This window comes from Streptomyces sp. NPDC020362 (genome assembly GCF_040642095.1).
Lineage (GTDB): Bacteria > Actinomycetota > Actinomycetes > Streptomycetales > Streptomycetaceae > Streptomyces.
In genome coordinates this window covers 1-115343 of sequence record NZ_JBFAET010000004.1, presented here as the reverse complement: position 1 = coordinate 115343, position 115343 = coordinate 1, and the positions used below count along the sequence as shown (strand labels likewise).

Below are 115343 nucleotides of genomic sequence, written 5' to 3'. Positions count from 1 at the left end.
GGGCAGCCCCTCTTTCGCAGCCTGGGCCACTGCTTACCGCTTCTTGGACTCCGGGCGGTCGGCCCGCCTGCGCCGCCGCGCCGCCAGCGGCAGCACCGGCAGGACCGCCGCGACGGCGACGCCCTCGGGGGCGACCGTCAGGGACGCGGCCGCGGAGGACTTCTGGTCCAGGCCCTGGTCGAAGGTGTCCGGGATCGGCAGCGTGCCCCAGCGGTTGATCGGCCAGGCCTTCACGATGGCGCGGCCGACGACCTTGTCGACGGGGACCATGCCGTGGTTCTTGTCGGACTGGTTGTACCGGGAGTCACGGGAGTTCTGGCGGTGGTCGCCCATCACCCAGATGAAGCCCTTGGGGACCTTCACCTTGAACTGTCCGCCCTGGTCGTCCTGGGTGCACGGCGTGTTGCCGGGGTAGATGTACGGCTCGTTCAGCGCTTTGCCGTTGACCACGAGCGGACCGGTGCCCTTGCACTGGACCGTGTCGCCGCCGACCCCGATCACGCGCTTGATCAGGTCCTTCTCCTCGGCGGACGGCATCAGGCCGATCCAGCTGAGCACCTTCTGCACCGGGTTCGGGGTCGGGGTCGGCTCGCCCGCCAGCCAGTTGTCCGGGTCGTGGAAGACGACGACCTCGCCGCGCTCGGGCTTGGAGCCGAACCACGGGGTCAGCTTGTCGACCAGGACACGGTCACCCTGCTGAAGGGTGTTCTGCATCGAGTCGGACGGAATCGAGAACGCCTGCACCAGAAAGGTCTTGATCAGCAGGGCCAGGACCAGCGCGATGACGACCAGGATCGGCAGCTCCTTCCAGAAGGAGCGCGGCTTCTTCGGCTGCCGGGCGCCCTCGCCCGCGTTCCCGTCCGTTCCCTCGCCCTCGGTCCGGGGCTCCGGCCCGTCCTCGGGTGTCCCGTCTCCGGCCGCCGAGAAGTCGGAGTTCCCAGAGGTCACGGCGCCGTCCGGAGCGGGACCGCTCGCCTCGACGGGGTGCCCGCGGTGCTCCTCGCCGTCGTGTCCCGACCGTGCGCCAACCGCCACATCCCCCACGCCAACTCCTTACTCTCTGCCGCCGCCTGCCCCGGATACGGTGCAGGCCCACTACTCCCATAACGAGCGGGAGTTCCGCAGGGATCGGGAGTCGGGTCGTTCCGTTCGGATCGTCGGAGGCAACCCTATGCGACGGCCGAGGGGCCGCGGTCGACCCCGACACGGTGTTCCCAACGCTTGCGAAGGTTTTAGGTTCATCGAGCATGGTCCAGTGGCCGAAGGGCCAGCCGATGGCCCGGGCCCGGCCGACCACCGAGTCCTCGGAGACCGTTCCGCCGTACGGGGTGTTCTGGTGGGCGCGGGAGTCCGCGGAGTCGTCCCGGTGGTCGCCCATCACCCACAGGCGCCCCTTGGGCACGGTGATGTCGAAGGGGGTCGAGGACGGGGAGTTCCCCGGATACAGGTAGTCCCCCTCGGTCAGCGGGGCGCCGTTCACGGTGACCCGGCCCTGTGCGTCGCAGCACTTGACGTGGTCCCCGCCGACGCCGATGACCCGCTTGATGAGGTCCTTCTCGTTGTCCGAGGGCAGCAGGCCGATGAAGCTGAGGCCTTCCTTGACCTGCTTGACGCCGATCGGGTCGTTCTTCTTGGCGGTCTGCTCGTCGGCCAGCCAGCCGCCCGGGTCGTGGAAGACGACGACGTCCCCGCGCTGCGGCTTGGAGCCGAACCACGGGGTGAACTTGTCGACCAGGACACGGTCCCCGATCCGGATCGTCTGCTCCATGGAGCCCGAGGGGATCACGAAGGCCTGGACGAGGAAGGTCTTCAGGACCAGCGCTATCAGGACGGCGACACCGACGAGGAGCGGGATCTCCCGCACGGCCGACCGCCTGCGCTTGCGCTTCACCTTGCGCTGGAGTTTTCGCCGCTCCGCGCGTGTGCGGCCCCCGACCGGGGCGGAGGTGCGGCGGGAGCCGGTGGGCAGCAGGTTGTCCGCGGGCGTGCTGGGCACCCCGCGCGGCTTGCCGCGGTTACCCATGCGTACCCTCCGGGGCCGGGACGCGTGCATAGGCGGAGGGCCGCGTCAGATGGGTCCAGTGGGCGTACGGCCAGGCGATCCAGTCGGCCCGGCCGATGACGTCGCCGACGGGGATCATGCCGCCGCCGGGCGAGCCGAGGTGGTCGCGGGAGTCGCTGGAGTCGCTGCGGTGGTCCCCGAGGACGAACAGACGGCCCGCGGGCACGACGACGTCGAAGGGGACGCTGGACGGGGTGTCCCCGGGATACAGGAACGCCGTCTCGTCGACCGGCCGGCCGTTCACCTTCAGCCTCCCCTCCTTGTCGCAGCAGACCACACGATCTCCCCCCACCCCTACAACGCGCTTGACGTAGTCGGCGTCCCCGAAATACCCGGTCCCGTCGAAGACAACCACGTCACCGCGGCGCGGCAGGGCACCGAAACGGTACGCCAACTTATTTACGAGAACGCGGTCGCCGATCCTCAATCCCTGTTCCATCGATCCGCTCGGAATCTGGAACGGTTGCACCACGAAAGCGTTGAGGAGCAGCAAAAACGCCAGGCAGACGAAGAGGGTGAGGGTGACCCTGCCGCCCGGCAGCCACTCGGCGACCCGCGACACCAACGCAAAACGCGACCGGCCCTCCGCGCCCGGAGTACCGGGGTGGGAGGAGCGGTCGCGTGCTGTCGGCTGTGCTTCGGTGTCCATCGGGGCCAGATGCTATCCGGCCCCGCTGTGACTCCGGGAAAGCGCTCAGTTCTCGCGCTTCTCCTTGATCTTCGCGGCCTTGCCGCGCAGGTCACGGAGGTAGTACAGCTTGGCGCGGCGCACGTCACCCTTGGTGACCAGCTCGATCTTCTCGACGATCGGGGTGTGCACCGGGAAGGTGCGCTCGACGCCGACGGAGAACGAGACCTTGCGGACCGTGAAGGTCTCGCGGACACCGGAGCCCTGGCGGCGGATCACAACGCCCTTGAACTGCTGCACACGGGAGCGGTTGCCCTCGATGACGCGGACGTGGACGTTGACGGTGTCACCCGGGCGGAAGGCCGGGATGTCGCTGCGCAGCGACGTGGCGTCGACGGAGTCGAGCAGGTGAGACATTTCGTCTGCTTTCTTCGCTGATGCCACAGGTCATCAACGGAAGTTGGGTGTACAAGAGGTGTGCCGTGCGGGTCGGGGCGGGCGTCGTGTCCCCCTGTGGCAGGGGCGCACGCCGGACGGGCGCACAACAGCGGTCTATTCTTCCACGGCCTCGGTCCTGCGCCAAAATCGGCCGTACGGCTCGCCCTCCGGGTCCGGGGCCCAGCCCAGGATGGAGAGCATCTCGCGGTCCTTCTTGTCGAAGGCCTTGGGGTCGCAGCGCTCGATCAGATCGGGACGGTTGGCCGTCGTACGCCTCAGGGCCTCGTCGCGGCGCCAGCGGGCGATCCTGCCGTGGTGGCCGCTGAGCAGCACGTCCGGGATGTCCCGCCCGCGCCACAGGGGCGGCTTGGTGTAGACGGGGCCTTCGAGGAGGCTCGCCATCGCTCCCGGCGCGAAGGAGTCGTCCCGGTGGGACTCCGCGTTGCCGAGGACGCCGGGCAGCAGCCGCGCGACGGCCTCCGTGATCACCAGTACGGCCGCCTCGCCGCCGGCGAGGACGTAGTCGCCGATGGACACCTCGTACACCGGCATCCGCGTGGCGTACTCGTCCATGACACGCCGGTCGATGCCCTCGTAGCGGGCCGGCGTGAAGAGCAGCCAGGGGCGCTCGGAGAGTTCGACGGCCAGTTCCTGGGTGAAGGGTCGGCCGCTCGGGGTGGGGACGATCAGCGCGGGGGCCCGGGCTCCGGTCTCGTAGCCGTCGGCGAGCACCGTGTCCAGCGCGTCGCCCCACGGGTCGGTCTTCATGACCATGCCGGGGCCGCCGCCGTACGGCGTGTCGTCGACCGTGTTGTGCCGGTCGTACGTCCAGGTCCGCAGATCGTGCACATGGACGTCGAGCTGTCCGCGCGCGCGTGCCTTGCCGACGAGGGAGACGTTCAGGGGGTCCAGGTACTCGGGGAAGATCGTGACGACGTCGAGCCTCATGCGCTGTCTTCCCCGGACTTTTCCCCGGACTCTTCCCCAGGCTCTTCGCCGGACTCTTCCCTGGGGCCTTCCCCGGATTCTTCCCTGGACGAGGCGATCTCGGCACGGTCGTCGATCAGGCCCGGCGGGGGCGCGATGACCGCCTTCTGCTCCTCCAGGTCGATCTCGGTGACGATCTCCTCCACGAAGGGAATCATCACCTCGCTGCCGTCCGGGCGCTCCACGATGAAGAGGTCCTGGGAGGGCAGGTGCGAGATCTCCGTGATCCGGCCGACCTCCGTGCCGTCCTCGGTGACCACGTCGAGGTCGATGAGCTGGTGGTCGTAGTACTCGTCCTCGTCCTCGGGGAGTACCTCGGGGTCGACCTCGGCGATCAGCAGGGTGTTGCGCAGGGCCTCGGCGCCGTTGCGGTCGCTGACACCCTCGAAGCGCAGGAGCAGGCGGCCGCTGTGCACGCGGCCGGTGGCGATGGTGAGCGGCCCGGTGGAAGCCGGGTCGGTGGCCAGGACGGCGCCCGGGGCGAGCCTGAGCTCGGGCTCGTCGGTACGTACCTCGACGGTGACCTCGCCCTTGATGCCGTGGGCGCGGCCGATCCGTGCGACTACCAGCTGCACGTGTACAGATCTCCTGTCATACGACTGCGGGCCGGGGACGGCCCAGTGGCCCTCCCCGGCCCGAGCCGGTTGCGATGAAGCGTCAGCGGACGTGGTCCACGTCGACGAGGTCGACGCGGACACCGCGGCCGCCGATGGCGCCCACGACGGTACGCAGAGCGCGCGCGGTACGGCCGTTGCGGCCGATCACCTTGCCGAGGTCGTCGGGGTGGACCCGGACCTCCAGCACACGCCCGCGGCGCAGGTCGCGCGAGGCGACCTGCACATCGTCAGGGTTGTCGACGATGCCCTTCACGAGGTGCTCAAGCGCCTCTTCGAGCATGCTGCTCAGGCCTCGGTCGACTCGGACTCGGCAGCGGCCTCGTCCTTCTTCTCAGCCTTCTTCTTCTGGGTGATCGCCTCACCCTTGCCCTCGTCGTCACCGCCGAGAGCCTCGAACGACGGACGCCCGGCCTTCGGCTCGGCAACGAGCAGCGGCGCGGGGGCCGGCTCGCCCTTGAACTTCTGCCAGTCGCCGGTCTTCTTCAGGATGGCGAGGACGGGCTCGGTCGGCTGCGCGCCGACACCCAGCCAGTACGCCACGCGATCGGCGTCCACCTCGATGACCGACGGGTTGTAGGTCGGGTGGTACTTGCCGATCTCCTCGATGGCCCGGCCGTCACGGCGGGTACGGGAGTCGGCGACGACGATGCGGTAGTGAGGCGAACGGATCTTGCCCAGACGCTTCAGCTTGATCTTGACTGCCACGGGAGTGGATTCTCCTGGTTTTGACGTGGTTGGGCACGGCGAGAGAGCCGCGTGGGGTTGCGGTACCCGAGTGCCCGATGGACGCGTCAGCCGGAGGAGAGAGGGGTCCTGTGCGGCTGTCGAGTACAGCTAGCCATTGTGCCACACCCTGCGGGGCGCTTCCGGACGTGGGGTGGACGGGCATGGGCATGCCGACGAGGCACCCGGCGCAGAGGTGAGGAACGTCGGGTGCACGAGGCCCGGCGGGGGAGCCGGGTACGGCTGCCACGAGCAGCCGTACCCCTAGCCCACCGCCGCGCCCACGACCTCCGGGATGCGGAACGGCTTGCCGCAGCCGCCGCACACGATGGGGGCCTGGGCCAGGACCGACGGGACCACCCGGACGTTGCGGCCGCAGTCGCAGACGGCCTTCACACGCACGCCGCCGCCGGAGGAGCCGTGGCGGGCGGCCGGGCCGCGGAAGGTGCGGGAGGTGTCGGCGGAGGTGGCCACCGTGTGGGCCTTCAGAGCGCGCTGGAGGCGCTCGATCGTCGGTCGGTAGCGCCGCTTGGCCTCAGGGTTGAGCGTGACCAGCGAGAAGCCGCTGCTGGGGTGCGGTTCCTCGGGGTGGTCCAGGCCCAGCTCCTCCGCGATCGCGAGGAACCTGCGGTTGTGGTAGCGGCCGGCCCGGGAGGTGTCGCGTACGCCGCGGGCCGCGGCGATGCCGTGGACTGCCTCATGGAGCAGTCGTTCGAAGGAGAGTTCGTGACCGCACGCGGACGACGACTCTCCGATCAGGGACTCTGGCGCGGCAAGGTCCGGCAGCTCGGGGTGGTACCGCTGAATGTCGGCCCACGCCTGCGCCAGCTCTGCGGCGAGAACAGGTGGTGTCTGTGTCGTGCTCACGTAATCACAACGAGCGGGGGTGCCGCTGTGTTCCTATTCCGGGGCATCCCAAATAATTTGCACGTACCCGTCAGTTGCCACTGATGCGTACTGACGAGGGCGGGTGCGCTGATCTGCGGAGAAGCCTCACAGCTCGTCACAAGCCGGTGCGTAGTCCCACGTACGACCCGGCGCGTAGCCCGGTACGGCAGTGGTCGTCGGAAGGCACAAGAGCTCTTTCGGCCGCTCTCGTGGATCGGGCCACTGTCTCTCTCAGCGCCCGGGACGCCCGCGACGTTACCGGGTGCCGGCCCGTGCCCCGGCTCCGGGAGGTCCCGGAGGTTGCCCGGATGTGAAATCTCGCCACAGTGAGCTGCCCTCGCCAAGCCGGGCGCCACGACCCCTGGACGCCACCGCGAGCCGGGAGTTACCTGGCATACGTGGATGGTGCGAGCGCACGGCACGGGGGCCACGCAATCGGGCACAGCGACGAACAGTCGGCGGATTGGGGCGCTTACCTATGACACCTACGCTCGTGCGGGAACACCTGTCTCACGCGGGTTCCGTACCGGTCCGCGTGGACCGGAACGCACGCGCGCGTGACTGGTCCGAGATCCAGGAGCGGATGCTGGTCCCGCTCTACGAGGCCGTCTACGAGCGCCTTGAAGTGGGTCCCCTCACCCGGCTGCTGGGCCTGCGCTGCGGTACCGGGCTCGCCCTGCTGATGGCGGCCTCCAGAGGGGCCGCGGTCACGGGTGTCGACGCCTCCCCCGAGCGGCTCGCCCTCGCCCGCGAGCGTCTGCTGCCGGACCCCGCGCGCGGCACGCGCGCGCGTACGGCCGCGAAGCTCCTCGACGGCTCGCCCGCGGACGCGGCCGACGCGCAGACGCCCGCGTACACCGTGGTGACCGTCTTCGAGCCGATCGGCTGCCTGGCGGGCGACTCGGAGGGGCTCGGTGAGCTGCTGGCGGACGCGCTGCCGCTGGCCGGGCGCGGGGCGGCCGTGGTGCTGGCCGGATGGGGTCCGCCGGAGCGCTGTGCCACCTCTTCGGTCCTGCGGGTGGCGACGAAACTGGCCGATCCCCTGCGCAGAGCGGGCAGCTGGCGCCCTGCCCGCCGTGACGACCTGGAGGAGGTCGCCCAGCGGGCCGGGCTGAAACCGGACGGCTCGGGGCGGGTGGCCTGCCCGTTCGGCTACGCCGACCTCGACAGCGCCGTACGCGGTCTGCTGTCGACGGGCCTGTTCGACGCGGCGATCGCGGCGACCGACCGCAAGCAGGTGGACAAGGAGCTGGTGGAGGCGCTGCACCCGCACCGCCGCCCCGACGGCACGGTCTGGATGCCGAACGTGTTCCGGTACCTGATCGCCCGCGTACGCTGACGCTCCGCCGGGAGTGCGGTGCCGGTGGGGTGGTCTCGGTGGGTGCTCTGCGGATGCTTAGTCTGCGGATGCTTCGTCTGCCAGTGCTTCGCCTGCGGGTGCTTCGCCTGCGGGTGCTTCGTGGCTGGTCGGGCAGTTCCCCGCGCCCCTTTTCCTGCAGCCCCTCGCACAGTGCCCCGCACCCCGGTGGGGCACGGTGGGGCTCAGGCCTCGGGGTCCTTGGTCAGGCGTGTGATGCCGGCGATGCGGTAGGCGTCCGCCTCCTCCAGGGTCTCGTTCTCCAGCAGCGCCTCGGCCAGGGCGTCCAGCCGGCTGCGGTGGTCGCGGAGTTTGTGGAGGGCCTCCTCGTAGCACTCGTCGACGATGCGGCGCATCTCGCCGTCGATGACGTCGAGGGTGTGCGGGGCGGCCGACAGTCCGTAGGCCTGCTGGGCGTCGCTCGGGAGGGCGGAGAGCCGGCCGACGCGTTCGCTCATGCCCCAGCGGGCCACCATTCCGCGCGCGATGTTGGTGACCTGTTCGAGGTCGTTCTCCGCGCCCGTGGTGACGACTCCGTAGACGACGTCCTCCGCCGCCATGCCGCCCAGGGCGCCGATGATGCGGCCGCGCAGGTACTCCTCCGAGTGCGCGTACCGCTCCACCTCGGGCGTGGACATCGTCACGCCGAGCGCCCGGCCGCGCGGCACGATGGTGATCTTGCGGACGGGGTCGGCGCCGGGCTGCAGCATGCCGAGCAGGGCGTGGCCGCTCTCGTGGTACGCGGTGCGGCGGCGGTCCTCCTCGGGCATCACCAGGGTGCGTTCGGCGCCCAGCTGGACCTTCTCCAGCGCCTCGGACAGGTCCGCGCCGGTGACCTGCTGCTGCTTGCGCTTGACCGCGAGCAGGGCGGCCTCGTTGGCGAGATTGGCCAGATCCGCGCCGGTCATGCCCGGGGTCACCCGCGCCATCTGGGTCAGGTCGACGTCGGGGGCGAGCGGGATCTCCCGGGTGTGGATGCGCAGGATCGACTCCCGCCCGCCGCGGTCCGGCGGGGCCACGGTCACCACCCGGTCGAAGCGGCCGGGGCGGGTCAGCGCCGGGTCCAGGATGTCCGCGCGGTTCGTCGCCGCGATGACGATCACGCCCTCGGAGCCGGAGAAGCCGTCCATCTCGGTGAGGATCTGGTTCAGTGTCTGCTCGCGCTCGTCATGGCCGCTCAGCGACGCGCCGCCGCCGCGCATCCGCCCGATGGTGTCGATCTCGTCGATGAAGATGATCGACGGCGCCACCTTGCGCGCCTCGGCGAACAGCTCACGGACACGGGAGGCGCCGACGCCGACGATCATCTCGATGAACTCGGACGCCGAGGCGGAGAAGAACGGCACACCGGCCTCACCTGCCACCGCCCGCGCGAGCAGGGTCTTGCCGGTGCCGGGCGGCCCCGCGAGGAGCACACCGCGCGGGAGCTTCGCGCCCATCCTGCGGTAGGCGTCGGGGTTCTCCAGGAAGTCGACGACGTCGTCCAGTTCGCCCTTGACCTCGTCGATGCCGGCCACGTCCGCGAACGTCGTGCGCTCGGTCCCGGGTCGCAGCTCGACCGGTTTCGGCGGCGCCTTGCGGCCGAACATGCCGCCGGCGCCGCCCAGGCCCGCGCCGATCCGCCGGGCGAAGAAGACCCACACGGCGACCAGGATGACGATCGGGATCAGCGAGATCAGCAGGTTGGACAGGAAGCCGCGCTCCTGCACGACCGGCCGTGCGGTCACCGTGACCCCGTGGCTGCTCAGATTCTGCCACAGCTTGTCGTCCGCGAAGGCCGGGCGCTGGGTCTTGAACTTGGTGTACGTGCCACCGCCCTCGGGATTGGCCCGGGGGCTCTTGAGTTCGCCCTGGATCGCATCGCCCTTGGAGTAGATCTTGGCGACGTTGCCGTCGCCGACCTCCTTGCTGAACTCCGTGTACGAGACCGTCGGCTCGTTGCCCTGGCCGAGGTAGTTCAGGCCCACGTAGGCGAGCAGGAAGACGATCACCGCGGTGATCAGCAGGCCCCACCATTTGCCGCCCCTGAGTCCACCGCCGGGCCGCCGGGGCGACTCGTCCGGGGTGCCCTCGGCGCGCCACGGCTGGTCAGGGGCCTTGCGTGGGGGCACCGCATTGCTCATATCTGGACGTTACGGCACATGACGGCGCACGGCACACGCTGAGGGCGCCTCCCTGACGGAGAGGCGCCCTCGGTGACGTTCGACTGCGGCGGGCGCAGGCCCTTCCGTCAGCCCATGAACTTCTTGAACTCCTCGGGCAGCTCGAAGTCCTGGCCGCCCTGCTGCGGCAGCCCGAAGGCGCCGCCCTGTGCGGCCGCCTCCCGGCGCTGCGCCTCCTCCAGCTCCTGCTGCTTGCGCTTCATCGGGTTGCCGGAGCGCTGCTTGCCCTTGGCCTTCTTCGGCTGCTTCTTGGTCCGGCCGGGGCCGCCGCCCATGCCCGGGATCCCCGGCATGCCGGGCATGCCGCCGCCCTGGGCCATGCGGGACATCATCTTGCGGGCGTCGAAGAACCGCTCCACGAGGTTCTTCACGGCGCTGACCTCGACGCCTGAACCCTTGGCGATACGGGCACGGCGGGAGCCGTTGATGATCGTCGGGTCCTGGCGCTCGCCCGGGGTCATCGACTTGATGATCGCGGCGGTGCGGTCGACGTCCCGCTCGTCCAGGTTCTGGATCTGGTCCTTGATCTGGCCCATGCCCGGGAGCATCCCGAGGAGCTTGGAGATGGAGCCCATCTTGCGGACCTGCTCCATCTGGGCGAGGAAGTCGTCGAGGGTGAAGTCCTGACCCTTCTTGGACGCCAGCTTCGAGGCCATCTTGGCGGCCTCTTCCTGGCTGAAGGTCTTCTCCGCCTGCTCGATCAGGGTGAGCAGGTCACCCATGTCGAGGATGCGGGAGGCCATCCGGTCCGGGTGGAACGCGTCGAAGTCGTCCAGCTTCTCGCCGTTCGACGCGAACATGATCGGCTTGCCGGTGACCTGGCGGATCGACAGGGCCGCACCACCGCGGGCGTCACCGTCGAGCTTGGAGAGCACCACGCCGTCGAAGCCGACACCGTCGCGGAAGGCCTCGGCCGTGTTGACGGCGTCCTGACCGATCATCGCGTCGACGACGAACAGGATCTCGTCCGGGGAGACGGCGTCGCGGATGTCCGCGGCCTGCTGCATCATCTCCTGGTCGATGCCCAGGCGGCCGGCGGTGTCCACGATCACGATGTCGTGGACCTTGGACTTCGCGAAGTCGATGGAGTCCTTGGCGACCTTCACCGGGTCGCCGACGCCGTTGCCCGGCTCCGGGGCGTAGACGGCGACACCGGCACGCTCGGCGACGACGCTCAGCTGGTTGACGGCGTTCGGGCGCTGGAGGTCGGCGGCGACCAGCAGCGGCGAGTGGCCCTGCTCCCCCAGCCACCGGCCGAGCTTGCCCGCGAGGGTGGTCTTACCGGCACCCTGCAGACCCGCCAGCATGATCACGGTCGGGGGCTGCTTGGCGAAGCGCAGGCGCCGGGTCTCGCCACCGAGGATGGTGACGAGCTCGTCGTTGACGATCTTCAGGACCTGCTGGGCCGGGTTCAGCGCCTTGGAGACCTCGGCGCCGAGCGCACGCTCCTTGACGTTCTTGACGAACGTGCGGACGACGGGGAGAGCCACGTCCGCCTCGAGGAGCGCGATGCGGATCTCCCGAGCGGTGGCGTCGATGTCCGCCTCGGAGAGCCGTCCCTTGCCGCGCAGGTTCTTGAAAGTCGCTGACAGGCGATCGGAGAGAGTGTCGAACACGGCGCTCGCGGTCCTCGGGGTCGGTGATGGCTTCAGGGAATCGCCCTCCAGGGTATCCCGGCGGTGAACTCACCGGGGAAGGGTCATCCCCGCAGGGTCTCCTCCAGTACTCGGGCCAGCGATGCCGCGTCCTGGGCGGGCAGGGGTGCGCCGGTGCCGGTGGTGACGTAGAACGCGTCGACGGCGTTGGAGCCCAGGGTGCTGACGTGCATGCTCCGCACCCGTACTCCCGCCTTTTCCAGGGCCGTCCCGATCCGGTGCAGCAGCCCGGGAGCGTCCTGCGTCCTGACCTCGATCACGGTGGCGTGGTGGGAGGCCGCCGGGGCCACGGTCACGCGGGGCGGCGGGGCCACCCAGCCGCGGCGGCGGGGGTAGGCCGCATCACGCTCGGCGAGACGGCCCGCGATGTCCAGGGAGCCGTCCAGGGCGCGGACGAGGTCGGCGCGCAGCCGGGCCGCCTGGGGCAGCGAGCCGTACTCGGCGGCGACCCGCCAGTTGAGCAGCAGCACCGAGCCGTCGTCGACGTCGTCGGGCAGGCACACGACCCGCAGCTCCGCCGTCCGCACGGTCAGGCGGTGCACGGCGAGGACACCGGCGACCGCGGGCAGCACGGCGGGCTGGTCCGGTACGGCGATGAGCAGTTCGACGCCGAGCGGCTCGGGCTCACCGGTGGTGTCCTCCTCCGGCACCGGCTCGGTCTGTGCGCGCAGGGAGAGCACCGGGCTGCCGGTGCGGAAGGCCTCGATGGCGAGGCGCTCCTGCTCGGCGGTGGGGGCGCCGGGCTCGGGTTCGTCGGGGGCGTCTCCGGCGAGGACGGCCGAGGCGCGCCGCACCAGATCGGCGACGAGGGAGCCGCGCCAGGAGGACCAGGCGGCCGGGCCGGTGGCCAGCGCGTCCGCCTCGGTGAGGGCGTGCAGCAGTTCCAGGGTGCTCTGCGTGCCGACGGCCTCGGCGACCGAGCGGACCGTCGCCGGGTCCTCCAGGTCGCGGCGCGTGGCCGTCTCGACGAGCAGCAGGTGGTGGCGGACGAGCGTGGACAGCACCGTCACGTCCGCGCGGTCGAAGCCGATCCGGGTGGCCACGTCCCTGGCGATGATCTCCCCGGCCACGGAGTGGTCGCCGGGCCAGCCCTTGCCGATGTCGTGCAGCAGTGCGGCGACGAGGAGCAGGTCGGGGCGGCTGACACGGCGGGTCAGCTCGGAGGCGCGGACCGCCGTCTCGATCAGGTGCCGGTCCACGGTCCAGATGTGGACGGCGTTGCGCTGCGGGCGGCAGCGGACCCTTTCCCAGTCCGGCAGCAGGCTGCTGATCAGGCCTTCCGCCTCCAGAGCCTCCCAGACGTCGACGGTCGGGCGGCCCGAGCCGAGCAGGGTCACCAGCTGTTCGCGGGCCTCGGCGGGCCACGGCGTGGGCAGCGGGCGCGCGGTGGCGGCCATGCGCCGTACGGCGTGCAGGGAGAGCGGGAGCCCGGCCTGCGCGGCGGCGGCCGCGGCACGCAGCGGGAGCACGGGGTCGCGTTCGGGGCGCGCGGTGCGGGCGAGCCCCACTTCGCCGTCCTGCTCCACCACGCCCTCGGCCAGCGGGGAGCGCTCGACGACCGGCTTGCCGCCGCCCAGCATGGCGCGCAGGCGAGGGCGGACGGCGCGCGAACGCAGCACGCGCCCCACCTCGCGCCAGGTGACGTCACTGGCGTACGAGATCACCCGCGCCGCCTCGTAGACCTGCCGCAGCAGGGTGTCGGCGTCCAGCAGGGCCAGCTCGGCCGCCACCTGGTCCTGCTCCTGGAGGGCGAGCCGGTCGGTGGCGCGGCCGGTGGCCAGATGGAGGGCGTCGCGGACGTCCAGCAGCCGCCGGCGCGCGTCCGCGAGGCCCTCGCGCGGGGCGTCGGCCAGCCAGGAGGCGGCCACGGCGCGCAGGGCGGTGGCGTCCCGGAGACCGCCGCGGGCCTCCTTGAGGTCGGGTTCCAGGAGGTACTGCAGCTCGCCCTGGCGCCGGGCGCGGTCGGCGCAGAGTTCCTGGAGCTCGGGGAGGCGTTTGGGGGCCTGGTTGCGCCAGTCGGCGAGGACTGCGGTGCGCAGTGAGGCGGTGAGGCCGAGGTCGCCGGCGAGGTGGCGGGCGTCCAGGAGGCCGAGGTGGACTTTCAGATCCTCGCCGGCCGTCTTGCGGGCCTCGGCCGGGGTGCGCACGGAGTGGTCGAGGGCGAGGCCGAGGTCCCAGACGGGGTACCAGAGCCGGTCGGCGAGGGCGGCGACCGCGCTCGGGTCGCCGCCGTCGTGCAGCAGCAGGAGGTCGAGGTCGCTGCGCGGGGACAGCTCGCCGCGGCCGTAGCCGCCGACCGCGACGAGCGAGACGCCCGTGAGTCCCCCGGCCGCCGCCGTGAAGAGGCCGGTCAGCCAGTCGTCGGTCAGCTCGGCGAGGGCCGTACGGCGCGACGGCCCGGACCGCGCCCCTTCGGTGAGGAGGCGCAGCCGGGCCGCCGCATAGCCGCTGGGTCCCGAGTCGTCCGCTTCGTTCCGCACATCCGTACCCGTCACCCAGCGACTCCTGTCCTTCTGTCGTGTCAGAGCGCGTCCGGGCCGCGCTCGCCGGTACGGACCCGTACGGCCGTTTCGACCGGCAGGGACCAGACCTTGCCGTCACCGATCTTGCCGGTGCGGGCCGCCTTGACGACGACCTCGATCAGCTGCTCGGCGTCGTCGTCCTCGGCCAGCACCTCGATGCGGATCTTGGGGACCAGGTCGACGGTGTACTCGGCTCCGCGGTAGACCTCGGTGTGGCCCCGCTGACGACCGTAACCGCTCGCTTCGGTCACCGTCAGTCCGTGGACGCCGAAGGCCTGCAGGGCCTCCTTGATCTCGTCGAGCCGGTGGGGCTTGACGACGGCGGTGATGAGCTTCATGCGTCCACCTTCTTGGTCTGCGCGGCGGCCAGGGCCGAAGAGGCTGCTGCGGAGCCGATGACACCGCCGCCGGCACCGCTGAAGTCGTAGGCGGTCTCGGCGTGCTCGGCCTGGTCGATGCCCGAGATCTCCTCGTCCTCGGAGACCCGCATGCCGATGGTCTTGTCGAGCAGGAAGGCGAGGACCGCGGAGACGATCAGCGAGTAGGCGAGGACCGCACCGACACCGGCGCACTGCTTCCAGAGCTGGGTGAAGGTGTGGTCGCCGTAGAAGACGCCCGTCGCGGTGGACTGGCCCTTGCCGGTGGCGAAGAAGCCGATGAGCAGGGAGCCGATGATGCCGCCGACCATGTGGACGCCGACGACGTCGAGCGAGTCGTCGTAGCCGAACCTGAACTTCAGCCCGACGGCGGCGGCGCAGGCGACACCGGCGATGGCGCCGACGGCGATCGCGCCGAGCGGGGAGACCGCGCCGCCGGAGGGGGTGATCGCGACCAGACCGGCGACCGCACCGGAGGCGGCACCCAGCGTGGTGAACGCGCCGTGCCGGATCTTCTCGTAGGCGAGCCAGGCCAGCATGGCGGCGGCGGTGGCGACCTGCGTGTTGACGAACATCAGCGCGCCGACGCCGTCGTCGTTGCCGAGCCACGAGCCGGCGTTGAAGCCGAACCAGCCGAACCACAGCAGACCGGCGCCGAGCATGACCAGCGGGAGGCTGTGCGGGCGCATCGGGTCCTTCTTGAAGCCGACGCGCTTGCCGATGACCAGGATCACGCCGAGGGCCGCGGCACCCGCGTTGATGTGGACCGCCGTACCACCGGCGAAGTCGATCACGCCGAGCTTGTAGGCCCAGCCGTCGGCGCCCCAGACCCAGTGGGCGACCGGGACGTAGACGATCGTGACCCACAGCGCGATGAACAGCGACCACGCGGAGAACTTGACGCGGTCCGCGAGGGCGCCGCTTATCAGGGCCGGCGTGATGATGGCGAACATCATCTGGAACACCATGAAGACGAAGATCGGGATGGTGTAGCCGTCCCACAGCTCCGTCAGCCCGATGTTGCTGAGGCCGAACCAGTCGGAGTTCCAGCCGATGAGGCTGTTGTTCGTGCCGAAGGCGAGGGAGAAGCCGTAGAGCACCCACAGGATGGTGACGATGCCCATGCTGATGAAACTCATCATGAGCATGTTGAGTGTGCTCTTGACGCGGACCATGCCTCCGTAGAAGAAGGCCAGGCCCGGGGTCATGATCAGCACCAGGGCGGAACAGATGAGCATGAAGCCTGTGTTCGCGGAGGACAGTTTGGGTGCCTCCGCGGCAAGCATGATGGCTGGGGCCATCGGCGTCTCCTCGTCGGTTGGTACGGCCCCGTGCGGGCGGTGCCTGAGCGGTCCGGTCAGTGAGGGGTGGGCCGGTTATGCGCCATGAGATTGACGCAGCGCGGTTTCGGTGGAGGCCCCTCGTTGTTTCGCCGGGGTGACGAAGACGCCTTACGTGTTACACGTCCATGAACTGCCGGATCTCCGGCGCGCCGATCGTTATCGTGGCGCAACCTTCCTCGACAGAAGGAAACCGGCCGCGGCGGGCCTCTCGATGACCTGGCATGGGGGAGCCGAGTCGGGCAGTTCGGGAGGACCGGCCGCGGCCGGAGCATGGGGTCCTGCGGCGGTCAGACGGCCTCGGCGGTCTCCGGCAGGTCGACGGCGAGCTGATCGGTGAGGTCGACGACCGAGCTGAGATCACCGAAGTCGCGCGCGGCCGTGTCGACCGTCTTTCGGATACGGGTGTTCACACGCTCGGAGCGGACCTTCTTGGCGATCTCCATGGCCCGCGAGGCGTAGTCCGTGCTCTGCTCGGGCTCACGCTGGAGCAGGTGGACGGTGGCCATGCCGATCAGGTTCAGCGCGTACGACCGCTGGTGTTCCCTGTCCTTGGCGAACAGCTCCACCGCCCGCTGCATCAGCGGCTCGGCCAGGGAGGCATAGGCGGGGCTGCGTCCGGCGACGTAGGCGAGGTCGCGGAAGGAGTGGGAGTTCTCGCCGTACAGCTCGGCCTCGGAGAAGAAGCGGATCCAGTCGGGGTCCGGCTCGTCCCACTCGTCGGCTTCGGAGAAGGTGTCCTCGGCCATCCTGACCGCCCGCTTGCACTTGCCGGGCTGGCCCATGTTGGCGTAGGCGCGGGCCTCCATCGCATACAGCATGGACTGGGTGCGCGGGCTCGCGCAGTCGCGGCTGCCGTACTGCGCGAGGTGGATCAGCTCCAGGGCGTCGTCGGGCCGGCCGAGGTGGATCATCTGCCGGCTCATGCTGGAGAGGACGTAGGAGCCGAGCGGCCGGTCGCCGGCCTCCTTCGCCGCGTGCAGGGCGAGGACGAAGTACTTCTGCGCGGTGGCCTGGAGCCCGATGTCGTACGACATCCAGCCCGCGAGTTCGGCGAGTTCGGCGGCGACCTTGAAGAGCTTGCGGGTGGTGGCCTCGGGCTGGGGCTCCTGGAGGAGGTCGGTGACCTCGTGGAGCTGGCCCACGACCGCCTTGCGGCGCAGGCCGCCGCCGCACTGGGCGTCCCACTGGCGGAACATCTGCGTGGTGGACTCCAGCAGGTCCAGCTCGGGCTTGGACAGACGGCCGGGCCTGCGGGACTCCAGGACGGGCTCGGGCTCGGGCGGCACCGGCGAGGCCGGGGTCGGCACGAGCCAGCGCTGCATGGGCTCGATGAGGGACGGGCCCGCCGACAGGGCCAGCGAGGTTCCGAGGAAGCCGCGCCGCGCCAGCATCAGGTCGCTGCGCGAGAACTCGCTGAGCAGCGCCACCGTCTGCGGGCCCGTCCAGGGCAGGTCGACACCGGATGCGGAGGGTGACTGGCGGGCGGCGCGCAGGCCGAGGTCCTCGATGGAGACGACACAGCCGAAGCGCTCGGAGAACAGCTCGGAGAGGATCCGCGGGATCGGCTCGCGCGGGTTCTCCCCGTCCAGCCAGCGGCGCACCCGAGAGGTGTCCGTGGAGATGTGGTTGGCACCCAACTGGCGTGCGCGGCGGTTCACTTGGCGGGCCAGCTCACCCTTGGACCACCCGCTGCGCACGAACCACGAGCCGAGCAGCTCGTTGGGGAGCTTGTCAGCGTTTGTCACGCTACTGTTGCCGCCGCCCACTGGAACGCCCCCATCCCTGAGACCACTTGTCGCCGAATGCGCCAAGCCCTAACAGAATGCCGGTATATACGGCCTCTCGTCCGCCGGTTCTCACCGTTCGAACGAGATGACGACTTGCCTCCGGCATACCCACGGGTGCATGTGCCTTCAGGCCTCGCACACTCACAGTAATCCTACGATCACCGGTCCAGCCATGGCGATCCCGGAAACGCCACCATTCGCCACCCCTTCGAATGAACTCACGGACGCCCCCACGCGATTCACTTGACATAGGACGACAGACAAGTGGGCGGAGTGAAGCGCGCCGGGGCGCGCAGACCCCGGTGCACCACCCGCGATGCTGCAAGGCGCTGCCTTGCCCTCACGGCGATGAGGGAAGTCGGAGCCGTAGCGTCACGTTCCGCTTCCGTATCACTCCGTGTCGTAACCACCGGCGCGCTGGACCCGTTGGAGGGGGCATGGGCTTCACGATCGGCGGCATTCGCGAGATCCGCTCCGGCACGCGTCGGCGCGGCCGCTCGTCGGAGTGCACCGCCGTCGCCGAGTTCACCGGGCTGTGGGGCTGGGACGTGGTTCCCGGCGCCCGGGCCGCCGCGGGCGTCTGTTCCTGCGGTCACGCGGAGTGCACGGCGCCCGGAGCGCACCCGCTCGACTTCGCGCCCCAGGTGCCGGCCGGAGCCCCGCTCGACGACGTGACCAAGGCCTGGTCCGAGTTCCCGGGCGCCTCCCTGATGCTGCCCGTCGGCCGCGCGTTCGACATCATCGAGGTCGCCGAGGCCGCCGGGCGCCGCGCCCTGGTCCGCCTGGAGCGCATGGGGCTCCCGCTCGGCCCGGTCACCGCGACCCCGGACGGGCGCGCCCACTTCTTCGTCGCCCCCGGCGCCGCCGCCGAACTCCCCCGGCTGCTCTACCGCATGGGCTGGGACGACCCGTCCGCCCTGGACCTGCACGGTCTCGGCCCGGCCAGTTACGTCACCGCACCGCCCTCCGACCGGGGCGGCCTGGGTCCGGTGCGCTGGCTGCGCCCGCCGGCCCTGGACTCGGCGACGAAGCCGCCGGCGGCCCGGCTGCTGCTGGGCACGCTGGCGTACGTGGCACACCGGTCGCGGGCACGCGCGTGAGCGAACCGGTCCCTTCCGGCACGGACGTGAACGCACCAGACCCCTGCGGGCACGGGCGTGACCGAACCGATCCTGACGGCACGCGCGCGAACGCACCGATCCCGGCGGGCACGGACGGGAGCGCGCCGCAGGGCTCCGCACAAGGCGAAGCGCCCGTCCTCAGTGCACCTTGAGGCGGGCGCTTCCTCGAAGGAAGTGGATTCACTTCCCCACGACGGTCAGTCACCGATAAGGGCATCCACGAACGCCTCCGGCTCGAACGGCGCCAGGTCGTCCGCGCCCTCGCCGAGACCGACCAGCTTGACCGGGACGCCGAGTTCGCGCTGGACCGCGACCACGATGCCGCCCTTCGCCGTGCCGTCCAGCTTGGTCAGCACGATGCCGGTGATGTCCACGACCTCGGCGAACACCCGGGCCTGCACCAGGCCGTTCTGGCCGGTGGTGGCGTCCAGGACGAGCAGCACCTCGTCCAGCGGCGCGTGCTTCTCGACCACGCGCTTGACCTTGCCCAGCTCGTCCATGAGGCCGGTCTTGGTGTGCAGGCGGCCGGCGGTGTCGATGAGGACGACGTCGACCCCCATCTCCTTGCCCTCCTTGACCGCGTCGAAGGCGACGGAGGCGGGGTCGCCGGCCTCCGGCCCGCGCACGGTGTAGGCACCGACACGCTCGCCCCAGGTCTGCAGCTGGTCGGCGGCGGCGGCCCGGAAGGTGTCGGCGGCGCCGAGGACGACGGTACGGCCGTCGGCGACCAGGACACGGGCGAGCTTGCCGGTGGTGGTGGTCTTGCCGGTGCCGTTGACGCCGACGACCATCACGATGCCGGGCCTGCGGTCCTCGGGCTCGGTCTTCACGGTGCGGTCGACATCGGTGCCGACCAGCTTGAGAAGCTCCTCGCGCAGCAGGCCGCGCAGCTCCTCGGGGGTGCGGGTGCCGAGCACCTTGACGCGCTCGCGCAGGTTCTCGACCAGCTCCTGGGTGGGCTGCACGCCGACATCGGCGGTGAGGAGTGTGTCCTCGATCTCCTCCCAGGTGTCCTCGTCGAGGTGCTCGCGGGAGAGCAGCGTGAGCAGGCCCTTGCCGAGGGCGTTCTGCGAGCGGGACAGGCGGGCGCGCAGGCGGATCAGCCGGCCTGCGGTGGGCTCCGGGATCTCGATCTCGGGAGCCTCGACGGCCGGACCGACGGGGGGCTCCTCCACGGCGACCGGTGCCGAGCCGCCCGGGAGGTCCACCTCCTCGATGGTCCGGCGCGGTTCGTCGCGTGGCGTCTCGGCCTCGTCGCCGACGTGCGGCTCGGCCGGGGGCGCGGTGATGTCGGGCGTCGTGGGCGGCGGCGGGGGCAGCGGCTTGCGGCGCCGGCTGCCGACGATGAGCCCGCCGAGCGCGCCGAGCACGACCACGGCGATGACTACAGCAAGGATGACGGTTTCCATAACCCGACCAGTATCGGCCATGCGTTCCGACGGGACCCTGATTGTGGGTTCGTCCGAGGGACAAACGCCGCTGGACGGGATGAGTCGGATCAAAGCGCAATGGCACCGACTCCTTCAACGCGCGTAGAGTCCCGACGTCCCCTGTTTCCCCACCCCGAGGCTCCCCTCTTTCATGAGCAAGACAGCCGAGACCGAAGGCGCTCTCGAAACCCGCGGCATCGAGCAGGTACCCGACCACGAACGCACTGCGAGAACCCGCGAGCTGTTCCCCACCTGGGTCGGCGCGAACATCAGCGTGCTGCTGCTCACCATGGGCGCGAGCCTCGTGGTGGCCTACCACCTGGACATCTGGCAGGCGCTCGTCGTCGCTGCCGCCGCGCCGATCGTGTCGTACGGCCTGGTCGGGCTGATCGGCATCGCGGGCAAGCGGGGCGGGGCGCCGGGCATGGCGCTGTCGCGCGCGGTCTTCGGGCAGCGCGGCAATCTGCTGCCCGGTTCGCTGATCTGGGTCGCCCGCTGGGGCTGGGAGACGATCAACGCGGTGACCGGCGCCTACGCGATGCTCACCCTCCTGGACATGGTGTTCGGCATCAAGGCGAACAGCGTGCTGGACATCGTGATGCTGCTGGCCTTCGTCGTCGCGACCTTCGCGATCTCCGGGCTGGGCATCAACGCCGTCCAGAAGTGCAACAAGTACGCGACCTACCTCTTCGGCGTCTTCTCGGTCCTCGTCCTCGTGTACCTGGCCGCGAACACCGACTGGTCGAAGGTGCTGGACCACAGTGCGGGGTCCACGGCCGCGGTGATCACCGGTATCGGCATGATCGCGGCGGGCGGGGTCAGCTGGATCCCGTCCGCACCGGACTTCACCCGCTATCTGCCGCGCACGGCGTCGTCGAAGGCGATCGTGGGCACGGCGGTCGGCGGCGCCGGCATCGTCGTCCTGCCGATGGTGCTGATGGGCGCGGTGATGGCCGTGTCCACGCCGGACCTGGCCTCCGCCTCCGACCCGGTCTCCTTCCTCGGCGAGATCCTGCCGACCTGGATCGCGGTGCCGTACCTGCTGATCGCGCTGGTCGGCATGCTGCTGATCAACTCGATGTCGATGTACTCGGCGGGCTTCACCGCGCAGACCCTCGGTTTCAAGGTGCCGCGCCACTGGGCGGTATCGGTCAACGCGGTGATCTCGCTGGTCTTCGGCGGTGTGCTGATGCTGGTGGCGACGAGTTTCATGGGCTCGTTCATCGCCTTCCTGTCGCTGCTCGCGGTGGCCTTCTCCGCCTGGGTCGGCGTCTTCGGCGCGGACATGCTGCGCCGGACCGAGTACGACGGCCGGGCCATGGCCGACACCACCCGCACCAGCGCCTACTGGTACCGGGGCGGCTTCTCCCCCGCCGCGGTGGCCGCCTGGGCGGTCGGCCTGCTGGCGGGCCTGCTGTTCACCACCTCGGACTGGTTCACCGGCCCGCTGGCGAAGAACAACGTCATCGGCGAGTACGGCCTCGGCTGGGTCGCCACGATCGTGATCTCCGGCCTGCTGTACGTGGTGTTGCCGAAGCCGGCAGTGGTGACTCCGGAGAAGGCCGCCGAGCCCGCCGAGCCCGCCGAGGAGCCCGCGGCCGCCGGCGTCTGACCGGCGTGGGCCGACGTCGGCCGGCGCCGACCGGCGTCCGGGCGGATGTCCACCAGCGGTCCGGCCGGCGTCCGCCGGGCACCGGACACCGGGCACCGGGCACCGGCCGGACAAGCTGCCCGGCGTCCCGTGCCGCACCCATGGCCATCTGACGTACCGTCAGCTACCGTCCCCCTCCACCGAGCCGCACCGGAGGGGGACTTCCCATGCCCGTCACGGTCGTACGTTTCAACCTCGTCGCGCCCGGCGCCGCCCCCGCCTCCCTCGCGGCCCGGTACCGGGCGGCTCTGGAGATGGCCGCGTACGCGGACGAGCACGGGATCACCACCGTGCAGACCGAGGAGCACCACGGCGCCGACAACAACTGGCTGCCCTCGCCGTTCGCCTTCGCGGGCGCGGTGTTCGGGGCGACCCGCACCATCGCGGTGACGGTGTCGGCGGTGATCGGCCCGCTGCACGACCCGCTGCGGCTGGCCGAGGAGATCGCGGTGCTGGACCTGCTCAGCGGCGGGCGGCTGGTGACGGTGGCCGGGATTGGCTACCGACCCGAGGAGTACGCCCTGTTCGACGTCGACTGGAAGCGACGGGGCCGGCTCCAGGACGAGCTGCTGGAGACCCTGCTGAAGGCGTGGACCGGCGAGGAGTTCAGCTACCGGGGCCGTACGGTACGGCTCACCCCGCGCCCGTACACCGATCCGCACCCCCTGCTGCTGGTCGGCGGCTCCTCGAAGGCCGCCGCCCGTCGCGCCGCCCGGCTCGGCCTGCCGTTCTTCCCGAGCGCGCATCTGCCCGAGCTGGAGACGTACTACAAGGAGAGGCTCACGGAGTACGGCACCGAGGGCTGGACGATGATGCCCGCGGCCGAGACTCCGCTGCTGCACCTCGCCGAGGATCCGGACCGGGCGTGGTCCGAGTACGGCGAGCACTTCCTGCACGAGGCGCGCACCTACGCCTCCTGGCAGTCGCGGGACATCACGTCCGCGGTGAGATCGGCGGCGACGACCGTGGACGAGCTGCGCGCCGAGGGCGTCTACCGGATCCTCACCCCGGAGCAGTGCGTGGCCCAGGGCCTGGACAGTCTCGTCCTGCACCCGCTGGCGGGCGGGATGCCGGTGGAGGAGGGGTGGCGGAGCCTCAGGCTGTTCGCGGAGCGGGTGATTCCGGCGCTGGAGGGCTGACCCGAGGCGATGACCGGTGGCCCGGCCGGAACCGGCGTTGATCGACTGCCGTCATGAGTCTGTTGGTGGAGGTGTTCGTCCGCGAGCCGGACGGAGAGATCCGGATACTCGACGTGCCGGACGGCGTGTACCAGTCCGGCGGCTTCGAGTCGTGGCGCACGACGGTACGGGGGTCCGGGTGCGTGCGCGCTGGGCGCCCGATTCCTGCCCCTGCTGGCCGAGGACGACCTCTACGTGGAGGCCGGGGAGGTCCCGGAGTTCCTGCGCGAGGTCACCCTGCTGCGCATCCGCCCCGACACGGTCGCCCATGGCACCGAACGACCGGGGACGGTCGAGGAACGCCGGCATCAGATCGAGACCCGCCTGCACATCTTCGAGGAGAGCTGCCGCAAGGCCCTGGAGATCGGCGGTGGCGTCCTCGTCTGGTGAAACGGGACCGCCGCCCCCGCTCGGACAGTGGCCGAGCGGGGGCGGCGGGCGGTACGAGGAGAAGGGCCGCGGGGAGGGCCCGGCGCGGGATGACGGCGCCCTTGGGCGGGCCGGTGGTCGAGGAGAAGGGCAGCGGGGTCTGGGCCCGTCTCCTCGGGACTGCGGGGCCTCAGCCCATCTCCTCCAGCGACTTGCCCTTCGTCTCCTTGACGAACTTCAGGACGAACGGGACGGAGAGCGCGGCGAAGACCGTGTAGATCACGTAGGTGCCGGACAGGTTCCAGTCGGCCAGCGACGGGAAGCTCGCGGTAATGGCCCAGTTGGCGATCCACTGCGCGGCGGCGGCCACCCCCAGGGCGGCGGCGCGGATCTTGTTCGGGAACATCTCGCCGAGCATGACCCAGACGACCACGCCCCAGGACAGGGCGAAGAAGAGGACGAACAGGTGGGCGGCGACCAGCGCGATCCAACCCTGCGTGGCGGGCAGCTTGCCGTCCACGAGGTGGTGCGAGAACGCCCAGGCCTCCAGGGCCAGGCCGACGGCCATGCCGACCGAGCCGATGAGCGCGAGCGGCCGGCGGCCGATGCGGTCCACGAAGATCATCGCGATCACGGTGCCGACGATGTTGATGATCGACGTCGTGAAGGAGTAGAAGAACGAGTCCGTCGGGTCGACACCGACCGACTGCCACAGCGTCGAGGAGTAGTAGAACGCGACGTTGATGCCGACGAACTGCTGGAAGACCGACAGGCCGATACCGATCCAGACGATCGGCTTGAAGAAGAAGCCGCCGCCGAGCAGGTCCTTGAAGCCCGACTTGTGCTCGCTCTTCATCGCGTGCTCGATCTCGGCGACGCGGGCGTCCAGGTCGGTGCCCGTGCCCTCGACCTCGGCGAGGATCTCCTTGGCACGCTCGCGCTTGCCGACCGAGAGCAGGAAGCGGGGGGACTCGGGGATGGCGAAGGAGAGCAGGCCGTACAGGACGGCCGGGACGACCATGACGCCGAGCATGACCTGCCAGGCCTCCAGGCCCATCAGCTTGCCGCGCTGGTCGCCGTCGGCGGCGTTCAGCAGGCCCCAGTTGACCAGCTGGGAGATGGCGATGCCGATGACGATCGCGGCCTGCTGGAAGGATCCGAGGCGGCCGCGGTAGGCGGGCGGGGCGACCTCGGCGATGTACGCGGGGCCGATCACGGAGGCCATGCCGATGGCGAAGCCGCCGACGACGCGCCAGAAGGCGAAGTCCCACAGCGAGAAGGGCAGTGCCGAGCCGACGGCGCTGACCGTGAACAGCAGGGCGGCGATCTGCATGACCCGGATGCGGCCGATGCGGTCGGCTATGCGGCCGGCGGTCGCGGCGCCTATCGCGCAGCCGATCAGGGCGATGGCGATGACCTGGGCCAGCGCTGCCGAGCCGATGTCGTAGCGCCCCCGGATGGCCTCGACGGCGCCGTTGATCACGGAGCTGTCGTAACCGAACAGGAAACCGCCCATCGCGGCCGCCGCCGCGATGAAGATGACGTGCCCGAGATGCTCGGGCTTAGCCGTCCTGGCTCCTGACTTGGGTACCTGCGCTGTGCTGGTCACGAAAAGCTCCTCGGGCCACGGCAACGCTGCCGGGTGGGGGTCAGCCCTTACAAGTAAGACCTGAAGATAAAAGCAACGTTGCAGAGACTATGCCTTCAAGTTTCGAAGTCAATACCTCGAAGGCTGTGAGTTTCCAGACGCGCTACACCGCTCCATGTTCAAGAAGTGAACATCGAGTTAGTCGATCTTGAGGGGATGACTAGCGGAGCCGCTGGGAAATGACCTTTGACACACCGTCGCCCTGCATGGAGACGCCGTACAGCGCGTCGGCGACCTCCATCGTGCGCTTCTGGTGCGTGATCACGATCAGCTGCGAGGCCTCCTGCAGCTCCTGCATGATCCGGATCAGCCGTTGGAGGTTGGTGTCGTCGAGGGCTGCCTCGACCTCGTCCATGACGTAGAAGGGGCTCGGCCGGGCCTTGAAGATCGACACCAGCAGCGCGACGGCGGTCAGCGACCGCTCTCCGCCGGAGAGCAGGGAGAGCCGCTTGACCTTCTTGCCCGGCGGGCGGGCCTCGACGTCGACGCCCGTGGTGAGCATGTTGTCGGGATCGGTCAGGATCAGCCGTCCGTCGCCGCCCGGGAACAGCCGGCTGAACACGCCCTCGAACTCGCGGGCCGTGTCCCGGTAGGCCTCGGTGAACACCTGCTCGACGCGCTCGTCCACCTCCTTCACCACCTGGAGGAGGTCGGCGCGGGTCTTCTTCAGGTCTTCGAGCTGCTCACTGAGGAACTTGTGGCGCTCCTCCAGGGCCGCGAACTCCTCCAGCGCCAGCGGGTTGACCTTGCCCAGCTGCTGATACGCGCGCTCGGCGGCCTTGAGCCGCTTCTCCTGGTCGGCGCGGAGAAACGGCTTCGGCTGGTTGCGGGGATGCTCCGGGTCCTCCGGCAGCACCTCGCCCTCGGCGGGCGGGGAGGGCGGCACCGGCTGGTGCGGGCCGTACTCGGACACGAGCCCGGCCGGTTCCACGCCCAGCTCTTCCAGTGCCTTGCTCTCCAGCTGCTCGATCCGCAGCCGCTTCTCGGCGCCGAGCACCTCACCCCGGTGCACCGAATCGGTCAATTTGTCCAGTTCGGACTTGAGTTCGCGTCCGGCACCGCGCGCCGCCGTCAGCTCCTGCTCCCGTACGGCCTTGGCGGCCTCGGCCGCGGACCGCTCCTGGTCGGCACGGCCGAGGGAGACCTCGACGTGGGCGAGCAGCTGCCGGGCGCCGGCCGCGACGGCCTGCGCGACGGCGGCCTCGTGCCGCAGCCGGGCCTGCCGCTGCTCGGCACGCGCGCGTGCCTCGCGTTCCGCGCGGGCGGCCCGGTCCAGCGAGTCGGCCCGTCCGGCGAGCCCCTTGACCCGCTCCTCGTGCGTACGGACCTGAAGACGGGCCTCCATCTCGGTCTGCCGGGCGTTGGCACCGTCGGCGACGAGGCGGTCCCGGACGGAGGTGTCCGGCTCCTCCTCGACCGGCATCTCCTCGGCGACCGCCAGCCGCTCGGCCAGTTCCTCGGCCTCCTGTGCGGCCTTCTCCAGCGCCTCCTGCGCACGGTCGGCCGCCGCGGCCGACCGCTCGGCCTCCCCGGCAGCACCCCGCGCCTGCCCGGCGAGTCGGCCGAGCTGCTGGGCCACGGACGACTTCTCCCGGTCGGCGGCCCGGCGCCGCTCGCCCAGCTCCTCCACGAGCGCCGCGGCCTCGGTGCGCCGCTCGGCCGCGGCGCGCTGCGCCCCGGTCAGCTCCTCGCAGCGCACGGCCAGCTCCTCCAGCTCCGCCGCGGCCTCGTCCACGGAGGCCTGCACCTCCAGCAGGCTGGGCGCCCCGGCCGATCCGCCGTGCGCGAAGTGCGCACCGAGCAGGTCGCCTTCGGCGGTGACGGCAGTGAGGTCGGGGTGGGCGTAGACGAGATCCTCGGCGTCCTCGAGCGTGCCCACGACGACGATCCCGCGCAGCAGCCGCCGCACGGCGGGCATGAGTTCGGCGGGGCCGCGGACCAGATCGGCCGCGAGGGCCGGACCTGCGGGGCGGTGCCCGTCCGGGCCCGGGCCGCCGGAGACGGCGCCGGCACCGTGGCCCGGTGAGCCCATGGCGCCGTAACCGCCCGCGGCGTCGGCGGTCCGCGGCCGGCCCGGCCCGCCGATGCCGCGGGACCCGGCCGTACCGTCACCGTCCGGCGCGTCGGCTCCGCCCAGCGTTCTCACGGGGCCACCGGGCTCCGGCTCGTCCGGCGCGGCCGCCAGCAGCAGCGCCGCGCGTCCGCCGTCCTGCTTGCGCAGGAGGCGGATCGCCTCGGCCGCCGATGCCGGGGTCGTCACGGCGATCGCGTCGGCCGCCGCGCCGAAGGCGGCGGCGAGCGCGACTTCGTGGCCCGGGGTCACCGTCAGCAGCTCTGCCGCCGGGCCCAGGACTCCGGCCAGGCGGTCCCGGGCGCCCAGGAGTATGCCGGTGCCGTCCTTGCGGCGAAGGCCCAGCGCCAGCGCCTCGTGGCGGGCCTGGGTCGCGGCGCGCCTGCGTTCGGCCGCGGTGGCCGCCTCTCGGGCCGAGCCGAGCGCGGCCTCCGCCTCCGCGAGCCGCCGCCTGGCCGCCTCGTGCTGTTCGGCGAGATCCACGTCCTCGGCGTCGAGACCGTCGACCTCCGCCTTCAGAGCCTCGTACTCCTCCTGGGCCGAGACCGCGCGCTCCTGGGCCTCGTCGCGGGCGGCGGCCAGCCGGTCGATCTCGGCCTGGGCGGAGGCGGCGCGTGAGCGGGCCGCGTTGACCTGGCCGGAGAGACGGGCCAGCCCCTCGCGGCGGTCGGCGATGGCACGGGCGACGTCCTTGAGGCGGCGTTCCTCGACCGCCAGCTCGCGCTCCAGTTCGGCGCGATGCGCGACCGTGTCGTCCAGGGCGCGCTGGGCAGCCTCCAGGGCGGCCTCCAGCTCGGCCTCCTGTTCACGGATGCGGGCCGCCTCGCGCTCCAGGTCCTCGGGGTCCCGGCCGCGCCGCTCCTCGGGGGGTGCCGACGTGGCGCTCTTGACCCGGGCGTCGGCCAGCGAGACGGTGCCGCGCACCCGTTCGGCCAGCTGCGACAGCTCGTACCAGGTCTGCTGGGCGCGCTGGAGGCGCGGGGTGAGCTGCCGTACCTCGTCCTCCAGCAGGGCCTCCCGCTGGAGCGCCTTCTTCAGTTCCTGCTCGGCGGTTTCCTTGCGTTCCTTGAGCGCGGCCTCGTCGGCGACCTCCGCCCTGAGCGCCTCCCGCAGGCGTACGAGGTCGTCGGCGAGCAGCCGCAGGCGGGCGTCGCGGAGGTCCGCCTGGATGACGGCGGCCCGGCGCGCGACCGCCGCCTGGCGGCCGAGCGGCTTGAGCTGACGGCGCAGTTCGTCGGTGAGGTCCTGCACGCGCGCGAGGTTGGCCTGCATCGCGTCCAGCTTCCGCAGCGCCTTCTCCTTGCGCTTGCGGTGCTTGAGCACACCCGCGGCCTCCTCGATGAAGGCCCTGCGGCCCATCGGGTCCGCGTGCAGGACGGAGTCGAGCTGGCCCTGGCCGACGATGACGTGCATCTCGCGGCCGATACCGGAGTCGGACAGAAGCTCCTGGATGTCCAGGAGACGGCAGGTGTCGCCATTGATCTGGTACTCGCTGCCGCCGTTGCGGAACATGATCCGCGTGATGGTGACCTCGGCGTACTCGATGGGCAGCGCCCCGTCGGAGTTGTCGATGGTCAGGGACACCTCGGCACGGCCCAGCGGCGGGCGGCCGGTGGTGCCGGCGAAGATGACGTCCTCCATCTTGCCGCCGCGCAGCGACTTGGCGCCCTGCTCGCCCATGACCCAGCTGAGCGCGTCCACGACATTGGACTTGCCCGAGCCGTTCGGGCCGACGACACACGTGATCCCCGGTTCGAACCGGAGCGTGGTCGCCGAGGCGAACGACTTGAACCCGCGCAGGGTCAGGGCCTTGAGGTGCACGCCGCTGGACTCTACCCGGCGCCGGTATCTCACTCCACGAACACTCGCAACCGTTCCCGCAGACCGGGAGGCGGGCCGCCGGACAGCAGCCTCACACCCACGGTTTCACCGTTGAACTTGCAGGGCACACCAAACGTTAAAGAGGGTGAAAGGATGCGCGGGGGAAAGAAAGAAGGGACGCCGAAGCGTCCCTTGCAACTCTGACAACCGGTAAACCTGTTGTCCGACAACTGTGCGGTTGATACGGGCAGCCCAACCGCTGCGACTGCTGTTGTGGAGCGATGCAGCGATCAGGTGAGCGCAGGCTCCGCCTGGTGTGCGTCGATGCTCTCCATGATCCTGTCCTGAGAGGCGGCAGCCGTCAGCTCGTCGTTCTCCGCCTGGATCCGTACCAGCTCGGACTCCAGGTCCTGGACGCGCTGCTGCAGCCGTCGCATCTCGGCGAGGAGTCGAGGGTCGGAGCCGCCGACGTAACCGAGAAGCGCCTTTGCCATGATGGATGGTCCTCCACACTGAGTGACCGACCGATGCGGTGTGGGTCGTGAGGGATTCGCACCCGCGGTGCTTGACACACTCGAGTGTTGCTCTGCCGTTCTTACATGCCAAACAGCTAAGGTGCGCGGGGCTTTCAGCGTCTCACCAAAAAGTTTGACGGTCAACACGATCACGCCCTGTATTGGCGGGCAAACCCCGGGCGCACGGCCTGCGAACGGCGGTGCTGCGTCTCCTGCGGGGCCCTCAGGGCGTGGCGATCAGCTGTACCAGCGGAGCCTGCCATGCCGCGCCCTTCTTGGCAACCACCAGGACGTTTCTGCTCGGAGCATGTGCCCGGGGCAGCTCGCCGGGCGCCGGCCTGCAGGGCTTTACAGAAACGACTCAGCGGATGGCGAAGCCGTCGTAGCCGCCGCGGGGTGTGTCCCAGATCTCGGTGACACCGTCCACGGAGCCGGGCGTGTCGCCGGCCTGGAGCCAGTCGAGCAGCCCTTCGCACCCCTCGCGCGCGCCCTCCGCAACCACCTGGACGCGGCCATCGCCCAAATTGAGAGCAAAACCACTCAAGCCGCCGATCTCCAGCGCCTTGGCACGCGTGAACCAGCGGAAACCCACACCCTGAACGCGTCCGCGCACCCAGGCGACCAGCCGTACATCCTCGCTCATGGGTGCAACCTAACGGGCCGATGTCGCTTGGAACACTTCCTCCCCGAGCGCCATGGGGTACCGTCCCCACCCAATGCATCTCATATGAAACTCGCTCGATCGAGTGAGTCGGGTTGGCCAGAAGGAGTCATTCGCCAGCACGGCGTCGCCGGGTCGACCGCGAGGACGAGGAAGAGGGCAAGGACATGGGACGCCACCGTCGCTCCGCCGCCGGCCGCGCCGCCCCGGGCCACGCCACGGGGGTCACCCACACGCACGGCCCGGTCACGGGCGGCGAGGACCCGCAGGACTCGTACGCGGCTGGGAGAGCGCCCAGGGGCATCGCGCCCTACCTGAACCCGGAGGCGTACGCCGAGACGACCGCCCGGAGCACCGCCTACCTGTACGCGATGGACGCCCAACCGTCGCCGGACGGCCCGGGCGGCGACGGCTTCAGCCCGGACGGCGGCTTCAGCCCGGACGGCGGTCTGTCCCGGCACCACCGGCACACGAAGAAGGTGGCCAAGCCGGTGCGCACCGGCCTCCTCGGGGTCTCCGCGGCCGTCGCCCTCGGCACGGTCGCCGTGGTCACGGGCGTGGTGCCCGGCCTGGAGAACTACCAGCTCGGCGGCAGTACGCACTCCACCGGCGGCGACCGGGTGCAGCCGGCGGCCATCCCCAGCAACACGGCCAGTGAGCAGGGCGGCACCTCCGGGACCGCGGACAGCCCGGCCGGCGGTGGCGCGCCCGCGAGCCGCGACACCGGACGCAAGGCCTCGCCGACCGCGCCCCACTCCCCTTCGGCCTCCGCCTCTGTTTCCCCCTCGACCTCTGCTTCCCCCTCCGCCTCCGCTTCCCCCTCGGCCTCCCCCACGCCCACGCAGAAGCCCTCCCGGACGGCGAACCCGGACCGGAAGCCGACCGGCAGGGCGGTCCCGCCGGCGCCCAAGCCGTCGCGTACGGCGAGCAAGGCGCCGACGGCGACCTCCGCACCGGTCACGGTGTCGACGCAGGCCGCCGCCGAGGCGGAGGTGCTGAAGCTCGTCAACGAGGAGCGTGCGAAGGTCGGCTGCAGCGCGCTGGCGGCGAACTCCTCGCTGACCAAGCTGGCCGAGGCCTTCAGCGACGACATGGCCGCGCGGGACTTCTTCGACCACACCGACCCGGACGGGGCCACCCCGTGGGACCGGGCCGCGAAGGCGGGCGTCACCGACCTCGGCGGCGAGAACATAGCTCGCGGCCAGGCGGACGCGACGGCCGTGATGGCTGCCTGGATGAGCAGCCCCGGCCACCGCGCCAACATACTGAACTGCGACTTCAAGACGCTCGGCGTCGGCGTGCACCTCGGCCCGGACGGCCCGTGGTGGACGCAGGACTTCGGCTACTGAGACAACCGCAGGTCAGAAACCTAAGCGTCGCTCTGGGCCGTCTCCGGGCCGTCATCCGAACCTTCGGAGTTCCCGAAGACGCGATCCACGGCGGCCCGGGTACGGGGCATGCTGGACGGCATCAGGCGCGAGTACGTACGCAACGTGAAGCCGGGGTCGTGATGGCCCGGGTACTCGTTGAGCGCCTTGATGCTCTCCCCCGCGTCGAGCAGGACCGAGGCATAGGAGTGCCTCAGGGCATGCATGCCGTTGTCCCGCCCGGTCGCCACAGCCGCGGTGCGGAGAGCCGGCCGCCACAGCCGCGGTGCGGAGAGCCGGCCGCCACATGCGGTCATTGAAACGGTTCCGGTCCAGGGCAAGGCCCCGGGACCCGGTGAAGAACAGCGATGCCGTGACCGGCGGGCCGTCCAGCGTCTTCCAGGGCAGGTGATCGGGGTGGCAGGGAAGCACTCCAAGTGAGCAGCCAGCGCCGATGCAACGGAGCGAGGCAGTGGAACATCCCGCTCTGTGCCGCCCTTGGGCGGGGCGAACACAGGCCGATGCCGTTGGAGTAGCTTCACCCGGCGAACTACGTGCACCATCCCACCAGGGAAGTCCACGTCTTCCAGAGCCAGACCGAAGGCCTCGCCCTGTCGCACACCAAGCCCCGCCGTTCCGGCGGGGAGGGGGGCCTTCCGCCACGGCCTGCACGGTCCGGCGGAGTCCCGAGCCGTCGCGCACTTGGGAGAACAAGACTCGACAGCTCCCCCATGGGAAACCTCAGCTTCTCTGTGCTTCACAGCCTCCCGGGGCTACAGCCTCACCCCTCGGTCACCGGCCTACAGCGTCACGGCCCAGGGGCGGGGGGCTCTTGGCCTTCGACCATCCGGATGCGCTGGCCCAATGGCTTCCCGGCCGTCGCTACGCAGGATCACACCCCACCGGCCCGCACTGCGGGCCGGCGCGGGCTCGGGACTCGGGGGCCCGCGCCCACGCCTTCGGCAGGCGCCGGCCCCCGGCCCCGGCCCCGCGCCACTCTCGATGCCCCGGGACGATCCGCGTTTCACACTCCGGCCCGCCAAGGGCCGATGCACCGGACCGAGCCTGATTCCCCACCATGCCCCACACCACCAGACCCGACCTGAGGACAAGGCACCGCACCATGGTCAACAGCACCTGATCCGCGCGAACCCTCAGAGACGCTTTGATTCAAAAGCAGGTGCGCCACGGCTGAGGTCGGCCGGCCTCCACAGGCTGTGAACCGCGAGGGATGGGTGTTGTGCCCCCCTGCCTGAATGAGGCCATGGCCAAAGACGATGCCTCCGGCGGGGGATCGGCCGGCACCGGGATGGAGGGGGCACCGTTGCCGACTGCGGGCACATCGTGGCGAGCGTTGGGGGCTCCATCCCGTCCACCGTCGACCCAGGCAGAGCCGAGCAGACGCGGCCCATGGCGTCCAGGTCGTTCATACAGTGGCGCGCTCCACCTGGACGCCATGAACCACGCCTGCTCCACGGTGTGTGGGTCGACGGCGGACGGGATGGGAGCTGGGGCAGGTGGTGGGTTGAGGAGGAGGGGAAGACACCCGACGCCGTGCGCAGCTGTCCACAAGCTTGCTGGCGGGCCACTGCCTTTCATGACCGTGTCAGCTCTTGAGGGAGCCCTTGGCCCGCTCTTTCGCGCCCCGCATCATGCCCCGTGCTTCGAGTGCGGCGCCTTTCGCTTCGAGGGTTTCTTTGTGCGCCGCGTGGGCGGCCTTCCGCACGGTCTTTCCGACGACTTTCTCGGCCTTTGCCTTGGCTCTTTCTCCTGCACTCATCTCGGTACCTCCGCGGAATCTCACTGGCCGTGTGCCCTTGAGGCGGGGGGGCAAAACCACCCTGCGGGATGCGCCGATCGTGGACGGACGAGGTCCCGCGGTCTGGAGGATTACGGGGCCGGAACCGCGGCGGCCGGCCGCCATGGCCGGGGAGCGCCGAGCGCCTTCGCTGTGCCGCTACTCCCTATCTAGGCGACCGTCAAGCGCCCCACGGCGGCCTCTAGAAACCACTCCCACGCCGCAGGACAGCCGAGGTTCAGTGTCGAGAGCTCGCGGTGATCGACCTGATAGGGATGAGGCTGGCGAAGCCGGTGCGGTACAGCAGCGAAGTACAGCAACCACCGTAACCAGCCCCGACCGCCACCGGCCGTGAGCGACTGCCTGACGTCCCCAGCAGACCTCAGCGACCACCGTGCCCATAGTTCGCATCGAGGGGCACGTGGAAGCACGACCGTCGTGGCGGTGTCGGTCCTGCCGTGCACAATGCCGTCCATGAGTGAGCGCTACGAGGTCGTCTTTTCCTGCTACTTGCGCGACGACACCCCCGAATGCGTCATGGCCGCCCTGCGGTGGCACTTGGGCATGGACGCCGAGTTCCCCGAAGGTCTCGACGACCAAGACGGACAGCTGTACCCACTGCTCGTGCCCGACAACTACGCCAACCGCCGGGTGCCCGGTGGAGACGTCGTGTCCCTGCGTCGCGAGGTGCAAGAGTTCACGAGATCCGGGGAGCGGTATGAATGGGAACTTTTCGCACGCAACGACTGGGTCGACGACTCCATGCTTTACCTCCGGAGCCTGTTGGACCTGCTAGCCCCACACATCGCGCAACCCGGCTATGGGGGCCACTTCCGCCACATATTCGACACCGAAGTGACTGTCTTCGACTTCCACGATGGAGCGTACGAGCCCATCAAGATATGGGGTATCGACCCCCAGTGACAGGGCAGCAAGGGGTTCGCGCCCCCGCGTGCCCCATCGAACGGAAATCAGCGGAGAAACAGAGGCCGGCCGCTCCAGGACGAAGACCGGTCGTGCCACATCCGTGCCAGAACACGCGGAGTCCCACGGGGAATCAGGGTGCGCGACGGTACGCGATGGCGGACTCTGCCCAGGACAAGGAGCCCAAGGTCAGCTCGGGACCGCCCAACCTCGCCCCTAAAGCGGTGGTCGGCCAGCAAGGCTGGTGGCGGTACAGCAGCGAAGTACAGCAACCGCCCCCGTCCGGCGGCGACCTCGTATGGCCGTAGCGCAACCGGTATGCCCCTCACCGACCGATCCTCATAGGGCTACGGACCAAAAGGCTGCGGGCTGCACTGCCCAGCTGTCGACGACGGCACAATTCCCCAGGGGCTGCGGTCACGTAATTCCCCAGCCTCTGGCGTGGCGGCCTGCGCCTGGTCTTGAAGTGGTCTTGCCGAGTGGGTTCTCGGTGCTGAGCCTGGGGGGGGCTCAGCACCGGAGGAAGATCAGACGCGAGTGCCTGAGGTTTGTCGGATGCCGGAACTCTTCAAGTCCCCGGGCTTGAAGACAGCTGCGGCAATGCGGAGTTGGGGCGGTAGCGCCGACCACAGCTCGTCGAGGAGGTCATCGCTCGTCTCAGCGGTGGTGCGGATTTCCATGAAGGGGGCACCGGTGGCGATCTCCTGCCCGTCCGAGCGATAGGTCGTCATGAGCACTCCCTCGCCGGGAGCCAGGTCGCTGACGTGCAGGGTGAGCCGGTTCGTGGCGGTGCGGTCCGCGGTGCTGCGTCGCGCGGCACCGAACCAAGCCCTGCCGCCCCCGTGGTTGTCCGCGATCACGGTCAGGCGGGGAGTGAAGATCGGCGGGTCCGGTTCGTAGTCCAGCCCGTCCAGGGCCGGGAGCGGATCCTGCCCGGAGGCCAGTCGGTCGGCCACCGTGGAGACCTGCTCCCCGTTGCCGAAGACCAGCCAAGCACCGCTCTGACGGGCGGCGACGTAGTGCCGGAGGTGGTCGTGTTCGCACGCGTCGGACGGAGCGACGATCAGCTCGCCTGCGGGGGTGAGGTGCAGAGTACGGGCCTGAGAGGCGGGGCTGCGCCCGGTGAGGAAGTAGGCGGCGAGGGTGGTGCCATCGCCAGTTGTGCACCACAGCACGCCGCGGCCGGGGTAGGAATTGTCTGCCAGTGCGTCCTTCAGCAAGACCACGGTGATTGCGCCCCTTTGCATCATGGCTTCGCGTCGCGAAGTCGTCGGGGATATCCAAGCGGATCAAGGAGAGTCCGGCCCGCCCCACTGCGCGTTGGCCAGATCCCCACGTCTGGCGCGGGGATCGCCGCAGAGTCTGGACCGCTCCGAAGCTGCCGACATGCCCATGGGGAACCAGACCGGCTCACAGGACATAGCCAACTAAGGATCAAACCACCTGGAACAGGGGAAATGCGTGCGGGGTCGGGCATCCCCGACCCCGCACGCTGCGGTCACCGTCCCCATGGGGACCCGTGGCCGCGGGGGTGGGGAATTACGCCGACACGAAAGCGCGGTTCGCGGGGAATTACACGACCGTCGACACCGGCAACCGGGCCGCCCCGGGGCCGCCGGAGGGTGCTCAACGACGACCAACGCCGACAACCACCGACAGCCAAGTAGCAGGTCGCAGCGTTGGTCGATTGCAGATCCGCAGGTCACGCACCCGGCCCTGCACTTCTTCGACTACTGACGCAGTCCGCCGGGCCCCGGATCCGTCATGCGGTGACGCGGCCCCGCGTGAACACCTGAGCGGTCTGCGTCACCCGGCGTCCCAGGTGCTCCGCCGTGGCTATGTCGGCCTTGTGCACGCCCTCCGGACCCTCGTCCGTGTTGGTCTGGGCCGCCGCGCCCGCGAAGACGCCGAGGCGGTTGAGGTCGTGCTCGCTGCCCTCGCTGGTGTTCCAGCCGGGGTGCAGGCCGAGGTTGACCCAGTGCATGCCGTGCTGGCCGGCGAGGATCTGGAAGAACTGCAGGGTGTGCAGCTTGTCGCCGCTCTTGGAGCCGGAGTTGGTGAAGCCGGCCGCCAGCTTGTCCTTCCAGTCCTGCCCGAACCAGCGCTTGGAGGACGCCTCGGCGAAGACGTGGAAGGCTCCGGACGCGGTGCCCATGTAGGTGGGCGATCCGAAGACGATCGCGTCGGAGCGGTCGAGCGTCTCCCACTGCTCGTCCGTGATCTCGTCGACCTTGATCAGATGCACCTCGGCGCCGGCCTCGGCGGCACCGGCGCGCACGGCCTCGGCGAGCACGGCGGTGTGGCCGTAGCCGGAGTGGTAGGCGATGGACACAACGGGGGTAGTCACGATGATTGCTCCTTGAAGCAGGCGAAGAGCCCGAACGGGCAGCTCAAAAGCACTGACTTCAGGAAAGCACTAACTTCTAGATAGTGCAACCTGTCAGTGAGCGCTGCGCTGGCGTAGGCTGGTGTCATGAGCAGCACCCAGGACCTGAGCGAGACCCGGGACGAGGACGACCTCGCCTACAACGTGTTCGCCAAGGCGTGCCCGTCGCGCGGCACGCTGGAGCACGTCACGGGACGCTGGGGCGGACTGACGCTCGGCGCGCTGCACGAGGGCTCACTGCGCTTCAACGAGCTGCGCCGCCGGGTCGACGGGGTGAGCGAGAAGATGCTGTCCCAGACCCTGCATGCGCTGGAGCGCGACGGCCTGGTGCACCGCGAGGCCCAGCCGACCAACCCGCCCCGCGTGGACTACGAACTGACCCCGCTGGGTCGTGCGGTCGCCGAACGGCTGCTCGCCCTCATCCACTGCGTGGAGGGCGCCATGGACGACGTCCTCGCGTCCCGTGCGCGCTACGACGAGACGCGCGGCGCCCTCTGACACCTGGGGCAGAAGTAGCTGGACCGGTTCATCCACGGGCGGCGCCGCACGGGAGTGCCGCACCGTTTGCAGGGCAGGCCCTCTCGGCCGTAGGCGTCCAGGGACCGGTCGAAGTAGCCCGACTCGCCGTTGACGTTGACGTACAGGCTGTCGAAGCTGGTGCCGCCGACGGCGAGGGCCGCGTTCATGACGTCCCGGACGTGGCCCAGGAGTTCGGCCGTCCGCGGGCGGGTGAAGTTCGCCGTCGGACGCTCGTAGTGGACGCGGGCGCGCCACAGGGCCTCGTCCGCGTAGATGTTGCCGACCCCGCTGATCAGGGACTGGTCGAGCAGCGCTCGTTTGATGGTGCTGCGCTTGCGGCGCAGGGCCTGGTGGAAGGCCTCGTCGTCGAACAGCGGGTCGAGTGGGTCCCGGGCGATGTGCGCGATGACGTCGGGCAGGCCCTCGGGGGTGTTGTCGTGCAGGGACAGGCCGCCGAAGGTGCGCTGGTCGACGAAGCGCAGCTCGGTGCCCTGGCCGTCGGCGAACCGGACGCGGATGCGCAGGTGCTTCTCGTCCGGCGCCTCGTGCGGCTGTACCAGCAGCTGGCCGCTCATGCCGAGGTGGGCGAGGACGGACTGGTTGGTCTCCTCCAGCGGCAGCCACAGGTACTTGCCGCGCCGGCTGGCTGTGCCGATGTGGTGGCCCTTGAGGCGGTGCGCGAAGTCGTCGGCGCCCGCGATGTGCCGACGCACCGCACGCGGGTGCAGCACCTCGACGTCGGCGACGGTGCGATGGGCGACCCAGCGCTCCAGACCACGCCGGACGACCTCGACCTCGGGCAACTCGGGCACAGGGCTCCTCGGGCAGTAGTGCGGCCAACGGAAGCGTAACGCCGGCCTGGAGGTTGCGCAGGGCGTAGAGGTAGCGCTCCGCGTCAGGCATGGAGTCCCAGCGGGCGGCGTCGTCGGACCAGGAGTACGAGGCGAGGACGACACCGCCGCCCATGCTGTCCGCGATCGGGTGCGAGGGGTAGTACATGAACCGGTTGGGGTTGTCGGCGGCGGAGCCCCCGCCGAAGCAGTGGGTGGCGGGCCGGACGGCGGGGCCGCGCAGCGGCAGACCGTCGTCGATCCGCCGCATCTCCTCGGTGACGAGGCTGTCCTTGACGGCGGCGCCGAGCAGCCCGGCCTCCGGCTCGGGCAGCGTGGGCACGGACACGGTCTCGGTGTCCGCCTCGGGCCCCCGCCGGTAGTACTCGTACAGGCCGGGCGCGATGCCGTCCAGCATGTCGCGCCAGTCGTCCTCGGTGAACTCCCACCAGCGGTGGCTGAATTCGAGCAGCACCTTGGTGGCCTGGTCGTAGTGGGTCTCGATGATGGCGCGGCGCTTCTTGTACGACATCGAGGGGACGATCTCCACGAAGCGCAGCGCGGAGAAGGGGATGGTGACGACCGCCAGGTCCGCCGTCCACAGACGGGGCAGTTCCTTCGGGTCTTCCTCGTCGACGGTCTGTACGGCCACGCCCCACCCGTCGGGTCCGACCGCCCCGGTGCCGTCGGGGTCGGTGTCGCGGCTGGGGTCGTGGTACTCGAGGCGGATCATGCGCCGACCGAGCTGCACCTCGTCGCGCAGGCCCTGGTACAGGGCGTGCGGCAGGCGCCAGCTGCCGCCGGGGATCTCCCAGTAGCGGACGGCGGGGTTGATGTCGCTGCGGCTCAGGAAGCTGTGGAAGAAGGAGAGGTAGAGCCGCGAGGACAGGTTCTCCAGGGTTCCGAGGGCCTCGACGGCCTCGTCGCTGAGCCCGGCACGGTCGCGCAGGAAGGAGCCCATCGAGTAGCCGTCGAAGTCGCGGATCACCCGCGCCCAGCCCTCGACCCACTCGTCGAACGGCTTGTTGACTCGCTTGCCGTCGACGACGTCGGAGTAGTAGTCGCGCACGCTCTCCAGCGCCTCGTCCACCATCCGCGCGACGGGGGCGCGGACCTCGTCGTCGGTGAGGTGGAAGCCCTCGTTGATCCGCTCGGGACCGGCGGCGTAGTCGGCGCGCCGCACCTGGACGCGGTTGGCGCGGATCCAGGAGTTGCCGCGCTTGTCGGGTTCGGTGAAGTCCGGGCTGTCGTCGCCGTACGTCCACGTCCGGCCGGTGAAGGAGGTGTACGTCACCGGAGGGACGGGCACGTCGGGACCGCTGCCGGTGCGGGGATCGATGTCCACGTTGTAGAACTGGCGTCGGCCGAGCCCCAGTTTGTCGATCAGGGCGAGGACGAGCGGGTGGAAGTCGGGCAGCCGCATGGCCCCGGCCTCGGCGTACTGGGCCGGGTCGGCGAAAGGCTGGTGGTGCTTGGTGGTGCGGAAGGTCTTGATGCGTCCGCCCACACGGTTGGCGTTCGCCTCGAGGATGGTGACGTCGTGCCCGGCGTCCTTGAGCAGCCGGCCGACGACTAGGCCGGTGATGCCGGCGCCGATGACGAGGACCTTCTTGCGCGGGTGACGGGTGGTACCGAGGCGCCCCGTGTCTATCAGGGCGTGCAGATATTCGAGCTTGAGGTCTTTGCCGTCGGGTCCGACGAGGAGGAGTTCACGGGCGAGCCTGAGACAGGTCTGCCAGCGGGCACGGGTGGCGGAGTTGTCCCGTGGAGTGTCGGTCATAGCCTGCGATCGTAGATATGCCGAAACGGTTTCGCGGTTCACCCCGAAGACAAAGTCCTGAAACTACCGAGAGGCCTGGGTGGCGCGATTTCTACTTGCCTGAATTCTCGGCGATAAGGCGGAAGATCCCTGAGGGGCGACAGGGAAGTCGGATGCAACTGAAATAGCAATTCACTCGTGGAATGTGAAGCCCTTGAGACGAGGATGTGCCGATCCCACCCACAGATCCGACAGAAAAACCGTCACCCCACTCCCACAACTGACCGACCGATCAGCGACGTTGACATATGCATCCGGCCAACGTGCACCTGACCGCCGCCACGTCACCACCGGCGGGCAGCGTTCCCACCACCGGACGCACGCTCGTCGAACATGAATTCGTCCACATTGAAATCCGGCTGCACCATCGCCGTCGGCGGACCGGCGGTGCAAATCCCGCGGGACACCCGCTGCATGGCAGGCACACGGCACCGGCCCGCCGACCGGGAGGAGGCCGTTCGTTGGCGCCGGCCATCAATAGGAAACGAGGCGAAGGCCCATCCGGGCCACGCCACAGTTCCAAGGCCCGCATCGGTCAAGATCCGGACCATTCCCGGGCCAACCACTCCGACGAGGTGTCTTGGGCTGCTGAGAGGTTGTCTCAACTGGCCCGGACGTCCAGTGCGTTGCTGAGACCATGAGGGTGCCTGCCGGGTGGTGGAGTCCGGTCGGCCGTAAGCTCACGCGCAGTGGAGGGTGCATGGGTCGGGAAGCTCCCGTTCGATTAGGGCTTCGGGTCTCGGACGTCTCCGAAGCTGCTGCGTTGTATCGAGGACTCGGTTTCCAGCAGGTCGGTTCTGTGCCAGGTCCCGACGGCCACATGGTCATGGCGATCTTGCGCCGTGGAGACTTGCAGTTGCTCGTAGACGCTCTGACCGGGCTGCCGTTTCCCGACAGCGAGCGGGAACGGCAGACGAAGAAGGGGCCGCGCGGACTGGGTGTGGTGGTCGGTCTGGAAGTGGATGACATGGACGCTGTCGCCCGCTACTGCCGGTCAGCGGGCTGCCAGGTCACCATGGATCCGGTTGACGCTCCGTGGGGTGAGCGGTACTGCGAATGCGTCGACCCCTACGGGTACTGCTGGAAGTTCTTCCGTCTGCTGCCTGAGCAGAACAGCGACGGCCTGGATGCCGCCCACGACAGCTGGTTCGGTCCTGCCGACGAGAGGAACGTACCGGACTAGGTCCGCCGGCGATGGCGGCTGAAGACGCTGGCCGGCGCGACGAAGCCGAGGAGGAGCAACGGGGTGGTCAACGCCGGCGGCACCCACGAGCTGCGAGCCACGACGACCGAGCAGGACAGCACGTACACCGGAAGCGAGCGACCGGCCCGGCAGGCCGGGGCCGAGTCCGCATCCTCCTGCCCGACAAGACCGGAACCTCACCCGCGGCCGCCCTCGCGTCCTGGACGTGGTAGCCGCACCTGGGTGGCAGTCGGCGGAGGTGCTGAGGCTGGCCGCGTCAGCCGGACCAGTACTCGCCCCATGCCCTGGCCGAAGCGATCGTCGACACCGCGCGAACGGAAGCTGGACCTGTCGGTCCCGTCCGATGTTCATGGAGAAGCCCGGCCGGGGTGCTACGGGCACCGTGGACGGGCACCGCGTGACCGTCGGCCGCACCGACGTCCGGCGCCCACCCGTCCTGGGAGCGGGCGGCGGCCAGCCTGGACCAGCCGTGCTCGTTCGCGTGCTGAGCGGCCGCCATCTGCAGCTTCGTGCTGTCGCGCAGCACGATCTCCGTGAAACGGGCGGTGAAGCAGGTGGTCATCACCGGGCCCCGGAAACCCTGGCGGACGAGACGAGGGAGGTAGCCGCAGTGGTCCAGGTGTGCGTGAGTGATCACGACGGCCTCGATGTCCCCGCGTCGCAGGGCAGGCCACGCCAAGTTGCGTCAGCGCAGGCCAGCCAGGCCCTGGAAGAGGCCGCAGTCGACCAGGACACGCGCATGGCTGCTCTCGACCAGGAACTTGCTGCCGGTGCCCGTGCCCACAAATCTCGTCCTCGACTCTCGTGATGTGGATGTCCACAGCGGCGGCGACGGATGGGGGAGCCCCGGCCCGAGTGAGGTGTCGGCGGTCTCGACGGCGTACGCCACGAGGCGGCCGGGCAGCCGGTCCAGATCCCACCCCACCTCGACGGCTTCACCCAGTCCGTGCGGGCCCAGTGCCTCAGGCCGGGCAAGTAGGCAGGCCTCCAGCTCGAGGCGGTGGATCCGGCCCGGGTGACTCGGCGAGTGGGCGCCACTTCCAGGATCACGGTCGGCTCCGTGTCGTCCCACAGCCTGATCAGCCGCCCCGGATCAGGCTTGCATTCCGCGAGGACGGTTCCGGGCGGGAAGGGCCTCTCCAGCGCCCGCTCGCGCGGACGGGACAGCACCGCCCTGCCGACACCTTCGCCCTGCCGGGACGGATCACCGACGGGCGACGATCGCCATGCGTGCGGAGACGCTCACGGGGTCTCTCCCTCTGCGGCGGGTGTCTCCGGCCTGCGGGTCGGCGGATGCCGTGCCCCATGGGCCGAAGGGCCCAGGCCGGATCCGAGCGGCCCGTGGCGGCGGGGCACGGACGCGCTCACGCTGGAAACGGACAGCGTGAAGGGAGCCGGTGCGATGACCTCCGCCACCACCATGACCACGGCCTTGCCCGCCGTGCACCGCGAGCGGCTGATGCACCTGGCCCGCGAGGTCTCCTTCGCGGCCGGGACCCGCCTGTTCGAGGAAGGCCGGCGCGCCGACCGCTTCTGGATCGTGAGGACCGGGACCGTCACCCTCGACCTGCACGTGCCCGGCCGCCGTCCCGCCGTCATCGAGACGCTCGGGCACGACGAACTGGTCGGCTGGTCCTGGCACTTTCCCCCGTACCAGTGGCAGCTGGGCGCCGAGGCGACGAGCCCGGTGCGAGCCTGGGAGTTCGACGCCGACGCGGTCCGGACGATGTGCGCCGACGAGCCCGCCTTCGGCCGCGACATCGCGGTCTGGGTCGGGCGCGTGGTGGCCCAGCGGCTGCACGCCTCCCGCATCCGGCTGCTCGACCTCTACGCCCCCTACGGCAGCGGCGGACTGACATGACCACCCGGCTCCGCGAGGAAGACACCATGCACAGCAGCCCGCATCGAGTCAGCGACGTGATGACGCACGCCGTCGTCGCCGTCGGCCGCAAGGCTCTGTTCAAGGACGTCGTCGAGCGGATGGAGCAGTGGAAGGTCAGCGCCCTGCCCGTGCTGGAGGGCGACGGCCGGGTGATCGGCGTGGTGTCCGAGGCCGATCTCCTTGCCAAGGAGGAGTTCCGGGACAGCGATCCGGACCGCTTCACCCAGCTGCGCCGGCTGTCCGACCTGACCAAGGCCGGGGCGGTGAGCGCGCAAGAGCTGATGAGCGCCCCGGCCGTCACCGTCCGCGCCGACGCCACACTCGCCGAGGCAGCCCGCATCATGGCCCTGCGCAAGGTCAAGCGACTGCCCGTGGTGAACGCCGAGGGCCTGCTCGAAGGCGTCGTCAGCCGCGGCGACCTGCTCAAGGTGTTCCTGCGCCCGGACAACGACCTCGCCGACGAGATCCGCCGCGACGTGGTCGACCGCCTCTTCCCCGCTCCGGTCGAGCCCGTGCACATCTCGGTCACCGAGGGGGTCGCGACCCTGACCGGACGGGTGCCGGACTCCACCCGGATTCCTCTCGCCGTCCGCCTCGTCCGCGGCGTCGAGGGCGTGGTGGCCGTGGACTGCCGGCTCACCGCGGCCGACGGGTAGTTGCCCTCGTAGTGAGTACAACCGGCCCAAGGTGTGTCTCTTGGATCTTCGTAGCGTGGGACTCGGCCGCAGCCGGGCCGGGGCCGCGGCAGGATTGAGCCCGGGTCCAGCGGGTGAGTTCGTGCTGGGCCACCCCGCCGGGACCGGAATCCTGCCGCCGGTGCCGGAGCCACCCGAGCCGGTCCGCAACGGCACGTTCGTGGCCCGGCGGAAACTGCACACGCGCGCCGCCGCATCCCGGCTGGTGCCCCAACCTGCCGGCCGACCCGGCCCGCCACATCGAGGTGGGCACCGACGCGCTGCAGGGCCCTCCATGCGGTGAAGCCGCCTTCTTGCGATCCACGCCCGAAAGGCGCAGCCCGAGCAGCTTCCCCCCAGCTCCACGCTGCGGACCGCTCGTCCCGGCGTACGGACTTCGTCGATGAGTCATCGAGTCGCGGCCCTTTCCGACGCCGACCCGGCGGGGGCACACGCCGGATCCCTCAGGTCACCTCCGTCCCGCTCATCGTCACCCGGTGGGGAAGAGCCTTCAGCGCTTGTTCGGCCGATGGGATGAGGTCTACCCGTCCTGTCCCACCGGGGACGTCTCCCTGGCAGAAGCCGTGGGCGTGTGGCGCAGGAGAGACGAAGGAGACAGCAGGGATGGCCATTCCCTTCAAGGGCGTGATCCAGGAGGACATCCGGCATTCGGTGCCGGACGGGAGCCGTACAAACAGACGCAGGCCCCGGACGGCGCACCGAACGTGCTGTACCTGGTGTGGGACGACATCGGGTTCGGCACCTTCGACATCTTCGGCGGGCTGGTGGAGGCGCAGGCGATGCGACGGCTCGCCGAGATGGGAGTGAAGTTCACCAATTTCCACACCACGGCGCTGTGTTCGCCGACGCGTTCGTGCCTGCTGACCGGGCGGAACGCGACCAGCAACGGCATGGCCTGTGTCGCGGAGATGACCAGCGGCTTCCCCGGCTCCAACGGGTGGATCCCGTTCGAGAACGCGAGCCTGGCCGAGGTGCTCGTCGAGCGCGGCTGGAACACCTACGCCCTGGGCAAATGGCATCTCGTCCCCTCGGACGAGGCCAACCTGGCGTCCTCGAAACGGCACTGGCCGCTCGGCCGCGGATTCGATCTGTCCAGGTGCCGGCCATGCCCCGCATCACATCTTCAAGGACTGGGCCGACAAGTACGCGGGGAAGTTCGACGACGGCTACGAGGTCTACCGCCGGATGACGCTCCAGCGGCAGATCGAGCTGGGCATCCTGCCCGAGGGCACCGAACTGACCCCGATCAACCCGCACGGCGAGCCGGAGGCCACCGGGCCCTCCGGGCAGCCCTGGCCGGCCACGGACTTCGTCCGCCCGTGGGACTCGCTCGACGACGACGAGAAGCGCCTGTTCGCCCGGATGGCCGAGGTCTTCGCCGGTTTCGTCTCCTACACCGACGCGCAGATCGGCCGCCTGCTCGACTACCTGGAGGAGTCCGGGCAGCTGGAGAACACGATCATCGTCGCGGTGTCGGACAACGGCGCCAGCGCCGAGGGCGGCCCGAACGGCTCGATGAACGAGATGAACTTCTTCAACGGCGTCCCCGACGACATGGCGGAGAACATGCGCCACCTCGACGAGATGGGCAGCCCCAAGGCGTACAACCACTATGCGAGCGGCTGGGCGTGGGCGTTCAACGCGCCGTTCAAGTACTGGAAGCGGTGGGTGTCGTACGAGGGTGGCATCGCCGACCCGATGATCGTCGCCTGGCCCAAGGGCATCAAACAGAAGGGCGAGACCCGGCACCAGTACGTCCATGCCATCGATATCGTGCCGACCCTCTACGACATGCTCGGCATCACGCCCCCGGGTGTGGTCAAGGGCGTGGAGCAGAGCCCCATCGAGGGGGCCAGCTTCCGCAAGGTGATCGAGGACACGCAGGCTCCCGAGCCGCGGCAGACGCAGTTCTACACGATGCTCGGTACGCGAGGGATCTGGCACGACGGCTGGCACGCGGCGACCGCGCATCCGCCGGCGCCGTCCAACTGGAGTCACTTCGAGCAGGACGTCTGGGAGCTGTACAACCTGCGCGAGGACCGCTCCGAGAACCGGGACCTGGCCGCGCAGCAGCCCGAGAAGCTGGAGGAGCTGAAGCGGCTGTGGTCGGCGGAGGCCGAGAAGTACCACGGGCTGCCGCTGGACGACCGCAGCCCCATGGAGATCCTGAACACGCCCCGGCCGCAACTCTCCAAACCCCGCGACCGGTACGTCTACTACCCGGGCTGCGCCGACGTCCCCGAGGTGGTGGCCGTCAACATCCGTGGCCGGTCGTACACCATCGCCGCCGAGGTACGGCTGGACACGCCCGAGGCCCGCGGGGTGCTCTTCTCCCACGGCGGACGCTTCGGGGGCCACAGCCTGTACCTGATGGACGGGCACGTGCACTACGTCTACAACTGGCTGGGCCGCATGGAGCAGAAGGTCAGCTCCCCGGATCCGGTGAGCGCCGGTGACCACATCTTCTCGGTGGTCTTCCAGGCCGGTGAGCGCGACCCGCAAGGCAGTACGCACGGCACGCTCGCCCTGTACGTGGACGACCGTCAGGTCGCCCGGTCCGACATCGAGACCCAGCCCGGCAACTTCTCCCTGGTCGGAGAGGGTCTCGCGGTCGGCCGCGACGCCAGCCAGCCGGTCTCCGGCGACTACGACCCGCCGTTCGCGTTCCTCGGCGGCACGATCCGGCACGTCCTGGTCGACGTCAGCGGAGAGCCCTTCGAGGACGCGGAGAAGGAGCTGATCGGCATGTTCCACCGCGACTGACAGCAGCCCCCGGGCGTCGGGGCCCTCAGCGAGCGTCGAGGGTCCCGGCGTCCGCGGCGCAACGAAAGCCCTGGTGGCCGGTGCTGCTGTCCGGGGTGCTGGAGCTGCGGGCGGCCACCCGGTAGCGGCGGCAGTAGGAGGCGTGGCAGAGGTACGAGCCGCCCCTGATCACCCGGGACGAACCGAACGCCGGCCCGGCCGGGTTCTCGCGAGCGCTGTGCGTGTAGTAGTCCGGCGCATACCAGTCGGCGCACCACTCCCAGACGTTGCCGCACGCGTTGTACAGGCCGTGGCCCCCGGGCGGGTACGCGGTCACCGGAGCAGTGCCGTACCAGCCGTCCGGGCGGGTGTGGTGCTCGGGGAAACGGCCCTGCCACACGTTCATCCGCCGCTCCCCGCCCGGCTCCAGCTCGTCCCCCCAGGGAAACGCGGCCTGCTCCAGCCCACCGCGCGCGGCGTACTCCCACTCCGCCTCGGTCGGCAGCCGCTTGCCCGCCCAGGCGGCGAACGCGCAGGCATCGTTCCAGGACACGTGCACCACCGGATGATCGGCGCGGTCGGCGAGGTCGGAGTCCGGCCCCTCGGGGTGACTCCAGCAGGCGCCATACACCGGACGCCACCAGGGCGCCCCGGCCACGGCCCGGGTGTCGGGGAAGCCGAGCGGCAGCAGCCCGGCGAAGACGAACGACCAGCCGTACCGCTCGGCCTCCGTGACGTATCCGGTGGCGGCCGTGAAGGCGCCGAAGTTCGCGTTGGAGACGGCGCACCGGTCGATGCAGTACGGGCCCAGGGTCACCTCATGGACCGGGCCCTCGCCATCCCCGGGAACCGCCCACCTGTCCCGGGTCCCCATCAGGAAGGTGGCCGCCTCCAGACGCACCATGCCCGCCCGGTCCAGGCCGACGGCTGCCGGAACGGACGCCGACTCGACCTGCACCACGGCGGCGGGCCCCTCCCGCGAAGGGCCGCAGCAGACGGAACGCACCTCACTGTCGGACGTCATCCGGCCTCCACAGGGAATCAACCGCTTCGATTCTGGGGCAGCGACGCAGGGGTGCGCGTGACGACACGGCGGCCGTCAGCGCGTCCGCAGTGCGGCGTAAGCCTCCCGTACGGTGGAAAACGCGCGCAGCCGACGAGTGGCACCGTCCTCGTACGGGTTGGTGCGCAGGGTGGCCAGAACCGTGTCCCGAGGGCGCGCGAGGACCAGCTCGCAGTCGTGCTCGCGCAGGTCAACGGTGAGCCGGGCCAGGACCTCCGCCGCGGTGGCATCCACGTGGAACACCGCTTCGGCATCCAGCACCACATACCGCGAACAGGACGACCGGGCCGCTGCCAGGGCCAGGATCCGCCGATGGACGCGGCCCACGTTGGCGAAGAACAGGGGCGCGTCCACCCGGTAGATCAGCACCTCGGCGTCGGTGACCTCGTCCGGAGCCGCTTCACGCGGCTTCCCGTCATCGCCGACCGTGAGCACCGAGTCGTGCGGCCAGGCCACCCGGCGCAGCAGTTGCAGCAGCGCGAGGACGACGGCCACCAGCAGCCCGTGCAGCACGCCGAGGCCCAGGACGGCCACCATGACAGCAAGCGCGAGCAGGGCCTCCGCACGCCAGCCCCGCCACAGTTCCTCGAACCCGACGACGTCGATGAGACGCCACGCCGACACTATGACGACCGCGGCCAGCGCCGCCTTCGGCAGCAGGGCGATGACCGGACCTGTGGTCAGCAGGGCGACCATCACGAAGCCGGCGCACACGAGCTGGTACAGCTGGGAGTGCGCCCCCGAGCTCCGGGCGGTGAGGGTGCGCTGGGCACTGGCCATCGGCGCGAAGCCTCCGAGGAAGCCGGAGGCCGCACTGGCCGCCCCGATGGCGACCGACTCCCGGACCAGGGAGACCCGCCCTTCCGACGGCCCCGTTCTGCGCAGCACGGCCACACCCTCGATGGACGCGACCATGGCGATCCCGGCCGCGGTGGGAAGCAGCTCCCAGGCATCCCCGGCGCTCACGTCCGGCCAGACCGGGGTGGGCAGACCACCCGAGACTCCGCCGATCAACGGCACGCCGTGACCGGCCAGGTCCGCCACGGCCGACACGACGATGGCAGCCGCGCACACCAGCGGCGTCGGGGCGGCCCGCAGCACGGGCGCGGCCTGCAGTGCCTTCTTCAGGACGATGATCGCGACCAGCGAAACCACCCCCACCACGGCGGTCACCACCTGCACGGTGTCCAGATGCGTGAGCACCTGCCACAGCTTCACCATGGAACGGTTGCTGGAGACGTGGACACCCAGCAGCGTGGGCACCTGACCGGCCATGATCTGCACGGCCGTACCCGCCAGGTACCCGAGCACCACCGGACCCGACATGAAGGTGGCGAGCCCCCGCAGCCGCCCCGGGAGCAGCAGCAGAACACCGGTGAGCAGCGCCAGGCACGCGGTCAGCGCCACCGCCCGGTGCACGTCCGCTCCAGCACGGCCGCTCACCGCCGCGTAGGTCATGATCGCAGTGGTCGAGGAGGGGCCGACCGCCACCAGTCGGGTGGAGGTGAGCAGGGCGAACACGACGGTCGCCGCCACCGTCGTGTACAGACCGACGACGGGATGCAGCCCGGTCACCTGCCCGTACCCGAGGGCCTGCGGCACCAGGGTCACCGCGACCGCGAACCCGGCCACGACGTCCCCGCACACCCGGCGCGCCGAGTAGTGCCGCAGCAGCCCGAGCAGCGGAACCACGTCCGTCACCGACACCCGACGCGCCGTCATCGGACAAGTCTCGGCAGCTCAGGTGCGTTGCCCGCGGCACGACACCGTGTCTCGGGGCAAGGTTCGTCATTGCAGCCCAGCCCGCCTCGGTTCGGCCGACGTTCTCATCAGACACGGTTGAAGGGCCGGCCATGAGCGCAGTGAGGAGGGGCATTGTTGCCGCTCACATCGAAATCGGAGCAGGTGAGAAACAGATAGTTGAACTTGTCGAGCAGAAAGGCCAGGACCCCGATGACGACCGTGACAGCGAGAGCTCCCAGACGCTGGAACACAGGGAGTGCGGAGTAGTCAGGCACGAGGATCTTCGAGAGCAGCCATGCCGGCAGTGGCGCGCCCACCAGGGTGAGCGCTGCTTCGGCGTAATGAAGGTAGGGAAAGCCGTGGCTCCTCGGTGCCAGGGTGGCCAGGAGGATCCAGACGGACGGCAGCACCAGGGCAGCCCAGCCGCCAAGAGGCACGGATCCCCTGCGGTGCAGGACCGCCCCCGAAAGGAGAACCGCCGTGGCCACCGCCCAAAGGGCCAGCACGTTGTCGAAGAACACGGCGTTGTACGCGCCCAACGTGAAAGCGGGCCACCAGATGACGAGCGTTCCTCCCACGGCCGCAGTCGCCATGGCCCGCACGATGGAGTCGATCTCCGGCATACTCCGCTGCCGCCCCGAGCCCGGAGCGCCGGGTGCTTTTCCAACCATGCACTCTGATATATCCCGAAGGCGCCGGAAAGTGGTGTCCGCTCCCTATCGCGATCACGCAGACCACGCTTTCAGTGGTGCGCATCAGTAGCCGCCGCGCCCCGCCACCACCGCGGTCGCATCCACCATGGTCGTACCCGCCATGGTCGTACCCGCCATGGTCACGTGGCCGCCGAAGTTGGTCTCAGGCGTGCCGCGCGGAGTGAGGGGGGCACGGGGTGGGGCTCCTCCAGGGCGTTGCGTACCGGGTACGTGGCCTGACCACCACGTCCGCCCGATCCCAGACCCACACGTCGACACGGCGTTGGCCGCATGCCGCCGCCGCGCAGACGCCGACCGCAAGCAGCCCGAGCAGTCGGAGCAGCCCACGCATGATCAACGCGGTTCCCTCCCCCAGCCCGACGGCCAGCGTCGCATCGCGGCATTCTCGCAAGGAGAGGTGGGCGGGACGGCGAAAACGCAAGCCCCGTTGGCCAAGCGGTTCGGCCAACACAGGGCCTCGTCGGAGTACTTCGGAGGATGTCCCCCGCCAAGTCACATCCAGGGCACAGGAACCCGGGAAACGACGTTGACCCGCGAGAACGTACGGAGAGGAGCTGTCCCGATTCAACGCACATTTCCTTGCGCAACCCCAGGTCAATGCCCTACCGCTTCCAATCATTGAACGACTGGCGGCACTTCAGCCACAGGCTGCACGAGGCGGGGAATCGGCAGGCAACGCACCTCACACGGTTCGACCATGTTTTGGGCAACGTGCACCGATATCGCGTACCGATACCGGCCGACGGGTCACACTGAGCAATGGAGGGGACACGTGCGGCGGCCATCCGCCGACGCACCATCCCGAAGTGCCGCGCCGCTCCGGGGAAGGCGGCGAGTGGATCAGCAGGGGGATGCATGACGCAGTCGCTTCCGGGGCAACGCCTTGCCCGTGAGCAGACGTGCACCGGGCGCTCAGGGCTGCCGGTCGTCGTGGTCGGAGCCGGTCCGTACGGGCTGTCCGTGGCCGCGCATCTGCGGGCCGCAGGGGCCCCGGTGCGGATCTTCGGTGATGTGATGGGCAGTTGGCGACACGCCATGGCCACCGGGATGTTCCTGAAGTCGACGCCTGCCGCCACCGACCTGTCCGCGCCCGAGCCGGGCGGACGGCTGGCCGATTTCCGCAGGCTGCACGGTGAGTCGGAACTGACCGAGCTGACGCCGATCCCCTGCGACGTGTTCGTGCGCTACGGACAGTGGTTCCAGAGGCAGTACGTCGGCGAAGTGGACCCCACCCGGGTAGCGACGATAGACCCGGAGGTGGCCGACACCTGTTTTGCCGTACGGCTGGAGGACGGGCGGGAACTCACAGCCGCCGCGATCGTGGTGGCCACCGGCCTGAACGGACTGGCCCACATTCCTGAGACGTTGCGACCTCTGGCACCCGAAGGCCCCGGGCCCGGGGCCCTGGTGTCGCACACCAGCCACCACACCGACCTGTCGCGTTACGCCGGGCAGCGGGTCGCCGTGGTCGGTGGCGGGCAGTCCGCTCTGGAGAGTGCCGCGCTGCTGCACGAGGCCGGTGCCGAGGTGCAGGTGCTGGTCCGGGAACGCCGCGTGCTGTGGGGAATGACGCCCGACCTGACCCGCCCCTGGACGCAGCGCCTCGCCAAGCCGGCCTCACCTCTGGGCACGGGATGGGCCCTGGCCACCGTGTGCAAAGCCCCGGGCGGAGTGCGGCGGCTGCCCGCCTCGGCCCGGCTGCTACTGTTCCGGCGCGCGCTGGGCCCCTCGGGCGGCTGGTGGCTACGGGACCGTGTCGAGGGCATCGTGCCGGTGCGCACCTCATGCCGGGTCGTGCACGCCGAAGCGACGCCCGCGGCCACGGTGCGCCTACAGGTCGTCGGCCCCAGCGGCGCGCCGCCGGAGGCCCTGACCGTCGACCATGTGCTCGCGGCCACCGGCTACCGACTCGATCTGACGACCCTGCCGTTCCTGTCGCCCACGGTGCGCCGGGCGCTGGTGTGCGTCCCGGGTTCGAAAGCGCCCAAGCTGACCGCGGCCTTCGAATCGTCCGTCCCGGGCTTGTACTTCACGGGATCGCTGGCTGCCCCGATGTTCGGGCCCATGCTGCGGTTCGTCGCCGGGACCGAGTACGCCGCCACCCGTATCACCCGTGACGCGTTCCGCTGGAGCCCCGTCGGCCGTTGACCACATCCGCTCGCCGAGGGACGCCGGGTGGACGTCCGGCGCCGTGACGGCCGAGGAACTCGCCCATCGCGGCCACGCCATCAGCCCTGGCAGCCTGTATCCACGAGCCCTGTGTTGGCAACGGCGTAGTGGGCGAGGACCCCGAACGACGAGAACCCGATCGCGCCACGCACATCGGCGGTGGCGGCCGGCACCGCCACCACCGCCCCCACGAGCAGCTCGGCTCGGTGCGGGACGCCATAGCGCGGGTGAACAGCGGATCACCTGCCAGCCCGGTCGGCCCCAGCACCGCCAGCACCGCCACGGCGACCGCCGTGTACACACGGAGAGTGATCCCGAGCGCTCCGGGCAGTGTCGGGCTCATGGCCGGTGTGGTGGTGACACTTGCTCAGGAGTCCGTCGGCGGAATGAGGTTGTCGAGTGCCTCGGCGCAGTCCTGGGCGGCCTGGGCCGAGCGCGGCAGCATGAGGTTCTCGTAGGCGCGGACGGCATCGTCCATGCTGGATTCGGTGATGAGGGCGTGGGCGAGGTCGGTGCCGTCGAGCATGGCGAGGTTGGCACCGAGCCCGACGGGAGGCATCAGGTGCGCGGCGTCGCCCAGCAGGGTGATACCAGGGACGTGTTCCCAGGTGTGCGGGGCGGGCAGCACGAACACGGGCCGGTTGACGAACCCGCCGTCGTGGTGCCGCAGGAGGTGGCGCAGGTTCTCGTCCCAGCCGTCGAACATCTTCAGCAGATGTGCCCGCACGGCCGTCGTGTCGTCGGGTTCCACGTCGGCGGCCACCTGCCAGTCATCTTGGGCGCGGAAGGCGACGTAGACGCGGATGTGGCCGTTGCTGTTGCGTTGGGCGAGCAGGGCCTTGCCGTCGGCCGTCGCCAGGAGGGTGCCGTTGCCGACCATGCGTGCGAGGGCGGGATGGCGGGTGTCGCAGTCGTCGAAACCGGTCTCGATGAAGGTGACACCGGTGTAGCCGGGTGTGGCGTCCGACAGGGCTGGGCGGATGCGCGACCAGGCGCCGTCGGCGCCGACCACCAGGTCGGCGTCCTCGGTGGTGCCATCGTCGAGGAACAGGCGCCAGGAGCCGTCCTCGAGCGGGGTGGCCCCGGTGACGGTGCAGCCCCACCGGACGGTGCCCTCGGCGAGGGATTCCAGGAACAGGCTGCGCAGCTGGCCGCGGTCGATCTCCGGGCTGTCGTCGTGGCCGGGCCCCTGGACGGGCAGGGCGGTGGCGGTGACGGGGTCGACCACACGCCACTCCTGGCCTTCGGGGCGGGACACGGCGCGGAACCGGTCGAGCAGGCCAGCCGCGCGCAGAGCGATCTGACCGGTGTCCGCATGTATGTCGAGGCTTCCGCCCTGGGGGCGGGCGCCGGTGGCAGTCTCACATTCGAAGACGGTGACGGAGCGGCCGTGGAGCTGCAGGACGCGCGCTAAGGCAAGGCCGCCGAGACCGGCGCCGACGACCGCGATGCGGCGGCCGTGAGCGGAGTTCATGGGAGTGTCCCCTCGAAAGGTGGGTGAGTTGCCAGGAGGTCCGGCGGATGACCAAGAAAGCACAGCCGCCAGGAAAGTGCCTCTGAAATACGGTGTGCCGGTACCGAACGGACCAGGCGCCGCGAGCGCGAGAAGGCTCAAACCTGCCAGTCGCCGGCCGGACGCATCCCAGCGTTTTCTCGACCGCGGCGAAACGCTCGGCCCGCCAACTCCGGCGCTCACCCGCCAGGTGAAGCGCTCGGTCACAGTTGCGCCGAAGCCAGATAGTTGTCACTGTCCGGCGCCGCTGACCCGCGCCTTGGGCCAGGTCAGTGAACTCCACCCCGAGGCCATGGGCGCGGGTGTCGTCGGCACGGAAATACATCTGCGCGAGGCACTCGGCCGCGATGCGCTGCAGATGCTGCTCGGTGGCACCCTGCTCGCAGGCGGCGAACAGCCGATCGGCGTAGACGGACGGGAGGGCCTGGGTGACGTCGCGGATACGGGCGTCGCCAGTGGTGCCTGGCGCGGCGGTGAACCCGAAACGGGCGCGGGTGGAGACGACCAGGCCGTCCGTGGATGCCGCCTTCTTCTGTCAGCCCCCGCTGCGGAGGACCCCGGCTTTGCCGGGCGCGGCTGCGACGTACGTGTCCGGAGTGCCGATCCGGTCAGCCGAAGCCGGCCGGAGACGGGCAGCTACCCCCGGCGTTGTTGCAGGCCCGCGGATCGCCGTGCGATGACCTGCTCTTCAGTGGGTGGCGGTGAGGGTGTCGTCGAGCCAGTCGTAGATCCGGGCCAGGGACAGGCGCATGGCGCCGGGGTGGCAGTGGGCTCCGGCGCCTTCCTCGGCGGTGAACACCATCAGGGTCTTGGGGCACGTCAGGTGGTCGTAGAGCTGCTCGGGCTGGCCCTTGAAGAACTCGTCCTCGGCGGCGTCGCAGACGAGCGTGGGGCACTGGATCCGCTCCGCGATGCCGCCCTGGAGGGTGTAGTCGAGGTAGGAGGCGCTGAAGGCCCGGGGGGTGTCCACGCCCATCACGTACATGCCGTGGTTCATCGCCCACCGCGCGGTCGCGTCCTCGGCCATGATCTGCTCGAAGCGTGCGTCGAGCTCGGGAGCGGATTGCGCGCGCAGGAGCCGTTCGGCTTCCTTGCGGTCGCCGGGGATGTTCCGGGTGGATATCTGGCCGAGGTCGTAGACGCCGTCGACGGTCACCAGCGCGGCGAGGCGGTGTTCGAAGGCGGCCGCCCTGGGGGCGAGTACGCCGCCCATGCTGGAGCCGAGCAGTGCGATGCGGCTGTTGTCGACCTCGGGCAGGGTTTCGGCGAAGTCGACCACGGGAGTGATGACGTTCTCCCAGTCGGGGCGGAAGACCAGGCCCTCGCGGTGCCGCGGGCCGGGCTGTCCGGGGCCGTCGAAGGTCAGCACGGTGTAGCCGCGTTCGACGGCCGCCAGCGCGCCGCTGAAGTGGAGTTCCTCGGCGGTGCCGTCGAAACCGCTGTGCATGATCAGCGTCGGCCGGGGCTCCCCTGTGGTGTCGGCCCGGTAGAGGTAGCCGGGCAGCGCGGTGTCCTCGTAGGGGATGCGGACTGGTTCGATGCGGGGGGTGTAGAGCGCGGCCGCGGCCTGGAAGCAGGCCACGCTGCGGTCGTAGGCATGGTCGTGGCGAGGGTCGCACGGGTGGCCGTGCAGGAAGAACTCCGCCGAACGGTAGTAGTTCGAGGCGCGCAGGAAACCGTCCCGGGCACTGACCGGGTGGCCGGCGTCCAGGGCCCTCTGGGCCTCGGCGGCCACCCGGTCCGCAGTGGCCAGCCACTCCTGGTGCCAACTGTCGTAGTCACCTTCGACGATGCGCCCGCTCGTGGAGACCACCTCGCCGAAGTCCGCGCCGCCGTAGGCGATGTGACTCATCGACCGCAGGGTCTCGTACCAGAACTGGGGGTTGTCGGGAAACAACAGGTTCTTCATCGTGGATTTTTCCGTTCGTGCGTGGGGAGTTCCGCTGCTGGGGTCGGACGCCGTTGCGCGTCGCTGCGGCTGGGGTGGGTGGTCAGCGGGCGCTGCCGATGTTGCGGTCCGCGTCGGATCCCTTGAGCATCAGGGTGGTCTCCTCGATGCGGCTGAAGCGGCCGTCCCGGGCGAGGTCGGCGAACACGTAGACCTCCATGGCCACGGTCGTGCCGTCCGTCTTGGTGATGTGGCAAGTGTGCCGGTCGGCGTACTTGTCGCCGTCGTACAGTTCCTCGTGAACCTCGACCTTGCCGTCGGCGACGACGCCGCGCAGGTGGGCGATGTGGTCGAGGAACTCGGCGCGGTCGGCCCACTCACCGTCCGTGCGCTGGCGGTACTGCGGGGTGAAGTGGCGGTCGGCGGCTTCCTGCAGGGTGATGCCGCGGTTGAAGAGCAGGTCGTTGAGGGCGGCTTCGATACCGGTGCGGGTCATGGGACGTTCCTTTCGGGTATGTGCGAGACAGAGGAGATGCGTGCGTCGCGCACGCTTCTTCTTTACCGTAGCACTAATGCGTGCGCTGCGCACGCTTTGAGTCGAGGGGATGCTCAGCCGCGTTGTCCGGCAGCCGGCACGGGCAGATGCGGTCGGCACGGGCAGGTGCAGCCGGCCGTCAGGGGCGGCGACCGGCAACCGGGGCCCCGTCGGAGACGAACCGGGCGTCGCGAGGGACCGGTCGAACGCATGCGGGGCAGATCGGACGGCCGGGCCACAGGGCCGTCGCAACGAATCAGTTCACTCGTTCACGGCCAGAACGGGCCGCCTGCGCAACGGCAGTCATCGCCACGGCGGTGACGTGCACCCTCACTGGGGCGCACCAGCACCGACGGGGCAACGAGCGCCGGCGCGGGCCGCGCGCCGGAGGTCTGACGTCAGCGGGCGCCGGTGATCGGCTGACGGTCGACGCACAGGGAGTCAGGTTGCGCATTCTTGGCCCGCCCTCCCTTGATGTCCACACGCGCGCCGGGCTTGATGATGTCGTACACCTCCTTCCCGTCCTTGGGTGCGAGGCCGACGGCGCCGAAGACGGCGTCCGTGCCGAGGGCGGTGAGGTCGGCGGGATCCAGCCCGAACATCAGGAGCCGCTGATGGTGACTGCGGTCGGTGAAGATGACCGCCCACCGCCTGATGCCCGAATGGCTGATGAGCTTGCTGGGGCGCAGTTGCACAGTGGGGTACTTGGCGGTGACCGTGACCGCCGTCTCGCCGATCGGGCAGAAGCTCGCCGGCGCGGCAATGCGGAACCTCTTGCCCCCGATGGTCAGTGTGTGGGCGTCCAGATCGACCTTCACCCGCTGAACGGGCGCCGGGGACGGGGCGGGTGCGGGGGTGTGGGACACGGACGCCGCTGGGGGTACGTCCGTCTTGGCGGGGGAATCGAGGACGCCGGAGGTGACGGTGATCAGGGCCGCCGCCGCCAGTGCGGTGGTGCAGAGCGCAGCGCGTCGGCCGCGGCGGCGGCGTACCGCACGGTTCCTGACCTGTGCGCCTGTGGTCGGGACGGTGCTGTGTGCGGCCAGATCGTGGAGCCGGGCGGAGAGCTCCGTCTCGGTCAGGGGCTGCGGGGGCTGCTGGTCAGGCACAGGCTTCCTCCGTCGGATGCGGTTCCTCGCTCACCAGGTGAGCGGTGAGTGCCGTACGGCCGCGTGACAGACGCGCCTTTATGGTGCCGGCCGCGGCGCCGGTCTCGGCGGCTATCTGCTCCACGCTCAGATCGCACAGGTGATGCAGCACGATCGCGGTCCGCTGGGCCTCGGGCAGACGCCTCAGGGCGGCGACCAACGCCACGTGATCGGGGCTCGGTTCGGCCACCGGCCGCGGCGGGGACGCGCCGCGGACCAGCTCCCACCAGTGGCGCGCCCGCCGCCAGCGGCTCACCGCCAGGCGGTGCGCCACCGTGCGGAGCCACGCCTCGGGATCCCGGTCGCCGGTCAGGACGGACGAACGCCGGTCCCAGGCACGTACGAACGCCTCCTGCACCACGTCCTGGGCTTCGGCGTAGTCGCCCGTCAGGGCGTGGAGCTGGCCGACCAGACGCGGGTAGGCAGCCGTGTAGAAGAGGTCGAACTCGTCCTCGGTCACCTTGTCGTGCTCTCTCTCACAGCGCGGGGCGCGTGGTGTACGGCGGTGCGGTGGGGGTCCTGCCGTGGTTGCGGCGAGGGGTTATGCGGTCGTGGTCTGCCCGGCGGCGCTGTTCGCGAGCCACTGCTTCCAGGTCAGGTTCCAGTCGCCGTAGCCGTTGCCGGGGGCGACGGTGTCCTTGTTCGCTCCGGTGACCGTGATGACGTCGCCGACCTGTACCTGGTCGTAGAAGCCCTTGGCGGTGGTGGTGGCCAGGCCGACACAGCCGTGGGTGACGTTACTGTGCCCGGCCGCCGTGTCCGCGTGCGGGTTCTGATGCACGTAGGTCCCGGACGCCGTCAGGTGCACGGCCCAGTAGTAGTAGTCGTGGTAGGTGTCGTTCGGGCCCATGCCCACGGTGCGGGAGTCCATGAACACCCTGGACTGCTTGTCCATCACCACCATCGTCCCGTTCCAGGTGTCCAGTCCCGGCTTCCCCGCGGTGACCGGGATGCGATGCTGCTTGCCGCCGGTGTCGACGGTCATCATGTGCGTCTTCGTGTCGACCGTGGCGACCAGTGACCGGCCGATGGTGAAGTGGCTTGTGCCGTGCGAGCCGCGGCGCAGGGTGATCCTGGTGCCGGGCTGCCAGTAGGTGGTACTGGGGCGGAAGTCGACGCGCTCCCCGCCCGGAACGGTGTGGTCCTGCACCCAGCTCCACGCGCCCCTCGTGCCGGACGAGGTCTGCACGCGCAGCCAGCTCTCCACGGCCTCGCGCTCGGCGGCGGGGACCCGCTGGGGGAAGGTGACGGATATCGGCATGCCCACACCGACCGTCTGCCCGTCCCCGATGTTCACAATTGCCTGCGCGAGCACGGCAGGCTCCGGCATGGACGGAACCGAGTGCTCGTCGGACGGCTTGCCTGTGCCGTCGCTGTTCTCGCCCGTCGCCTTGATGGGCGCTGCCGCGGCGGATGCCCGGGCATCCGGTGCGGGGGTGGACTCCCGGACACCGGAACCCGCGTCCGTCGAGCAGCCGACGGCCGAGAGCAGAGCGATGCAGGCAGTGACAACGGCGCCGATACGGCCTGCGGTCCGACCGACCGAACGGTCCACGTACATGAAATCCCCCGGGTGATGTGCGGTTATCGCCTCCTACACGCACGGGCCCGGCACCGGGTTGCATGGGATCGGAACTTTTCCGGGAGAGGGGAGGAAGGTCGGATCGTCGCGGTCTGCGGTACCCGGCGTCGGGTCGGCAGTCGGACAAGGGCGGGCGCCGAGGAGTCGGGGCATTGATGAGTTCGGGATGGGCGCGGGAGGGCCTTGCGGGTCTCTCCGTCGCCAAGGCCGTCCGTCACTGTCACCCGCGGCTCTTGGACGTCATCGGCGCCGGGCCCGACAACGCCGGTGCCCTGCTGATCGCCGCCGGCGCCAACCCGGACCGGCCGGCCGACGAGGCGTCGTTCGCCGCCGACCTGCCTACGACGGGATGCCCGCACACGTCTCCACCTCGAACGACGCACGAAACAGGGCGTGTCGGAACGCGAGGCCATCCACTGTCGCAAACGCTACGTCGCCCGCAAGATCCACCGTGAGATCCAGCCGGCATCGGCTCTTGCTGCCTCCTCCGCCGCTGCTTGACGCAACAGAGGGGCATCCTCAACGCGCACCTCACCGCAGGCATGCGCCGCTACATCGCCGAACGCGACTGGCAAGACGTCGTCGACGGCTGCCTGGCCGGTACCGGCCTCGCCCCCTCCACCATGACGACATCACGCATTCAAGGTCAGTAAGCATCCCGGCCCGACTCGGGAAGCGCACGGCCCACAACCTGACGCAACATGACTCAAACCAATTCGGGTTGTGGCTCCCCTTGCCGCGCAGGTTCGGCCGTCGGCTCCCACAGTTCGGTGGTCCGTACGTAGCCGTGGACCACTGAGGCCATCGCCAGAATGAGAAGTGGTCCGAACACCCACGGATGTGTGGCCATCTCCATCGGCAGATAGCGATAGCACACCAGGAGCGCAGCGAAGACCGTTGCGCCGTATGCGACCAGCCGGGTTCCTGACCGGTCCCAGCCGCGTTCGAGCGAGCGCAGTGCGGCCTCGATCGTGAGCGCGAAGACCACGCCGGCCACGAGATCCGTGCCGTAGTGGTAGCCGAAGCCCAGCGTTGCACTGAGCGTGGCAATCAGCCAGAACGCGCCTGCGCATCGCAGAATGCGTGGGCCCTTGCGGGAATGAATGAAGATCGCGGTGGCCCACGCCGTGTGCAGGCTGGGCATGCAGTTGCGGGGGGTGATCTCGTCGTACGGCATCGGGTGCGGGGTACTGATCGGCGGCGGTATGTCCGGCCACAGGTTGGCCACCGCCCAGTGCACGCCGCCGGTGCCGGAGGCGCCCGGACCGTAGGCGAAGACCGGTCCGACCACCGGGAAGATCATGTAGATGCCCGGTCCGAGGAGGCCGATCACCAGAAAGGTGCGCACCAGATGATGGCGCGGGAAACGGCGCTCGACCCCCACATTGCGCAGCTGGTACAGCGCGACGACGATGGCGGCCACCGCAAGCTGAGCGTAGACCCAGCCGAGAAGATGGGTGCCGATCGGGCCGGTACCCCTGACAACCCGGCCTACCAGCCACGCTGGGTTGCCCAGTGCGTGATCGGCTGTTGCCAGGTACGGGTCGAGCACCGCCGGGCGGGTCTTCGACGTGATGAGCAGCCAGGTATCGCCGGTCTTACGGCCGGCCACCAGCAGCAGGCCCAGCCCGACGCCCTTCAGCAGCAGGACACGTTCCCGGCCGGTGCGGCGCGTGACAGCGACGACCGCATAGCCCAACATCACCCACAACGCACCGTTGCCGAAGAAATGACCGTCGGTCGTCTTGGCGTCGACCGCCCACCGCACCAGTACGAAGACGACGTCGATGCCGATCGCGACACCAGCCGCGATGAACCGTTGCCGCCAGGTGAGTACCACCATCATCAACGCCAGACCGGCGTACAGCGGCCCTGGCTTGGGGGCGAATATCACCTCTTTCGCCTGACTGGTCAACGGCCCCGGTACGCCGCAGCGACGCGCGGCGATCTCCAGCGTGATGAGGAAGCCGAGTGCGGCCACGCCCGCCGTGGCCCACAGCGTCGCCCGTGGTCGACGCCACGCGGCGAACGTAATTCTGCCGTTTATTCGCGAAAACACCCGCGATGCTATAGATATCAACTGTCTGGCCGATTTGTTATTTAGTTAACCAGGCACCAGGTCACTCTTCGTGCTGGATTGCATGGTCGCCCGGTGAAGGACGGAGCGGTGGTCGTCGTTGGCTCGAACATGTTATCGGAGCCGTGGGGCAGGTTTCGCTGGTCACAGGTGGCGCGAAGGTCGGTCGGTCCTGCCGCACGACGGTCCGACGTCAGGGGTTACCTGCCGGACAGCCCCGAGGTTCGTGAAATGGGACCGCGTCCGAGCCGCTGGTAGCGGCGAGTTCGGCCTCCAGGCGGGCCAGGAGGGCGCGGAGGCCGAGTTGGGTCCGTGAACACCGCCTTGGTTGCCGAGGCCACGTCTGGCAGGCGACCGGCTTCCTTCGGGCGCCCCGCCTTCCGCGAAGGCGGGGCGCCGTCAGCAGCACCCCGTGCACGGTGAGAGCGGCCCTCTGCACGCCCGCCCAGCCCTGCGATCCGGTTTCCGGTGCTGCGACGGGGAACGGGCGTCGCGCCTGGCAGCGGGGAGCTGCGGGCAGCGTGCCGGGCTCAAGGCTGTTCCAGCTCTCTCCTGTCCGTTCTCCTGACACCCGGCAGCCCTGAGTACCGTGGCCGGCACGGCTCCCAGGGCTCGGGCAGTTTGTGCCAGCCGTCAGAATTCGAGTTCGTGCTCGATCGCCGCCAGTTCCTCGGCCGTGCCCTGGACTCTCGGGCCCTTGAACCAACGGCGTGCCGAGACCAGCCACCACACTCCGGCGAAGCCGAGAACGATAAGGACGGCGATCGGGGTGTAGTTGAAGTTCTTGCTGGTCACGGGGCTGGTTGTGGGCAGCATGAACAGCACGGTAATGATCAGCGTCCACACGACGGCGACGATGCCGACCGGCCTGCTCCAGCGGCCGAGATGCCAGGGGCCGCGTTCGAAGCGGTCGCCTTGGAGCAGCCTCAGGAAGACCGGCAGGACGTAGGCGATGTACAGGCCGATGACGGCGATGGAGGTCACGGCGGCGTACGCGGTCGCGTTCCACAGGTAGGGCAGGCCGAGGACGAAGGCTCCGCCGGTCGCCAGCCAGACTGCGTTGGTGGGGGTTTTGGTCCGCTTGTTGATGCGGTGCCACACCTGCGAGCCGGGCAACGCGCCGTCCCGGGAGAAGGCGTAGATCATGCGCGAGTTCGCGGTGACCGAGGACATGCCGCAGAAGAACTGCGCCCCGATCGCAACCAGCAGGAGCAGCTTGCCGCCGGTCGCACCGAGGGCGTCGATGAAGATCTGTGCCGGGGGGACGCCGGTGGAGCTGGCCAGGGCGCCGTCGTAGTTCTGGATGGCGAAGGTGATGCCGAGCAGCAGGACCCAGCCGGCGACCAGGGAGACGAGGATCGACATGACGATGCCTCGAGGTCCGGCCTTGGCTGCGTCATGGGTCTCCTCGGTCATGTGCGCCGAGGCGTCGTAGCCGGTGAAGGTGTACTGGGCGAGCAGCAGGCCGAGGAGCCCGACGTAGAGTCCGGAGTGCCAGCCGGTGCCGTTGACGAAGTGGGTGAAGACGAAACTGGCGGACTGGTGTTTGGCCGGGAAGATCACCAGTGCGCCGACGATGACGATCACGCCGAGTATGTGCCACCACACGCTGACGTTGCCGAGGAGGGAGACCAGCCTGACGCTGAAGGTGTTCAGTGCGCCGTGGACGGCGAGCACGATCCCGAAGAGGAGGATGGTGTGGCCGGGGGTGGCGGAGAACCCGAACTGCAGGTCGAGCAAGGCGTTGAGGAAGAACGCTGCACCGAAGTCGATGCCTGCGGTCACGGCGACCTGGCCGAGGAAGTTGAACCAGCCGGTGAACCAGGACCAGGCCGCGCCGTTGGACGGGGCGAGTTTGGCCGCCCAGTAGTAAAGGCCTCCCGCCGTCGGGTAGCTGGAGCAGACCTCGGCCATGGCCAGGCCCACGAAGAGGGTCATCACGCCGACGAGCGGCCAACCCCAGGTGATCATCGCGGGGCCGCCGGTGACCATCCCGAATCCGTAGAGGGTCAGGCATCCGGAGAGGACGGAGATGATGGTGAACGAGATGGCGAAATTCGAGAACGCCGACATCGATCGGGCCAATTCTTGGGCGTAGCCGAGTTCGTGCAGGCGTTGCGCGTCTCCGGACAGAGCCCCTGTGTGCTCCGGTTCCGTCACTGACTTGTCGGTGGACATCAGGGCCTCCTCAGGCTCAGGCCGCCGCGAGTGGATCCGGCGCCCCACTCCCTCGCCTCAAACAAAGGTTTGATGCGATACCTTTTCTTCAGGCGAGGCGGAGCGCAAGGGTCTCGCACCAAACACCGGTCACGAAACGGCATCGGCATCATCGCCGACACGTTGTGGCCCGGAGCAACGGGGCCCCGACCAACACCTCTTGCCGACGCCCACCACTCGCCGGATCAATGGTCTGCGAGACCACCTTAAAGATCTACCGGCCGGGTCAGCAGGAGGCGGTACGAGGGTGAAGGCCCCGCAATCCGGTGCGTCGTCGAGCGTGCGAGGCGTGGCGACCACCATGCTCCGGACACTTTGTACGGCGGCAGGGCGACCATGCCTGGTACCGGCAGGGCGCAGTACGCGCCGTCGCCACCGAGCGCGTGCGCCTGAGGCGTTCTGGTGCCGTCCCCGCTCAAGGGTCCTGCCGGGGTGCACCCGGAGACAGCGTGACCCGAATGATGGTGTGACGTGGTACCTGGCGCCCGGGTACGGGGTCCTGGTTGCACACTCGGCCTGCGGATGTGACGGGCTGGGGGCACGCCTGCTGCCGCACGCGCTGTATGCGGAACCCCGCTGCCTGGGCGTTCGACCGGGCTTCGGACATCGTCTTGCCGGTCAGCGAGGGCGCCGTGGCTGGAGTCCGGGAAGGGGCCTGCCATCCGGTGATCATGTGGGTGGCCAATCCGGTCACCAGCAGCGCTGCGATCACGTGGAGGGGCCATCGGATGCGCCGCCGTCGCATGGTGCGCGTCTTGGGGGACGCACCCCGAAGCGGCAGCGGCCGAGTGTGCCGGAGCGTCGGCGGTGGAATCAGTGGCGAAGCGACCGGTGCGGCGGGGCCTGCGAGTATCTCCCCGATGGCGTTGCGCATCTCTTCGGCAGTCTGGTGACGGTCCGCGGGATCCTTGGACAGCGCGCGGAGCACCAGGGTGTCGTAGACGGCGGGGAGCCCCGGAGCGTGGGCAGAGGGAGGCACCGGCGGATCCGAAAGGTGCTTTATGGCCACGGCCAGCGGTGTGTCTCCGGTGAAGGGAGGGCGGCCGGTGAGCAGCTCGTACAGCAGGCAGCCGGTCGAGTAGAGGTCCGCGCGGTGGTCCACCTGCTCGCCGCGGGCCTGCTCCGGCGAGAGGTACTCGGCTGTGCCCATGACCACCGAGGTACGGGTCAGGGTCGTACCGGTCAGGTTCACCGAGCGGGCGATGCCGAAGTCCGTCACCTTTACCGTGCCCTCGTCGGAGAGCATGGTGTTCGCCGGTTTGATGTCCCGGTGGACAATGCCGTGGTGGTGGGCGTGCTCGAGTGCCTCCAGCACGCCGGCCGTGAGTTCCAGGGCGTGCTCGGGCCCGGTGATCCGCTCGTCGCGCACGAGTTGCAGCAGTGTGGTGCCCGGGACGTACTCCATCACGAGGTACGGCACGGATCCGCCGTCCGCCATGTCCTCGCCCGCGTCGTAGACGGCGACGATGGACGGGTGTCCCAGCAGGGCGGCCGAGACAGCCTCACGACGGAAGCGTGCCCAGTGCTCGGCACTGGCCGCCAGTTCGGGCCGTAGCGTCTTCACGGCGACCGGGCGGAACAGCAGCATATCATGCGCCAGCCATACCTCGCCCATCCCCCCTTGGCCCAGGATCCGTTCCAGGCGATAGCGCCCGCCCAGGCAACACGCGTGATCCACTGCACTCCCCCATGCTGTCGGTCTCCCGCTGGGACGGTAGGGGCGGACTTTGTGGGATCTCTGTGATCTCGTGCGGGTGACCGTTTGCGGATCACGACTTTGCTCCCGGTGCACCTGCCATCGCTGCCGAGCGCATCTGTCAGGAATCACGGGCCTGGCACGGATCCGGCGTGCGCATACCGTCGGTGCGTCCGCAGATGCTCTCTACGATCGTCAGGTTCGCCGGTCGGCCTACCGCAGGCGCGCGGTCAGGCCATTACCGAGGGTGCCCGGGGGCGCAGCCGTGATGTGGCGATGGCGCAGGAAGAACGGCAAGCAGACAGGATCCGAAGACACGCCTGCAGCGGAACCGTCACCGGAGGAAACGTCAGGGACGGCGAAGAAGCACCAGTGGACCCATGGATGGGGGCCCTGGGCCGAAGAGTGGCGGAGCCGGCTGCGCCGCTCCCAGGCAGGGCTCGACCTGCTGGTGTGGTGGAGGGACGAAGGGGACGAATTCCTCGCTCTCGCCGGGCCGCAACGGTACCGGGAGCATCTCGCCGAACTGCTGTCCCGTGCCTCTCCCCGGGACGTGGCAGTCATGGGGACATGGTCCGGGTGGACGGTGTCCGCGTGGCAGAGGGCGCCGCGCTGGAGCACTCCGGTTACTGGGCGGACGAGCGGTTCCACGTGGTGCAGGCCGCCGGCCCGGAGAACCACCCCGAGCAGGGCCTGGCGACGGGGAACTTGGGCTGCAGCATCCTGTCACTGGTCGTCCATGACGCCGAGCGGGCCACACCCCAGGTGCTCGTACCTGGGACCGAAGAGACGTGGACCTGTCCCGTCCTGCGGGTGGATGGTGACCGCCTGCTTGTCTACCCGGACGACCAGGCCCACGAGGCCGGCCTGCCGGACCGCGTGCTCCCCATCCCACCGTCGCCGTCATCGTGACCGAGGCGGGAAGGTGCCTCCAGCAGGACGCTGGGGCTTTCCCTCTGTCACTGGTCTGCGCGGCCCGTCTCTCGGGCATGTACGGGCGGGAAGTCCCCGCCTGCACCGCGCTCCTGAACGTCTCGCGCGAGGTCGACGAGGAGGTTGAAGGTGAGGCGGTCGAGGATGGGCGCGCAGACGCCGGGATCGGTGAAGGTTTCAGCAGGCCCCGCAGGCCCCTGATCACACCCGCGGGTGTGAGGACGGGGTGTCGGCAACGAACTGGCCGCGTTGCCGACACCCTCGGACGATCAGCCTCTGGTCGTCGGTTGCCTGCTCACGACGCGGTGGTGAAGACCAGGACGGAGTCGGGGCCCACGGTCAGGGCGTGTCCGCTGGTGAAGTTCGCCGTCAGCGTACCGACCTTCGTGGGGAAGCCGTTGGCGTCGGTGCTCGGGGTGGCACCGTCCGTGTAGAGGTACTTGTTCAGGGTGATCGACCCGGTCGGCTCGCTCAGGCTGACCGTCTGCGCGACGGACGTGCGGTTGACGAGGACGAACGTCCAGCCTCCGCCGGGCAGCTGAGCGGCCAGCACGCGCACGCCTGTCGGCTCCCCCGGCGCGTGGATGATGGATCCTGTGGGCAGGTACCGGGTCAGCAGACTCCAGGTGTAGAACCACGGACGCAGCGCCGTGGAGTGGGCCGACACCTTACCGGGGTCGTCGCTGCCCCTGCCCCACATCCCACAGAAAGTGGTCGAGGCATAGCCGTCGAGGCACCAGGCGGCCGCGCCGTCGACGCCGCTGCGGGCCTCCTGAACGGCCAGATCCGCCATGCGCAGAGGCTGAGTCGTGTCCAGCGCGAAGCGGTAGTCCTTGCTGCCGTCCGGGTACTGGGCGGCCTTCATGCCCGTCTCCCCCAGCAGCTCCGGACTGCCCGGTGCCGCCGTCCGGAGCTGGGACACCGCCTCGCTCATCACGGGCTCGGCGTACTCGGGGGCTGCGCCGTACAGCTCCTGGCTGTAGAAGTGTGCCTCGCCGGCCCCGAGCAGGCCGCTCCGCGCGGAGCGCAGCCACCAGGAGCCGTTGCCGTTCCAGGTGCCGGTGTCCAGGGCGGTCTGTGTCCGCGTCAGATCGTCGAGCGAGTCGTCGACAGACGTGCTGTTGTTGGCGAGGTGCATCGATCCGACCGTGTGCTCAAGGGTCGAGGAGGCCACCGACAGGCGCAGGTACTTGTTGCCCGTGATGCCGGAGGCGGTGTAGGTGTAGCTCCACATGCCGCCTCCGTTCTTGCCCGTGACCATGGCGACCGGCGTCGGCGGCGCGGCTGCCAGTTTCTTCCACGTAGTGCCGTCCGACGAGGTCTGGAAGGTGACTGCGTTGTCGGTGGCGCTCGCCGCGTAGATCTGCGCGGTGAACGTGTTGAGTGAGGCCAGCTTCCAGACCAGGCCGGAGTCGCATCCGGAACTGCATCCGGGTGCGGTCTGGTGGCCGAGGTCGCCACCGTAGGAGCTGATGCCGGCCTCGGCGGTGTCGGCGCCGGAGATGACCGTCCGGGCGGTGTCCACTCCGGCGGTGGCGGACGCCGACGCGAGGTTGGTCGTCGCGGTTTCCCAGTCGGCGTACGAGTACGACTTCGGGCCGGTGGAGACGTTGGGCTCGTTGACGCCGACCCAGTAGGCGGGCGCGGCGCCGTCGGTCTGCAGATGCTTGATCAACGTCGCCTGGACGGTGGCCGTGTTCGGGGCGGTATAGGTCAGGTTGTCCATGCCGAAGAGTCCGCTGACGACCGGTACGCCCTCGTCGACGTAGTGCTTGATCACCTTCTCGGCGTTCATATAGGGGGCGCTGGTGAAGTCGTAGCTGCCGCCCGCGTCGGTACCGCTCCAGAACCAGGGCAGGTTGAACATGACCCGGACCAGGCCCGGTTTCATGTAGCCGGTGCGGGACACCATCAGGTTCCAGTCGGCGGTGCTCCAGGTCGTGCCGTTCGGCGGCTGGGGGTTCTGGTTGTAGCCCAGGCCGATCCAGCGGCTGCTGACCACGTCGTCGGCGGCGGCGCTGCTCGGGGTCGGGGCCACAAGGCCTGTGCCCAGCGCTACCACGGCGGATAACAGCGCCGCGCACAACGTCCGGCCGACGGACAGGCCGGGCCGGAAACGGAGGAGTGATCGGGAACGCATAGATTCCTTCCAGCGTTTTGTGGCATGGGCGGGAATGCTGCAGTCGCGACCTGTCCCTTCACAAACGGAAGCGGCGCGCTCGTGGTGCCGGCGGCACCGGACGCTGAGCACACCGACGCTGCCCCCATGCCCGCCATTACTCAGGTCGCGTCCTCCCCCATCCTGGCCCGCCCGGATCGGCGGGGGCATCCGTGAAAGCACGGAGGTCCGACACGGGGTTGAGTCCGCTGCTGTGGTGCATCGACGGCCGTGCGGTGATCCAATGCTGTGTGCGCGCCGGAAGGGCGCCCCGTAGGTGTTCGGCCACTGCGGCACGACTGCTGGGCGCGTCGGCATGCTGGGCGGACACGGTCCTGTGCACAACGGATCAGCCCTCTTTCGACCTCGCCGCTCACAGGCTCCCGCGCGAGCCACCGCTACGGGTTCCCGCCCGAGCCACCACACTGGTTCTGTGACAACGGCTCCGCTGGTTCACCCAGGTGCTCCGCGCCGCGCGACTGAGTCCACATCTCATGCCCCGGAGCCCCCATGCCTGTCGACCACGCACGGAAGACCGCGATCCGCCGACGGACGGCCAGAGCGGGTGAGCGACACCGCGAAGCCGCCCATGCCATCGACGTCATCTGCGCCAGTCCCCCACCTCATCGCTTCAACCCAGCACGCTGTGGTCCTTGCATGGCAGGCATACCTGCACACCGGACGCTGAACCAACGGCGGAGCGACCATCTCCAGCAGGAATCGGCGGCCGGCGCGCGCCTCGCCAACCGGCGACCTCATCTCCCGACGATCCCCGAACTCCATCGACGCTGCGGTCGGACCGCAACCGGGCGAACGTTGGCCGACACGGCACTGGCAAGACTCAGCGAGGGCCCCCGGTACAGAACTGCCGTATTCCCCTGGTGTCGTCGTGAGCTGCCCGACGGCGGCCCTGCCTCGCGGCGCGCATCCCGCTCCATACGCCAACCAGCGGCTGGGCCGTGAGTCGGCGTCACCGCGCGTGTGCTCAAGCGATCCCGGCGGCTCCTGTCGGCGGCTTCGGTGTCAACACACCTGGGCCCGACCGGTCAGCCACCCGGACCTTGAACCGACCAACACCGAGGCATCACGCCAGGAGGGTGCGCCAGCGGTCGGCCGACTCCATCAGGTCCAGCGTGACCCGCTCCAGGAACGCACCTGCCCTGGCCAGCCGCTGCCCCACGGGCCTGTCGAGCCCGACCGTCTCCGTCGCCGCCAGCGCGGCCTGCGCCGACTCGAGCGTCTGCCGCGTGCTGATCATGACCGAGTGGTACCAGACCTCGTCATCGACCACGTAGACGTCGCGACGCCGCTGCGGATCGCGCTCGCGCCGGACGTAACCCTGCTGGACCAGGAAGTTCACGGCCACGGAGACGGATGCCGGGCTGACCTTCAGCCTGCTCGTCAACTCGGCTGCGGTGCGCCTGCCGTCCTCGGACAGCAACAGGTCGACGTGCACGCGCGCTGTCATCCTCGGCATCCCCGACCTGACCGCCAGCTCGATGATCTCCTCTTCCATCGCGTCTCCCACCGGTCCGGCCACGCGCGGGGGTGCCGGTGCGCCGCGCCGCGCCCGCTGGGCCGTCGCCCGCTGCGCCTGCTGGGGCCGGTAGCCGCCGGGGCCGCCGTTGCGTCCGACCTCCCGGCTGATCGTCGAGGTCGAACGGTCGAGCCGCCTGGCCATCTCCGCGTAGGAGAGACCGTCGGCGAGTCCGGCCGCGATGCGCTGACGGTCCTGCTGGGTCAACCGTCCTCCTGCCATGCCATCAGTATTGCCTTCGCCGTCATTCATTGCAACGCGCCATTGCATTCGATGTCAGCGTCATTGCATCAATTTACCGCCGTTCACCTGGGAAAACGCCTTTGGATAGATTGACTTGATTCTGAATGCAACGTAGCTTTCGAGCAGCGTCAAACACGTCATATCGCGAGATGAGGAACGGTCATGAGCGAGTCCCTCCACACCGTCACGACGCTGCCGACGGCGCGTCAGCCCGGCTGCCCCTTCGACCCGCCGGCAGAGCTGCTCGACGCCCGCCGACACGGCCCCATCAGCCGCTACACCCACACCGGTGGAAAACCCGGCTGGCTGATCACCGGATACGACCTGGTCAGGTCGGTCCTGGCCGACTCGCGGTTCAGCTCGCGCAAAGAGCTTCTGAACGTCGGTGACTTCGAGGTTCCTCCGGCACCGCCCGGCGAGTTCCTCCTCACGGACGAGCCGCAGCACGGGCGCTATCGCAAGCCGCTGGTGGGCAAGTTCACGGTACGGCGGATGCGACTTCTCACCGAGCGCATCGAGCAGATCACCGCCGACTGCCTGGACGCCATGGAGAAGGCCTGGCCGTCGGCGGACCTGGTGACCGCGTTCGCCAAGCCCATCCCCACCATCGTCATCTGTGAGCTGCTGGGGGTGCCGTACCAGGACCGGGGCTCCTTCCAGGAGCAGATCGACACGTTCATGGGAGGGGCGACAAGCGATGAGGAGCTGATAGCGGCCTACACCGCGACCCAGGAGTACCTCGCGCAGCTGGTGGCGGCCAAACGCGCGAACCCCACCGACGACGTGCTCAGCGAACTCACCGACAGCGATCTGACCGATGAGGAGCTGAAGGGGATCAGCCTGGTCCTGCTGGCCGCCGGCTTCGACACCACCGCGAACATGCTTTCCCTCGGCACCTTCGCGCTGCTGCAGAACCCGGCGCAACTGGCCGCGCTGCGCGCCGACCCCGCGCTCACCGACCGGGCCGTGGAGGAGCTGCTGCGGTATCTGAGCGTCGCCAAGACGTTCATGCGGACGGCCCTCGAGGACGTCGAGCTGGGCGGCCAGACCATCGAGGCCGGCACAACGGTCGTCCTGTCGTACAACACCGCCAACCGCGACCCCGAGCGCTTCGCCGACCCCCACGTGCTCGACCTCCGGAGGCAGGACACGGGCGGGCACCTGGCCTTCAGCCACGGCATCCACCAGTGCCTGGGCCAGCAGCTGGCCCGCGTCGAAATGCGAGTCGCGTTCCGCGCGCTGGTCGACCGGTTCCCCACACTGCGCCTGGCCGTACCGGCCGAACAAGTTGGCCTGCGCCCGGAGACCGCCGACATCTACGGGGTGAAGAGCCTCCCGGTCACCTGGGACAAGGAGGAGTCATGAGGACCACACGCCTACGCGTCGACCGTGAGCGCTGCATCGGCGCCGGGATGTGCGCCCTGACCGCCCCCGAGGTCTTCGACCAGGACATCGACGACGGCCGCGTGCTCCTGCTGAACGCCGAGCCGCCCACCGCCCATCGCGCGGCCGCACAGATGGCCGTCGGCGTCTGCCCTTCCGGGGCGATCACCCTCCACGAGCCGGAATCCAGCGGCTCCTAGAGCAGGGGCTACCACCCGGACCGAGAACCCCGCGCCGCGCCTCGGTGGGGCTCTCGCGCGTACGGCAGGCGTCACTCACCCAAAGGGCAGGTGTCACGCTTCCTGCCCGGTGGCTGCCCTGAGGACGATCTCGCAAGATGCACCGCGGGGGAACATCCGGCTCCGCCTCCGGTGCTGTTGCCGCCTCCGGCACTGCCGCGCACGGCCATAGGCGACGAACCCGCCACCACTGTGCCGACGTGCACCGGTTGCTGGAGCGGGGCTGGACGATCAACGCGATCGGACGCCACCTCGGTCTGGATCGCAAGACCGTTCGCCGGTTCTGGACACCGACCTCGACGTCTTGCTCTCCTGTGCCCGGGACCGCCGTCCCAACGGTGTCCTGGAGCCGTACAAGCCGTATCCAACGCCCGCTTCACCAGCGGGATCACCAGCGGCACCCAGCTGTTCGAGGAGATCCGCGGGCGCGGCTACCGCGGCAGCGTCCCGGTCGTCCGCAAGCACCTCGCAAGTCTGCGGACCGGCAATGCCGAGCCCGTCCGGATTGCCATCCGGCCGTTGGTGTCGGCCACCAGGTCGGCCAGCAGCCGGTCAGACGCGGCGAGTCGCTGCGCCCGGCCGGCCAGCGGTGCACGTCTCGTCGTCATGCCCTCGCGGCACGGTCCCGTTCGGAGCGTTCTCGCTCTCCCGCACGGCCGTATCCGCCCCCGGGAAGGGCAGCCTGCCCTGGCTCGAGGTCCGGGAGGTGAGTGCCTCGGGCGGCCTGGTCCGCATCATGACCACCGGCTCCTCGGGCGACCCCGTCCGCTGGTCCCACCACCTGGCCAAGGACGTCACGAACCTGCACCTGTTCCTGTCGGTCGCCCACAGCCTGCGCGAGCAGTCCGCCGTTGATTAGACACTCCCGGGGCGGGCGGCAGACATGCGTAGAACTCCTTGTTCCGACGCTGGTGTTCGCCCAGATCGGGCGTGGGGCCGGGTCGGTGTGGGTGGGCCGGTCACTGTCTCGGTCGTGTCTGAACCTCATGATGGGGGCTCACGAGAACTGACCCAGGCGTGGGAAAGGCCGGCAGCCCGGGTGCGGCCTTCGTCGGCTCTGCGCGGGTTCAGAGTCGGTCTGTGTGTAGCGGTCGCCGTGCCCGTCGGGGACGATCGCGTCCTGCTGGCCACGTCAGGCGATGGCGAAGAAGACACCGTGCGGTTGTGGGACCCGTGGACCGGCGAACGGGTTGGTGGCCCCCTGCGGGAGAACTCGAAGACCGGTGGGCGTGTCATGACGATGGTGGCCCTGCCGTTCGCCGGCGGGCATACCCGGCTTGCCACGGCGCACCACGACGAGGACGACGACGGGCATGTGGTGTACCTGTGGGACACGGTCACCGGCGAGCAGGTCGGCGGGCCGCTGCCGGGCCCGGAATTCGCGTCGGGTCTGGCCGCCCTGCCCATGCCGGATGGGCGGAACCTGCCGGCCATCGCCCCATGCGAAGACGAGGAGGTGTGGCTGTGGGACGCGGCCACGGCCGAGCGGGTCATCGCTCCGCTGCGCGCCCCAGCGGGTGTGGACGGCCCGAGCGCGCTGACCGCGGTGACGCCCGTCGACGGCCGCACATGCTGGCCACGGCCCATGGTCACCGGGAAGGCGCCGTGGTGTGTCTGTGGGACCCGGCGACGGGTGAGCTGGTTCAGAAACTGCTGTGCCCCCAGGAGGACGAGGGCCTGCCGAGCGGGCTGACGGCCGTGTCGCTGCCCGACGGAGGCATCCTGCTGGCCTTGTGCCGCAACTACGACGATCACGAGACGGTACGCCTGTGGGACGTGGCAACCGGTGCTCCGGTCGGCGGGCCCATCACCGGTCCCGGTCTGCACCCCGTCCCCATGGCCGACGGGACGACGCTGCTGTCGATCGGATCGGGACTGTGGGACCCGGTGTCCGGGCGCCGAACAGGTGACGTGGGGACGAACCGTGTCCCCGCCGCAACGACAGCCGTTCCGTTGCCGGACGGCCCCACGCTGCTCGTGGGAGAAGTGGCCGGTGGTGCGGTCCGGCTGTGGGACCCGAGCACGGGCCTACCGGTCGCCGCCCCCTTCGAAAGCCACAGGCACGTGGAGCACATCGCGGCGATACCTTCGGCGGACGACCGCACGCTCCTGGCAGTTCGAAACTTCGACGGCTCGATCCGCGTCTGGGATGCCGGCAGCCGTCAACGCGTGGGCGAACTCACCGGCGGGCCGATGGCCGCGGTCGTCCCGTCCGGCGGCCACCCGGTACTGGCCGTCGCCAGGCGGGGCGCGATCGAGCTGTGGGATCCCCTGACCTGCCAATGGGTGGGCTCCCGTCTCCTGGAGCGACCGATCACGGCCCTGGCCGGTGTCGGGTCGAATCTGGTCGTCGGATGCACCGACGGCCTTGCCCTCGTCAACATCAGCGGCTGAACCTCGGGACTCTGCCGCAACGCCGCTGGCATTCCCGTCACGGAACCACCGCCAGCGGGACGGCCGCCGTTCCGCGACGTGCCAACGCCTCTGCCGTCCTGCGGCAGCGCCCTCCCGCTCGACCACCATGGACGCACGCCCCTTCCGCTCCTGCACCGCGCTTCGCATCAGCAGCTGAAGGTTGGGTGTAGCCGTGTTGTCGGTCCGCAACAGGGTCTTGGCATCCACGAGCGGTTGCACGCGGCGCCAGAACGCCTCATCGGTGATCTCGGGAGAGGAGAGAAGCAGGCTCTGCGAAGTCTCGTCGAGGGACGACTGGCGAGGTACGTCGGCCGGGAACTCCGACAACCAGCGCCCGCTGCCCTGCCACATGGCGGCCATCAACGTGGATATGCGGCGCGACACATCGGGCACCGTTGGCCAGGACACCTCCGACAGGGCCAGGCGTATGGGATCGACCCTGCCCTCACGGTGTGCCGTGACCGCTCGACGGCCTCCCTTCGCCATGGCCGTCGAGGAGGCGGCACCCGACGCCCAGGAAGTCGCCGATCGCCGGCACCTCCCCCGGAACCTCTCGACGGCCGCGGCGAAAACGTACCGCCGGCACCGTGCCTGTCTGCGGCGGTCTGTTGGGACGCCCTGTGATCACTGGGGAGACCTGTACCTGCACTGCCGTCATGGCTGGTGCTTCAGCTGATGCGAGTTCCTGCGCCGCTCACGCGGACGCGGGGGTCACCCGCGCGCAGCGTCACCGTGAGCTCGCCGGGGCGGCCCAGGTCCTCGCCCTGGTGCAGGGTGAGGACGGCGTCCTCGGGGACCAGGCCGAGCCGCCGGGCGTACGCACCGAACGCGGCGGCCGCGGCGCCGGTCGCCGGGTCCTCGACGACGCCGCCGACGGGGAACGGATCACGGACGTGGAAGACGGTGGCCGACTCCCGCCACACCAACTGGACCGTGGTCAGGTCCAGGCGGTGCATCAGGGCTTCGAGGCGCGCGAAGTCGTATGCGAGATCTGCGAGGCGAGCGCGCGTTGCCGCCGCGAGAACGAGATGGCGAGCGCCGGCGAACGCGATACGGGGCGGGAATGCCGGGTCGAGATCGGCGTCCGGCCAGCCGAGCGCCGCGAGCGCCTCATCGAGGTCGGTGTCGGCGATCTCGTCGATGCGCGGCTCGACACTGGTGAGCGTGGCCCGGACCGTCCCGTTCTCCTGGGCCACCTCCACCGGCACGGCACCGGCGCGCGTCGCGAACACCAGCTCCCCGGGGCCTATCCGCTCGGCGAGCGCCACGGCGGCCGCGACGGTGGCGTGCCCGCAGAACGGCACTTCGGCCTTCGGGCTGAAGTAACGGATGCTGTACGCCCGCCCCTCCTGCCCGCCAAAGGCCTTTGGGGGCGCGGTCAGGAACGCGGACTCCGAGTATCCGAGGTCGGCCGCGATGGCCAACATGTCGCTGTCGTCCAGGGCGGTGGCGTCCAGAACGACGCCGGCGGGGTTTCCGCCCTCGGGGTCGCTGGAGAAGGCGGTGTATCGCAGCACCTCGGGCCGCGGCGCATTCGTCGTCATGCTCGGTGAAACGCGGGGACACCCGACGGCTATTCCGTCCGACAGCGGTTCGAACAGCGATGACGGCAGTACAGGCACAGGTCTCCCCTGTGCTCACGGGGCGTCGCAACCCCCGTGATCACCAAGACACCCGCCGGATTCGTTGCCGGGCCGACCACACGCCCAACCCTGTCAACTCCAAGGCGGGCCGGCCAAGGAGGCCTAGGTAAGTGGCACCCGGTGCGGACCCGACGGTCCACCACCCGAGCGCGGCCTGAACCCCTTACACGGAGGGGCCCCAGCCGCCGGTTCTTCACCTGCCGGGTGGGGGCGTACGTTTCCAAGTCACGGCCTGCGAAGGCCAGCAGGTGTGGGTGGGCGGCGGCGTCTGCCGGGACCGGGTGTTCGGCGTCGAACATTCCGGGGCGGCGAAAGGCATCGAAGTCCATGGCACGCAGGGGCGTCAGGAGGGCCGCGCGTAGTCGAGGCAGGCCGCGGCGAACTCGCGGGGGGTGTCGGAGCCTAACGCGTACATGCCGTCATTGAGGGCCCGGCGCAGCATCGGGCTCGCGGCCATGGCCTTCTCCAGCAGCGCGTCCAGCTCGGGTCGCCTGCCGCGCGCAGCCGACGTTCGGCTTCGGCGCGGTCGAAGGGGATCGAAGGGGGGCGAAGCAGTACTGATGGTGCCGAGTTCGTAGACGCCGTCGAGTGCGATGAGAGCGGCGATGGGGTGGTCGAAGGCGGCGGCGCGCGGTGCGAGGTGAGGGCACGTCCGACCGGTCACCGGATGCGGAGCTCGGCCGGCTGCAGGCAGTGCCTGGTGGTCTCGCCGGCGACGGGGGCACCGAGCACGGTGGCGTGCGGCCGCAGGCAGCGACCTGTGACGGAGGTCAGGGTGTGGTCCAGCTCCGCCGGCCCCCTTTGAGCTTCTCCTGTTCCAGGTGCTCACCGCCGGGCTGTGCACCCGCCCTCGGTCCGTGCGGCTGTCCACAGTGCGATCTGCGTGCGAGAGCGCAGGCCCAGCTTGTCGCGGATCTTGTCCAGGTGCGTGGCGACCGTGTGGATCGAAAGGCCGAGCCGGTCCGCGATCTGCCGGTTGGTCAGCCCTTCGGCGACGAGTTCGGCCACCGTGGACTCCCTTACGGTGAGCCGGAACCGATCGTCGGTGGACCGGACATCGCGCCCCGTTCGGTCCTCGCCGCTCCCCGCGCCGAGCGCGTACGCGACCAGCCGCTCTCCGCGCAGCCCACGGGCGCCGGCGACGGCAGCCTCCTGTGCCGCTGCCGACAGCCGTGTCCGGGCACGGGCCGCCGCCTGTTCCATCCTGTGCCGCCAGGGAGCCTCGGGCTCGGTGTCCAGGCGGCGCCGCGCCTGCACGCTCGCCTCGTACAGCCGCAGCGCCCGCTGCATGTCGCCGCTCTCCGCGGCCACGAGGGCCAGGCCCTCCACGGGGTACAGGGCGTGGAAACTGGCCCTTGGAGCGATCCGCAGCACCTCAGCGAACAGGGTCTCCGCGCTGCGCAGACGCCCAAGGGCCAGCCGTACGGCCCCAGCGGTGTGCAGCGCGGCCGCGGTCCGAGGCCACGGCGCTTGCTGCCGCAGCACGGGCAGACACCGTGACATCAGTTCGTCGGCCTCCAGCTCCCCGCCGGCCTGAAGCAGCGCCCAGGCCAGGTGATGCGTGCACCAAGCGGTGTCCTGCGGGCTGCCGGGGGAAGCGACGACCGCGAGGCACTCCCTCAGATCCGCGACGGCCTCGACGAACTCACCGCGGCACAGCCGCGCCGCCGCCCGGGCGTCCAGGGCATTGGCCAGTCCGGCGGCGTCACGGCGCATCCGTTCGCTCTGCACCGCTTGCTCGCCCAGGCGCAGCGCCTCGTCCAGATCGGCCTGCTGGCAGGCCGCGCGTGCGGCGAGCGCCGGCACCTGCCCGCCCAGGGCCCGGTCTCCGGCTCCCTGTAGTAGTCCGGTCAGCAGCGCACGGGCTGCCGACGGCTGCTCCTGCTGGTAGTGCACACGCGCCAACTCCAGTGTCAGCCGCACCCGTACGGCATCGCCGTGGCCGGCGGTGCAGGCCAGTACCGAGGCGAGATTGTCCCGTTCCGCCGCCAGCGGGCTGCCGGCCTGGTCGGCGAACACCTCCCCGCGGCCCCGCTCGGCCAGCTCGGTCAGCCACGCGAGCGCCCGGCGCAGGGTGGCGTCCAGTTCGCCGGATGCGCGCAGACGGTCCATGGCGCAGACACGGATGGCACTCAACTGCCTGAAGCGTGTGGGTGCCGTCTCTCCCGGCAGACGTACGACGAGCGACTTCGCCTCCAGGGCGCACAGGATGCGGAAGACCTGCCGCCTGCCTATGCCGCAACCGGCGCAGACTGTTTGTGCAGCGGTCACGTCGAACCCGCCGACCAGGACCGAAAGACGCCGGAAGACCGTCTGCTCGGCCGGATCCAGCAGCCGATGGCTCCAGTCGACCGCTGCGGCGAGCCCGCTGTGGCGTGGGGGTCCGGTTCTGCTTCCCCCGGTCAGAAGGTCCAGCTGGGAGAACTGGTCGTCCAGTCCAGCCAGGATGTCGCTCAGCGAGAGCGCACCCACGTGGCGGGCCGCGAGTTCGACGGCGAGCGTCAGGCCGTCCAGGCGCCGGCAGATCTCGGCCACCAGGTGGCCGTTGCCGCGATGGAGCGTGAATTCGGGGAAGTTGCTCACGGCGCGGTCGACGAAGAGCCGTACGGCATCGGACTGCATCAGGGCCGTCACATCGTCTCCGGCGTCGGCCGACGGCAGGGACAGCTCACCGACCCGGAACACGGTCTCTCCGGGCACCCTCAGGGCCTCCCTGCTGGTGGCCAGGATCCGCAGACGGGGGCAGCGGCCCAGCAAGGTCGCCGCCAGCCGGGCGCACGGCTCGGCCAGATGCTCGCAGTTGTCCAGAATCAGCACCCGGGAGGCGTCACCGATCGCCCGGACCAGCACGTCGACGCCGGCCCGGCCCGCTCGTTCGCCCACCCCCAGCGCGGCGGCCAGGGACTGCGTCAGCAGCGCGCCGTCCTGGAGCGAGGCGAGTTCCACGAGGTCGACTCGTGCGAAGCGCTTCGGTAATCCCTTGGCGAACTCCAGCGCCAGCCGGGTCTTGCCCACACCGCCCGCACCGGTCAGCGTGAGGAGGCGCGAGCTCCTCAGCAAGGTACGCAGGCCCGACAGCTCGTGCTGCCGGCCGACGAAGGAGTCGAGCGCCGGCGGCAGGACGCTCCCACCGGCCGTCGAGACCGCAGGCGTGACACCCGAAGCCGCCCGTCGCCGCAGCGCCCGCTGCCGACAGGCGTTGGAGCAGTATCGAGCCGGCCGACCCCCGTGCGGCCTCACGATCAGCGCCGCACCGCACACCTCACATGTTCGACTCCGGCTCATCCCCGATTCCTGGCCGCACCGCCCCGGAACGAAACCATCGCCTTCAGCCATGTGTCTCCACGACGACTGTGCCGGTCGGCTTCGGCAGGAGCAGAGCGACCGCCGTCACGCGCGCGATGGCCGACACCGTGGCGGGGCCGGCCACCGCAGGCATCCAGGTGTGTCAGGGTGTGGCGCCGGGGTCGATGCCGAGTACGACGGTTCCGGTCACTCCCTTGCCGAGGTCACTGCCTGCCTGGGTGAGGGTCAGCAGGGTCGAGGACCCGCCGTTGCGGTAGATGCCGTCCCGTGCGTTGAGCGTGCGGTTGGCCGTGTTGTTCCGGTACGGGGACAGGGCGGCGATCCTCGTGTTGTACGCCTCCGGGAAGTAGAGCTGGCCCGTATGGGACACGTGGCCGCCGTGGTACGTCCCGTTGGACACGGTGCCTCCCGCATGCGTCTTGACGTGGATGTGGAGGGCCCGGCCGACGTACCAGCCGGGGTAGATGGTGGTGAACTCCGCGACGCCGGCGGAGTCGGTCAGCTGCACGCCGCGCAGGAAGGTGGTGTCCGGGGTGGAACCTCCGGCGACATAACCGGAGTAGACCCCGAGGGCGTCGCAGTGCCAGATGTCGACCGCAGTCTGGGGCAGCGGGGCGCAGGTCGCTGCGTCGACCACCGTCACGCGGAGGGTCAGCGGAACGCCCGCCTTCCCCTCTGTGATGTTCTTGCGGACCGTCTCCAGGTCCAGGTAGTACGGCCCTTCGGTCTGCTCGGGCGTGAGGACGCAGGCGACGGCCGGCCGGGGCACGGTCCGGGGCTCGGTGGCGGCGGTCGCCTGCGTGGCGGCGAGACCCAGCGCGGCCACGCCGAGGGTGGCGCCGCCCAGGGTGGCTATGACGGACCTGCGGGTGGCACCTGCGGGAACGTCCGACGGCTCGAGGCCGCGCTGAGGTTCCGCGGTGTTGTGGTGGGGGATGTCAGTCATGGTGTGAGCATGTCGCCGGTGACGACCCAAGGGATCGCACGAACGACCCACGAAGCCACTGCGTTACGAAACCCACCACCGGCGCAGCGTGCCCGTCGTGCACGGACATCGCGGCCGTGACGATCCGGCATCAGCGCGACGAGGACCCGACGTCCCTGGGCCGTGTGCGGGCGGCAGGATGAGGAAGTCCGGTCGTTGCGACCGGGCCACGTATCGGACCTTCCGAGCGCAGGTGGGTCGGAGAAGGACCGAGCGCCGTCAACGGAATGAGTCTGCGCCCGCCAGGCAGAGGGAGGGGAGAAACCAGACCGCCGCATCGTCGATGCCGCTCTGGAGCGAGTCGGGCGGCCCTGACGAGCCTGGATGGTCGGTGACAATCCCGTCGCGGACATCGCCGGAGCCCGAGCAGCCGGAATCCCTGACGTCCTGGCCGGCCCAGTCGAGGGCAGCCTGCGCCACATGGTGGTCTTGTCCGGTGTCCCGGCCGACGGGATGCACCCTTGCAGGTCCGATCGCTTGCAGGTCCCGCTTGCAGGTCCGATCGCCGAGACGCGACATCGCACGAAGAGTCTCCATGACGCGGGATGGGCAGCAGTGAATCTGCCCCTGCACCAAGTTGCCCAGGGGACTCCCCACGGGCGCATGCGGCAGACGGACGGGGTTGGCGATTGACCCGGCAGCCGGAGGAAGGGTCACCAGTGTCATCAGTCGGCAGCCGCAGGCCTTGGCCTTGCCGCCCCTTGTGCGAGGGTCATGCCGAGCTGGTCGGGTGCACTGAAGGTGGGCCGACCGTCCTGGGTGACGATGACGGGGTGACGCGCTTGTGCTGCGGGGAGGTTCGGCTCCTGTACACATGACTGACAAGAAGCTGTCACACGCGGAGCGGAATGCGGGTTCGGCCGACGGCCGTTCTGACTGGCATGACTGCAGGAGCAGCGCTCAACGCGTCCGACGCGCAGAATCAGGTCGATGCGAGCGTGCATCTGGCACAGGAGGCCGCGGCCGCCGGTCTGCGGTCGGCCTGGTTCGGCCAGACCTTCGGCGCGGACCCACCCCAGCTCGCCGCGATCGTCGGGCGCGCGGTACCCGGACTGCATGTGGGCACCTCCGCGATCCCCGTCTTCGGCCGGCACCCACTGCTTGTCTCCAGCCAGGCCCAAACGGCCCAGGCCGCGACGCACGGCCGCTACCACCTCGGTCTGGCCCTGGGCACCAAACTGCTGACGGAGACCGGCTTCGGCCTGCCCTTCGAGCGACCCATCGCCCGTCTGCGTGAATTCCTCACCGCACTGCGACAGTTGACACAGACCGGCACGGCCGACTTCCACGGTGAACTGCTGACCGCCACCACCCCGGTCCCGGCGCGTGTACCGGGCGCCGAAAGCGGCGTCCCCGTGCTGGTCGCCGCGATGGGACCGCAGGCGCTGCGGGTCAGCGGTGAGCTGGCGGACGGGATCCTGCCGTATCTGGCGGGACCGCGCGCCCTGGCGGAACACACCGTCCCCGCCCTGACCGCCGCGAGCGAGGCCGCAGGCCGTCCCGCACCCAGGATCGTGGCCCTGGTACCCGGGGTGGTCACGGACGACGTGGATTCGGTGCGGGCGAAGGTCACCGACAACCTCGCGTTCTACGAACAGATCCCGTCCTACGCGCGGGTCATCGCACTCTCCGGCGGCCGCCGGGCCGCCGACGTGGCCGTGATCGGCAACGAGAAGGCGGTCGAAGCCGAAGTACGGCGTTACCGCGACGCCGGCGCCACCGAGGTCGTGTTCTCGGGCACCGAGATCGCGGGAGAAGCGGACCGCCGGCGCACCTGGGCGCTCCTCGGTGACCTGGCCCGCTGACTGAGCCATCGGGCCGTCGGCCCGCAGATGCCCTGCACCTCTGTGCGAGGCCGAACCTCGCGTGACAAGGGAGAACTCATGACCAGTGAGGTCACCACGACAGACCTTCAGGCCTTCACGGAGAACTGGCTGGACTGGTACAGCGCCCAGGAGGCCAGGCTCGCCGATCCGCACGGGTTCCTGGCCATCACCAGCCTGCACTGGCTCGACGATCGGCCACAGCGTTTCCCCGATGCGCCCGGTGCGTGGCACACCGGCCGCGAGGGGGTCGTCGTGAACCTCGGCGACGAAGAAGAACTGATCGTCGACGGAACGGCGGCGCGGGGTGAACACACCTTCGGCGTGCTGCCCGAGCGCGGCGGCATCGACGTGGTGTGGGGAGACGCCGTCATCGAGGTTGCCAAGCGGGGCGGCCATGACATCGTGCGCCCTCGGCACCCGGACGCGCCGCTGCGTACGGCCTTCACCGGAACACCCGCCTATGCCCCCGACCCGCGCTGGGCCGTGACGGGCCGGTACATCCCCTTCGAGGAGCCGCGGCCGACCACCGTGGGCGGGGCAGTCGAGGGCCTTGAGCATGTGTACGACGCTCCGGGCAGGATCGACTTCGAGCTGTACGGGCGCCAACTGTCCCTGACCGCGTTCCCCGGACGCGGTGCGGGCCGGCTGATGGTGCTGTTCACCGACGCGACCTCCGGGGTCACCACCTACGCCGCCAACCGGGTCCTGGCCGTCGGGCCACCCGCCGCCGACGGCACGGTCGTCCTGGACTTCAACCGCGCCGCAAACCTGCCGTGCGCGTACACAGACCTGGCCACCTGCCCGCTGCCGCCGGCTGAGAACCGGCTGTCGGTGGCGATCGAGGCGGGTCAGAAGATCCCCCGCGAACGCGGCGGATCCTGAGCCGGGCGGCCGGCCGAGGTGGCTGCAGTCCTGCGTGGGTGAGCGGAACACGACCGGCTGCCAGATCCCGCAGGAGGCGGACGACGTTCGGAGCCAGATCAACCTGCTCTTGGGTCGCTCGAGCTCCAGGAGCAGGTTCATCAGGGGTGCCAGGCGTGGGTGGACCTGGCCGGTGCCGTCGTCGAGGAGGCCGGCGAGCCGGTCGGCCAGAGTGCACCGTTCGCAGATCCGACCACCGCGCAGCATCCCCTCGAAGCCACAGCGGTCGCAGAAGAAGTCGCGGCTGATTCCCGCGCACTCGCGACAGATCGGGGCGCCGTTCTCGTCCCGGCCGGGCAGTAGTCGGTCGGCGCCGCAGCCCGGGCAGTGACCCCGGACGCGCATGGCGCGCTCGTAGCAGGTCCGGCAGATCGGCCCGTCGGACCACTCTGCCGACTTGGCCTCCCGTCGGCCGCAGCGCGAGCACGTGCGGACGTGCCAACGGTCGAACTCCTCCGGCGTCACTGTTCATCCTCCGTCAGCCGGACCCGTTGGGGGCGGCGGGCGGCCAGGTCGATCGGCGCGTTCTCGCCGACTGCTCGCCGGGCGGTCAGGTTCTCGGCCGAAGTGGTGGTCAAGTCGGCAGGCGTGCAGTCGAGGATGTCGCAAAGCGCGGCCGGCACCGGCAGCGAGAGCCGTTCAGGGAGCCCGCACCAGGTCACTGCAGTCGCTGGCGTGATCCCCTACGCAGCCAGGTGCGTCGCTCCTGGCAGCCCGGGCAACAGCAGACGGCCAGCGAGCCCCGGGACCGCTGTCGCGTCTTCGCACCCGATTATTCGCATCCGATGCGATTGGCGTCGGCAGGAACATCGGTACAGCCGTTGACACTGAGAACGATCTTGGTCCGGCTGTAGCCGGAAGGGCGTTGACACGGTTCTCGTATGCGCGGCGGGCCTTGCGCTGTGCCGGGATCGCCGCGGTGCCCTGGGTGCCGTCGAGGAGCCGGCAGCGTTCGGGAAGCTGCGATGAGACCCCAAGCAGCTCTGCGCAGTGCTCCGATTTCGCCACGCTGCGATCACGTCACAGGCTCGAAGCTCTTGGCTGCGCGGCCTTGGCGTTGGGGCGAGTGGTTCCGTGGCATCCGGCCACGGAGCCTCCGCAGAACCCGTTGGCGGACCACGGCGACCACTGCTAGTTTTCCGGAGGCCGTGCGAGAGAACGAGGAGGTGGTACCCGTGAACGCAGTTTCGACATGGGTGCTCTCCTCCGGGGTCACGGTCGGGCGATAGGTCGTCCGGGAGCGCCGTTCAAGAGCACTCCCGAAAGGCACGACCATGCAGTTCACTTCTGAACAGCGCCTCGACGACGGCGTCCTCGAGCGCGAATTCACCCTCGGCGAGATCCCCGGCACCCTGTGGACGTCCGGATCCGCACCTGCCCCGCTGATCCTGATCGGCCACAACGGCGGCTTGCACAAGCGGGAAGCCCGGCTGATGGCCCGGGCCCGGTACTCCGCGGCGAAGTACGGCTATGCGGTGGCCGCCATCGACCATCCCGGGCACGGTGTCCGGCCCCGTTCCGCCGTCGACGAGCAGGCTCGCGCCGACCTCCGCCGGGCGATGCAGTCCGGCGAGCCGGTCGACGAGATCTTCGAGTCCTTCGTCGGCCCGCTGGTCGAAAAGGCGGTCCCGGAATGGCGGACCACCCTGGACGCTCTCCTTGCGCTGCCCGAGATCGGCGGCCCGGTCGGGTACTCGGGGATGACCGCCATCGGCATTCGGCTGGCGGTGGTCGAACCGCGCATCGCGGCCGCCGGCTTCTTCGCCGGGGGTTTCGTGCCCCGCGCCCAGCGCGAGGAGGCCCGGCAGGTCACCATTCCGCTGCAGTTCCTGCTGCAGTGGGACGACGAGGGGAACGACCGGCAGCTGGCCCTGGACCTGTTCGACGCCTTCGGCACCAAGGAGAAGACGCTGCACGCCAATATGGGCGGGCACGCCGGCACCCCGTGGTTCGAGGTGGACGACGGGGACCGGTTCTTCGCCCGGCACCTGAAGTGAGGCCGGGCCGTCAGGCCGGCAGCAGACGCTAAGCGGTGTCGGCCAGGATGCCGCTCGTCGAGGACAGGTCCCGCCCCTCCTCGATGACGGCGGCCGGCAGATGCACAACCGCCCCGATCGCGGCGGTACCGGCCATCGGCGGTACCGGCCGGTCGGGGCGGCGCTCGGCCATCAGCGTCTCCACAGCTGGGCCCACGCCGTGAGGCACTCGGCCCGTACCTTGCGGATCGCCGGGCAGGCGACCGACTCGACCACCAGCGCCCGGGCCGGGGCCGGCGGCCAGCAGCCGGCCGTCTGCGAACCAAGCACAACATGGAGCACCCCACGCCAGATTCCACACCGAACGCTGGTCACAGGCCGAAGTGGTTACTACCCGGGGCTACTTGGGGTCTCATCGCTGCTTCCCGAGCGGAGGGCCTGAACGACCGTGATCGTTCTCAGCGCCAACGGCTGTACCGATGTCCACCAAGGCTGTCCATCAGGTCGACAACCTGGCATCCTGCCGCGTCGCCGAGAAGAACGGCTGCCAATCCGACAGGATCCTGCCGTCGGCTCCTCCCTCCTACCCTCTCGATGGTCATCTGCCTCGTTCCGCTCGTCCGCGCCGGGGCCCGCTTCGAACGCGGGCTCCTGGATGAGCGGCGGGAGGACTCCGCAGCCTGATCACGCCGCACGCGATCCGTTCAGACCGTGATCGCAAGCTTGCCCTGCACTCCGCCGGCAGCCAGCACCTCGTGTGCCTCGGCCAACTTCTCCAGTGGGAAGACCTGCTGCAAGTGCACCCGCAGCCTTCCCGCCTCGACCAGCTCGGTCAGTGCCTCCAGGCCGGCCGGGTCCGGCTCCACGCCGACCGCTGCGAAGCGTACGCCGGACCGCTCCGCCAGCTTCGGCAGGGTGGTGCTGGTCCGCTCCACCGCCGTCACCAGCACGCCGCCCTGCCGCAGCACGCCGAAGGAACGCTCGGCGTTCCCGCCACCCAGGGTCTCCAACACCACGTCCACCGGCGCATCCCGGAGCACCTCGGTGTAGTCCTGGGCCCGGTAGTCGATCAGCTGGTCCGCGCCCAACCCGCGCAGAAAGTCGTGCTTGCCCGCACTCGCCGTTCCCACCACCTCCGCGCCGAGGTGTTTGGCCAGCTGCACCGCGATGTGCCCGAGCCCGCCGCCCGCACCGTGGATCAGTACCCGTTGCCCTGGCCGCAGTTGCGCAATCTCCACCAGTGCGTGCCAGGCGGTCAGGCCGACCAGCGGCAGCGCCGAGGCCTCCTCGTGACTGATTCCTGCGGGCTTGCGAGCGAGCTGCCGCGCGGGGGCGACCAGGTACTCGGCGTTCGCCCCGGCCGCGGCCGGGAAGTACGGCATCCCGTAGACCTCGTCGCCGACCTTGAACCGGTGCACACCCGGATCGACCTGCTCGACCACCCCGGAGATGTCCCAGCCCAGGACGAAGGGCGGCTCGCCCAGCAACGGGAAGGCGCCGGAGCGGACGAACAGTTCCACGGGGTTGACGCTGGTCGCCTTGACGCGGACCAGCACCTGCGTCGGTCCGGGTGCCGGCTTGGGCGCGTCGTCGACGAGCTCCAGCACCTCGGGGCCGCCGAAAGTCTTCTGGGTGATCGCACGCATCGTGTTGCACTCCTGTTCGGAAGATCGCTTGGGATGTCCCTATCCTCGACGGGCCGGTAACCGTTGAACAGAAGGCACTTCAAAGGTATATAGGTACCTCATGGGTACTACTGACGACCTGCGCTTCTACGGTGGCGCGGATGCCTATCTCGCTGCCTGCCCCTCGCGCCAGATCTTGGACGTACTTGCCAACAAGTGGACCATGTTGGTCATGGGCGCACTGTCCGGCGGCCCGATGCGCTTTGGCGAGCTGCGGCGCCGACTGGAGGGCATCACCCAGAAGATGCTCACCCAGACCCTGCGCACCCTGGAGCGGGACGGCCTGGTCACCCGCACGGTCTACCCGACCATTCCACCCAAGGTCGAATACGCGGCCACCGGGCTGGGCGAGAGCGTCACCGCGCTGATGCACGCGATCCGCGTCTGGTCGGAGGAGAACATCAATGTCGTCCTGAACGCTCGCGACGCCTACGACGCGCGGGCCGCCCAGGAGGTACAGCCAGTCACCGCCTGATCGCCTTCGGCTCGGCAGCTTCGGACTGGTCATCGAGACCCAGCCCGGCTTGTACACCCTGCGCCACAAGTAGCCCCACGTCGCAGCTCAGCTCAGAACGCCAAAGTCCAGCGATCCACAACTCTTGACAATTGCTCGTCTGCCCGGACGAGACGAGCGACAACCCACAGGCCCTTCAGGACTACGCCAAGCGGCTTGTCGGCGCGTGTACTTGGTCCTGCCACTGGGACTGAGCGGGGCTGTACCGGGCCAGGAACCGTAGGTGCCGTACGGGCGTCTCTGCCGCCGCAAGTGGAGAGCACCGTCCGGCACCAACGACCTGGGGGGCATCCGCGATGGCCCGAAAGACCCGAAGAACCTGGAAGACCTGGAGACCCTGGAGAGCGGTGACCACCGCTCTCGCCATCCTGATCGGCCTGACCGCCGCCGGGGCGTCACCCGCCTCCGCCGACCCGGGCGGACCGGTCGCGCCCAACCTGGACCAGCACTGCGCCGTGCAGAACAGTGGCAGCGGTCCCATGACGATCGCGATACCCGTCGACCGGATCACCCTCAGCCTCGAGTCCGTCGGTTACGCGCCCGCCAACTCCACCATCACCGCCTTCTACACCATCAGCGGCAGCACCAGGACCGGCACCGCCACCGGCGCATTCGACACCGCCAGGAAGAACGCCACATTCAACTTCTCGGTGTCCAACCCGCCGCCGGGCGCGACACTGACCGTCACCTACCAGGTGTGGTGGCACGACGTCGGCGTCTACTACAGCAACTTCGTGAGCGCTCCGCTGGCTCCCTGCACCCGGGACAACACCACCTACGTCGACGCCTCGACGTGGAACGACTACGTGACGGTGACCGGCGTCTCCCAGCGGTGCGAGACCGTCGACCTCGGGGTCGGCGGCAGGCACGCCTATATCCGCGAGGACATCGTGACGGTGAACGTCGCGCACGGTTCGTCCTACTGGCCCTCGTGGTATGCGGGCCGGTCGGTCTGGGCCGACTACTGGATCGTCGGCCAGAAGACCTACACCTCGGGAACGTCCGGCGTCTTCGACTCCGATGGCAAGGCCACGCTGTCGTTCGTGATCATCGCTCCGACCACCGGCGCCGAACTCGACGTGCTGGCAAGCGGCCAAGCGGGCTCGCACACCTTCCCCGCCCATTCCTGGGCCACCATCGCCTGCTGACCCGGCTCCGACACCGAACAGCATCATCGACCCTGGGGGAGAGATCAAAATGACCAGGAGAGCACCAAGACCGCCAAGGCCATTGAGCGCACTGAGATCACGAAGAGCGCCGAGCGCACTGATCGCGAGTCTGGCCCTGCTCATCGGCCTGACCGCCGCCGGAGCGTCGCCCGCCTACGCCGGTCTGGACGGGCCGGTGGCGGCCTACGTGGACCAGCACTGCGGAATGGACACCACCCGGAGCGGTAGGACGACCACCGCCGTACCCGTGGACCGGGTCACCCTGAACCTGGAAGCCGTCTCACACGGCCCCGCCGACTCCAAGATCACCGCCGTCTACACCATCCCCGGCACCAGCAAATACGGCACGCTCTTCGGCCAGTTCGATCCGACCAAGGGAAACGTCACCTTCAACTACACGGTGGACAACCCGCCCGCCGACGCGACGCTGAGCATCAGCTACGAGGTCGCCTGGACCGACGGCACCTACTACAGCACTACGCTGACCCGCACCCTGCTCCACTGCACGCGGGACACCACGACCGGGGTCGACAGGGAGTGGTGGTTCGACGACGCCTACACCACCGCCTTCCAGCAGTGCACCACCGTCGGCACATGGCCGTACTCCATCCGCGCGGTGGACGTGACCGTGCACATCTCGCACGACCTCTCCGACGCATCCAGATTCGCGCGGGAACCGGTGTGGGTGGACTACTGGATTCCCGGCAAGAAGGGCTACACCTCGGGAACGTCGGGCACCACCGACTCCGTCGGTGATGCCTGGGTGACGTTCCGGCTGGTCGCCCCGCCCACCGGCGCCGAACTCGACATCCTGTCGAGCGTCAGGGAGGACACGAGCCGCACCTACCCCGTCCACAAGTGGGTCACGATCGGCTGCTGACCGGACCGGGTCACTGGGTCGTGCCCTCCGGGACCCAGCCAGAGCCGCCCGGCGGAAATTCGTAGGCGGGCCGGCCGTTGTCGCCACTCGTGCGGAACGGCCGCCCGTTGTCGTTGATCACCAGCGTGCCGCTGCGGGAACCGCTGGACCAGTGGGCGTCCAGCACCCAGGTCATGTCGTATGCGGAGGCGTCCGCCCTGATGCAGACGACCTCCGGGTCCGACTCGGGCCACTGGACGTTCAGTGGGGGCGGGTCGTGACGGACGTAGTGCCGGAGAGGCGGGATGGCGTGCTGGTCCATTTCGCGGACGGGCGACAGGAGACGTTCGACCTCGTGATCGGCGCGGACGGTGCCTGGTCCCGGGTCCGCCCGGCGGTCTCGTCCGCGACGCCGCAGTACACCGGCGTCACCTTGGTCGAGACCTCCCTGGACGACGTCGACACCCGCCACCCCGACCTCGCCCGGCTGGTCGGCGACGGTTCCGTGGCTGTGTACGGCGTGAACCGCACGCTCGTCGCCCAGCGCAACAGCGGCGGCCACGTCAAGGTATACGTCCAGTTCCGCGTGCCGCTGGACGGCACACCAACCCGGACCGGCCTATGGGCCTGAACCAGCGCGCGGGCCTGGGCCTGGCCGACGTCGAGGCCGCGCGATCGAGCCTGCCGGCTCTGTTCGGCGACTGGGCCGCTCCCGTCCTCGGCCTCCTCCGCCACGGCACAGCTTTCGTCCACCGCCCCCTCTACACCCTTCCGGTGTCCCACACTTGCTTTCTGGTCCCCCAAGCACCCCGCCTGGCACCGATCGACCGGACCTGCCGAGCGCGGGCTCGACCTGAGGTTGCCTCCGTGGTGAGCGACCTGGCCGAGGCCGGTCCCAAGAACGCCGGTAGCGGCAGCCGGCCGTCGGTGTTTCGGCGGTCACAGACGGACCATGTACGCACCCGGCGACCACAGCCGGTGATCACTACAGGTCTGCGTGCGAGCGACCATCAACAGGTTGGCGCCCGGCGCGAGATCGGCGGCCAGGGCCCGTCCAGGGGCCGTGGCTTCCAGGGCCTGGGTGATCAGGCGCCCCGGGGAGTCGGCCCCGGAATCGGCGATGTTCTCCGTGGAGAACCAGCGGCCACATCCTGACCTGCGTTTTTCCACCTGAATCTACCTGAATCCAGTAGGTCGTCGAGGTCTTCTCCCCGGCCGACGGTGCTGTGGTCGGAGTCGGCATGCGGCTGTAGCGGGACAGGTTCCAGGCGAACCGGTCGGTCAACAGCACGGCCAGCGCGGTGGGATCGGAGCGACTCAGGTACAACCTGCCCCAGGGGGCGGGAGCGTTCCGGCCGCCGAGCAGTTTCCGGTCCGCGGGGAGCCTTGTTCCGTTCGGCGTCACGGTGCGGGGATCGTCACCGGTGCGGGCCAGGTGGTCGAGTACTTCCCCGAGCCTGTGCTCACGGCTGCCTTCCGCGAGTGCCCCAGCCCGCCACTGCTCCAGCACCCGCGTGTTCTCCCGGATCCGTATCAGTGCGGTGCGGAACTGCCTCAGCGCGGCCAATGCCACCTTTTCTCGCTCGGCGTCCTCGTAAGACTGTTTCCTCGGCCCCAGCGCGGGAACACGGCGAGCCAACTCCTCGGTCACCGGCCCCGATGCCAGCCGCGGATCATCCTGCGGCAGCCCGCGTATTGCGTAGAGGGGCGCCCTGCCGTTGTTGCTTCCGACGGGCTGCGTTCGCCGGCGCTTGAGCATGGCCGCCGTCAGACCGCCACCCGGGATGGACGGACGGGTCAAGGCCGGCAACGGGCCACCGCCCTTCACCCGCTGTCCGGCCCGTGCGGAGGCGGATGCTCGGCACGGGCGAGGGCCTTCTGCACGGCACCCCGCTGGAACCTCACACGGGTGCCGATCGTGCCAGGGTCCGCAATCTGCCGGTGGAGGTGCGCCAGGATCGTCCCGAGCCGGACAGGTCAGGTCAGGTCAGGTGTCAGCTCAAGGTCAGGTCAGGTGACAGATCGGACATGGCGTGCCCCGTGCAGCGCCGCTACGGCCCCCGACCGCCGGCCCTGCCACTACGAATATTCGGCGAGCCGGCGGTAGGCGGCGCGCTGCTCCTCTTGCGCATGGATGAGGTGGTCGTCGGGGATCGGACCCCCAACCTGATTCGATTGCCTGTTTGATTCTCTTGCCGCCGAACCTTGACGACCATTGGGTTTGCGCCCATCGATTCCTGATGGCGCCTGTCAAGCCGCGAGGGCGGTGGGGGCGTGAGCCCGTAGCACCGGCCGTCACGCGACAGGGCCCAGGGGACGTTGACGCGGCGGGCGAGCGCGAGGACAGCCTGGGTGTGAGGCTTGCCCTCGGCACGCCTGCGGTCGTACGACCGGTGGGACTCCTCGCACTTTCCGATACCGAACAGTACGGAGACGCCGAAGACCCGCTGGACGCGGCGGCTGTATCGCCGGGGACGTCGCAGGTTTCCGCCGGCCTTGCCGGAGTCGCGCGGAACAGGTGCGACACCAACAAAGCCGCGAGGCGGTCCGGGGCAGGCGGCCGACCCTGATCCGCCAGAGCGCTATGCCCTCATTGCGTAGATATTCTGTGAGGTGTGATCGAGTCTGGACGGCCGCGGCTCCGTCGCCGCCACGGCCGGGGGAGGCTTGTGCGGCTGTCGCCGGTCATCCTGACCGTCGTCATCGCCAGCCTGGCATACGCCACTCCCCCGGAAATGGCCTTCAGTCGCCTCCTGCCCGCGGCGCCGGCCCTCGCCGCCGCCATGTGGCCGGTGCTCCCCACCGTCCTGCTGGGGACGGTCTGCCTTCTTCTCATGATCGGCCTCAGCCTCGTGTTCCCCGGTCTGGGGACGTGGTGGACGGCTGCGGGGATCATCGCGGTCACCGTGGCGGCCGCGTACGGAAGTCATGTCCGGCTCCAGCGGGAGCGGACCCTCTTTCAGGTGCGGCTCGTCGCCGACGCTGCGCAGCAGGTGGTGCTGAGTCCCATGCCGCGCCGCTTCGGGAGCGTCGAGATCGAGTCGCTGTATCTCGCGGCCGCGGCGGAGGCTCGTATCGGCGGGGACTTCTACGAGGTGGTCGACACGAAGTACGGGGTCAGGCTGCTCATCGGTGACGTGCGGGGCAAGGGCCTGCCGGCAGTGGGGGCGGCCGCGGCGATCGTCAACGCCTTCCGGGAGGCGGCCTACGGCGAGGCCGACATGGTCGCCGTCGCGCGCCGACTGGACGCCAGCAGCACCCGTTACAACGCCGCCTTTCCCCCGGAGGGGCCGATGGAGCGCTTCGCCACCGCCCTTCTCGTAGAGATCCCGCACGATGACAGGCATATCGAGATCCTCAACTGCGGACATCCCCCGCCACTGCTCCTGAACCACGGGGAACTCCGGGCCCTCGAGCCCACCACCCCCTCGCCACTGCTCAACCTCGCGGAGTTGATCGGCGATCACTACAACGTCGACACCTTCGACTTCACCCCCGGCGACCTGCTGCTTCTCTATACCGACGGGGTCGCCGAGGCCCGCGCCCGAGACGGCGAGTTCTTCCCGCTGGCGGCCTGGATGCGCCGACAGCCCCCGACGCCGCCCCACGAGCTGCTCACGGCCCTTCACCGGGACCTCCTCCACTACAGCAAAGGACGCCTTGACGACGACATCGCCGCCCTCGCCGTGCGCCTGTGCGAACCCTCGGAGTAAGCCCGGCCCAGATCGCGGCCACGTGCTGCCTCCTTGCGGTGTGCTGCCGGCACCTCCCACGGACGACCTCTCCGTCGATTCCCCGCGGGCGATCATTCGCAATTCCTGACTGACGGCCGGGTCGGCGTCGGGCGGCCAATCGATGGTTGCGTCCGAGGAAGTGGTGTACGGGTTCGACCTGATCCAGGGGTTTGCTCAGGCATCGGGGTGAGGCATGGGCGAACCAGTGCAAGCGCGGTGAGCGGCAGCATCAGCCCGGGCAGCGCGGGGAGGACGAGGAACCCCGTCCGGCCGGTGTCGACGCCCGCCCTCAGTGGGGAACAGGGGCCTACGGCTCCTGCCACTTGTCCGGCCCCGGGTCTCGGCCCTCGGCGCGCTCGACCAGGCGGTCCAGGTAGTGGGTCCAGCCCTCGAAGTGGGGGGCGCAGGCCTCGGGGGGCAGGTCGCGGTGGACCAGGGTGAGCAGGGTGCCCTCGCCGTCGGGGGTCAGGGTCACCTCGACCGTACTGGCCCCGGGCGGCACCCCCATGGCGCCGCCCACCAAGCCCCAGGTGAAGACCACCCGGTGGTACGGGTCCACGGCCAGGAACTCGCCGGCGACGTGGTGGTCGGCGTTGACGTTGGTCCGGTACGCCCCGCCCGGGGTGAAGGAGAACTCGCCGTCTTTGCCCATCCAGGAGAGCCACTTCTCCCGGTCGGTGAAGAACGAGAACACCGTCTCCGGGCGGGCGGCGATCCGCCGCTCCAGAACCACCTGATCGGTCGTCATCCGCCGGTCCCCTTCGGCTCCTCCGCCCGTTCGGCCGCTTCCGCTGCTTCGGTTGCTTCCGCCAGTTCGGCGAGCACGTCCAGCTTGTCGGCCCACATCGACTGCAGATAGGCCGCCAGTGGCCCCATCGCCTCCCGGTCGGCCCGGTAGTACCGCTTGCGGCCCTCCTGGCGCAACGTGACCAGGCCCGCCTCGCGCAGCACCTTCAGGTGCTGGGAGACCGCGCCGAAGGTCACCTCGAACCGCTCGGCGATGTCGCCCGCGCACAGCTCGTCCTCCCAGACCAGCCGCAGGATCTCTCGTCGGCGGGGTTCGGCTATCGCTTGGACCGCTTCCATGGCTGTCATTTTAGTCAGGGCTTCAGCTTGCGCTCCGCCTGTGGTCATTTTAGTCTCGCCTTAATCAATGAATCCGAGACCCGCCGAGCCCCAGAGCACCGAGGACCCCACCATGCAGACCGCAATGACCGAGTTCGCCACCCTGTTCGCCCGCACCGTCGAGGCCGTCCCGGCCGACCGGCTGACCGCTGCCACCCCGTGCGAGCAGTACACCGTCGCCGACCTGCTCGCCCACCTCGGCGGCGTGCTCCCCGACGCCGAGCGCGCGGCCGCCAAGCTCCCCCGCACCGGCGAGCCCACCCCCGTCACCGAGCCCGCCGCGGTGGCGGCCAGCGCCGAGCGCGCTGCCGCGGCCTGGCTGCGGCCGGAGGCGATGACCGGCGAGACCGACTTCGGCCCCAACGCCCTCCCCGCGAGCGTCGCCGCCGCCATCACCCTGCAGGAGCTCGCCCTGCACGGCTGGGACCTGGCCCGCGCCGTCGGCCTGCCGTTCCCGGTCGGCGAGGAGGCTGCCATCCAGCTGCTCGGCGTGGTCGAGCAGATCGCCGGCCAGGCCCGCGCCAACGGCGGCTACGGCCCGGCCGTCACCGCCCCGGTCGACGCCTCCGCCTTCGACCGCGCGCTCGCCCTCAGCGGCCGCACCCCGGGCTGGATCGGCTGACCCACCAACGGATGGTCGGTGGTCAGCCATACCCGGGGCCGACCCACCGACCGCGATCGCCCTGGCGGGCGGTCACACCCGGCGCTCCCGAAATGTGGATCAGAGCAGCTTTCCACGACCGCCGCCGGAAACGCTGCCCGACCTTCCCGGCGCATGAGCAGAACCCCACAGCACGACGTTGGACACGCCCTCGTCCATCCGGTGTCGCCCGGGCCTCTCCTCCGGCAACGCCATGGCCCTGAGACCCGGCCGCTCACCACCGCCCGGCAGTGACGCAATCGCGAGTTGGCCATGTTCATGTGCATGAAGCGGGTCTTCGAAGGCGAGGCCCTCGAGCTCACCTCGTCCGGCGGCGATCGGAGCGCCTCCGCCTCAGCGGTGGCCGTCCGCCACGCCCGCGACAAGGACAACCTTGTGTGCCTGCTTCCCCACGTCGGCGGCACGTGTTGCCAGCTGGTGCGGCGTCCTGCTGGGGAGGGGCCTTTAACGCTTTGCCGGTGCCGTTCGACTCCTTCGGTGTGAAGGGACAACAGTTAACGCCTCTCCTAGGCTTGGCACCACTTGCGCCGGTCGTCGCCACGGGCGGTCTGCCGTGGGTGGTGCTTCCCGTGCTGGGGGCTTTGAGCTGGGCAGGTGTGTGGGTTGCCGAATGGCAGCGTCGCCGCACCTTGTCGACAGTGCTGCGCCAGGCGCCGCCCGGCACGGTGGTTGAGCAGGAGCGGGGCATCGGGGGGCCGGGTATGCGCATCAGGGTCGGAGGTTCCGGTGTGCGGGCTCGCCGGGGGCGGTGAGGAATGGGGATACTCGGCCCGGAGGACCAAGCTCGCGTGACAGCTCTGTTCGACGAGTTGTACGAGCCGTTGCGCCGTTTCCTCTCCCGCTACGGCAAGGAGTCCGGTACGGACTTGTCCTCCGACCGCGACATCGTGATGGGTGCCTTCAGAGCAGCGATCGAACAATGGGAAGACTTTGGGACATTGAGCGAAAAGCATCAGGAGGCATGGCTGTTCGCTGTCTGCCGCAACCACCGGATCGACGAGCTGCGACGACAGGGCCGCCTGGGTGCCCTCATGGAACAGAAGTGGGCGCTGGAACGGACATGGCAGGAGAATCCGGAGCAAGTTGTTCTGGACCGCCTGGCGGTGGCCAAATGCGTCATGGTCTTGAACGACATGCCCCCCGCACGGCGAGCGGTAGCCACGATGGCGTGGCTGCTGCAGATGGCCACGAAGGAGATTGCCACGGAGCTGGACATGAGTCCGGGAAACGTCCGGGTACACCTGTGCCACGCGCGCAGCGCCCTCAGGGAACAGGTGGGCCCCTACTTGTCGTTCCCGGTCAAGGACCGTGACGATGGACGGGAGAGGAGGAGAGCATGAGCAGGCAGCCGCGAAACCCGGACGCAGCGACCGAGGACACCCCGGTCTACGTCATCTCGGTGGCGGCCCAGCTCTCCGGACTCCACCCGCAGACGCTGCGCCAGTACGACCGCCTCGGTCTGGTCTCCCCCGACCGCACGGCCGGCCGTGGCCGCCGCTACTCGGCCCGCGACATCGAACGACTCCGCCAGGTACAGCAGTTGTCGCAGAACGAGGGCATCAACCTGGCCGGCCTCAAGCACATCATCGAACTGGAGAACCAGGTCGCCGCGCTCCAGTCCCGCGTCGCGGAGACGCAGTCCGCAGTGGAGGGCGCGGCAGCGGTGCTCCGGCTGCGCGAGACCGCGGGGCAGCTTCCCTACCGACGCGGCCCGGCCTCGTACCAGGAACTCCGGGACAGCACTCCGACCGTCGTGTGGCGGCCGCAACGCCCGGACGAGGGTGTGGACCAGGGTGTCCGCAGCACCGGCGATCGACGCATCGAGCCACAGGAACCACAGCGCCTGGATCAGGACGGTACCGAAAACGCTTCGGACCAGGACCTGACGGATTTGATGAACCAGGCAGTACAGCAACTCGGGACACCGCCCCCACCCCAGGAGATGGAGGAAGACAGGAACGAACTACTTTCCTGGTTGCAGGACGCAGACGCTGCAACACCGCCCGCCACCACACCGGGAAACCAACCGGCCGAGGCTGCCCGGCCGCCCAGGCACAACCCTCATGAAGGAAGCCGGGACTCTCCAGTCCCGACGGAAGACACCCCGGTCTACGTCATCTCGGTGGCGGCCCAGCTCTCCGGACTCCACCCGCAGACGCTGCGCCAGTACGACCGCCTCGGTCTGGTCTCCCCCGACCGCACGGCCGGCCGTGGCCGCCGCTACTCGGCCCGCGACATCGAACGACTCCGCCAGGTACAGCAGTTGTCGCAGGACGAGGGCATCAACCTGGCCGGCCTCAAGCACATCATCGAACTGGAGGACCAGGTCGCCGCGCTCCAGTCCCGCGTCGCGGAACTGGATGCGGCCCTGGAGAGGGCGACGGCCGCGTTTGTGCAGCGCGAGGCCACCGTCCGCGCCTCCTACCGGCGCGACCTGGTCCCGTACCAGGAGGCGCAGGAGAACAGCGCGCTGGTGGAGTGGCGGCCGCGGCCTCGTCCACCGGCATAGCCGCCCTGCACATAGCGCCACACGACGGTGCCACACCGCCTGTTCGGGTGTCAGCGGGCCGCAGGGCGCCTCGCGCTTCCACACGCACCCCGATCGGGCTGCCTTTCGCTGCCTTGGGGAAGGATGAGTGGTGCGCAGGGGCGATCAGGACACGGAGCATCAACAAGCCTTCATGCATGGGCTGTTGGTTAAGGTGCCTGGACGCGAAGACGCCGCAGCGCCGGTCCTCATGGCCCGTCGGGCAGCTCCAGCTGGGAGGCCATGAGGCGGACGACCTCCGTCTGGTGCTGGGCCAGGAAGAAGTGACCGCCGGCAAAGACCTTCAGCGTGAAGGGGCCGTCGGTGTGCCCGGACCAGGCGGCGGCCTCCTCCAGGGTTACCTTCGGGTCGTCGTCGCCGACGAGACAGGTCACGGGGCAGCGCAGGGGAGGTCCGGGTTCCCAGGTGTAGGTTTCGGCCGCGCGGTAGTCCGCCCGGATGGCCGGGAGGATCATGCGCAGGACTTCCTCGTCTCCCAGCAGCTGGGGGTTGGTGCCGCTGAGGCCGCGCATCTCGGCGACGAGGCCGTCGTCGTCGCGCAGGTGGACGGTCTCGTCGCGGTGCCTGGACGGGGCACGGCGGCCGGAGGCGATGAGGGCGGCGGGCACGATGCCCCGCTCCTGCTCCAGCCGTCGGGTGATCTCGTAGGCGAGGGAGGCGCCCATGCTGTGGCCGAACACGGCGATGGGCCGGTCGGTCCAGGGCAGGAGGGCCTCGTAGACCTTGTCCGCGAGCGCCGGTACGGAGTCCAGGAGCGGTTCGCTGCGGCGGTCCTGGCGGCCGGGGTACTGCACGCACAGCACGTCCACGCTGTCGGGCATGGACCGGGACACGGGGAAGTAGAAGCTGGCGGAGCCGCCCGCGTGGGGCAGGCAGACCAGCCGGAGGCGGCTGTCGGGGCGCGGGTGGAACCTGCGGATCCAGAGGCCGTTGTCCTCGGTGAGCGGGGAGTTCACGGAATCTTGCCTTTTCGGTTTCAGTTCGATCGCCCGCCCTGCGGGGCGCTCGCCGGGTGGAGGAGAGGCGGGGCGCTTCGGGCCCCTCCCACCGCTCGTCAGGAAGCCGCGAGGTCCTCCTTGATGATGCGCTCCACGTTCCGCTCCGCCAGCGCCGTGATGGTCACGAACGGGTTGACGCCGATGCTGCCGGGGATGAGCGAGCCGTCGGTCACGTAGAGGTTCTTGTATCCGGCGACACGGCCGTAGTTGTCGGTGGCCCTGCCGAGGACGCAGCCGCCGAGCGGGTGGTAGCAGAAGTCGTCGGCGAAGGCCTTGATCTGCTTGCCGAAGAGGTCGTACCGGTAGATGGTGGCGTTGGCCTTGTTGATGCGGTCGAACAGCGACTTCGCGGCCGCGACCGCGGGCGCGTTCTGGTCCCGGGTCCAGCGCAGGTCCGCCCGGTCCTTGGCGGCGTCGTAGACGAAGGTGCCGCGCTCCGGGTTCTTGGTGATGGCCAGGTAGAGGCTGACCCAGGTCTCGACACCCGCCGGCATGGGGGCGATCTCGGCGAAGACGGGGGTGTTCGGGTTGTCCCAGTCGTCGATGCCGAGGGCGGGGATCGACGACTGCTTGGTGCCCGTGGGGTTCCACATGTGGTTGGCGCGGGCGGTCATGATGTTGCCGTTGGGGCCCCAGCCTCCGCCGACCTCGGAGCTGAGGTTCGGAAGAGTGCCGGTCTCCCGGGCACGCAGCAGCAGTTCGGTCGAGCCGAGGCTGCCGGCGCCGAGGAAGAGGTGGCGGCAGGAAATCTCCTTGGTCGCGAGCAGCTTGCCGTCGGTGTCCTTCTGCTCGACGGTCAGCAGGTACGTGCCGTCGTTCTGCTGACGGATCGTCCTGACCTGGTGCAAGGTCTCGATGGTGACCTTGCCGGTGCCCAGGGCGGCCGCCAGGTAGCTCTTGTCGAGTGAGACCTTGCCGTGGTTGTTGCCGTAGATGACCTCGGCCGCCAGCGCGGACTTGGGCACCGCGCCGTCCGCCTCACGGCGCATGTAGTCCCAGTCGTAGACGTTGGGCACGAAGGTGGTGCCCAGGCCCGCATTCGAGGCCTGCTGGCGCGAGACACGCGCGAACGTGTACCAGTCGGTCTGCTCGAACCAGCTCTTGTCGATGTTGTTGACCCGGAGGGTGGAGTTCGCGCGCGGGAAGTACTTGGTGTACATCTCGTCGGCGTCGACCTGGGGCAGCACCTCCTCGAAGTACGAGCGCCGGGGCGTGACCGCCATGCCGCCGTTGACGAGCGAGCCGCCGCCGACACCGCGTCCCACATACACGGACATCTGGTCGAAGTTGACCCGGTCCAGGACACCGGCGTAGGGCTCGATGTCCCGGTTGGCGAGGTCGAGCCAGAGGAAGGAGCCGAGCGGGGCCTCGGTGCGGGTCTTGAACCAGCTGGAGCGCCTGTCGGGCTTGAGCATCCCGCAGAATACGTTGCCGTCCGGACCGGGCTGGTTCCACAGCTGGCCCATCTCCAGCATCAGGGTGGGGACCCCTGCCTCGCCGAGACGCAGGGCGGAGACGGCCGCGCCGTATCCGGTGCCGACCACGATGGCGGGGACGAACGTGCCGCCGGAACCACTGGTTGCGGTGGCAGCGGCCGCCCGGGGGGCGGCGGTGATCGTGGTCTGCCCCGCGAGCGCGGCGGCGCCCAAGGCCGCCAGGCCGAGCATGCGGCGACGCGACAGAGGCTGGTGTGCAATCACGCTGTGTCTCCTGAGCTTTGGGGAGAGGAAAGATGGATCGGAAGGCCGGCCGGAGCGGCGCGGCCCGGGGTGGAACGAACCGTGTGGAGACCGCGCAACGGCCGTCGACGAAGTCCGGATCGGGCACGCCGGCCCTGTGGAGGCCGGGCCCGGGGGTTCGGGTACCAGGGGTACGGAAGAGGGCGTCACGGTACGGGCCCGCTCCCGGGCGTGGGCAGCGCTCAGGCGTGCCTTCAGGCGTCCGCCGAGCAGGGCAGCAGAGGGCAGGACGCGGCCGGTTCGGACCGTCCGGCGGCCCGGAGCCCGCGGTAGGCGCCGGAGGGGTGCGTCTCCACGGCGAGCGAACTCATGCGAGCCGTTCCGCCATGTGCTTGCCGGGCACTTCGTGAGCGGCGGGTCGGGCAACCCTGCGTTCGGCCCGGGTGAACGCTGCCGCGGCCACCGGCCCGAGCGGGTGCCCGGCGTGAGCCCCGTGCCCGCTCACTTCACGAAGTCGTCCACGACCTCGGGCGGCCAGGTGCCGACCTTGAGCACGCCCATGGAGTAGGCGCGGGAGACCAGCGCGGCGCGGTTGGGCACCTTCAGCTTCCGCAGCAGGCAGGTCACGTGGTACTCGACGCCCTGCCGGCTGAGGTAGAGCCTTGCCGCCAAGGGGACGGTGGAGACGCCGGCGGCGATGCCTTCGAGGATGCGTGCGTCCATCGCGGAGAGAATCTTCTTGCGTTTGGTCACCACACGTGTCCCCTCGGCGTCCCCCGCCGTGGGCATCATGACCAGGATCGCGGTCGTGTCGGGCAGACCACCGCGCACCGCGACCGCGGTGAGGGGAACGGTGAAGGCGGACTCCTCCCCGGGCCCCACGGCAATGACGGGCGTGACGAATCGCTGGTGCTTCCCTTCCAGTAAATTGGAGAATTGGCGCACCAGCGGCTGCTGCACGCTCGGGTGAACTACGTCACGAAAATTGCGGCCGCATATGTCCTCGGACGAGCCGTTGAACTGCCGGAAGAACTCCTGGTTCGCCTGCTGGATCGTCAACGTTTTATCGAGGCTCGCCATGCACAGGCCCGGAGCTGCAGGTGCTGGACTCAGCAAGAGAGGGCTCCCTGTCGGAAAACTTGAGCGCGAAATCAATTCGGAGGCTGGCGAGCGGCGGTGAAGGCCGTCAGCAGGGGCGTCATCGACCCTGCTACCAGCGGTATCTCCAGATGCTGACCATCCTGCGTCATCACCCTTGCGGGGTCCTGGTCGAGCCACTGGCGCACCCTTGCCATCGCTCGCCATCGTTTTCCGGACCTTCCGTCGAAATCCTTGCCGAACACCTGCCGCTTTCTTGCCAATCGATGGGCCTCGAGCCTGGAATGCGCTTTCCCTATGTCAAGATCCACAGGGGACGGTGTGAGACCAGCCAGCTCGAGACGCTCCGCCAGCCAGCCGTATACGAAAGAACGATGGGGACGTTCATGCCTGCACATCCGACCGCAAACGTGTCACCTACAACGACCGGCCGGGCTGAGCTCTTGCTGAGCGTTCTGGGGCCCATGTCGGCGCGACGCGACGGGCATGAACTACCGCTCGGCCCGCCACGCCGGCGAACACTGCTCGCCCTGCTGCTCATCCGCCTTGGCCGCGTGGTGCCCACCGAACTGCTCGTCGAGGAACTGTGGGGTGACGGAGCGCCCCGTCACGCCGTCGCAACACTCCAGAGTCATGTCTCTCATCTGCGCCGGGCCCTGGACACAGCGGCGGGAACGGGCCGGCTTTCGGTGCTGCGTCATCGGACGCCCGGTTACGTCCTCGAGCTCGATCCCGAACAGGTCGACGCCTGCCGCTTCGAGCGTCTGGTCACCGACGGACGGCGACTGCTGGAGCAGCACGATCCGGGCACCGCGCACGCCCGGCTCACCGAAGCCCTGGGGCTGTGGCGCGGCTCGCCGTACGCGGAGTTCGACAGCCATCCGCCGCTCAGCGACGAGTGCACCCGACTCGAACAGATCCGGCTCACCGCCGTGGAGTCCAGCGCGGAGGCGCGGCTGGCTCTCGGCGCGGCCGAAGAGGTCGCCGCCGATCTGGACGGGGAGGCGCGCCGCCATCCCACACGGGAGCGGCTGGTCGGCCACCTCATGACGGCGCTGTCCCGGCTCGGGCGGCAGGCCGAGGCGCTCGAGGTCTACGAGCGGACGCGTAGTCATCTGGTCGAGGAGTTCGGTGTGGACACCGCAGCCGAACTACGCCGGGTCAGAAACGCGATCCTGCGCCAGGAGCCGGGAGCGAGCGCCCCTTCGAAGAAGCCCTCTCCCGCACCGCGTGAGTCCACCGGAGCGTCACACGTCCCGCGCGTGAGGAACGAGGTCGGTGACGACGGAGTACCGGACTCCGCGGGCTTCGAGGGCTCCGGGGACGGCAGGACGGCCGTCACGACCCGGGGGCACGGCCGAGCGGCGGCAACCGACGACGCCAACGGGACGGACGACTTCGGCACGGCCGTCGAACGCGAGGGGACCACGGGGACCGACGCGCCCCCGGAGACACGAACCGATGTGCCGCCGGGCGCGGGGTCGGACGCCGTCGGCACGCAAGCCGGGACAGCCCGGCGGCGGCCTGCACCCTGGCCGGAACATGAGCCGGCAGCCGCTCCGGGGGGCGGCGAGTCCCCGGAGTCCGGGTCGGGGTGGACGGCTGCCCATTCGCCGTTCACCGGCCGCAGCCAGGAACTCGACCGCCTGACGACCGCCGCCGCGAGCGTGGTCGTGGGCCACGGCCACGTGGCCGGCGTCCTCGGCCCCCCAGGAGTCGGAAAGACCCGCCTGCTGCTGGAACTTGCGGCCCGTCTGGAGAGCATGGACGCGCAGGAGAAGGACTCCAGGCTGGAGGTGGTCTGGAGCCACTGCTTCCCCGGCGAAGGCGTCCCCGCCTACTGGCTGTGGACCCAGATCCTGCGGCGGCTGTCCGCCACCCGGCCGGATGCCTTCCGCGAGGCGACAGAACCGTACGGCGCCCTGCTCGCCCCACTGATGCCCGAGCGGTCGACGGCCCGGACCGGGGGCCCGAAATGGGCCTCCGACTGGAGCCAGGCCCGCTTCCTCGCCCACGACGCGGTCTGCGAGGTGCTACTCACCCTCGCCGGGCAACACCCCCTCGTGCTGCTCCTCGAAGATCTGCAATGGGCGGACACCGCCTCCCTCGACCTGCTCAGGTTGCTGAGCACCCGCTGCCAGGGCCATCCGATCGGCATCGTGCTCACGGCCCGGAAGTTCGAGGCCGAGTCGGACGCGACGCTGCGCCGGATGGTCTCCGACGTGCTGCGTGGCCCCAGGACCGAGACGCTGCGGCTCTGCGGGCTCTCCCTGCAGGCCGTCGGCGCCCTCGTCGAAGCACATGCAGGCTCTGGTGTGGACCCGAAGGTCGTCGAGGTGCTGCACCGGCGCAGCGAAGGCAACCCGTACTTCGTGATGCAGCTCCTCTCCCTCGTGGGCGATGCGCGTAAACTCCATCGCCCGGATGCGGTCGACAGGCTCCTGGCTCACATTCCCACCGGCGTACGCGAGGCGCTGCACCAGCGGTTCACCGCGCTGCCCGAGCCGGTCCTGCGGGTGCTTCGGCTGTGCGCCGTCATCGGCGCCGAGGTGGACACCGACCTGTTGCACCGGACCGCCACCCGCGACGAACCGGTCGTCGCGGGTCTTGAGTCGGCCATCCGTGCCGGCCTGCTCGGGGAGGACCCGCACCATCCGGGGCAGCTGCACTTCGCTCACGCCCTGGTCCAGGAAACGCTCGTCGACGAGCTTCCCCGTGAGGACCGCCACCGCCTGCACGCCAGGGTCGCCGACGCACTGTGCGCACGCAGGCGCGGGCACGTGGGGGACGAGGAGATCGAGCGGGTGGCACATCACAGCTGGCACGCCAAGAGTGCACTGCCCGCCGTCGAGGTGCTGCCTCGGCTGCTGCTCGCCGCGGAACACGCCGAGCAGTCCATGGCGTACGAGCAGGTGGAGATCTGGCTGCGCCGCGCAGTGCACCTGGTCGGCTTCCTGCCGCCGGACGATTCCGACACGGTGCGCCTGGAGCAGAAGCTGCACATCCAACTCGGCCAGGTACTCGCCACCACTCGCGGCTACGGCCACCCCGAGGCCGAGACGGCACTGACGCGCGGTCGCACCCTCAGCACGGCCACTCATGCCCCCGAGGACCCGTCGGTGCTCTGGGCGCTGTGCGCGGCACACCTGGTCACCGGCCGCTACGACGCCTCGCGGCAGTTGTCCGGCCTGCTGCGGGAGATCTCGCGGCAGACCCGGGAGCCGGTGGCGGCGCTCGGTGCGGCGTACGGCGAAGGCATCGTGCTGCACGTGCGCGGAATGCTGCCGCAGGCACTCGCCGAACTGGAGCGCGGCGTCGCCATGGCGGATCGCTTCGCCGACGAGGGTCATGCGCTGGCGCGTACCTTCCAGCACGACCCACGCGTCTCCTGCCGCTCCTACGACACCTTCACCCACTGGCTCCTCGGACACCGGCAGACCGCCGGTGCGCGCCGACGTGAGCTGTTGAGCCTCACCGAGTACGAAAGCAGGCCGTCCGACCGCTCCTTCGCGCTGTACGTGGACGCAGTCGTGGCGGCTTGGGAGGGTGACACCCGCACCGCACTCGCCTCGAGCGACGAGGGCGTCCGCGTTGCGGGCGAACATGGACTTCTCTACTGGAAGGCCATGCTGGGCGTCGTCAAAGGGTGGGGCCTGGTGCACGCCGGAGATCACGACGACGGCTTCGCCCTCATGCACACCTCGCTCGCCGAATTGGGCGAGTCAAGGACGTACTTGCGCCACCCGCTCCACCTGGGCCTGCTGGGCCAGGCGCAACATCACGGCGGGCGGATCGAGGAGGCGAGGACCACCTTCCGGATGCTGCTGGCCGCCGTCGAACAGCGCCGCGAGCGCGTGTACCTCCACCCGGCACTGCCCGCGACCCCTCTGCTCCACGAACTGCTGGGCCACGGTGCCGACGAGGCGCTCGCCGGCCGGGGCCCGGCATGGGACGGGCCCGACTCCGGCCGATGAGCGTGGTGGACGGCTCCCGGGGAGCCAGCCCTCGTACGGTTGGGGCCCCACGCCTCGCGGCCGACGCCGCTCAGTCCTCGAAGAGCGCGACCGCCTGTACCGGACAGGCCATGGGGACGTCGCGCACCCGCGGGTCCCCCGCCCCGTCCTCATGTCCCGGGACCAGGGCGACCAGCGCGTCGTCGTCCTGCGTGAAGACGCCCGGTGCGGTCATGACGCACTGGCCGGAGCCGATGCACCGGTCGCGGTCGATGGTGATGCGCATGGCGTGGCCCGCCTCCCTTCCTTCCGTTCCTTCCGCCCGGGTCCTCACCAGGTGACGGGGAGCTCGATCGGGCCCTGGGCGTCGTGGCCGGCCTTGATGGGCACCTCGTCCAGGGGTACGGCCAGCCGCAGGCCCGGGATGCGTGCGAAGAGCGCGCCAAGGGCGATCTCGAGCTCGGCGCGGGCGAGGTTCTGCCCCAGGCACTGATGGATGCCGTGGCCGAAGCCGACGTGGTGACGTGCGTTGCGCCGGGCGTCGAAGATGTCGGGGTTCTCGTACGCCCTGGCGTCGCGGTTCATCAGCGTGATGGAGACCAGCACCGCGTCCCCGGCCTTGATGGTCTCGCCGCCGACCTCGATGTCCTCCTTGGCCATCCGGACCATGTAGTCGGAGACGGAGGTGAACCGCAGCAGCTCCTCGACCACTCCGGAGACCGCATCGGGGTCGCGCAGCAGCACCTCGATCTGCTCGGGGTGCTGCATGAGCGTGAGGGCTCCGAGGGCGATCGCGTTGACGGTGGTCTCGTGACCCGCCACCAGCAGGACCAGCGCGATCATGACCACCTCGTTGTGGTCCAGGTCGCCCTCCTCCAACTGGCGTGCGATCAGCTCGTCCAGCAGGCCGTCCCCGGGCTCGGCCTGCTTCTTCCCGACCAGGCCGTGCAGATACTTGTACAGCTCGCCGAAGGCAGCGTCGGCCTCCGCCGACGTCGCGGCGCCCACGAAGTTGCGCGAGCACTCCTCGAAGAAGTCGTGGTCGCCGTACGGGACGCCGAGGAGCTCACAGATCGCCATGGAGGGCACGGGCAGGGCGAAGGCCGACACCAGGTCTGCGACCGGCCCCTTCGCCAGCATGTCGTCCAGGAGCCGGTCGACCAGGCTCTGAATCCTGGGACGGATGGCGTTCATGCGCTTGACGCCGAAGCTGGGGATCAGCATGCGCCGCTGCCGGGCGTGCAGGGGGTCGTCGACGCCGATCAGCGGGAACGCGAGCCCGCCGCGGCCCTCGGTGCGCTGGACGACGACGGGGAAGTCCGGGTGACCCCAGTCGGAAGACAGCCGGGGATCGACGAGCAGCGCCCGTCCCTCGGCATGCCCGGTGACCAGCCACGCCGGTCGGCCGTCGAACAGCGTGACCTGCGTCAGCGGGCTCTCGCCCCGCCATTCCGCGTAGGCCTTCGGCGGCTGGTACGGGCAGGTCCTGTTCTGGGGGAAGGACGGGGCCGTCGACCCGGTGGGGCGGATTTCGGTCTCGGTCATGTCGTGCCTTTCAGACAATCGGCAGTGCGGTCGTTCATCGATACGTGCATCGCTGCGGGAAACGGTTTCAGTCCGTCACCAGGACGCCTTGCGCCATCCGGTCGGCACCCGGTCGTCCGGCCCCGGACCCTTGGTCGGGCAAGCAGACCGCGGGCCGCTGTCACGGTCTCCACGGCACCGCCGTGGTCGACCTGTCGGCCGTCGGAGTGCTCGGTCACCGACGGGACGCCGGGCGCGTGCCGGGACACGGAGTACGAACCGTTGCCGTGCTCGGTGACGGCGGTCTCGGTGAGCGGGACTGCGCGCGGGGGCGCCCGGGGACGCGTCCGCCGTTGCGTCGGGCTGTGGCGGTGCGGCAAGGGCTGCGGGGTCGGTCAGCGCGAGGGCCGCGGCAGCGGCGGGAGAGTCGCGGCGGCACCAGGACCGACCTGCGGGATCTCCGTGTCCGGCGGCTGTGCGCCCCAGGCAGGGCAACCCCTGGTGTTCACGGCGGCCTTGGCCGCCCCCGGCGCGGCCCAGCGACGGAAGGCGCGATCAGCGCACGCGGTCCGCGGGCGCCGATCTCCTGTGGGAGTGGGCCGTGGTGCGCGGGTCACCAGGTGACGGGCAGCTCGTGCACGCCGTAGAAGACCATGTCGTGGCGGAAGCGGAGCTCCTCGACGGGCTTGGCCAGGCGCAGGGTCGGGAAGCGGCGGAACAGGGTCTCGAAGACGATCTGCAGCTCGATTCGGGCGAGTTGCTGGCCTATGCACTGGTGTGCGCCGAAGCCGAAGGCCAGATGCGGGGCGGGGCGGCGGGTGATGTCGAAACGCTGCGGCTCCTCCACGAAGGCGGGGTCGAAGTCGGCGGCGAGGACGTGCGCGACGACCTGCTCGCCCTTGGCGATGCGCACGCCACCGAGCTCGACGTCCCGGGTGGCGACGCGCTCGCCGCCGAACTGGCCGATGGTGAGGTAACGCAGCAGCTCCTCGACCGCGTTGCCGACCAGCGACGGGTCCTCGCGAAGCAGGGCCAGCTGGTCGGGGCGGTCGAGGAGCAGCGCCGCACCGAGGCCGATCATGCAGGCGGTGGTGTCGTGGGCCGCTATCAGCAGGGTGCCGGCCGCGTTCATGAGGAACATGTCGTCGACGACGCCATCGGGGTCCTCGGTGGTGATCAACGCCGAGATCAGGTCGTCCCCGGGGTCGGCCCGGCGCTCCTGGACGAGCTGGTAGAGCAGCCCGCCCAGGCGCATGCCGGCGGCCTCGGTGGCGGCGGCGTCCTGGTCGACCCGCATCATCGCCTCGGCGATCTCCTGGAACTCCGCCCGGCGCTCGACCGGGACACCGAACAGGTCGGAAATCACCATGGAAGGCACCGGGTTGGCGAAGGTCTTCACCAGGTCGACCGGGCCGCCCCGCGCCTCGATGGCATCGAGGTGCTCGTCGACGATGCGCTGGATGTTCGGCCGGAGCGCCTGCATGCGCCGGACGGTGAACTCCTTGGCGAGCAGCTTGCGGTCCATCGTGTGCTCCGGCTCGTCCTGCCACAGCAGGCTGCCGCGGCCGGGCTTCTGGGTGACGACGCCGTCCTGGGTGTGCAGTGCGTGGGGCACCTGGACGCTGAACGAAGGGTCGCGCAGCAGGGCGCGCACCTCCTCGTAGCCGGTCACCAGCCACGCCTCCTGGCCGCTGGTGAAGGTGGCCCGGGTCACCGGGGCGGCCGCCCGGATGTCGGCGATGCCGTCCGGCGGCAGGAACGGGCAGCTGCGGGCCTTGGGGACGGCGGGCGCGTCGGCGGTGGGCTCGGGCATGACTCTCCTTGAGCTTGTGGGAGGGGGGTCGTACGGCCGGGACGGTCAGGCGGCGGCGAGTTCGAGCGCGGTCTCGCCGCGCCGGGGCGCGTTCACGAGGACGGCCATGTTCCCGGAAGGGTGCACGTTGTCGTGCATCATCTGGTGCATGCGCCCGATGTCCTGGAAGCCGTCGCAGGCGGACAGGCAGGGGTCGAGCATGCCGGCGCCGACGAGGCTGATGACCTCGCGGCACTCGCGGGTGCCGGCATAGTGCGAGCCCTGGAGGCGCTTGGAGCGCATCCACAGGTGGCGCAGGTCGACGTCTCCGTTGTAGCCGGAGGTGCCGCCGCATATCACCACCATGCCGGCGTTGTCGCACAGGTACATCGAGGTCGGCAGGGTGTCCTGGCCGCTGTGCTCCAGGACGATCCGCGGGGACTTGCGCTCACCGAGGATCTCCCAGATCTTCTTGCCGACCCCGCGAGCGCCGCGCAGGAACCGCGCCGACGCCTCGGCGTCCCCGGCATCGGGCAGCCGGCCCCAGTGATCGAAGTCGCGGCGGTTGATGGTGCCCGCCGCCCCGAGGCGGCGGCAGTACTCGGAGCGGTCCTCGCTGGACACCACGGCGATCGGGATGCCCCCGGCCAGCCTGACGAGCTGGATGGCCATCGAGCCGAGGCCGCCCGCACCGCCCCAGATCAGGACGGGGTCGCCGGGGCGGACCGTGTTGCCCTGCCAGCCGAACAGCTGCCGGTAGGCGGTGGGCCCGGTGAGCAGGAAGGCCGCCGACTCCTCCCACGACAGCTGGGCGGGCTTGGGGTGGCACTGGTACTCGTCGACGCGGCAGAACTGCGCGAAGGAGCCGTAGTTGGTCTCGTACCCCCAGGCCTTGATGCTCTCCGAGACCAGCGGGTCCGTGCCCATCCGGATGTCCTCGGCGGTCTCGTCCCACTGGCCGCTGGTGAGCAGCACGTGGTCACCCACCTTGACGTTGCGGACGCCTTCGCCGACGGCCCACACCACGCCGGAGGCCTCCGAGCCTCCGATGTGGAAGTCCTCGGGCTCTCCCTGGCGCTGCCGCATCCCGATGACGTCGACCGGCTTGCCCAGCGAGGACCACACGTTGTTGTAGTTGATGCCGGCGGCCATGACGTAGACCAGCACCTGGCCCCGGCCCACCGCGGGGGTGTCGACGACCTCGGTGCGGAACGCCTGCTTCGGCTCCCCGAAGCGGTTCTGGCGGATCACCGAGGCGTACATCTGCCGCGGGACCTCACCGAGCGGCGGGGTCTCGCCCATCTCGTAGAGAGGCTTCGTCATGGTTTCTCTCCCACATCTGTTCTGTCCGGGTCTGGGGTGCCCGCGGTGGTCGCGGGCCGGTCATGGTGCGGTCGTTGCGTCCGGAGGTGCGGCGGGGCCGGAACAATCAGTGATGACGTCCGCCAGCCAGGAGTCCACCGCCGCCGCGGTGGTGCCGGCGTGGTCCTCCACCATGGAGTAGTGGTTTCCGCTCACTTCGACGATCGTGTCCACGTGCTCGGGCGGTGCCGCGCGCCCGTCGCCGTCCGCGGCGTCGGCCAGCATGGGTTCGCTGGCCCGTACGAGCAGGGTCGGCGCGGCGATCTCCGGCGCGGTCCAGTCGTCGAACAGGCGCATATAGCGGCCCATCGCGGTGAGCTGTTCGCCGCCGGACCTCATGAAGTCCAGGCGCTGCGACTGCGCCTGGGCCATCGCGTTGAGCACCTGGTGGTCGAAGGGGACCTCGCGGCTGAAGCTGTCGACCATCACCACGGCCGCCGGCCGCTCGCCCATGGCCTCCAGGTGCGCCGCCACTCCGTGGGCGATCCAGCCGCCCGAGGAGTAGCCGAGCAGGACGACCGGCTTCCCGCCGGCACACTCCCGTACGGTCTGCGCGTGCAGCCGGAGCAGGACGTCCGGATCGGACGGGACCGGCTCGCCCTTCTCGTAGCCGGGGTGGACCAGCGCCCACATGTCCAGCCGGTCGCGGAAGGGCGCGGCGAACCGCGCGTACTGGTGCGCCCCGGCCGGTACGACGTACGGCGAGAAGCACATCAGCGCGAGGGGACGGTCGCCTTGCGACAACCGTACCGGGGCGGGCCGCTGGGCCAGTTCCTCGGGCCGCTCGAACGAAGGCCGGAAGCGGGCCGCCTCCATCAGCATCCCCATGGCCTCGGCGGCCGTCCCGTTCTCGCTCGCGTGCCGGTAGAGCTGCACCAGCATGTCGGCGGGCCGCTCCTCCGCCGCGCCGTGCCCGGCGCCCTGGAACCGCGTCAAAAGGTGCCTGGCGAGCCTGGCGGGCGTGGGATGGTCGAAGGCCAGTCCGGCGGGCAGGTGGAGACCGGTCGCCGCCGACAGGCGCCGGCGCAGGTCGATCGCGGTGAGCGAGTCGAAGCCGAGCTCCAGGAAGTGCGCGGTGGGCAGCACGTCCTCGGCCGACGCGTGACCGAGGACCGCGGCGCTCTGGGAGCGGATGTGCTCCAGCAGCCGCTCCTCCTGCTCGGCCGGGGCGAGTCCCGCGAGCCGGGTCGCCAGCGCCGCTGCGGCGCCGGTCTCCTCGCCGACGGCCTGCTCGGCCTCCAGGAGCCGCTGTACGTCCGGCAGGTCGGCCAGCAACGGGCTCGGCCGTCCCACGGTGAAGGAGGGCAGGAACCGTTCCCAGTCGATCGGGGCAACGGTCAGGGTCGCCTCGTCGTGCTCGACGGCCTGGTGCAGTGCGGAGATGGCCGGCTCAGGAGCCATGAAACCCAGGCCCCGCTTCTCGCCGCGCTCTTGGACCGCATCGTCGACCATGCCGCCGCCGGCCCAGCCGCCCCAGGCGACCGAGGTCGCGGTCAGGCCGCGGGCCCGCCGCCGCAGTGCCAGGGCGTCGAGGAAGGCGTTGGCGGCAGCGTAGGAGGCCTGCCCGCCGCTGCCCCAGACGCCGGCGCCGGAGGCGAAGAGGACGAAAGCGTCCAGTTCGCGGCCGTCGAGCAGCTCGTCGAGGTGGACGGCGCCAGTGACCTTGGAGGCTGCGGCTTCGGCGAACTCGTCGAGGCCGGCGTCGGCCAGCATGGACGACCGTGCCGTGCCGGCGGCGTGCAGCACCGCGGTGAGCGGGTGCTGGTCCTCGATGCCGGCGAGCAGCCGTGCGACCGCGTCGCGGTCGGCGATGTCGCAGGCGGCGATGGTCACTTCGGCGCCCAGGGCGGTCAGCTCCGCGTGCAGTTCCTGCGCACCGGGGGCGTCGGGCCCGCTCCTGCTGGTGAGCACCAGGTGCTGCGCGCCTGCGCCGGCCAGCCAGCGGGCGAGATGCCGTCCCACGCCTCCGGTGCCGCCGGTGACCAGGACAGTGCCGCGGGGCTGCCACGGCGTCGCGGGCTCCGCGTCGGCGGGCCGCGCACGGACCAGGCGCCGGCCGAACACGCCGTCGGCGCGCACGGCGAGCTGATCCTCGTCGTGCTGGGCCAGCACTCCGGCCAGCCGGCGCAGTGCGTGCTCGTCCAGCACCTCGGGCAGGTCGACCAGGCCGCCCCAGCGCCGGGGCTGTTCCAGCGCGGCCACGATGCCCAGGCCCCACAGCTGTGCCTGGCCGGCGTCGCGCAACGGATCGGTGACTGCGGTGGACACGGCTCCGCGAGTCGCGCACCACAGCGGTGCCTGGACGTCCACGTCGCCCAGCGCCTGCACCAGGGTGACGGTCGCGGCGAGGCTCGCGGACAACCTCGGGTGGGCCGGGTGGCAGCCGGGGGCGAGGCCCAGCAACGAGAGGACACCGGCAGCCTGTTCGCCGCCGAGTTCCTCGACGAGTCGCTTCGCGGCCTGCGCACGGTCGCAGTCGACGGGGAGTTCGACGACCCGCACCTTGGCGCCGTGGGCGCCGAGCACGCCGACGACGCAGGGCGCCCACTCCTCGTTCGCCAGGCCGGCGGGGAAGACGGCGAGCCACAGGCCGTCCAGGTCCGGGGCGGGGTGGTCGGTCAGCTGCCGGAAGGAGACGCGGTAGCGCCAGCCGTCCACCATGGACTTCTCGCGGCTGCGCCGACGCCAGGCGGACAGCACCGGCAGCGCCGGGCCGATGAGGGCAGCGTCGTCGGCCCCCAGCTCACCGGCGAGCCCGTGCAGGTCCGCGTCCTCCACCAGCTCCCAGAACCGGGCCTCGACCGGATCGGCGCCCGCGGGCACCGGGTCGGCTCCCTGCAGCCAGTACCGCTGCCGCTGGAACGCGTACGTGGGCAGGTCCACGCGCCGTACCGGCCGCCCGGCGAAGGAAGCCGACCAGTCCACGTGTACGCCGCTCACGTGCAGTTCGGACACGGAACACAGGAAGCGGTCCATGCCGCCCTGGTCCCGGCGCAGCGAGGCACCGGTCACGGCTTCGGCGCCGGCCTCCTCCGCGATCTCCTCCACGGCGCCGGCCAGCAGCGGGTGCGGGCTGCACTCGACGAACACCCCGCGGCCGTCGTCCAGGAGCGTCCGTACGGTCCGCTCGAACTCCACTGTGCGGCGGGCGTTGCGGTACCAGTACTCGGCGTCCAGGGCGGTGGTGTCCAGCACGGTGCCGGTCACCGTGGAGTAGAAGGGGACGTCGGCCGCGCGCGGCGCGACCGGGGCCAGCAGCTCCAGGAGTTCGGTGCGCAGGCTCTCGACCTGGGCGGAGTGCCCGGCGCCGGTGGCGCCGCGGACCTTGCGCACGCGCACACCCTCGCCCTGGAGCTCCGCCAGGAGTTCGTCGACCGCGCCGGGCTCTCCGGACACGGTCAGGTTGGCCGGCCCGTTGACGGCGGCGACCGACAGCCGGTCCCCGTACTTCTCCAGCCGGGCACGGACCCGGTCGGCGGGCATGGCGACCGCCAGCATGGCGCCCTTGCCGATCAGCTTGGTCAGCGAGCGGCTGCGCAGGGCCACGATCCGGGCCGCGTCGTCCAGGGTGAGTGCCCCCGCAACGTACGCGGCAGCGACCTCGCCCTGCGAGTGGCCGACGACGGCGGCAGGCGTCACACCGTAGGAGCGCCACAGTGCGGCCAGCGACACCATCACCGTGAACAGCGCGGGCTGGGCGACCTCCACCTCGGCCACGTCCGGCGCATCCGGCTCGGCGCGCAGGACGTCGAGCAGCGGCCAGTCGAGGTAGGGGGCGAACGCCTCGGCGCAGGCCTTCGCCTGCTCGGCGAAGACCGGGGAGGTCTCCAGCAGGTCGCGGGCCATCTCCGTCCACTGCGAGCCATGGCCGGGGAAGACGAAGGCGACCTTGCCCGAGGCCGCGGCGGTGCCCTGGACCACGGTGTCCGCGGGTTCGCCGTCGGCGAGCGCCGCGAGCCCGGCCCGCAGCTCGTGCCGGTCGCGGCCGACGACCACGGCCCGCTGCTCCAGCTGCGTCCGCGTGGTGACGAGGGCGCGGCCGACGTCGGGCAGGGAGAACTCTTCGGTGCGGTCGAGGTGGTTCAGCAGCCGGCGGGCCTGCTCGCGCAGGGACCGGGCGGTCTTCGCGGACAGCGCCAACGGGAACACGTCCACGGGCCGGGCGGCGGGCGCGTCCTGGACTGCGGGGGGCGCGTCCTGCTCTGCGGCGGTCGCTTGCTGCGCCACGGGCGCCTGCTCGCCCTCGGCGGCGGGCCCGATCTCCGGGGCCTGCTCGATGATGGTGTGCACGTTGGTGCCGCTCATCCCGAACGAGGAGACGGCAGCACGCCGTGGCCTGTCCCGGTCGGGCCAGGCGGTCTGCTCGGTGAGCAGGCGCACGTTCCCGCCGGACCAGTCGACGTCCGGGGTCGGCTCATCGACGTGCAGCGTCCGCGGCAGGACACCGTTGCGGATGGCCATCACCATCTTGATGACGCCGCCGACGCCCGCGGCCGCCTGCGCGTGACCGATGTTGGACTTCAGAGAACCGAGCCACAGCGGCCGGTCCCCCGCGTGCTCCTGGCCGTACGTGGCGAGCAGCGCCTGCGCCTCGATCGGGTCGCCGAGCCGGGTTCCGGTGCCGTGGGCCTCCACGGCGTCCACCTCGTCCGGGGCGAGCCGGGCGTTGGCCAGCGCCTGCCGGATGACCTGCTGCTGAGCCTTGCCGCTGGGCGCGGTCAGGCCGTTGGAGGCGCCGTCCTGGTTGACCGCGCTGCCCCGCACGACGGCCAGGACCTCGTGCCCGTTGCGGCGGGCGTCGGACAGCCGCTCCACCAGGACCAGGCCCACGCCCTCGGCGAAGCCGGTGCCGTCGGCGGACGAGGAGAACGCCTTGCAGCGGCCGTCGGCGGACAGCGCGCGCTGTCGGCTCGACATCGTGAACGCGGACGGTCCGGCCATCACCATCACGCCGCCGGCCAGTGCCATGGAGCACTCGCCGCCCCGCAGCGCCTGCACGGCGAGGTGGAGGGCGGTCAGCGAGGACGAGCACGCGGTGTCGACGGTGACCGACGGCCCCTGCAGACCGAAGGTGTAGGAGAGCCGCCCGGAGATCACGCTGGCCGCGTTGCCACTGGGGATGTAGCCCTCGACGCCGTCGGGCACCTTGAGCGGGCGGCCGGTGTAGTCCTGGTAGCCGGAGCCGACGAAGACGCCCGTGGCGGTGGAGCGCATCGTGTGGGGGGCGATCCCGGCGCGCTCGAAGGCCTCCCAGGTGGTCTCCAGCAGCAGGCGCTGCTGCGGGTCCATGGCGACGGCCTCGCGCGGGCTGATTCCGAAGACGGCGGGGTCGAACTCGTCCGCGTCGTGCAGGAATCCGCCCCGGGTGGTGTACGTGGTGCCGGGGTGGTCGGGGTCCGGGTGATAGAGCGCCTCGACGTCCCAGCCGCGGTTGCCGGGGAAGCGGGAGATCGCGTCGCCGCCGGAGGCGACCAGCTCCCACAGGTCCTCGGGCGAGCGCACGCCGCCGGGGTAGCGGCAGGCCATCGCGATGATGGCGATCGGCTCGTCCAGCACCGCGGCGGCCTCCGCGGCCGTGGCCGACGCGTCCTGGCCGCCGGTGAGTTCGGCGAGCAGGTGGGCGGCGAGGTCCGCGGCCGTGGGGTGGTCGAAGACCAGCGTCGTGGGCAGGGCGAGGCCGGTGGCCTCGTTGATCCGGTTGCGGAGTTCCACCGCGGTCAGGGAGTCGAAGCCGAGGTCCCGGAAGGGCCGGTCGGCCTCGACGGCGCCCGCTCCGCGGTGGCCGAGGACGGCGGCGGCGTGCGTACGCACGAGGTCCACGAGGGCGCGTGCGCGGTCTTCGTGCGACAGCCCGGCCAGGCTCGCAGCGAGCGCCCCGGAGCCGTGGCCCGCCTCGGGGGCGTCCTGCGCGAGCGTCGCACGCACCTCGGGGAGGTCTCCGAGCAGCGGGCTGGACCGGCCGAGGGTGAACGGCACGATGAAGCGGGACCAGTCCACGTCGGCCACGGTCAGCCGGGTCTCGTCGCGGTCGAGCGCGCGCTGCAGGGAGGTGATAGCCGATGCGGGGGTCATCGCGCGAAGGCCGCGGCGGCGCAGCCGCTCCTCGTCGTCGCCGTCCTCGACCATGCCGCCGTCGGCCCAGGGGCCCCAGGCGACGGCGGTCGCGGTGAGGCCGCGGTCGCGGCGCTGCCGGGCGAGACCGTCGAGGAAGGCGTTGCCGGCGGCGTAGGCGGCCTGGCCGCCGCTGCCCCAGACGCCGGAGATGGAGGAGAAGAGGACGAAGGCGTCGAGTTCCTGATCGCCCAGCAGCTCGTCCAGGTGCGCCGCACCGCCGGCCTTGGCGGCGAGGGCGGCGGCGAAGGCGGCCGGGGTGGTGGCGTCCACGATGCCGGCGTCGGCGACTCCGGCGGCGTGCACGACGGCGGTGAAGGCGTGCTCGGCGAGCAGGGCCGCCACGGCGTCGCGGTCGGCCACGTCGCAGGCGGCGAGGGTGACGCGGGCGCCGAGGGCCTCCAGCTCGTCCCGCAGGGCGGCGGCGCCCGCGGGGGGCGCGCCC

At 70.1% G+C, this 115343-nt stretch carries 91 protein-coding genes and 11 pseudogenes; 38 read left to right on the top strand and 64 right to left on the bottom strand.

What is annotated here, in order from left to right; all coding sequences use genetic code 11:
- Positions 1-33 precede the first annotated feature (33 nt).
- The 9 genes and pseudogenes from lepB (AB0H32_RS03320) to AB0H32_RS03280 all read right to left on the bottom strand — a co-directional run bounded on the left by lepB (AB0H32_RS03320) (position 34) and on the right by AB0H32_RS03280 (position 6322).
- Positions 34-1044, bottom strand: coding sequence for a signal peptidase I (lepB, locus tag AB0H32_RS03320; protein WP_361113425.1), 1011 nt, complete (start codon positions 1042-1044; stop codon positions 34-36).
- Positions 935-2023, bottom strand: a pseudogene (gene lepB / locus AB0H32_RS03315) (signal peptidase I); the annotation flags it as partial. The gene lepB (AB0H32_RS03320) and the pseudogene lepB (AB0H32_RS03315), both read right to left, overlap by 110 nt.
- Entirely contained in the window at positions 2016-2711 is a 696-nt protein-coding gene (gene lepB / locus AB0H32_RS03310) for a signal peptidase I (protein ID WP_361113422.1), read from the bottom strand. The gene lepB (AB0H32_RS03310) and the pseudogene lepB (AB0H32_RS03315), both read right to left, overlap by 8 nt.
- Positions 2712-2756: 45 nt before the next feature.
- The gene (gene rplS / locus AB0H32_RS03305; protein ID WP_361113419.1) at positions 2757-3107 is read right to left on the bottom strand and encodes a 50S ribosomal protein L19; all 351 of its coding nucleotides are present in this window, start codon (positions 3105-3107) and stop codon (positions 2757-2759) included.
- A gap of 135 nt (positions 3108-3242) precedes the next feature.
- Positions 3243-4076, bottom strand: coding sequence for a tRNA (guanosine(37)-N1)-methyltransferase TrmD (gene trmD / locus AB0H32_RS03300; RefSeq protein ID WP_361113416.1), 834 nt, complete (start codon positions 4074-4076; stop codon positions 3243-3245).
- Positions 4073-4690 carry a ribosome maturation factor RimM gene (gene rimM, locus AB0H32_RS03295; protein WP_361113413.1) on the bottom strand — a complete coding sequence of 206 codons (618 nt, stop codon included), beginning with the start codon at positions 4688-4690 and terminating at the stop codon, positions 4073-4075. The genes trmD and rimM overlap by 4 nt, the downstream gene beginning before the upstream one ends.
- An 82-nt stretch (positions 4691-4772) precedes the next feature.
- A complete protein-coding gene (locus tag AB0H32_RS03290; RefSeq protein WP_005479813.1) occupies positions 4773-5012 on the bottom strand; it encodes an RNA-binding protein in 240 nt (79 codons plus the stop codon).
- Between the two features lie 5 nt (positions 5013-5017).
- The gene (gene rpsP / locus AB0H32_RS03285; protein ID WP_361113410.1) at positions 5018-5437 is read right to left on the bottom strand and encodes a 30S ribosomal protein S16; all 420 of its coding nucleotides are present in this window, start codon (positions 5435-5437) and stop codon (positions 5018-5020) included.
- Positions 5438-5719: 282 nt separating this feature from the next.
- A complete protein-coding gene (locus AB0H32_RS03280; protein ID WP_361113407.1) occupies positions 5720-6322 on the bottom strand; it encodes a hypothetical protein in 603 nt (200 codons plus the stop codon).
- 499 nt (positions 6323-6821) lie between these two features.
- On the opposite strand from AB0H32_RS03280, the gene AB0H32_RS03275 reads away from it, so the two are divergent.
- On the top strand, positions 6822-7682 hold the full coding sequence (locus tag AB0H32_RS03275; RefSeq protein ID WP_361113405.1) for a class I SAM-dependent methyltransferase: 861 nt from the start codon (positions 6822-6824) through the stop codon (positions 7680-7682).
- 203 nt (positions 7683-7885) lie between these two features.
- Here the strand turns inward: AB0H32_RS03275 and ftsH are convergent, their stop codons facing one another.
- From ftsH to AB0H32_RS03245, 6 genes are all read right to left on the bottom strand, one after another.
- Complete coding sequence (gene ftsH, locus AB0H32_RS03270) at positions 7886-9823, bottom strand: ATP-dependent zinc metalloprotease FtsH (RefSeq protein WP_361113402.1); 1938 nt, start codon at positions 9821-9823, stop codon at positions 7886-7888.
- Between the two features lie 107 nt (positions 9824-9930).
- The gene (ffh, locus tag AB0H32_RS03265; protein ID WP_361113399.1) at positions 9931-11478 is read right to left on the bottom strand and encodes a signal recognition particle protein; all 1548 of its coding nucleotides are present in this window, start codon (positions 11476-11478) and stop codon (positions 9931-9933) included.
- 83 nt (positions 11479-11561) lie between these two features.
- Entirely contained in the window at positions 11562-14012 is a 2451-nt protein-coding gene (locus tag AB0H32_RS03260) for a [protein-PII] uridylyltransferase (protein ID WP_361113396.1), read from the bottom strand.
- Between the two features lie 26 nt (positions 14013-14038).
- Positions 14039-14377, bottom strand: a complete 339-nt coding sequence (locus AB0H32_RS03255; protein ID WP_039656487.1) for a P-II family nitrogen regulator — start codon at positions 14375-14377, stop codon at positions 14039-14041.
- On the bottom strand, positions 14374-15717 hold the full coding sequence (locus tag AB0H32_RS03250) for an ammonium transporter (RefSeq protein ID WP_361113392.1): 1344 nt from the start codon (positions 15715-15717) through the stop codon (positions 14374-14376). The genes AB0H32_RS03255 and AB0H32_RS03250 overlap by 4 nt, the downstream gene beginning before the upstream one ends.
- Before the next feature lie 329 nt (positions 15718-16046).
- Complete coding sequence (locus AB0H32_RS03245; protein WP_361113389.1) at positions 16047-17525, bottom strand: hypothetical protein; 1479 nt, start codon at positions 17523-17525, stop codon at positions 16047-16049.
- 458 nt (positions 17526-17983) lie between these two features.
- Between AB0H32_RS03245 and AB0H32_RS03240 the strand changes: the two genes are divergently transcribed.
- Entirely contained in the window at positions 17984-18646 is a 663-nt protein-coding gene (locus AB0H32_RS03240; protein ID WP_361113386.1) for a bifunctional DNA primase/polymerase, read from the top strand.
- A gap of 218 nt (positions 18647-18864) precedes the next feature.
- On the opposite strand, the gene ftsY is transcribed toward AB0H32_RS03240, so the two are convergent.
- Complete coding sequence (gene ftsY / locus AB0H32_RS03235) at positions 18865-20076, bottom strand: signal recognition particle-docking protein FtsY (RefSeq protein ID WP_361113383.1); 1212 nt, start codon at positions 20074-20076, stop codon at positions 18865-18867.
- 172 nt (positions 20077-20248) lie between these two features.
- On the opposite strand from ftsY, the gene AB0H32_RS03230 reads away from it, so the two are divergent.
- The 3 genes from AB0H32_RS03230 to AB0H32_RS03220 all read left to right on the top strand — a co-directional run bounded on the left by AB0H32_RS03230 (position 20249) and on the right by AB0H32_RS03220 (position 23316).
- Complete coding sequence (locus AB0H32_RS03230; RefSeq protein ID WP_361113380.1) at positions 20249-21709, top strand: cytosine permease; 1461 nt, start codon at positions 20249-20251, stop codon at positions 21707-21709.
- Positions 21710-21915: 206 nt separating this feature from the next.
- Complete coding sequence (locus AB0H32_RS03225; RefSeq protein ID WP_361113377.1) at positions 21916-22887, top strand: LLM class flavin-dependent oxidoreductase; 972 nt, start codon at positions 21916-21918, stop codon at positions 22885-22887.
- 234 nt (positions 22888-23121) lie between these two features.
- On the top strand, positions 23122-23316 hold the full coding sequence (locus tag AB0H32_RS03220; protein WP_361113374.1) for a hypothetical protein: 195 nt from the start codon (positions 23122-23124) through the stop codon (positions 23314-23316).
- A gap of 169 nt (positions 23317-23485) precedes the next feature.
- On the opposite strand, the gene AB0H32_RS03215 is transcribed toward AB0H32_RS03220, so the two are convergent.
- From AB0H32_RS03215 to AB0H32_RS03200, 4 genes are all read right to left on the bottom strand, one after another.
- Positions 23486-24904 (bottom strand): sugar porter family MFS transporter, encoded by a 1419-nt coding sequence (locus AB0H32_RS03215; protein ID WP_361113371.1) that lies wholly within the window; start codon positions 24902-24904, stop codon positions 23486-23488.
- 199 nt (positions 24905-25103) lie between these two features.
- Complete coding sequence (locus tag AB0H32_RS03210) at positions 25104-28835, bottom strand: AAA family ATPase (RefSeq protein ID WP_361113369.1); 3732 nt, start codon at positions 28833-28835, stop codon at positions 25104-25106.
- Between the two features lie 290 nt (positions 28836-29125).
- Complete coding sequence (locus AB0H32_RS03205; RefSeq protein ID WP_359061453.1) at positions 29126-29329, bottom strand: hypothetical protein; 204 nt, start codon at positions 29327-29329, stop codon at positions 29126-29128.
- A 382-nt stretch (positions 29330-29711) separates the two neighbouring features.
- Complete coding sequence (locus AB0H32_RS03200) at positions 29712-29993, bottom strand: acylphosphatase (RefSeq protein WP_361113365.1); 282 nt, start codon at positions 29991-29993, stop codon at positions 29712-29714.
- A 185-nt stretch (positions 29994-30178) separates the two neighbouring features.
- Here AB0H32_RS03200 and AB0H32_RS03195 point away from each other — a divergent pair, with 185 nt between their 5' ends.
- Positions 30179-31360: a CAP domain-containing protein gene (locus tag AB0H32_RS03195; RefSeq protein WP_361113362.1), complete on the top strand. Its 1182-nt coding sequence runs from the start codon at positions 30179-30181 to the stop codon at positions 31358-31360.
- 20 nt (positions 31361-31380) lie between these two features.
- Here the strand turns inward: AB0H32_RS03195 and AB0H32_RS03190 are convergent, their stop codons facing one another.
- Both AB0H32_RS03190 and AB0H32_RS03185 read right to left on the bottom strand, forming a co-directional pair.
- Positions 31381-31605: an integrase gene (locus tag AB0H32_RS03190; protein ID WP_361113359.1), complete on the bottom strand. Its 225-nt coding sequence runs from the start codon at positions 31603-31605 to the stop codon at positions 31381-31383.
- Between the two features lie 1379 nt (positions 31606-32984).
- Positions 32985-33158 (bottom strand): hypothetical protein, encoded by a 174-nt coding sequence (locus AB0H32_RS03185; RefSeq protein ID WP_361113356.1) that lies wholly within the window; start codon positions 33156-33158, stop codon positions 32985-32987.
- Positions 33159-33650: 492 nt separating this feature from the next.
- On the opposite strand from AB0H32_RS03185, the gene AB0H32_RS03180 reads away from it, so the two are divergent.
- A complete protein-coding gene (locus AB0H32_RS03180) occupies positions 33651-34100 on the top strand; it encodes a hypothetical protein (protein WP_361113354.1) in 450 nt (149 codons plus the stop codon).
- Positions 34101-34255: 155 nt separating this feature from the next.
- Complete coding sequence (locus AB0H32_RS03175) at positions 34256-34408, top strand: hypothetical protein (protein WP_361113351.1); 153 nt, start codon at positions 34256-34258, stop codon at positions 34406-34408.
- Positions 34409-34627: 219 nt separating this feature from the next.
- Here AB0H32_RS03175 and AB0H32_RS03170 read toward each other — a convergent pair whose 3' ends face one another.
- Positions 34628-35326: an IMP cyclohydrolase gene (locus AB0H32_RS03170; protein WP_361113349.1), complete on the bottom strand. Its 699-nt coding sequence runs from the start codon at positions 35324-35326 to the stop codon at positions 34628-34630.
- 536 nt (positions 35327-35862) lie between these two features.
- Complete coding sequence (locus AB0H32_RS03165) at positions 35863-36447, bottom strand: flavodoxin family protein (protein ID WP_361113346.1); 585 nt, start codon at positions 36445-36447, stop codon at positions 35863-35865.
- Positions 36448-36573: 126 nt separating this feature from the next.
- Between AB0H32_RS03165 and AB0H32_RS03160 the strand changes: the two genes are divergently transcribed.
- A complete protein-coding gene (locus tag AB0H32_RS03160) occupies positions 36574-36984 on the top strand; it encodes a helix-turn-helix domain-containing protein (RefSeq protein ID WP_361113343.1) in 411 nt (136 codons plus the stop codon).
- On the opposite strand, the gene mutM is transcribed toward AB0H32_RS03160, so the two are convergent.
- A complete protein-coding gene (mutM, locus tag AB0H32_RS03155) occupies positions 36957-37817 on the bottom strand; it encodes a bifunctional DNA-formamidopyrimidine glycosylase/DNA-(apurinic or apyrimidinic site) lyase (RefSeq protein ID WP_361113341.1) in 861 nt (286 codons plus the stop codon). The two genes, AB0H32_RS03160 and mutM, sit on opposite strands and share 28 nt — an antisense overlap.
- Before the next feature lie 185 nt (positions 37818-38002).
- Here mutM and AB0H32_RS03150 point away from each other — a divergent pair, with 185 nt between their 5' ends.
- A complete protein-coding gene (locus tag AB0H32_RS03150) occupies positions 38003-38218 on the top strand; it encodes a hypothetical protein (protein ID WP_361113338.1) in 216 nt (71 codons plus the stop codon).
- A 116-nt stretch (positions 38219-38334) separates the two neighbouring features.
- Here AB0H32_RS03150 and AB0H32_RS03145 read toward each other — a convergent pair.
- Positions 38335-39615, bottom strand: a pseudogene (locus AB0H32_RS03145) (FAD-dependent oxidoreductase); the annotation flags it as partial.
- Positions 39616-40291: 676 nt separating this feature from the next.
- Here AB0H32_RS03145 and AB0H32_RS03140 point away from each other — a divergent pair.
- Both AB0H32_RS03140 and AB0H32_RS03135 read left to right on the top strand, forming a co-directional pair.
- The gene (locus AB0H32_RS03140) at positions 40292-40837 is read left to right on the top strand and encodes a VOC family protein (RefSeq protein WP_361113335.1); all 546 of its coding nucleotides are present in this window, start codon (positions 40292-40294) and stop codon (positions 40835-40837) included.
- 57 nt (positions 40838-40894) lie between these two features.
- A pseudogene (locus AB0H32_RS03135) lies at positions 40895-41276 on the top strand (hypothetical protein); the annotation flags it as partial.
- Between the two features lie 174 nt (positions 41277-41450).
- Here the strand turns inward: AB0H32_RS03135 and AB0H32_RS03130 are convergent.
- Positions 41451-41537 (bottom strand): annotated as a pseudogene (locus AB0H32_RS03130) (MBL fold metallo-hydrolase); the annotation flags it as partial.
- Positions 41538-41543: 6 nt separating this feature from the next.
- Positions 41544-41783 (bottom strand): hypothetical protein, encoded by a 240-nt coding sequence (locus AB0H32_RS03125; RefSeq protein WP_361113332.1) that lies wholly within the window; start codon positions 41781-41783, stop codon positions 41544-41546.
- A gap of 477 nt (positions 41784-42260) precedes the next feature.
- Here AB0H32_RS03125 and AB0H32_RS03120 point away from each other — a divergent pair, with 477 nt between their 5' ends.
- From AB0H32_RS03120 to AB0H32_RS03105, 4 genes and pseudogenes are all read left to right on the top strand, one after another.
- Positions 42261-42719: a cyclic nucleotide-binding domain-containing protein gene (locus AB0H32_RS03120; RefSeq protein ID WP_361113328.1), complete on the top strand. Its 459-nt coding sequence runs from the start codon at positions 42261-42263 to the stop codon at positions 42717-42719.
- A 26-nt stretch (positions 42720-42745) separates the two neighbouring features.
- The gene (locus tag AB0H32_RS03115) at positions 42746-43396 is read left to right on the top strand and encodes a CBS domain-containing protein (RefSeq protein WP_361113564.1); all 651 of its coding nucleotides are present in this window, start codon (positions 42746-42748) and stop codon (positions 43394-43396) included.
- A gap of 515 nt (positions 43397-43911) precedes the next feature.
- Positions 43912-44460: pseudogene (locus tag AB0H32_RS03110) on the top strand (sulfatase-like hydrolase/transferase); the annotation flags it as partial.
- Positions 44453-46198: a sulfatase-like hydrolase/transferase gene (locus tag AB0H32_RS03105; RefSeq protein ID WP_361113562.1), complete on the top strand. Its 1746-nt coding sequence runs from the start codon at positions 44453-44455 to the stop codon at positions 46196-46198. The pseudogene AB0H32_RS03110 and the gene AB0H32_RS03105, both read left to right, overlap by 8 nt.
- 25 nt (positions 46199-46223) lie before the next feature.
- On the opposite strand, the gene AB0H32_RS03100 is transcribed toward AB0H32_RS03105, so the two are convergent.
- From AB0H32_RS03100 to AB0H32_RS03090, 3 genes are all read right to left on the bottom strand, one after another.
- Positions 46224-47081: a formylglycine-generating enzyme family protein gene (locus AB0H32_RS03100; RefSeq protein ID WP_361113559.1), complete on the bottom strand. Its 858-nt coding sequence runs from the start codon at positions 47079-47081 to the stop codon at positions 46224-46226.
- A 195-nt stretch (positions 47082-47276) separates the two neighbouring features.
- Positions 47277-48962: a SulP family inorganic anion transporter gene (locus AB0H32_RS03095; RefSeq protein ID WP_361113325.1), complete on the bottom strand. Its 1686-nt coding sequence runs from the start codon at positions 48960-48962 to the stop codon at positions 47277-47279.
- A 107-nt stretch (positions 48963-49069) separates the two neighbouring features.
- The gene (locus AB0H32_RS03090) at positions 49070-49606 is read right to left on the bottom strand and encodes a hypothetical protein (protein WP_361113322.1); all 537 of its coding nucleotides are present in this window, start codon (positions 49604-49606) and stop codon (positions 49070-49072) included.
- A gap of 945 nt (positions 49607-50551) precedes the next feature.
- Between AB0H32_RS03090 and AB0H32_RS03085 the strand changes: the two genes are divergently transcribed.
- Positions 50552-51844, top strand: coding sequence for an FAD-dependent oxidoreductase (locus tag AB0H32_RS03085; protein WP_361113319.1), 1293 nt, complete (start codon positions 50552-50554; stop codon positions 51842-51844).
- A 113-nt stretch (positions 51845-51957) separates the two neighbouring features.
- Here AB0H32_RS03085 and AB0H32_RS03080 read toward each other — a convergent pair.
- From AB0H32_RS03080 to AB0H32_RS03050, 7 genes and pseudogenes are all read right to left on the bottom strand, one after another.
- Positions 51958-52196 (bottom strand): annotated as a pseudogene (locus tag AB0H32_RS03080) (amino acid permease); the annotation flags it as partial.
- 36 nt (positions 52197-52232) lie between these two features.
- Positions 52233-53339, bottom strand: coding sequence for an NAD(P)/FAD-dependent oxidoreductase (locus tag AB0H32_RS03075; protein ID WP_361113317.1), 1107 nt, complete (start codon positions 53337-53339; stop codon positions 52233-52235).
- A 727-nt stretch (positions 53340-54066) separates the two neighbouring features.
- The gene (locus AB0H32_RS03070) at positions 54067-55287 is read right to left on the bottom strand and encodes an alpha/beta fold hydrolase (protein WP_361113314.1); all 1221 of its coding nucleotides are present in this window, start codon (positions 55285-55287) and stop codon (positions 54067-54069) included.
- An 82-nt stretch (positions 55288-55369) separates the two neighbouring features.
- Entirely contained in the window at positions 55370-55762 is a 393-nt protein-coding gene (locus AB0H32_RS03065; RefSeq protein WP_361113311.1) for a nuclear transport factor 2 family protein, read from the bottom strand.
- 437 nt (positions 55763-56199) lie between these two features.
- Positions 56200-56910 carry a hypothetical protein gene (locus AB0H32_RS03060; RefSeq protein ID WP_361113308.1) on the bottom strand — a complete coding sequence of 237 codons (711 nt, stop codon included), beginning with the start codon at positions 56908-56910 and terminating at the stop codon, positions 56200-56202.
- Positions 56903-57409, bottom strand: coding sequence for a SigE family RNA polymerase sigma factor (locus tag AB0H32_RS03055; RefSeq protein WP_361113305.1), 507 nt, complete (start codon positions 57407-57409; stop codon positions 56903-56905). The genes AB0H32_RS03060 and AB0H32_RS03055 overlap by 8 nt, the downstream gene beginning before the upstream one ends.
- A gap of 81 nt (positions 57410-57490) precedes the next feature.
- Entirely contained in the window at positions 57491-58510 is a 1020-nt protein-coding gene (locus tag AB0H32_RS03050; RefSeq protein ID WP_361113302.1) for a L,D-transpeptidase, read from the bottom strand.
- A gap of 518 nt (positions 58511-59028) precedes the next feature.
- Between AB0H32_RS03050 and AB0H32_RS03045 the strand changes: the two genes are divergently transcribed.
- Positions 59029-59184 carry a hypothetical protein gene (locus AB0H32_RS03045; RefSeq protein WP_361113299.1) on the top strand — a complete coding sequence of 52 codons (156 nt, stop codon included), beginning with the start codon at positions 59029-59031 and terminating at the stop codon, positions 59182-59184.
- A 53-nt stretch (positions 59185-59237) separates the two neighbouring features.
- Here the strand turns inward: AB0H32_RS03045 and AB0H32_RS03040 are convergent, their stop codons facing one another.
- The 3 genes from AB0H32_RS03040 to AB0H32_RS03030 form a co-directional block, all read right to left on the bottom strand.
- Positions 59238-60590 carry a phosphatase PAP2 family protein gene (locus tag AB0H32_RS03040; protein ID WP_361113296.1) on the bottom strand — a complete coding sequence of 451 codons (1353 nt, stop codon included), beginning with the start codon at positions 60588-60590 and terminating at the stop codon, positions 59238-59240.
- 651 nt (positions 60591-61241) lie between these two features.
- Positions 61242-62786, bottom strand: coding sequence for an amino acid permease (locus AB0H32_RS03035; RefSeq protein ID WP_361113293.1), 1545 nt, complete (start codon positions 62784-62786; stop codon positions 61242-61244).
- Positions 62787-63240: 454 nt separating this feature from the next.
- Positions 63241-64503 carry a protein kinase gene (locus tag AB0H32_RS03030; RefSeq protein ID WP_361113290.1) on the bottom strand — a complete coding sequence of 421 codons (1263 nt, stop codon included), beginning with the start codon at positions 64501-64503 and terminating at the stop codon, positions 63241-63243.
- A 612-nt stretch (positions 64504-65115) separates the two neighbouring features.
- On the opposite strand from AB0H32_RS03030, the gene AB0H32_RS03025 reads away from it, so the two are divergent.
- Complete coding sequence (locus AB0H32_RS03025) at positions 65116-65433, top strand: hypothetical protein (RefSeq protein WP_361113287.1); 318 nt, start codon at positions 65116-65118, stop codon at positions 65431-65433.
- A 316-nt stretch (positions 65434-65749) separates the two neighbouring features.
- Here AB0H32_RS03025 and AB0H32_RS03020 read toward each other — a convergent pair whose 3' ends face one another.
- Together AB0H32_RS03020 and AB0H32_RS03015 are read right to left on the bottom strand one after the other, a co-directional pair.
- Positions 65750-67492, bottom strand: a complete 1743-nt coding sequence (locus AB0H32_RS03020) for a hypothetical protein (RefSeq protein WP_361113284.1) — start codon at positions 67490-67492, stop codon at positions 65750-65752.
- Between the two features lie 1204 nt (positions 67493-68696).
- Positions 68697-69371, bottom strand: a complete 675-nt coding sequence (locus AB0H32_RS03015; protein WP_361113281.1) for a helix-turn-helix domain-containing protein — start codon at positions 69369-69371, stop codon at positions 68697-68699.
- A gap of 183 nt (positions 69372-69554) precedes the next feature.
- Between AB0H32_RS03015 and AB0H32_RS03010 the strand changes: the two genes are divergently transcribed.
- The 5 genes from AB0H32_RS03010 to AB0H32_RS02990 all read left to right on the top strand — a co-directional run bounded on the left by AB0H32_RS03010 (position 69555) and on the right by AB0H32_RS02990 (position 73408).
- Positions 69555-70757 carry a cytochrome P450 gene (locus tag AB0H32_RS03010; protein WP_361113278.1) on the top strand — a complete coding sequence of 401 codons (1203 nt, stop codon included), beginning with the start codon at positions 69555-69557 and terminating at the stop codon, positions 70755-70757.
- Positions 70754-70975, top strand: coding sequence for a ferredoxin (locus tag AB0H32_RS03005; protein ID WP_361113275.1), 222 nt, complete (start codon positions 70754-70756; stop codon positions 70973-70975). The genes AB0H32_RS03010 and AB0H32_RS03005 overlap by 4 nt, the downstream gene beginning before the upstream one ends.
- 745 nt (positions 70976-71720) lie before the next feature.
- Positions 71721-71873 carry a hypothetical protein gene (locus AB0H32_RS03000; protein ID WP_361113272.1) on the top strand — a complete coding sequence of 51 codons (153 nt, stop codon included), beginning with the start codon at positions 71721-71723 and terminating at the stop codon, positions 71871-71873.
- Between the two features lie 375 nt (positions 71874-72248).
- The gene (locus AB0H32_RS02995) at positions 72249-72707 is read left to right on the top strand and encodes a hypothetical protein (RefSeq protein ID WP_361113269.1); all 459 of its coding nucleotides are present in this window, start codon (positions 72249-72251) and stop codon (positions 72705-72707) included.
- Positions 72620-73408, top strand: a complete 789-nt coding sequence (locus AB0H32_RS02990) for a hypothetical protein (protein ID WP_361113266.1) — start codon at positions 72620-72622, stop codon at positions 73406-73408. The genes AB0H32_RS02995 and AB0H32_RS02990 overlap by 88 nt, the downstream gene beginning before the upstream one ends.
- A gap of 689 nt (positions 73409-74097) precedes the next feature.
- Here AB0H32_RS02990 and AB0H32_RS02985 read toward each other — a convergent pair.
- From AB0H32_RS02985 to AB0H32_RS02970, 4 genes are all read right to left on the bottom strand, one after another.
- Positions 74098-74973, bottom strand: a complete 876-nt coding sequence (locus tag AB0H32_RS02985) for a PhzF family phenazine biosynthesis isomerase (RefSeq protein ID WP_361113263.1) — start codon at positions 74971-74973, stop codon at positions 74098-74100.
- Between the two features lie 442 nt (positions 74974-75415).
- A complete protein-coding gene (locus AB0H32_RS02980; protein ID WP_361113260.1) occupies positions 75416-75736 on the bottom strand; it encodes a hypothetical protein in 321 nt (106 codons plus the stop codon).
- 161 nt (positions 75737-75897) lie between these two features.
- On the bottom strand, positions 75898-78357 hold the full coding sequence (locus AB0H32_RS02975; RefSeq protein ID WP_361113257.1) for a LuxR C-terminal-related transcriptional regulator: 2460 nt from the start codon (positions 78355-78357) through the stop codon (positions 75898-75900).
- Between the two features lie 163 nt (positions 78358-78520).
- Positions 78521-79324 carry an intradiol ring-cleavage dioxygenase gene (locus AB0H32_RS02970; RefSeq protein WP_361113254.1) on the bottom strand — a complete coding sequence of 268 codons (804 nt, stop codon included), beginning with the start codon at positions 79322-79324 and terminating at the stop codon, positions 78521-78523.
- A 363-nt stretch (positions 79325-79687) separates the two neighbouring features.
- Here AB0H32_RS02970 and AB0H32_RS02965 point away from each other — a divergent pair, with 363 nt between their 5' ends.
- From AB0H32_RS02965 to AB0H32_RS02955, 3 genes are all read left to right on the top strand, one after another.
- Positions 79688-79996, top strand: a complete 309-nt coding sequence (locus tag AB0H32_RS02965) for a hypothetical protein (protein ID WP_361113251.1) — start codon at positions 79688-79690, stop codon at positions 79994-79996.
- A 248-nt stretch (positions 79997-80244) separates the two neighbouring features.
- On the top strand, positions 80245-81168 hold the full coding sequence (locus AB0H32_RS02960) for an LLM class F420-dependent oxidoreductase (RefSeq protein ID WP_361113248.1): 924 nt from the start codon (positions 80245-80247) through the stop codon (positions 81166-81168).
- Between the two features lie 78 nt (positions 81169-81246).
- Positions 81247-82071 (top strand): DUF1684 domain-containing protein, encoded by an 825-nt coding sequence (locus AB0H32_RS02955; protein ID WP_361113245.1) that lies wholly within the window; start codon positions 81247-81249, stop codon positions 82069-82071.
- A 617-nt stretch (positions 82072-82688) separates the two neighbouring features.
- Here the strand turns inward: AB0H32_RS02955 and AB0H32_RS02950 are convergent.
- Positions 82689-82790: pseudogene (locus AB0H32_RS02950) on the bottom strand (hypothetical protein); the annotation flags it as partial.
- 594 nt (positions 82791-83384) lie between these two features.
- On the opposite strand from AB0H32_RS02950, the gene AB0H32_RS02945 reads away from it, so the two are divergent.
- Positions 83385-84107, top strand: a complete 723-nt coding sequence (locus tag AB0H32_RS02945; RefSeq protein WP_361113242.1) for an alpha/beta hydrolase — start codon at positions 83385-83387, stop codon at positions 84105-84107.
- Positions 84108-84135: 28 nt separating this feature from the next.
- Here the strand turns inward: AB0H32_RS02945 and AB0H32_RS02940 are convergent, their stop codons facing one another.
- Both AB0H32_RS02940 and AB0H32_RS02935 read right to left on the bottom strand, forming a co-directional pair.
- Complete coding sequence (locus AB0H32_RS02940) at positions 84136-84279, bottom strand: hypothetical protein (RefSeq protein WP_361113239.1); 144 nt, start codon at positions 84277-84279, stop codon at positions 84136-84138.
- Between the two features lie 511 nt (positions 84280-84790).
- Complete coding sequence (locus tag AB0H32_RS02935) at positions 84791-85732, bottom strand: NADP-dependent oxidoreductase (protein WP_361113236.1); 942 nt, start codon at positions 85730-85732, stop codon at positions 84791-84793.
- A gap of 100 nt (positions 85733-85832) precedes the next feature.
- Here AB0H32_RS02935 and AB0H32_RS02930 point away from each other — a divergent pair, with 100 nt between their 5' ends.
- The 3 genes from AB0H32_RS02930 to AB0H32_RS02920 all read left to right on the top strand — a co-directional run bounded on the left by AB0H32_RS02930 (position 85833) and on the right by AB0H32_RS02920 (position 88334).
- A complete protein-coding gene (locus AB0H32_RS02930) occupies positions 85833-86246 on the top strand; it encodes a helix-turn-helix domain-containing protein (RefSeq protein ID WP_361113233.1) in 414 nt (137 codons plus the stop codon).
- A 386-nt stretch (positions 86247-86632) separates the two neighbouring features.
- Positions 86633-87433, top strand: coding sequence for a hypothetical protein (locus AB0H32_RS02925; RefSeq protein WP_361113230.1), 801 nt, complete (start codon positions 86633-86635; stop codon positions 87431-87433).
- Between the two features lie 82 nt (positions 87434-87515).
- Positions 87516-88334: a hypothetical protein gene (locus tag AB0H32_RS02920; RefSeq protein ID WP_361113227.1), complete on the top strand. Its 819-nt coding sequence runs from the start codon at positions 87516-87518 to the stop codon at positions 88332-88334.
- A gap of 10 nt (positions 88335-88344) precedes the next feature.
- Here the strand turns inward: AB0H32_RS02920 and AB0H32_RS02915 are convergent.
- Positions 88345-88560 (bottom strand): annotated as a pseudogene (locus AB0H32_RS02915) (transcriptional regulator); the annotation flags it as partial.
- Between AB0H32_RS02915 and AB0H32_RS02910 the strand changes: the two are divergent.
- Positions 88546-89099, top strand: a pseudogene (locus AB0H32_RS02910) (FAD-dependent monooxygenase); the annotation flags it as partial. The pseudogenes AB0H32_RS02915 and AB0H32_RS02910 overlap by 15 nt on opposite strands.
- A 153-nt stretch (positions 89100-89252) precedes the next feature.
- On the opposite strand, the gene AB0H32_RS02905 reads toward AB0H32_RS02910, so the two are convergent.
- Complete coding sequence (locus AB0H32_RS02905) at positions 89253-89483, bottom strand: hypothetical protein (protein ID WP_361113573.1); 231 nt, start codon at positions 89481-89483, stop codon at positions 89253-89255.
- A 1124-nt stretch (positions 89484-90607) separates the two neighbouring features.
- Positions 90608-90841: pseudogene (locus AB0H32_RS02900) on the bottom strand (IS110 family transposase); the annotation flags it as partial.
- A 207-nt stretch (positions 90842-91048) separates the two neighbouring features.
- On the opposite strand from AB0H32_RS02900, the gene AB0H32_RS02895 reads away from it, so the two are divergent.
- A complete protein-coding gene (locus AB0H32_RS02895; protein ID WP_361113224.1) occupies positions 91049-92026 on the top strand; it encodes a PP2C family protein-serine/threonine phosphatase in 978 nt (325 codons plus the stop codon).
- Between the two features lie 328 nt (positions 92027-92354).
- On the opposite strand, the gene AB0H32_RS02890 is transcribed toward AB0H32_RS02895, so the two are convergent.
- Together AB0H32_RS02890 and AB0H32_RS02885 are read right to left on the bottom strand one after the other, a co-directional pair.
- Positions 92355-92795 carry an SRPBCC domain-containing protein gene (locus tag AB0H32_RS02890; RefSeq protein WP_361113222.1) on the bottom strand — a complete coding sequence of 147 codons (441 nt, stop codon included), beginning with the start codon at positions 92793-92795 and terminating at the stop codon, positions 92355-92357.
- Positions 92792-93133, bottom strand: coding sequence for a metalloregulator ArsR/SmtB family transcription factor (locus AB0H32_RS02885; RefSeq protein WP_361113220.1), 342 nt, complete (start codon positions 93131-93133; stop codon positions 92792-92794). Before AB0H32_RS02885 ends, AB0H32_RS02890 begins: the two co-directional genes overlap by 4 nt.
- Positions 93134-93245: 112 nt before the next feature.
- On the opposite strand from AB0H32_RS02885, the gene AB0H32_RS02880 reads away from it, so the two are divergent.
- The 4 genes and pseudogenes from AB0H32_RS02880 (at position 93246) to AB0H32_RS02865 (ending at position 96342) form a co-directional block, all read left to right on the top strand.
- On the top strand, positions 93246-93794 hold the full coding sequence (locus AB0H32_RS02880) for a TIGR03086 family metal-binding protein (RefSeq protein ID WP_361113216.1): 549 nt from the start codon (positions 93246-93248) through the stop codon (positions 93792-93794).
- A gap of 827 nt (positions 93795-94621) precedes the next feature.
- A complete protein-coding gene (locus AB0H32_RS02875) occupies positions 94622-95173 on the top strand; it encodes a sigma-70 family RNA polymerase sigma factor (RefSeq protein ID WP_361113213.1) in 552 nt (183 codons plus the stop codon).
- Positions 95170-95604 (top strand): annotated as a pseudogene (locus AB0H32_RS02870) (helix-turn-helix domain-containing protein); the annotation flags it as partial. The gene AB0H32_RS02875 and the pseudogene AB0H32_RS02870, both read left to right, overlap by 4 nt.
- Before the next feature lie 345 nt (positions 95605-95949).
- Positions 95950-96342, top strand: coding sequence for a helix-turn-helix domain-containing protein (locus tag AB0H32_RS02865; protein WP_361113556.1), 393 nt, complete (start codon positions 95950-95952; stop codon positions 96340-96342).
- Positions 96343-96569: 227 nt separating this feature from the next.
- Here the strand turns inward: AB0H32_RS02865 and AB0H32_RS02860 are convergent, their stop codons facing one another.
- The 4 genes from AB0H32_RS02860 to AB0H32_RS02845 all read right to left on the bottom strand — a co-directional run bounded on the left by AB0H32_RS02860 (position 96570) and on the right by AB0H32_RS02845 (position 100467).
- A complete protein-coding gene (locus AB0H32_RS02860) occupies positions 96570-97337 on the bottom strand; it encodes an alpha/beta fold hydrolase (RefSeq protein WP_361113210.1) in 768 nt (255 codons plus the stop codon).
- A gap of 98 nt (positions 97338-97435) precedes the next feature.
- Positions 97436-99046, bottom strand: coding sequence for a GMC oxidoreductase (locus AB0H32_RS02855; protein WP_361113553.1), 1611 nt, complete (start codon positions 99044-99046; stop codon positions 97436-97438).
- Between the two features lie 513 nt (positions 99047-99559).
- The gene (locus AB0H32_RS02850) at positions 99560-100138 is read right to left on the bottom strand and encodes a LuxR C-terminal-related transcriptional regulator (RefSeq protein ID WP_361113550.1); all 579 of its coding nucleotides are present in this window, start codon (positions 100136-100138) and stop codon (positions 99560-99562) included.
- A 71-nt stretch (positions 100139-100209) separates the two neighbouring features.
- Entirely contained in the window at positions 100210-100467 is a 258-nt protein-coding gene (locus AB0H32_RS02845; protein WP_361113207.1) for a hypothetical protein, read from the bottom strand.
- 153 nt (positions 100468-100620) lie between these two features.
- Here AB0H32_RS02845 and AB0H32_RS02840 point away from each other — a divergent pair, with 153 nt between their 5' ends.
- Complete coding sequence (locus tag AB0H32_RS02840; RefSeq protein WP_361113205.1) at positions 100621-104130, top strand: BTAD domain-containing putative transcriptional regulator; 3510 nt, start codon at positions 100621-100623, stop codon at positions 104128-104130.
- Positions 104131-104200: 70 nt separating this feature from the next.
- On the opposite strand, the gene AB0H32_RS02835 is transcribed toward AB0H32_RS02840, so the two are convergent.
- The 5 genes from AB0H32_RS02835 to AB0H32_RS02815 all read right to left on the bottom strand — a co-directional run.
- Positions 104201-104395, bottom strand: coding sequence for a ferredoxin (locus AB0H32_RS02835; RefSeq protein WP_361113202.1), 195 nt, complete (start codon positions 104393-104395; stop codon positions 104201-104203).
- Between the two features lie 44 nt (positions 104396-104439).
- Positions 104440-105654: a cytochrome P450 gene (locus AB0H32_RS02830; RefSeq protein WP_361113199.1), complete on the bottom strand. Its 1215-nt coding sequence runs from the start codon at positions 105652-105654 to the stop codon at positions 104440-104442.
- A gap of 592 nt (positions 105655-106246) precedes the next feature.
- The gene (locus AB0H32_RS02825; protein ID WP_361113196.1) at positions 106247-107446 is read right to left on the bottom strand and encodes a cytochrome P450; all 1200 of its coding nucleotides are present in this window, start codon (positions 107444-107446) and stop codon (positions 106247-106249) included.
- Positions 107447-107491: 45 nt separating this feature from the next.
- Positions 107492-108748: a crotonyl-CoA carboxylase/reductase gene (gene ccrA / locus AB0H32_RS02820; protein ID WP_361113193.1), complete on the bottom strand. Its 1257-nt coding sequence runs from the start codon at positions 108746-108748 to the stop codon at positions 107492-107494.
- 60 nt (positions 108749-108808) lie between these two features.
- A partial coding sequence (locus tag AB0H32_RS02815) for a type I polyketide synthase (RefSeq protein WP_361113190.1) occupies positions 108809-115343 on the bottom strand: 6535 nt, incomplete at its 5' end.

What these genes read in the sequence shown, in the direction of transcription:
- lepB (WP_361113422.1), bottom strand. Translation starts at nt 2,711, where the DNA reads ATGGACACCGAAGCACAGCCGACAGCACGCGACCGCTCCTCCCACCCC.
- rplS (WP_361113419.1), bottom strand. Translation starts at nt 3,107, where the DNA reads ATGTCTCACCTGCTCGACTCCGTCGACGCCACGTCGCTGCGCAGCGAC.
- trmD (WP_361113416.1), bottom strand. Translation starts at nt 4,076, where the DNA reads ATGAGGCTCGACGTCGTCACGATCTTCCCCGAGTACCTGGACCCCCTG.
- AB0H32_RS03290 (WP_005479813.1), bottom strand. Translation starts at nt 5,012, where the DNA reads ATGCTCGAAGAGGCGCTTGAGCACCTCGTGAAGGGCATCGTCGACAAC.
- AB0H32_RS03275 (WP_361113405.1), top strand. Translation starts at nt 6,822, where the DNA reads ATGACACCTACGCTCGTGCGGGAACACCTGTCTCACGCGGGTTCCGTA.
- ftsH (WP_361113402.1), bottom strand. Translation starts at nt 9,823, where the DNA reads ATGAGCAATGCGGTGCCCCCACGCAAGGCCCCTGACCAGCCGTGGCGC.
- AB0H32_RS03255 (WP_039656487.1), bottom strand. Translation starts at nt 14,377, where the DNA reads ATGAAGCTCATCACCGCCGTCGTCAAGCCCCACCGGCTCGACGAGATC.
- AB0H32_RS03250 (WP_361113392.1), bottom strand. Translation starts at nt 15,717, where the DNA reads ATGGCCCCAGCCATCATGCTTGCCGCGGAGGCACCCAAACTGTCCTCC.
- AB0H32_RS03240 (WP_361113386.1), top strand. Translation starts at nt 17,984, where the DNA reads ATGGGCTTCACGATCGGCGGCATTCGCGAGATCCGCTCCGGCACGCGT.
- ftsY (WP_361113383.1), bottom strand. Translation starts at nt 20,076, where the DNA reads ATGGAAACCGTCATCCTTGCTGTAGTCATCGCCGTGGTCGTGCTCGGC.
- AB0H32_RS03230 (WP_361113380.1), top strand. Translation starts at nt 20,249, where the DNA reads ATGAGCAAGACAGCCGAGACCGAAGGCGCTCTCGAAACCCGCGGCATC.
- AB0H32_RS03225 (WP_361113377.1), top strand. Translation starts at nt 21,916, where the DNA reads ATGCCCGTCACGGTCGTACGTTTCAACCTCGTCGCGCCCGGCGCCGCC.
- AB0H32_RS03205 (WP_359061453.1), bottom strand. Translation starts at nt 29,329, where the DNA reads ATGGCAAAGGCGCTTCTCGGTTACGTCGGCGGCTCCGACCCTCGACTC.
- AB0H32_RS03200 (WP_361113365.1), bottom strand. Translation starts at nt 29,993, where the DNA reads ATGAGCGAGGATGTACGGCTGGTCGCCTGGGTGCGCGGACGCGTTCAG.
- AB0H32_RS03195 (WP_361113362.1), top strand. Translation starts at nt 30,179, where the DNA reads ATGGGACGCCACCGTCGCTCCGCCGCCGGCCGCGCCGCCCCGGGCCAC.
- AB0H32_RS03190 (WP_361113359.1), bottom strand. Translation starts at nt 31,605, where the DNA reads ATGCATGCCCTGAGGCACTCCTATGCCTCGGTCCTGCTCGACGCGGGG.
- AB0H32_RS03185 (WP_361113356.1), bottom strand. Translation starts at nt 33,158, where the DNA reads ATGAGTGCAGGAGAAAGAGCCAAGGCAAAGGCCGAGAAAGTCGTCGGA.
- AB0H32_RS03180 (WP_361113354.1), top strand. Translation starts at nt 33,651, where the DNA reads ATGAGTGAGCGCTACGAGGTCGTCTTTTCCTGCTACTTGCGCGACGAC.
- AB0H32_RS03175 (WP_361113351.1), top strand. Translation starts at nt 34,256, where the DNA reads ATGGCGGACTCTGCCCAGGACAAGGAGCCCAAGGTCAGCTCGGGACCG.
- AB0H32_RS03160 (WP_361113343.1), top strand. Translation starts at nt 36,574, where the DNA reads ATGAGCAGCACCCAGGACCTGAGCGAGACCCGGGACGAGGACGACCTC.
- AB0H32_RS03150 (WP_361113338.1), top strand. Translation starts at nt 38,003, where the DNA reads ATGAACCGGTTGGGGTTGTCGGCGGCGGAGCCCCCGCCGAAGCAGTGG.
- AB0H32_RS03140 (WP_361113335.1), top strand. Translation starts at nt 40,292, where the DNA reads ATGAGGGTGCCTGCCGGGTGGTGGAGTCCGGTCGGCCGTAAGCTCACG.
- AB0H32_RS03120 (WP_361113328.1), top strand. Translation starts at nt 42,261, where the DNA reads ATGACCTCCGCCACCACCATGACCACGGCCTTGCCCGCCGTGCACCGC.
- AB0H32_RS03115 (WP_361113564.1), top strand. Translation starts at nt 42,746, where the DNA reads ATGCACAGCAGCCCGCATCGAGTCAGCGACGTGATGACGCACGCCGTC.
- AB0H32_RS03100 (WP_361113559.1), bottom strand. Translation starts at nt 47,081, where the DNA reads ATGGTGCGTCTGGAGGCGGCCACCTTCCTGATGGGGACCCGGGACAGG.
- AB0H32_RS03095 (WP_361113325.1), bottom strand. Translation starts at nt 48,962, where the DNA reads ATGACGGCGCGTCGGGTGTCGGTGACGGACGTGGTTCCGCTGCTCGGG.
- AB0H32_RS03090 (WP_361113322.1), bottom strand. Translation starts at nt 49,606, where the DNA reads ATGCCGGAGATCGACTCCATCGTGCGGGCCATGGCGACTGCGGCCGTG.
- AB0H32_RS03085 (WP_361113319.1), top strand. Translation starts at nt 50,552, where the DNA reads ATGACGCAGTCGCTTCCGGGGCAACGCCTTGCCCGTGAGCAGACGTGC.
- AB0H32_RS03075 (WP_361113317.1), bottom strand. Translation starts at nt 53,339, where the DNA reads ATGAACTCCGCTCACGGCCGCCGCATCGCGGTCGTCGGCGCCGGTCTC.
- AB0H32_RS03070 (WP_361113314.1), bottom strand. Translation starts at nt 55,287, where the DNA reads ATGAAGAACCTGTTGTTTCCCGACAACCCCCAGTTCTGGTACGAGACC.
- AB0H32_RS03065 (WP_361113311.1), bottom strand. Translation starts at nt 55,762, where the DNA reads ATGACCCGCACCGGTATCGAAGCCGCCCTCAACGACCTGCTCTTCAAC.
- AB0H32_RS03050 (WP_361113302.1), bottom strand. Translation starts at nt 58,510, where the DNA reads ATGTACGTGGACCGTTCGGTCGGTCGGACCGCAGGCCGTATCGGCGCC.
- AB0H32_RS03035 (WP_361113293.1), bottom strand. Translation starts at nt 62,786, where the DNA reads ATGTCCACCGACAAGTCAGTGACGGAACCGGAGCACACAGGGGCTCTG.
- AB0H32_RS03015 (WP_361113281.1), bottom strand. Translation starts at nt 69,371, where the DNA reads ATGGCAGGAGGACGGTTGACCCAGCAGGACCGTCAGCGCATCGCGGCC.
- AB0H32_RS03010 (WP_361113278.1), top strand. Translation starts at nt 69,555, where the DNA reads ATGAGCGAGTCCCTCCACACCGTCACGACGCTGCCGACGGCGCGTCAG.
- AB0H32_RS03005 (WP_361113275.1), top strand. Translation starts at nt 70,754, where the DNA reads ATGAGGACCACACGCCTACGCGTCGACCGTGAGCGCTGCATCGGCGCC.
- AB0H32_RS02995 (WP_361113269.1), top strand. Translation starts at nt 72,249, where the DNA reads ATGACGATGGTGGCCCTGCCGTTCGCCGGCGGGCATACCCGGCTTGCC.
- AB0H32_RS02985 (WP_361113263.1), bottom strand. Translation starts at nt 74,973, where the DNA reads ATGACGACGAATGCGCCGCGGCCCGAGGTGCTGCGATACACCGCCTTC.
- AB0H32_RS02975 (WP_361113257.1), bottom strand. Translation starts at nt 78,357, where the DNA reads ATGAGCCGGAGTCGAACATGTGAGGTGTGCGGTGCGGCGCTGATCGTG.
- AB0H32_RS02970 (WP_361113254.1), bottom strand. Translation starts at nt 79,324, where the DNA reads ATGACTGACATCCCCCACCACAACACCGCGGAACCTCAGCGCGGCCTC.
- AB0H32_RS02965 (WP_361113251.1), top strand. Translation starts at nt 79,688, where the DNA reads ATGGTCGGTGACAATCCCGTCGCGGACATCGCCGGAGCCCGAGCAGCC.
- AB0H32_RS02960 (WP_361113248.1), top strand. Translation starts at nt 80,245, where the DNA reads ATGACTGCAGGAGCAGCGCTCAACGCGTCCGACGCGCAGAATCAGGTC.
- AB0H32_RS02955 (WP_361113245.1), top strand. Translation starts at nt 81,247, where the DNA reads ATGACCAGTGAGGTCACCACGACAGACCTTCAGGCCTTCACGGAGAAC.
- AB0H32_RS02945 (WP_361113242.1), top strand. Translation starts at nt 83,385, where the DNA reads ATGCAGTTCACTTCTGAACAGCGCCTCGACGACGGCGTCCTCGAGCGC.
- AB0H32_RS02940 (WP_361113239.1), bottom strand. Translation starts at nt 84,279, where the DNA reads ATGGCCGAGCGCCGCCCCGACCGGCCGGTACCGCCGATGGCCGGTACC.
- AB0H32_RS02935 (WP_361113236.1), bottom strand. Translation starts at nt 85,732, where the DNA reads ATGCGTGCGATCACCCAGAAGACTTTCGGCGGCCCCGAGGTGCTGGAG.
- AB0H32_RS02930 (WP_361113233.1), top strand. Translation starts at nt 85,833, where the DNA reads ATGGGTACTACTGACGACCTGCGCTTCTACGGTGGCGCGGATGCCTAT.
- AB0H32_RS02895 (WP_361113224.1), top strand. Translation starts at nt 91,049, where the DNA reads ATGGCCTTCAGTCGCCTCCTGCCCGCGGCGCCGGCCCTCGCCGCCGCC.
- AB0H32_RS02890 (WP_361113222.1), bottom strand. Translation starts at nt 92,795, where the DNA reads ATGACGACCGATCAGGTGGTTCTGGAGCGGCGGATCGCCGCCCGCCCG.
- AB0H32_RS02885 (WP_361113220.1), bottom strand. Translation starts at nt 93,133, where the DNA reads ATGGAAGCGGTCCAAGCGATAGCCGAACCCCGCCGACGAGAGATCCTG.
- AB0H32_RS02880 (WP_361113216.1), top strand. Translation starts at nt 93,246, where the DNA reads ATGCAGACCGCAATGACCGAGTTCGCCACCCTGTTCGCCCGCACCGTC.
- AB0H32_RS02855 (WP_361113553.1), bottom strand. Translation starts at nt 99,046, where the DNA reads ATGCTCGGCCTGGCGGCCTTGGGCGCCGCCGCGCTCGCGGGGCAGACC.
- AB0H32_RS02850 (WP_361113550.1), bottom strand. Translation starts at nt 100,138, where the DNA reads ATGGCGAGCCTCGATAAAACGTTGACGATCCAGCAGGCGAACCAGGAG.
- AB0H32_RS02840 (WP_361113205.1), top strand. Translation starts at nt 100,621, where the DNA reads ATGTCGGCGCGACGCGACGGGCATGAACTACCGCTCGGCCCGCCACGC.
- AB0H32_RS02835 (WP_361113202.1), bottom strand. Translation starts at nt 104,395, where the DNA reads ATGCGCATCACCATCGACCGCGACCGGTGCATCGGCTCCGGCCAGTGC.
- AB0H32_RS02830 (WP_361113199.1), bottom strand. Translation starts at nt 105,654, where the DNA reads ATGACCGAGACCGAAATCCGCCCCACCGGGTCGACGGCCCCGTCCTTC.
- AB0H32_RS02825 (WP_361113196.1), bottom strand. Translation starts at nt 107,446, where the DNA reads ATGCCCGAGCCCACCGCCGACGCGCCCGCCGTCCCCAAGGCCCGCAGC.
- ccrA (WP_361113193.1), bottom strand. Translation starts at nt 108,748, where the DNA reads ATGACGAAGCCTCTCTACGAGATGGGCGAGACCCCGCCGCTCGGTGAG.